100 protein-coding genes and 1 pseudogene (2 of these 101 cut by a window edge) are annotated in these 115,343 nt (G+C 67.5%); 50 read left to right on the top strand and 51 right to left on the bottom strand.

The window, feature by feature from the left end; genetic code table 11:
* A protein-coding gene (locus OHA40_RS33720; RefSeq protein ID WP_330230844.1) for an LLM class F420-dependent oxidoreductase crosses the window boundary here: on the top strand, positions 1–290 show its end. Its footprint begins 595 nt before the window's first position; the window shows 290 of its 885 coding nt (coding positions 596–885); its start codon lies off the left edge, out of view; the stop codon is at positions 288–290.
* 24 nt (positions 291–314) lie between these two features.
* On the opposite strand, the gene OHA40_RS33715 is transcribed toward OHA40_RS33720, so the two are convergent.
* Together OHA40_RS33715 and OHA40_RS33710 are read right to left on the bottom strand one after the other, a co-directional pair.
* On the bottom strand, positions 315–710 hold the full coding sequence (locus tag OHA40_RS33715) for a hypothetical protein (protein WP_330230843.1): 396 nt from the start codon (positions 708–710) through the stop codon (positions 315–317).
* A gap of 232 nt (positions 711–942) precedes the next feature.
* The gene (locus OHA40_RS33710) at positions 943–1,521 is read right to left on the bottom strand and encodes a class I SAM-dependent methyltransferase (RefSeq protein ID WP_330230842.1); all 579 of its coding nucleotides are present in this window, start codon (positions 1,519–1,521) and stop codon (positions 943–945) included.
* 199 nt (positions 1,522–1,720) lie between these two features.
* On the opposite strand from OHA40_RS33710, the gene OHA40_RS33705 reads away from it, so the two are divergent.
* Positions 1,721–4,003, top strand: coding sequence for an excinuclease ABC subunit UvrA (locus tag OHA40_RS33705; protein ID WP_330230841.1), 2,283 nt, complete (start codon positions 1,721–1,723; stop codon positions 4,001–4,003).
* A 14-nt stretch (positions 4,004–4,017) separates the two neighbouring features.
* On the opposite strand, the gene OHA40_RS33700 is transcribed toward OHA40_RS33705, so the two are convergent.
* The 3 genes from OHA40_RS33700 to OHA40_RS33690 form a co-directional block, all read right to left on the bottom strand.
* A complete protein-coding gene (locus tag OHA40_RS33700) occupies positions 4,018–4,875 on the bottom strand; it encodes a helix-turn-helix transcriptional regulator (RefSeq protein WP_330230840.1) in 858 nt (285 codons plus the stop codon).
* Between the two features lie 308 nt (positions 4,876–5,183).
* Entirely contained in the window at positions 5,184–5,936 is a 753-nt protein-coding gene (fabG, locus tag OHA40_RS33695; protein ID WP_330230839.1) for a 3-oxoacyl-ACP reductase FabG, read from the bottom strand.
* Between the two features lie 11 nt (positions 5,937–5,947).
* Positions 5,948–7,096, bottom strand: coding sequence for an acyl-CoA dehydrogenase family protein (locus OHA40_RS33690; protein ID WP_330230838.1), 1,149 nt, complete (start codon positions 7,094–7,096; stop codon positions 5,948–5,950).
* Between the two features lie 226 nt (positions 7,097–7,322).
* On the opposite strand from OHA40_RS33690, the gene OHA40_RS33685 reads away from it, so the two are divergent.
* On the top strand, positions 7,323–8,147 hold the full coding sequence (locus OHA40_RS33685; protein WP_330230837.1) for a class I SAM-dependent methyltransferase: 825 nt from the start codon (positions 7,323–7,325) through the stop codon (positions 8,145–8,147).
* Positions 8,148–8,216: 69 nt separating this feature from the next.
* Here OHA40_RS33685 and OHA40_RS33680 read toward each other — a convergent pair whose 3' ends face one another.
* Both OHA40_RS33680 and OHA40_RS33675 read right to left on the bottom strand, forming a co-directional pair.
* Positions 8,217–8,837, bottom strand: coding sequence for an HAD family hydrolase (locus tag OHA40_RS33680; RefSeq protein ID WP_330230836.1), 621 nt, complete (start codon positions 8,835–8,837; stop codon positions 8,217–8,219).
* Between the two features lie 133 nt (positions 8,838–8,970).
* On the bottom strand, positions 8,971–9,921 hold the full coding sequence (locus OHA40_RS33675; RefSeq protein WP_330230835.1) for an Lrp/AsnC family transcriptional regulator: 951 nt from the start codon (positions 9,919–9,921) through the stop codon (positions 8,971–8,973).
* A gap of 86 nt (positions 9,922–10,007) precedes the next feature.
* Here OHA40_RS33675 and OHA40_RS33670 point away from each other — a divergent pair, with 86 nt between their 5' ends.
* Positions 10,008–10,883 (top strand): VOC family protein, encoded by an 876-nt coding sequence (locus OHA40_RS33670; RefSeq protein WP_330230834.1) that lies wholly within the window; start codon positions 10,008–10,010, stop codon positions 10,881–10,883.
* 361 nt (positions 10,884–11,244) lie between these two features.
* On the top strand, positions 11,245–11,802 hold the full coding sequence (locus OHA40_RS33665; RefSeq protein ID WP_330230833.1) for a GNAT family N-acetyltransferase: 558 nt from the start codon (positions 11,245–11,247) through the stop codon (positions 11,800–11,802).
* On the opposite strand, the gene OHA40_RS33660 is transcribed toward OHA40_RS33665, so the two are convergent.
* Complete coding sequence (locus OHA40_RS33660) at positions 11,775–13,118, bottom strand: helix-turn-helix domain-containing protein (protein WP_330230832.1); 1,344 nt, start codon at positions 13,116–13,118, stop codon at positions 11,775–11,777. The genes OHA40_RS33665 and OHA40_RS33660 overlap by 28 nt on opposite strands.
* A 227-nt stretch (positions 13,119–13,345) precedes the next feature.
* On the opposite strand from OHA40_RS33660, the gene OHA40_RS33655 reads away from it, so the two are divergent.
* From OHA40_RS33655 to OHA40_RS33640, 4 genes are read left to right on the top strand one after another with little or no spacing between them, the layout of a single operon-like run.
* Positions 13,346–13,825 (top strand): DNA-directed RNA polymerase subunit beta, encoded by a 480-nt coding sequence (locus OHA40_RS33655; RefSeq protein ID WP_330230831.1) that lies wholly within the window; start codon positions 13,346–13,348, stop codon positions 13,823–13,825.
* A 4-nt stretch (positions 13,826–13,829) separates the two neighbouring features.
* Complete coding sequence (locus tag OHA40_RS33650; RefSeq protein WP_330230830.1) at positions 13,830–14,798, top strand: dTMP kinase; 969 nt, start codon at positions 13,830–13,832, stop codon at positions 14,796–14,798.
* A 47-nt stretch (positions 14,799–14,845) separates the two neighbouring features.
* A complete protein-coding gene (locus tag OHA40_RS33645) occupies positions 14,846–15,643 on the top strand; it encodes a hypothetical protein (RefSeq protein ID WP_330230829.1) in 798 nt (265 codons plus the stop codon).
* The gene (locus OHA40_RS33640) at positions 15,612–17,084 is read left to right on the top strand and encodes a B12-binding domain-containing radical SAM protein (RefSeq protein WP_330230828.1); all 1,473 of its coding nucleotides are present in this window, start codon (positions 15,612–15,614) and stop codon (positions 17,082–17,084) included. The genes OHA40_RS33645 and OHA40_RS33640 overlap by 32 nt, the downstream gene beginning before the upstream one ends.
* Here OHA40_RS33640 and OHA40_RS33635 read toward each other — a convergent pair.
* Complete coding sequence (locus OHA40_RS33635) at positions 17,081–17,545, bottom strand: NUDIX hydrolase (RefSeq protein WP_330230827.1); 465 nt, start codon at positions 17,543–17,545, stop codon at positions 17,081–17,083. The two genes, OHA40_RS33640 and OHA40_RS33635, sit on opposite strands and share 4 nt — an antisense overlap.
* Positions 17,546–17,963: 418 nt before the next feature.
* Between OHA40_RS33635 and OHA40_RS33630 the strand changes: the two genes are divergently transcribed.
* Both OHA40_RS33630 and OHA40_RS33625 read left to right on the top strand, forming a co-directional pair.
* Entirely contained in the window at positions 17,964–19,154 is a 1,191-nt protein-coding gene (locus tag OHA40_RS33630; RefSeq protein ID WP_330230826.1) for an NAD(P)/FAD-dependent oxidoreductase, read from the top strand.
* A 10-nt stretch (positions 19,155–19,164) separates the two neighbouring features.
* Positions 19,165–20,100, top strand: a complete 936-nt coding sequence (locus OHA40_RS33625) for a sigma-70 family RNA polymerase sigma factor (protein WP_330230825.1) — start codon at positions 19,165–19,167, stop codon at positions 20,098–20,100.
* Between the two features lie 239 nt (positions 20,101–20,339).
* Here OHA40_RS33625 and OHA40_RS33620 read toward each other — a convergent pair whose 3' ends face one another.
* On the bottom strand, positions 20,340–21,071 hold the full coding sequence (locus OHA40_RS33620; protein WP_330230824.1) for a TetR/AcrR family transcriptional regulator: 732 nt from the start codon (positions 21,069–21,071) through the stop codon (positions 20,340–20,342).
* A gap of 89 nt (positions 21,072–21,160) precedes the next feature.
* On the opposite strand from OHA40_RS33620, the gene OHA40_RS33615 reads away from it, so the two are divergent.
* Positions 21,161–22,021 carry an NmrA family NAD(P)-binding protein gene (locus tag OHA40_RS33615; protein WP_330230823.1) on the top strand — a complete coding sequence of 287 codons (861 nt, stop codon included), beginning with the start codon at positions 21,161–21,163 and terminating at the stop codon, positions 22,019–22,021.
* Positions 22,022–22,675: 654 nt separating this feature from the next.
* Here the strand turns inward: OHA40_RS33615 and OHA40_RS33610 are convergent.
* From OHA40_RS33610 to OHA40_RS33595, 4 genes are all read right to left on the bottom strand, one after another.
* The gene (locus OHA40_RS33610) at positions 22,676–23,548 is read right to left on the bottom strand and encodes an SDR family oxidoreductase (protein WP_330230822.1); all 873 of its coding nucleotides are present in this window, start codon (positions 23,546–23,548) and stop codon (positions 22,676–22,678) included.
* A gap of 644 nt (positions 23,549–24,192) precedes the next feature.
* Entirely contained in the window at positions 24,193–25,251 is a 1,059-nt protein-coding gene (locus tag OHA40_RS33605; protein ID WP_330230821.1) for a hypothetical protein, read from the bottom strand.
* A 35-nt stretch (positions 25,252–25,286) separates the two neighbouring features.
* Positions 25,287–26,246: an RNA polymerase sigma-70 factor gene (locus tag OHA40_RS33600; RefSeq protein ID WP_330230820.1), complete on the bottom strand. Its 960-nt coding sequence runs from the start codon at positions 26,244–26,246 to the stop codon at positions 25,287–25,289.
* Positions 26,247–26,393: 147 nt separating this feature from the next.
* The gene (locus OHA40_RS33595) at positions 26,394–27,584 is read right to left on the bottom strand and encodes an NAD(P)/FAD-dependent oxidoreductase (RefSeq protein WP_330230819.1); all 1,191 of its coding nucleotides are present in this window, start codon (positions 27,582–27,584) and stop codon (positions 26,394–26,396) included.
* A 203-nt stretch (positions 27,585–27,787) separates the two neighbouring features.
* On the opposite strand from OHA40_RS33595, the gene OHA40_RS33590 reads away from it, so the two are divergent.
* Entirely contained in the window at positions 27,788–27,997 is a 210-nt protein-coding gene (locus OHA40_RS33590; RefSeq protein WP_330230818.1) for a hypothetical protein, read from the top strand.
* Between the two features lie 188 nt (positions 27,998–28,185).
* On the opposite strand, the gene OHA40_RS33585 is transcribed toward OHA40_RS33590, so the two are convergent.
* On the bottom strand, positions 28,186–29,253 hold the full coding sequence (locus OHA40_RS33585; protein WP_330230817.1) for a hypothetical protein: 1,068 nt from the start codon (positions 29,251–29,253) through the stop codon (positions 28,186–28,188).
* Positions 29,254–29,535: 282 nt separating this feature from the next.
* On the bottom strand, positions 29,536–30,927 hold the full coding sequence (locus OHA40_RS33580) for an amino acid permease (protein ID WP_330230816.1): 1,392 nt from the start codon (positions 30,925–30,927) through the stop codon (positions 29,536–29,538).
* Between the two features lie 380 nt (positions 30,928–31,307).
* On the opposite strand from OHA40_RS33580, the gene OHA40_RS33575 reads away from it, so the two are divergent.
* Positions 31,308–32,891 (top strand): flavin-containing monooxygenase, encoded by a 1,584-nt coding sequence (locus OHA40_RS33575; protein WP_330230815.1) that lies wholly within the window; start codon positions 31,308–31,310, stop codon positions 32,889–32,891.
* Here OHA40_RS33575 and OHA40_RS33570 read toward each other — a convergent pair.
* Positions 32,886–33,494 (bottom strand): TetR/AcrR family transcriptional regulator, encoded by a 609-nt coding sequence (locus OHA40_RS33570; RefSeq protein WP_330230814.1) that lies wholly within the window; start codon positions 33,492–33,494, stop codon positions 32,886–32,888. The genes OHA40_RS33575 and OHA40_RS33570 overlap by 6 nt on opposite strands.
* A gap of 55 nt (positions 33,495–33,549) precedes the next feature.
* Here OHA40_RS33570 and OHA40_RS33565 point away from each other — a divergent pair, with 55 nt between their 5' ends.
* The 6 genes from OHA40_RS33565 (at position 33,550) to OHA40_RS33540 (ending at position 41,784) form a co-directional block, all read left to right on the top strand.
* Positions 33,550–36,753: an acetyl-CoA carboxylase family protein gene (locus tag OHA40_RS33565; protein WP_330230813.1), complete on the top strand. Its 3,204-nt coding sequence runs from the start codon at positions 33,550–33,552 to the stop codon at positions 36,751–36,753.
* Positions 36,754–36,920: 167 nt separating this feature from the next.
* Positions 36,921–37,565, top strand: coding sequence for a pentapeptide repeat-containing protein (locus tag OHA40_RS33560; RefSeq protein ID WP_330230812.1), 645 nt, complete (start codon positions 36,921–36,923; stop codon positions 37,563–37,565).
* Positions 37,566–37,780: 215 nt separating this feature from the next.
* On the top strand, positions 37,781–38,821 hold the full coding sequence (locus OHA40_RS33555; RefSeq protein ID WP_330230811.1) for an AraC family transcriptional regulator: 1,041 nt from the start codon (positions 37,781–37,783) through the stop codon (positions 38,819–38,821).
* Positions 38,822–39,133: 312 nt separating this feature from the next.
* On the top strand, positions 39,134–40,171 hold the full coding sequence (locus OHA40_RS33550) for a PP2C family serine/threonine-protein phosphatase (RefSeq protein WP_330230810.1): 1,038 nt from the start codon (positions 39,134–39,136) through the stop codon (positions 40,169–40,171).
* A gap of 78 nt (positions 40,172–40,249) precedes the next feature.
* On the top strand, positions 40,250–41,110 hold the full coding sequence (locus OHA40_RS33545) for an SDR family oxidoreductase (protein WP_330230809.1): 861 nt from the start codon (positions 40,250–40,252) through the stop codon (positions 41,108–41,110).
* A 146-nt stretch (positions 41,111–41,256) separates the two neighbouring features.
* Positions 41,257–41,784, top strand: a complete 528-nt coding sequence (locus tag OHA40_RS33540; RefSeq protein WP_330230808.1) for an AAA family ATPase — start codon at positions 41,257–41,259, stop codon at positions 41,782–41,784.
* A 109-nt stretch (positions 41,785–41,893) separates the two neighbouring features.
* Here the strand turns inward: OHA40_RS33540 and OHA40_RS33535 are convergent, their stop codons facing one another.
* From OHA40_RS33535 to OHA40_RS33515, 5 genes are all read right to left on the bottom strand, one after another.
* Complete coding sequence (locus OHA40_RS33535; RefSeq protein ID WP_330230807.1) at positions 41,894–43,417, bottom strand: FAD-dependent oxidoreductase; 1,524 nt, start codon at positions 43,415–43,417, stop codon at positions 41,894–41,896.
* Between the two features lie 49 nt (positions 43,418–43,466).
* Positions 43,467–44,402, bottom strand: a complete 936-nt coding sequence (locus OHA40_RS33530) for a glycosyltransferase family 9 protein (protein WP_330230806.1) — start codon at positions 44,400–44,402, stop codon at positions 43,467–43,469.
* 339 nt (positions 44,403–44,741) lie between these two features.
* Positions 44,742–45,065, bottom strand: coding sequence for a hypothetical protein (locus OHA40_RS33525; protein WP_330230805.1), 324 nt, complete (start codon positions 45,063–45,065; stop codon positions 44,742–44,744).
* Positions 45,062–45,523 carry a hypothetical protein gene (locus tag OHA40_RS33520; protein WP_330230804.1) on the bottom strand — a complete coding sequence of 154 codons (462 nt, stop codon included), beginning with the start codon at positions 45,521–45,523 and terminating at the stop codon, positions 45,062–45,064. The genes OHA40_RS33525 and OHA40_RS33520 overlap by 4 nt, the downstream gene beginning before the upstream one ends.
* A 77-nt stretch (positions 45,524–45,600) precedes the next feature.
* On the bottom strand, positions 45,601–45,939 hold the full coding sequence (locus OHA40_RS33515) for a hypothetical protein (RefSeq protein WP_330230803.1): 339 nt from the start codon (positions 45,937–45,939) through the stop codon (positions 45,601–45,603).
* 197 nt (positions 45,940–46,136) lie between these two features.
* Between OHA40_RS33515 and OHA40_RS33510 the strand changes: the two genes are divergently transcribed.
* Positions 46,137–46,556 carry a CBS domain-containing protein gene (locus tag OHA40_RS33510; RefSeq protein WP_330230802.1) on the top strand — a complete coding sequence of 140 codons (420 nt, stop codon included), beginning with the start codon at positions 46,137–46,139 and terminating at the stop codon, positions 46,554–46,556.
* A gap of 9 nt (positions 46,557–46,565) precedes the next feature.
* On the opposite strand, the gene OHA40_RS33505 is transcribed toward OHA40_RS33510, so the two are convergent.
* Genes OHA40_RS33505 through OHA40_RS33495 form a run of 3 tightly spaced genes read right to left on the bottom strand, consistent with a single transcriptional unit; the run spans position 46,566 to position 48,123 of the window.
* Positions 46,566–47,285 carry a metallophosphoesterase family protein gene (locus OHA40_RS33505; protein ID WP_330230801.1) on the bottom strand — a complete coding sequence of 240 codons (720 nt, stop codon included), beginning with the start codon at positions 47,283–47,285 and terminating at the stop codon, positions 46,566–46,568.
* A gap of 5 nt (positions 47,286–47,290) precedes the next feature.
* Positions 47,291–47,560, bottom strand: a complete 270-nt coding sequence (locus OHA40_RS33500; RefSeq protein ID WP_330230800.1) for a BON domain-containing protein — start codon at positions 47,558–47,560, stop codon at positions 47,291–47,293.
* Positions 47,560–48,123: a nucleotidyltransferase gene (locus OHA40_RS33495; protein WP_330230799.1), complete on the bottom strand. Its 564-nt coding sequence runs from the start codon at positions 48,121–48,123 to the stop codon at positions 47,560–47,562. The genes OHA40_RS33500 and OHA40_RS33495 overlap by 1 nt, the downstream gene beginning before the upstream one ends.
* A 129-nt stretch (positions 48,124–48,252) precedes the next feature.
* Here OHA40_RS33495 and OHA40_RS33490 point away from each other — a divergent pair, with 129 nt between their 5' ends.
* Together OHA40_RS33490 and OHA40_RS33485 are read left to right on the top strand one after the other, a co-directional pair.
* Entirely contained in the window at positions 48,253–48,678 is a 426-nt protein-coding gene (locus tag OHA40_RS33490) for a ChaB family protein (protein WP_330230798.1), read from the top strand.
* Positions 48,665–49,162 (top strand): DUF6328 family protein, encoded by a 498-nt coding sequence (locus OHA40_RS33485; RefSeq protein WP_330230797.1) that lies wholly within the window; start codon positions 48,665–48,667, stop codon positions 49,160–49,162. Before OHA40_RS33490 ends, OHA40_RS33485 begins: the two co-directional genes overlap by 14 nt.
* A 34-nt stretch (positions 49,163–49,196) precedes the next feature.
* On the opposite strand, the gene OHA40_RS33480 is transcribed toward OHA40_RS33485, so the two are convergent.
* A complete protein-coding gene (locus OHA40_RS33480) occupies positions 49,197–50,408 on the bottom strand; it encodes a glycosyltransferase (protein WP_330230796.1) in 1,212 nt (403 codons plus the stop codon).
* Between the two features lie 386 nt (positions 50,409–50,794).
* Between OHA40_RS33480 and OHA40_RS33475 the strand changes: the two genes are divergently transcribed.
* From OHA40_RS33475 to thpD, 11 genes are all read left to right on the top strand, one after another.
* Positions 50,795–51,208, top strand: a complete 414-nt coding sequence (locus OHA40_RS33475; protein WP_330230795.1) for an STAS domain-containing protein — start codon at positions 50,795–50,797, stop codon at positions 51,206–51,208.
* 115 nt (positions 51,209–51,323) lie between these two features.
* Positions 51,324–52,007, top strand: coding sequence for a PAS and ANTAR domain-containing protein (locus tag OHA40_RS33470; RefSeq protein WP_442943871.1), 684 nt, complete (start codon positions 51,324–51,326; stop codon positions 52,005–52,007).
* 161 nt (positions 52,008–52,168) lie between these two features.
* The gene (locus OHA40_RS33465) at positions 52,169–52,600 is read left to right on the top strand and encodes an ATP-binding protein (RefSeq protein WP_330230794.1); all 432 of its coding nucleotides are present in this window, start codon (positions 52,169–52,171) and stop codon (positions 52,598–52,600) included.
* Positions 52,590–53,375, top strand: a complete 786-nt coding sequence (locus tag OHA40_RS33460; RefSeq protein WP_330230793.1) for an RNA polymerase sigma factor SigF — start codon at positions 52,590–52,592, stop codon at positions 53,373–53,375. Before OHA40_RS33465 ends, OHA40_RS33460 begins: the two co-directional genes overlap by 11 nt.
* Before the next feature lie 736 nt (positions 53,376–54,111).
* A complete protein-coding gene (locus tag OHA40_RS33455; RefSeq protein WP_330230792.1) occupies positions 54,112–54,459 on the top strand; it encodes a hypothetical protein in 348 nt (115 codons plus the stop codon).
* 414 nt (positions 54,460–54,873) lie between these two features.
* Complete coding sequence (locus OHA40_RS33450) at positions 54,874–55,584, top strand: response regulator transcription factor (protein ID WP_330230791.1); 711 nt, start codon at positions 54,874–54,876, stop codon at positions 55,582–55,584.
* The gene (locus tag OHA40_RS33445; protein ID WP_330230790.1) at positions 55,571–56,680 is read left to right on the top strand and encodes a HAMP domain-containing sensor histidine kinase; all 1,110 of its coding nucleotides are present in this window, start codon (positions 55,571–55,573) and stop codon (positions 56,678–56,680) included. Before OHA40_RS33450 ends, OHA40_RS33445 begins: the two co-directional genes overlap by 14 nt.
* A gap of 84 nt (positions 56,681–56,764) precedes the next feature.
* Complete coding sequence (gene ectA, locus OHA40_RS33440; RefSeq protein ID WP_330230789.1) at positions 56,765–57,367, top strand: diaminobutyrate acetyltransferase; 603 nt, start codon at positions 56,765–56,767, stop codon at positions 57,365–57,367.
* On the top strand, positions 57,364–58,641 hold the full coding sequence (gene ectB / locus OHA40_RS33435) for a diaminobutyrate--2-oxoglutarate transaminase (RefSeq protein WP_330230788.1): 1,278 nt from the start codon (positions 57,364–57,366) through the stop codon (positions 58,639–58,641). The genes ectA and ectB overlap by 4 nt, the downstream gene beginning before the upstream one ends.
* Positions 58,638–59,036, top strand: coding sequence for an ectoine synthase (locus OHA40_RS33430; RefSeq protein WP_330230787.1), 399 nt, complete (start codon positions 58,638–58,640; stop codon positions 59,034–59,036). Before ectB ends, OHA40_RS33430 begins: the two co-directional genes overlap by 4 nt.
* A complete protein-coding gene (thpD, locus tag OHA40_RS33425; protein WP_330230786.1) occupies positions 59,033–59,950 on the top strand; it encodes an ectoine hydroxylase in 918 nt (305 codons plus the stop codon). The genes OHA40_RS33430 and thpD overlap by 4 nt, the downstream gene beginning before the upstream one ends.
* A 250-nt stretch (positions 59,951–60,200) precedes the next feature.
* Here the strand turns inward: thpD and erm are convergent, their stop codons facing one another.
* The 3 genes from erm to OHA40_RS33410 form a co-directional block, all read right to left on the bottom strand.
* On the bottom strand, positions 60,201–60,974 hold the full coding sequence (gene erm, locus OHA40_RS33420; RefSeq protein WP_330230785.1) for a 23S ribosomal RNA methyltransferase Erm: 774 nt from the start codon (positions 60,972–60,974) through the stop codon (positions 60,201–60,203).
* Positions 60,975–61,347: 373 nt separating this feature from the next.
* Positions 61,348–63,231 carry a hypothetical protein gene (locus tag OHA40_RS33415; RefSeq protein ID WP_330230784.1) on the bottom strand — a complete coding sequence of 628 codons (1,884 nt, stop codon included), beginning with the start codon at positions 63,229–63,231 and terminating at the stop codon, positions 61,348–61,350.
* 274 nt (positions 63,232–63,505) lie between these two features.
* Positions 63,506–65,758 (bottom strand): serine/threonine-protein kinase, encoded by a 2,253-nt coding sequence (locus tag OHA40_RS33410; protein WP_330230783.1) that lies wholly within the window; start codon positions 65,756–65,758, stop codon positions 63,506–63,508.
* 133 nt (positions 65,759–65,891) lie between these two features.
* Between OHA40_RS33410 and OHA40_RS33405 the strand changes: the two genes are divergently transcribed.
* Together OHA40_RS33405 and OHA40_RS33400 are read left to right on the top strand one after the other, a co-directional pair.
* Entirely contained in the window at positions 65,892–66,974 is a 1,083-nt protein-coding gene (locus tag OHA40_RS33405) for an NAD(P)H-dependent amine dehydrogenase family protein (protein WP_330230782.1), read from the top strand.
* Positions 66,971–67,462 carry a carboxymuconolactone decarboxylase family protein gene (locus OHA40_RS33400; RefSeq protein ID WP_330230781.1) on the top strand — a complete coding sequence of 164 codons (492 nt, stop codon included), beginning with the start codon at positions 66,971–66,973 and terminating at the stop codon, positions 67,460–67,462. Before OHA40_RS33405 ends, OHA40_RS33400 begins: the two co-directional genes overlap by 4 nt.
* Before the next feature lie 18 nt (positions 67,463–67,480).
* Here the strand turns inward: OHA40_RS33400 and OHA40_RS33395 are convergent, their stop codons facing one another.
* Both OHA40_RS33395 and OHA40_RS33390 read right to left on the bottom strand, forming a co-directional pair.
* Entirely contained in the window at positions 67,481–68,188 is a 708-nt protein-coding gene (locus OHA40_RS33395) for a hypothetical protein (protein WP_330230780.1), read from the bottom strand.
* Positions 68,189–68,267: 79 nt separating this feature from the next.
* Complete coding sequence (locus tag OHA40_RS33390; RefSeq protein ID WP_330230779.1) at positions 68,268–69,830, bottom strand: amino acid permease; 1,563 nt, start codon at positions 69,828–69,830, stop codon at positions 68,268–68,270.
* Positions 69,831–69,982: 152 nt separating this feature from the next.
* Between OHA40_RS33390 and OHA40_RS33385 the strand changes: the two genes are divergently transcribed.
* A complete protein-coding gene (locus OHA40_RS33385; protein WP_330230778.1) occupies positions 69,983–71,356 on the top strand; it encodes an FAD-dependent oxidoreductase in 1,374 nt (457 codons plus the stop codon).
* 15 nt (positions 71,357–71,371) lie between these two features.
* Here OHA40_RS33385 and OHA40_RS33380 read toward each other — a convergent pair whose 3' ends face one another.
* Positions 71,372–72,001, bottom strand: a complete 630-nt coding sequence (locus OHA40_RS33380; RefSeq protein WP_330230777.1) for a UdgX family uracil-DNA binding protein — start codon at positions 71,999–72,001, stop codon at positions 71,372–71,374.
* Positions 72,002–72,169: 168 nt separating this feature from the next.
* Between OHA40_RS33380 and OHA40_RS33375 the strand changes: the two genes are divergently transcribed.
* On the top strand, positions 72,170–73,480 hold the full coding sequence (locus OHA40_RS33375; RefSeq protein ID WP_330230776.1) for a glycosyltransferase 87 family protein: 1,311 nt from the start codon (positions 72,170–72,172) through the stop codon (positions 73,478–73,480).
* Between the two features lie 18 nt (positions 73,481–73,498).
* On the opposite strand, the gene OHA40_RS33370 is transcribed toward OHA40_RS33375, so the two are convergent.
* Together OHA40_RS33370 and OHA40_RS33365 are read right to left on the bottom strand one after the other, a co-directional pair.
* Positions 73,499–73,945, bottom strand: a complete 447-nt coding sequence (locus tag OHA40_RS33370) for a nuclear transport factor 2 family protein (RefSeq protein ID WP_330230775.1) — start codon at positions 73,943–73,945, stop codon at positions 73,499–73,501.
* A 72-nt stretch (positions 73,946–74,017) separates the two neighbouring features.
* Positions 74,018–74,209 carry a hypothetical protein gene (locus OHA40_RS33365; RefSeq protein ID WP_330230774.1) on the bottom strand — a complete coding sequence of 64 codons (192 nt, stop codon included), beginning with the start codon at positions 74,207–74,209 and terminating at the stop codon, positions 74,018–74,020.
* A 397-nt stretch (positions 74,210–74,606) separates the two neighbouring features.
* Between OHA40_RS33365 and OHA40_RS33360 the strand changes: the two genes are divergently transcribed.
* Positions 74,607–75,371 (top strand): trans-aconitate 2-methyltransferase, encoded by a 765-nt coding sequence (locus OHA40_RS33360; protein WP_330230773.1) that lies wholly within the window; start codon positions 74,607–74,609, stop codon positions 75,369–75,371.
* A gap of 64 nt (positions 75,372–75,435) precedes the next feature.
* On the opposite strand, the gene OHA40_RS33355 is transcribed toward OHA40_RS33360, so the two are convergent.
* Complete coding sequence (locus OHA40_RS33355) at positions 75,436–75,705, bottom strand: ANTAR domain-containing protein (RefSeq protein ID WP_330230772.1); 270 nt, start codon at positions 75,703–75,705, stop codon at positions 75,436–75,438.
* A 179-nt stretch (positions 75,706–75,884) separates the two neighbouring features.
* On the opposite strand from OHA40_RS33355, the gene OHA40_RS33350 reads away from it, so the two are divergent.
* Positions 75,885–76,163, top strand: a complete 279-nt coding sequence (locus OHA40_RS33350) for a hypothetical protein (RefSeq protein WP_330234468.1) — start codon at positions 75,885–75,887, stop codon at positions 76,161–76,163.
* 61 nt (positions 76,164–76,224) lie between these two features.
* On the opposite strand, the gene OHA40_RS33345 is transcribed toward OHA40_RS33350, so the two are convergent.
* From OHA40_RS33345 to OHA40_RS33330, 4 genes are all read right to left on the bottom strand, one after another.
* Positions 76,225–76,425: a hypothetical protein gene (locus OHA40_RS33345; RefSeq protein WP_330230771.1), complete on the bottom strand. Its 201-nt coding sequence runs from the start codon at positions 76,423–76,425 to the stop codon at positions 76,225–76,227.
* 174 nt (positions 76,426–76,599) lie between these two features.
* On the bottom strand, positions 76,600–77,001 hold the full coding sequence (locus OHA40_RS33340; RefSeq protein WP_330230770.1) for a MerR family transcriptional regulator: 402 nt from the start codon (positions 76,999–77,001) through the stop codon (positions 76,600–76,602).
* Entirely contained in the window at positions 76,902–77,627 is a 726-nt protein-coding gene (locus tag OHA40_RS33335) for a class I SAM-dependent methyltransferase (protein WP_330230769.1), read from the bottom strand. The genes OHA40_RS33340 and OHA40_RS33335 overlap by 100 nt, the downstream gene beginning before the upstream one ends.
* 139 nt (positions 77,628–77,766) lie before the next feature.
* The gene (locus OHA40_RS33330) at positions 77,767–78,525 is read right to left on the bottom strand and encodes an SDR family oxidoreductase (RefSeq protein ID WP_330230768.1); all 759 of its coding nucleotides are present in this window, start codon (positions 78,523–78,525) and stop codon (positions 77,767–77,769) included.
* Positions 78,526–79,583: 1,058 nt separating this feature from the next.
* Between OHA40_RS33330 and OHA40_RS33325 the strand changes: the two genes are divergently transcribed.
* Both OHA40_RS33325 and OHA40_RS33320 read left to right on the top strand, forming a co-directional pair.
* Positions 79,584–80,375 carry a hypothetical protein gene (locus tag OHA40_RS33325; RefSeq protein WP_330230767.1) on the top strand — a complete coding sequence of 264 codons (792 nt, stop codon included), beginning with the start codon at positions 79,584–79,586 and terminating at the stop codon, positions 80,373–80,375.
* 193 nt (positions 80,376–80,568) lie between these two features.
* Positions 80,569–81,225 (top strand): annotated as a pseudogene (locus tag OHA40_RS33320) (dienelactone hydrolase family protein); the annotation flags it as partial.
* Here OHA40_RS33320 and OHA40_RS33315 read toward each other — a convergent pair.
* The gene (locus OHA40_RS33315; RefSeq protein WP_330230766.1) at positions 81,206–82,309 is read right to left on the bottom strand and encodes a CapA family protein; all 1,104 of its coding nucleotides are present in this window, start codon (positions 82,307–82,309) and stop codon (positions 81,206–81,208) included. The pseudogene OHA40_RS33320 and the gene OHA40_RS33315 overlap by 20 nt on opposite strands.
* A 407-nt stretch (positions 82,310–82,716) precedes the next feature.
* On the opposite strand from OHA40_RS33315, the gene OHA40_RS33310 reads away from it, so the two are divergent.
* Positions 82,717–83,451, top strand: a complete 735-nt coding sequence (locus tag OHA40_RS33310; RefSeq protein ID WP_330230765.1) for a dienelactone hydrolase family protein — start codon at positions 82,717–82,719, stop codon at positions 83,449–83,451.
* Positions 83,452–83,564: 113 nt separating this feature from the next.
* Here the strand turns inward: OHA40_RS33310 and OHA40_RS33305 are convergent, their stop codons facing one another.
* The gene (locus OHA40_RS33305; protein ID WP_330230764.1) at positions 83,565–85,208 is read right to left on the bottom strand and encodes an enoyl-CoA hydratase-related protein; all 1,644 of its coding nucleotides are present in this window, start codon (positions 85,206–85,208) and stop codon (positions 83,565–83,567) included.
* A gap of 15 nt (positions 85,209–85,223) precedes the next feature.
* Positions 85,224–85,754 (bottom strand): hypothetical protein, encoded by a 531-nt coding sequence (locus OHA40_RS33300; RefSeq protein ID WP_330230763.1) that lies wholly within the window; start codon positions 85,752–85,754, stop codon positions 85,224–85,226.
* A gap of 892 nt (positions 85,755–86,646) precedes the next feature.
* Between OHA40_RS33300 and OHA40_RS33295 the strand changes: the two genes are divergently transcribed.
* The gene (locus OHA40_RS33295) at positions 86,647–87,423 is read left to right on the top strand and encodes an MHYT domain-containing protein (RefSeq protein WP_330230762.1); all 777 of its coding nucleotides are present in this window, start codon (positions 86,647–86,649) and stop codon (positions 87,421–87,423) included.
* Positions 87,424–87,619: 196 nt separating this feature from the next.
* Positions 87,620–88,588, top strand: coding sequence for a TIGR03557 family F420-dependent LLM class oxidoreductase (locus OHA40_RS33290; RefSeq protein ID WP_330230761.1), 969 nt, complete (start codon positions 87,620–87,622; stop codon positions 88,586–88,588).
* Positions 88,589–88,645: 57 nt separating this feature from the next.
* Here OHA40_RS33290 and OHA40_RS33285 read toward each other — a convergent pair whose 3' ends face one another.
* The 3 genes from OHA40_RS33285 to OHA40_RS33275 form a co-directional block, all read right to left on the bottom strand.
* Complete coding sequence (locus OHA40_RS33285; RefSeq protein ID WP_330230760.1) at positions 88,646–89,701, bottom strand: medium chain dehydrogenase/reductase family protein; 1,056 nt, start codon at positions 89,699–89,701, stop codon at positions 88,646–88,648.
* 115 nt (positions 89,702–89,816) lie between these two features.
* Complete coding sequence (locus tag OHA40_RS33280) at positions 89,817–90,404, bottom strand: TetR/AcrR family transcriptional regulator (RefSeq protein WP_330230759.1); 588 nt, start codon at positions 90,402–90,404, stop codon at positions 89,817–89,819.
* 153 nt (positions 90,405–90,557) lie between these two features.
* A complete protein-coding gene (locus OHA40_RS33275) occupies positions 90,558–91,568 on the bottom strand; it encodes a tyrosine-type recombinase/integrase (protein WP_181720238.1) in 1,011 nt (336 codons plus the stop codon).
* Between the two features lie 340 nt (positions 91,569–91,908).
* On the opposite strand from OHA40_RS33275, the gene OHA40_RS33270 reads away from it, so the two are divergent.
* A complete protein-coding gene (locus OHA40_RS33270; protein WP_330230758.1) occupies positions 91,909–92,553 on the top strand; it encodes a class I SAM-dependent methyltransferase in 645 nt (214 codons plus the stop codon).
* 282 nt (positions 92,554–92,835) lie between these two features.
* On the opposite strand, the gene OHA40_RS33265 is transcribed toward OHA40_RS33270, so the two are convergent.
* The 3 genes from OHA40_RS33265 to OHA40_RS33255 form a co-directional block, all read right to left on the bottom strand.
* On the bottom strand, positions 92,836–95,853 hold the full coding sequence (locus OHA40_RS33265) for a Tn3 family transposase (RefSeq protein WP_330230757.1): 3,018 nt from the start codon (positions 95,851–95,853) through the stop codon (positions 92,836–92,838).
* A gap of 135 nt (positions 95,854–95,988) precedes the next feature.
* On the bottom strand, positions 95,989–97,614 hold the full coding sequence (locus OHA40_RS33260) for an FAD-binding oxidoreductase (RefSeq protein ID WP_330230756.1): 1,626 nt from the start codon (positions 97,612–97,614) through the stop codon (positions 95,989–95,991).
* Positions 97,615–97,684: 70 nt separating this feature from the next.
* Positions 97,685–98,767, bottom strand: coding sequence for a cupin domain-containing protein (locus OHA40_RS33255; protein WP_330230755.1), 1,083 nt, complete (start codon positions 98,765–98,767; stop codon positions 97,685–97,687).
* A 489-nt stretch (positions 98,768–99,256) separates the two neighbouring features.
* Between OHA40_RS33255 and OHA40_RS33250 the strand changes: the two genes are divergently transcribed.
* Positions 99,257–108,346: a non-ribosomal peptide synthetase gene (locus OHA40_RS33250; RefSeq protein WP_330230754.1), complete on the top strand. Its 9,090-nt coding sequence runs from the start codon at positions 99,257–99,259 to the stop codon at positions 108,344–108,346.
* On the opposite strand, the gene OHA40_RS33245 is transcribed toward OHA40_RS33250, so the two are convergent.
* The 3 genes from OHA40_RS33245 to OHA40_RS33235 form a co-directional block, all read right to left on the bottom strand.
* Positions 108,336–109,472 (bottom strand): NAD(P)/FAD-dependent oxidoreductase, encoded by a 1,137-nt coding sequence (locus tag OHA40_RS33245; RefSeq protein ID WP_330230753.1) that lies wholly within the window; start codon positions 109,470–109,472, stop codon positions 108,336–108,338. The genes OHA40_RS33250 and OHA40_RS33245 overlap by 11 nt on opposite strands.
* Before the next feature lie 133 nt (positions 109,473–109,605).
* Entirely contained in the window at positions 109,606–111,336 is a 1,731-nt protein-coding gene (locus OHA40_RS33240; protein ID WP_330230752.1) for a GAF domain-containing sensor histidine kinase, read from the bottom strand.
* Between the two features lie 80 nt (positions 111,337–111,416).
* Entirely contained in the window at positions 111,417–112,073 is a 657-nt protein-coding gene (locus OHA40_RS33235) for a response regulator transcription factor (RefSeq protein ID WP_330230751.1), read from the bottom strand.
* A 321-nt stretch (positions 112,074–112,394) separates the two neighbouring features.
* Here OHA40_RS33235 and OHA40_RS33230 point away from each other — a divergent pair, with 321 nt between their 5' ends.
* The 3 genes in view from OHA40_RS33230 to OHA40_RS33220 are tightly spaced (at most 26 nt apart) and all read left to right on the top strand, a layout consistent with a single transcriptional unit that may run on beyond the window.
* Positions 112,395–113,387: an Acg family FMN-binding oxidoreductase gene (locus OHA40_RS33230; protein WP_330230750.1), complete on the top strand. Its 993-nt coding sequence runs from the start codon at positions 112,395–112,397 to the stop codon at positions 113,385–113,387.
* A 26-nt stretch (positions 113,388–113,413) separates the two neighbouring features.
* Complete coding sequence (locus OHA40_RS33225) at positions 113,414–114,022, top strand: Rv1733c family protein (protein ID WP_442943870.1); 609 nt, start codon at positions 113,414–113,416, stop codon at positions 114,020–114,022.
* A gap of 22 nt (positions 114,023–114,044) precedes the next feature.
* Positions 114,045–115,343 carry the 5' portion of a wax ester/triacylglycerol synthase family O-acyltransferase gene (locus OHA40_RS33220; RefSeq protein ID WP_330230748.1) on the top strand. 69 nt of this gene lie beyond the right edge of the window, so 1,299 of the gene's 1,368 nt are visible here — the first part of the coding sequence; it begins with the start codon at positions 114,045–114,047; its stop codon lies off the right edge, out of view.

Below are 115,343 nucleotides of genomic sequence, written 5' to 3'. Positions count from 1 at the left end.
CCTACGTGCGGGAATTGCTCGGTCCCCGGCTGGACAAGGTCGAGTTCAACATCCTTGTCCAGCGGGTGGTTCCGCCCGCCGAACGCGCGAGCGTGCTCGAGGTCTTCGGCCCCGCGCTGCCGCCGGACGTCGCCGACTCCCCTGAGGATCATCCCATCCTGCTCATGGGCACCCCCGAGGAGATGGCCGACCGCCTGCGCGATCGTCGCGACCGCTACGGCATCAGCTACATCACCGTCCTCGAGGACAGTATGGAGAAGTTCGCTCCGGTCATCCAGCTGCTGCGCTGAGCCGCGTCGCCGGGCGGGCGAGGGTCAGGGGAGCGCGTCGATGATGACGCGCGGGTCGATCTGGCGCAGCCGCTTCGGGCGACCGGTCAGGCAGGGCCAGTCTCGGGAGACCGCCTCGCGGGTGGCGTGGCCTGCGGCGACCAGGGCTTCCGCGCCGCGGGCTGCGTCGAGCCGATGCGCTGCCGCTCGATCGAACACCGGGATCACGGTGTGCGGTAGGCCGACCAGCACGGTCAGGATGTCGAGCCGGTCGGCGGGAATGTGGGCGCTCGCCGCCGCGAGGACGGTGCTCGGGACGACGATGGTGTTGCCCGCGTCGACGGTCGCCCAGACAACCGCCTGGGCGTAGTTGGCACGATTGACGAATGCGACGACCGCGGCGGCGTCCAAGACGACGCCACCCAGCGCCGGGGCTGTCACGCGGCGCCGGCGTGTGGGCCGCTTGCCTCCTGCTCGGATAGTGGCGGTAGGTTCCGCGCTGCGTGGTCGATGGGCTCGAAAGAGCTTCTCGCGCCGAGAATCCGGCCGTCCACGCGGCGGGGTCGAGCGGCGACGTCGCCGGGCAGCGTGACGGTGGCCTTTCGCGTTCTGTGCTCCCTAGGCGACAGCATGCCACGACTCTAGTCCGGCGCCGCCGAGCTGGGAGGTCCGATCATGCTGGCTTGCGCCAGAGCAGGGTGTAGCGCCACATGAGTCGTCGCCGTAGCCGGGCTCCGGGCAGGAGTTCCGCTGCGGCGGTATGGATATCGGCGTAGCCCTCCTGGGGATCGCGTACCCGCGCGCCGGGCCCGCCCACTCTGTGTACAGCGTCCAGAGCCCAGATTGCGGGCAGCAGCGGGAGGTAGTGGAAGTCGTTGCGCGGGGTCATGTTCCAGAGCCCCACAACGGCCAGGGTGCCGCCGGGCGCGACCATGCGGCGCAGCGCGGACATGCCTTCGCGCAGCGGAACGTGGTGCAGGGTCGCCACGGTGGTCACGATGTCGAAAGTGCCGGGATAGTCGAGGAAATCGGCCTGCTCGAGCCGTACGGCGGTAGCGGAGGGCGTCGTTTGCGCGAGGATCCCTGCGTCGACATCGATTCCGGTGACCGTGAGTCCGCGACGGGCCAGCTTGCCCGCCAACAGTCCGTCGCCGCAGCCGATATCGAGGGCCGTGCGCGCCGAGTCCGGGACTTGCTTCAGCAGCCAGGGGTGGTAGTGGGTGTTGTGATTCCAGTAGGGATCCTCGTGCACGTCGCCCACTCTAGAGATCGCCGTCCCGCGGTCGTCTCGATCGAGGCGCGATCCTCGGCGTGGGCGGGCGAGGCTTCGGCCGAGCTTGCCCACTGATTTCAGCGGCGAACACGGCCGGCTGCGCAGAACAAGAAAATTATGTGATCTACATCACATTACGTGGGGCATTTTGTCGGTAGGGGATGGCAAGGTGTCCGGTATGCCTTCCGCCGAATCCGCCGTTGTTCCCGACGTCATCCGAGTGCTCAGAGCCAGCGAGCACAATCTTCGCGACGTGTCGCTGGAGATCCCCAAGAACAAGATCACCGTTTTCACCGGCGTCTCCGGTTCCGGCAAGTCCTCGATCGTCTTCGACACCATCGCCGTCGAATCGCAGCGCCAGCTCTACGCCACCTTTCCCGCGTTCATCCTGAATTTCCTGCCCCGCTATGAGCGGCCGCACGCGGAAGCCATCGAGAACCTCACCGCGCCGGTGATCATCGATCAGCAGCCCGTGGGCGGCGGACCGCGCTCCACCGTGGGCACGATGACCGACATCTTCTCGATGGTGCGCGCGATGTTCGCCCGATTCGGCTCGCCTTCGGCCGGTTTCGTCTACAACTACTCCTTCAACGTGCCGCAGGGCATGTGCCCCGACTGCGACGGCCTCGGCGTCACGGTGCGCGCCGATCCGGACCGGCTGCTGGACCGGACCAAGTCGCTCAACGAGGGCGCGATCCTGGTGCCGGGTTACGGTGTGGGCAGCGGGGATTGGCAGCTGTACGGCAAATCCGGCCGATTCGATCCGGACAAGAAGCTGTCGGACTATACCGACGAGGAATTCCACGACCTGCTCTACGGCACCGGCGGCAAGGTCGAGCTGACCTTCAGCAAGGGCACTTGGAAAGCGAACTACGAAGGCATCGCCACCAAGTTCACCCGCACCAGGCTGCAGCGGGACACCTCCACGCTCAGCGAGAAGACCCGGGAGCAGATGCAGCGATTCCTCACCGAGGGTGTCTGCGCGACCTGCGCGGGCGCGCGGCTCAACCAGGCGGCGCTGGCCACGAAGATCGACGGCCGCAATATCGCGGACTGGGCGCGGTTGCAGATCACCGATCTGATGCTGGTGCTCGACCAGATCACCGACCCGGCCGCGGCGGGTCTGGCCGGTGCCATCCGGACCGCGCTCGGGCGTGTGGCCGACATCGGCCTCGGGTATCTCAGCCTCGATCGGCCGACCTCGACCTTGTCGGGTGGCGAGGGCCAGCGGCTGAAGATGATCAAGCACCTCTCCAGCACGCTGATCGGATTGACCTACATTTTCGACGAACCCAGCGTGGGGCTGCACCCGCGGGATGTCGGGCGGTTGAACAACCTGCTGAAGGCGTTGCGGGACAAGGGAAACACGGTGATCGTGGTGGAGCACGATCCGGATGTCATCCAGATCGCCGACCACGTCGTCGACGTCGGCCCGCGCGCGGGCGTGCATGGTGGGCAGGTGGTGTTCCAGGGCAGTTTCGCCGACCTCCGCGCGGCCGACACGCCGACCGGCGCCGGGCTGCGCCGACCCTTCCGCGTCAAGGAGACCTTCCGCAGCGGCACGGGTGAGCTGCTCATCCAGGGTGCGACGGTGCACAACCTGAAGAACGTGACCGTCGGGATCCCGACCGGCATCCTGACCTCCATCACCGGTGTCGCGGGCTCGGGCAAGAGCAGCCTGATCCGGGATGTGTTCGTGGTCGAACACCCGGAGGCGATCTTCGTCGACCAGTCGCCGATCGCGGCGTCGTCCCGGTCCACGCCCGCGACCTATCTCGGCCTGATGGATCCGGTCCGCAAGCTGTTCGCCAAGGCGACGGGAGAATCGCCGGGCCTGTTCAGCTTCAACTCCGCGGGCGCGTGCAAGCAGTGTGAGGGCCGCGGCGTGATCATCACCGAGATCGCCTACATGGATCCGGTGACCACCCACTGCGACGCCTGCGACGGGCGGCGATTCTCCGACGATGTGCTCGCCCTGACTCTGCGCGGCAAGTCGATCGCCGACGTGCTGGAGATGACGGCCGAAGAGGCGCTGGGCTTCTTCGCGGAGAAGGCGCTGCACACCAAGTTGCGCACCATGAACGAGGTCGGCTTGGACTATCTGAGCCTGGGCCAGGCGATGAGCACGCTGTCCGGCGGCGAACGGCAGCGGATCAAGCTGGCCACGCAGCTGCAGAACACCGGAAGTGTCTACGTGCTCGACGAACCCACTACCGGCCTGCACATGTCGGATGTGGACACTCTGCTCGCGCTGATGGACGGCCTGGTCGAGCGAGGCAATACGGTCGTGGTGGTCGAACACAACCTCGACGTGGTCGCCCACTCGGACTGGGTGATCGACCTGGGTCCTGACGGCGGCAAGGATGGCGGCGAGATCGTGTTCACCGGAACGCCTGCCGAATTGCTCACCGACCCGACCTCGCTCACTGGCGAGTACCTGCGCCGGTACAAGGCGGCGTAGCCGACCGGGCTACCTCAGCCAGAAGACTCGGCGATGGTGAAGCGCTGCGTTCCGGTGACCCGCAGCAGATCCAGCGCCGAGGCTTCCGGGCTTCCCGGCGCCGCGGAGTAGACCACCATGGCCTGGTCGGTGTCCGGGACCAGCAGGGTATCGCAGTCCAGCCGCAGTTGGCCGAGTTCCGGGTGATCGATGGTCTTGCTTTCGCTGCGCCACTGACCGGCCCGTCGTGCGGTCCACAGTTGCTCGAAACGGGGGCTGCGCGAACGGAGTTCGGAGACCAACCGGAGTAGTCCGGGATCGTCGGGGTAGCGGGCGCGCGCACTGCGCAGGCTCGCCACCGACAGCGCGGCAGCGTTGTCGGCTTCGGCGGGCGTCATCGCGATGCGTCCGCGTTCGGTGCCGAGGAACCGCTGCCAGATGACATTGCGCTGGGCAGGCGGCCAAGCGGTGAAATCGCCGAACAACGCGACCGCCATCGGATTCCACGCCAGCACATCCGCTTTCGCCGACAGCACCAGCGCGGGCAGGTCCACCATTCGGTCCAGCAGACGTAGCATGCTCGGCCGCACCACCATGTCGATGCGGCCCTCCTGTGGTGGCGCCGCCCCCGCGAACTGGAACAGCAGCGTGCGGTCCTCGTCGTTGAGCCGCAGCGCGCGAGCGAGCGCGGCCAGCACCGAACTGGACGGATGGGGACCGCGGCCCTGCTCCAACCGCACCACGTAGTCCACGCTCACGCCCGCGAGCTGCGCGACCTCCTCGCGTCGCAGCCCGGGCACCTGCCTGCGCGACCCCGCGGGCAGCCCGACATCGCCCGGTCGTGCCCGGTCGCGCGCATGCCGGAGCAACGCGGCCAGCTCGGTTCGATCCACACCCCGATCATGCCGCAGTCGCTCACAGTCGGGGTAGGATCGCCACTCCCGAGAGCTGGTGGCCCTGGTACGCCGGTGTCGGGAACACGACGCTGGGAGCATGGTATTCGCGTGCACTGCCCGGTATTCAGGTCAACGCGGCCGACCCTGGGTACACCGCGACGGATCTGATAGGCCACGCCGGCTTCCAGACCGTCACCGAGGGCACCGACGCCGTCGTGCGGCTGGCCACGCTGGGGCAGGACGGACCGACCGGCGGATTCTTCGACCGCACCGGACCGGTGCCGTGGTGAGTCGAGAGAAATGCGCTAGCGCGCGCCGCCGTTGACGTACAGCGTCTGGCCGCTGACGTAGCTCGCCTCGTCGCTGGCGAGGAAGGCGATGACCGCCGCGACCTCCTCGGGCTGTCCGACCCGGCCCAGCGGCGTGCGTTCCGCGACAGTCTTCTGATGGTCTTCGGCGGTCATGCCGACCCGGTTCGCGGTGGCGGCGGTCATCGCGGTGGCGATATAGCCCGGCGCTACCGCGTTCACGGTGATGTTGTAGCGGCCGAGCTCGATGGCGAGCGTCGCGGTCAAGCCGTGGATGCCCGCCTTGGCGGCCGCGTAGTTGGCCTGACCGCGATTGCCCAGTGCCGAGCGGCTCGACAGCGACACGATCCGGCCGTAGCGCTGGGCCACCATGAATGTCTGCGCGACCTGCGCGCAGTGGTACGCACCGGTCAGGTTGACCGCGAGGACGGCGTTCCAGGCGTCCTCGGACAGGCGGAAGAACAGCTCGTCTCGGTTGATGCCCGCGTTTTTCACCAGGATCTGCGGGTTGCCGAGATCGCTGGCGGCGCGGTCGAAGGCGGCCTGGACTGAGGCGCGGTCGGTGACGTCGCAGACGTAACTGCGCGCCACACCGCCTGCCGCGGTGATCCGTGCGGCGGTTTCGCCGGGGGAGTTGCGGTCGAGTACGGCGACGGCGGCGCCCTCGGCGGCCAGGCGCAGCGCCGTGGCCGCGCCGATGCCCTGGGCCGCGCCGGTGACCACGGCGACCCGATCGGTGAAGCGGTGCATGCGATGTCCTCTCAGAAGGCGGCCACGCCGGTCAATGCGCGCCCGATGAGCAGTTTCTGGATCTGGCTGGTGCCCTCGTACAGGGTCATCACCTTGGCGTCACGCAAGTACTTGCCGACGGGGAACTCGTCGATGTAGCCGTAGCCGCCGAACACTTGCACCGCCCGGTCGGCCGCGCGTACCGCGGCCTCGGAGGCGAACAGTTTCGCCTTCGAGGACTCCACCGCGAACTCCTTACCGCGGTCGATGAGATCGGCGACCCGCCAGACCAGCAGCCGGGCCGCGTCCACGTCCAGCGCTATGTCGGCGAGTAGTTCCTGCACGAGTTGGTGCCCCGCGATGGGCTTGCCGAATTGCTCGCGTTCGGTGGCGTAGCCGACCGCGGCGTCCAGACACGCCTTGGCCAGGCCGACGCACCCGGCCGCGACCGACATGCGGCCCTTGGCCAGCGCCGCCATCGCCACGGTGAAGCCCTTGCCCTCGGCGTGCAGCCGGGCGCTGTCGGGTACGCGTACGCCGTCGAGCACCAGTTCGGCGGTGGCCTGCCCGCGCAATCCGAGCTTGCCGTGGATCTCGCGCGCTGTGAAGCCGGGGGAGTCGGTGGGGACCAGGAAAGCGGTGATGCCCTGATGTCCTTCGCCGCCGGTGCGCGCGAAGATCAGCGCGACGTCGGCCCAGGTGCCGTTGGTGATGAACATCTTGGTGCCCGACAGGACCCAGTCCTCGCCGTCGCGCACCGCGCGGGTGCGCAGCTGGGCGGCATCGGATCCGCTGCCCGGTTCGGTCAGCCCGAAACACCCGAGCGCCTCGCCCGCGGTGAGCCGCGTCAACCAGGTCCGCTTCTGTTCCTCGGTGCCGTAGTGGTGAATCGACTTGGCGACCAAGCCGAGCGAGACCGAGACGATGCCGCGCACGGCCGAGTCGCCGCGCCCGAGTTCCTCCAGGACCAGGCAGTAGGTGAGATGGTCGCCCGCGCTGCCGCCGTACTGCTCGGGGATGGTGAGTCCGAGGAAGCCGAGTTCGCCCAACCGCCCGACGATCGCCCGGTCGACGGACTCCTCGCGATCCCATCGCGCGGCATGCGGCGCGATCTCGCGATCGACGAAATCGGCGGCCAGCCGCCGCGCCGCGGTCTGCTCGTCGGAGAGTTCGAGGTTCACGGGCGGAAGGCTAGCCGCCAATAAACTAACAGTGCAAGTTTTTCGACGGAGATCGCGTGGGCCGCGCCACCGCTGGTGAGCCGGGTTCCGGTAGTACCCCGGTTTTGTGGTGGCGGGAATCGGCCGTCGGGCGTCCTGTCGGTCGAGCCATCGTTCGGCTGCGAGGGCGGTGTGCCGGGAGTAAATCGATTGAGCCGCAATCAGTCTCTGGCTAGCATCGCACCCCATGAGTGCGGATGCGAGAGCCGAGGACTGGATCGTCTTGAACCGCGCCAACTGGGATGAGCGAGTGCCGATTCACGCCGCGGGCGGATTCTACGACCTGCCCGGTTTCATCGAGGGCGCGGAAGCTTTGCGGGACTTCGAACTCGCCGAGGTCGGGAATGTGCGTGGGAGGCGGTTACTGCACTTGCAGTGCCACATCGGCACGGACACGTTGTCCTGGGCGCGGCATGGTGCCACGGTGACCGGTTTGGACTTCTCCGAACCGGCCGTGCGGACAGCGACCGAGTTGGCCCTGCGGATCGGTGCCGCGGACGCGCGGTTCGTCGCCGCGAACGTCTACGATGCGGTCGAAGCGCTCGGCGGGCAGACCTACGACATCGTCTACACCGGGGTCGGCGCGCTGGTCTGGCTGCCGGACATCGAGGGATGGGCCACGGTCGTGGCCTCGCTGATCGCGCCCGGCGGGTTCTTGTACCTGGCGGAGTTCCATCCGTTCAGCAACATGCTGAGCGACGAGGACGGCCGCACGGTCGTCTACGACTACTTCGATCCGGAGGCTCAGGTCTGGGACGAGTCCGGTACCTACGCCGATCCCGACGCGCCGACCACCGCGAACGTCACCGTGCAATGGCAGCACAGCCTCGGTGACATCCTCACGGCGCTCAGCACGGCCGGGCTGCGGGTGGAATTCCTCCACGAGCACGACTTCACCCTGTTCCCCCGGTTCCACACGCTGACCGGGACGGATGGGATCTTCCGCCTGCCGGACCAGCAGCCGCGCGTCCCGCTGATGTTCTCGCTGAAGGCATCGAAGCCCGCCAACTGAAATCCCCGCACGTAGTGCCACAACCGGCGCCCGTCGGGTGCCTATGACGCCGCGTTTCGAGGCGCCGCGTCAACCGGCGGCGACCGTGCCGAACTCCGCCGCGAGCCAGCCGGGAAACTCGGTGAGGTCGGCGAGCACCACGTCCGCGCCCGCCGCGCGCAGTTCGTCCGCCGTGCATGGACCCGTGCTGACGCCGACCGCGAGGACTCCCGCGGCCTGTGCTCCGCGCATGTCGCCGATGTGATCGCCGACGAACAGATCCGCCCTCTGCTCGACCAGCGTCGCCGCCTTGCCCGCCGACCAGAGATCGCCCGCGAGATGGTCGATGCGCCAACCGAGTTCGTCGATATGCAGCCGTGCGAGCGGGGCGTGCTTGCCGGTGACCACGAGCACCCGTCCGCGGCGGGCCTCGATGGCCTCCAGCGCGGCGTTCGCGCCCGGCATCGGCGGGATTGTCGACACGAGCGTCGGATACAGCGCGCGATATCGCGTGATCAGGTCAGGGACCAAGCCCTCGGGAGCGCCCGCTTCGACGAGGAGCGTGGCGAGCGGTGGCCCGAGCCGGTCGGCGAAGGTCGTGCCGCTCAGGGGCAGGTCGAACTCGGCGGCGAGGGTGTCGATGGCACGCGCCACGCCGGGCCGCGAGTCGATCAGCGTCATATCGAGGTCGAAGCCCACGGTCCAGGTCACCACTCGACCCTACTGCGTTGGTTTTCGCCGCGGCGCGGCGTGTTACGTGACTCACGTGGACTGCGTGTTGCGGTCGGTGTCGGCTCGAATGCGGCTGTCGGGCGGGAGATTTCGTATTTCCCGCCGAACTGGCTCAGGTGAATCGCGGCGGTGCGGCGCGCTTGGCGTAGCCGCTGATCGGACTGATCTCCATCCGTTCGATCCCGCGCAGCGACCCGATCCGCTCGGTGGTGTAGCGGAACAAGGCATCGGTGTCGCGGCAGACGATGCACACCAGCAGGTTGTGCGGGCCGGTCATCACGCCGACGAAGCCCGCTTCGGGATCGGCGGCGAGCGCGTCCGCGACGGTGAGCAGACGACCGGGGCTGACCGACAACCAGAGCAAGCTTTGCACGGTGAACCCGAACAGCACGGGATCGATCTCGACGTCGAACCCGAGCATCCCGCCGCGGCGCAATTCCTCGACCCGCCGCCGCACAGCGGATTCCGACCAGCCGACCGCCCTCGCGAGCTGCGGATACGCCGCCCTGCCGTCAGCGGCCAGCACCGGAAGCAGGCGCTCGTCGAGGTCGGTCAGGACCAGCGGCGCGTGCGGCGTGGACTCGGGCGGGCGCACTGCCGCGCTCTGCTCGGCCGACAGCGCCGACATACGGCCCTGCCAACGGCGTTGCATGAGATGCCGCAGCACCTGATGTGCGTCGACGGCGAGGACGGCCGGGTGGCGTGCCAGTTCGGGCAGCGGCGCTTCGTCCGGGACGCGGAATAGGCAGGCGAGCTCGGCTCCGCCGGACATGACCGTCACCCAGGCGGTATCGATGCGGCGTGCCAGCCCGCGTGCCAGCGCGGCCGTGGCATCCGGTCGCACCCGCAGGCGGACCAGCCATTCGGCATGGCCCGCGCGTTTGGTGTCGGCGAGCCCGGTCACCCGCAGTGCGCCGGTCGACAGCAGTCGCCGGTAGCGCCGGGCCAGGGTGCGCTCGGAAACGTCCAGCACCGGCGCGAGCCTGCTGAACGGCGCGCGGCCGTCGAGTTGCAACGCGTGCAGCAGCCTTCGGTCGACGTCGTCCAAGATGACCGAATCCACCACGTCAGGGTAGGGCAAATGTCGGAATCCGGCGTATCGGCCGCGGTGACGCCGCGCTATGGGCGCACATGGCGAGCATTGACGGCGTGCAGAGAACAATCGACGCCATTCACCACACCGGCATTCTGACCCGCGATCTCGACGGTCTGGAACGCCGCTACCTCGACCTGGGATTCACACTGAGTCCGCGCTCGCGCCACCTGCTGAGCGCACGTCCGGGCGAGGCGCCGGTGCAGGGCGGCACGGCCAACCGGTGCGCCCTGTTCGGCGGCTCCTACCTCGAATTGCTCGGCATCGTGGACGAGTCCGCACCGGACCCGTGGCACACCAAGGCGATGGCCGACCAGTACGAAGGATTCCGCCTGCTCAATCTCGAAACCGGCGACGCGGAGGCGGCGCGGGAGCAACTCGTCGCGGCAGGTGTGCGAGCAACCGGCGTGCTCGACCTGGAGCGCGATGTCGAGACCGAGGACGGCGTCCGCACCGTGCGTGCACGGGCCGTGCACGTGGACCCGACTTCGACGCCGGAGGCGATGCTCGGCGTCGCCCAGCATCTCACCCGCGAGTACGTGCACCAACCGCGCTACCTGTCGCACCCGAACGGAGCACGCGCCATCGCCGCGGTGCTGATCGTCGCGGCCGACGCCGAGGCCGACGCGATCATCGACCGTTACGCCCGGATACTGGGCGCGCCCGTCGTGCGCAAAGGACCGCGGACGGTGCTGGAAATGGGCGCCGGACAGCTGGAGCTAGTGCGCGCGTCACAAGCCGAGGCGGTGCTGCCGGGCGAACCGGCACCCGCGCCGTCATATCTGGCCGCCATGACCATCGCGGTCGACGATCTCGCCGTCGCGCGCAGCCTCATCGAGAATTCCGGCGTGGCCCTCCGGGAAACGGACGAGGGCTTCTTCGTCTCCGCTCGCGACGCCTATGGCGCCGGTCTGTTCTTCGTATCGGCCTGACTCTGTCGAGGCAGAACGTAGACGGCATTGCTGGAATGGTGGATGAGTTCCGCAGCTGTGGGGTCGAACCCAAACGCTTCGCACGCGCTGCGCAGCGCCGCCAACTCCTCCGATGCCATGCCAGCCCTATCCGACCAATGCAACCGTCGATTGGTATTCGTTCTCGACCTGCTGAACCACCGCCATGTCAGAGTGCGCTGCCAGCCACCGACGAACGATATTGATCGACTCGATCGCGGCCGAAGGGTTCGGAGTACCAGGCCGAGACCATCCGCATGGTGGCCCGATGGTGAGCGCCCAGCCAACTCGTCCGGAGGAGTGCTCCGCTCATGCTCGTCTGTTCGAATCTATGGTCGGGTCCATGGACGACGTGACATCGGTCCGGATCGGAACCGCCGAGGATGCACGGCATCACTTCGATGCGATCTGCGAGCTGTATGACGAAGCATTCTCAGCACCCCCGTTCGTCTGGCCGGCGACCGAGTCGCAGCGGCATCGGCAGATGCTCTCCAAGATGATCGACTTGCCGAGCTTCGGCATCGCTCTCGCGGAATCCGGCGGCGCCCTATCGGGGTTCGTCTACGGAAGCACACTGACCATCAACACCGTATGGTGGGACGGGTTCCAACAGCCGGTACCCGCGGATGTCACGCGTGAATGGCCTGGTCGGACTTTCGCGGTGATCGATCTCGCCGTCCAGGAGCCGATGCGCCGACATGGTAACGGCCGCCGACTGCTGGATACGCTGCTCGACAGTCGACCCGAGGAGCGGGCGACGCTGGCGGTCCAGCCGCAGGCTGAAGACTCGCATGCGTTCTATCGAGCGCTCGGTGGATGGTGGCTGGTTGGGCGGCAGAGCACGCCGGGGTTCGTATCACCGGAATTCGACGTCTATATCCGGGAGCTGGGGAGTCCATAGTCCATCAGCAATTGGTCGAGCTCACGCACGCACAGAGCATCAGTCCATTGATCGAGCTCTGATCGCGCATCAGCGATGATGCCGATGAGCCGGTCTGAACGGCACTCGATGGCTAGACCGGCTGCCTTGCCGATACCTTTTGCGGCTTCGTCTATCTCCCACGCCGAGATATGGGCATGCGCGAGGTCGATGTAGGCCAGTGCTCGATTGCGCGTGAAGCCCTCGCCGATGAGAGCGAGCGACGATTCGGCCGCATCCTGCGCCTCGGGCGCACATCCGAGCCGATACATGCAGTCGCTTCGAAACGCAAGCGAAAGACCTGGCCCATGGAAGTAGGCGACAGAGTTCTCCTCTGGTGGAACGTCATCCAAGATGGCGTCGGCAGCGTCGAGCGCCGTGACACACGCCTGATGACGTCCGGTGGTGGCGTAGCCGAACGCGGTGATGTCATCGGCGTAGGCGCGTAGCAGGCGATCATCGACGCTTCGTGCCCAGTTCTGCGCGGCCACCGCGTGATCGATCCCTGTCCGTGGAGATCCGCGCCAGGTGGCGAGGTAGCTCAGGTTACACAGGACGAGGGCGACGAGTGCGTCGTGACCAGCGTCGTGCGCGGATTCGCGGGCCTGCTCGTAGTTGGAATTAGCGGAACGGAAGTCACGCAGGTCGAAGTGCATCCACCCGGCCAGCTGCGCGAGCTGGCTATGGAGTGTCAGCAATCGCGGCCGCAAGTGGCTGGGCGCCTGCCGCAGCAGAGCGGATGCGATCGCCTGCTGAGCGGAGACCATCGGAATTACTGTGTGGGGACCGTAGAGGTCGTTCTGCGACAGCGCAATCTCCAGCGCAGCCTCGATGTGACCGATGGTGACGTTGTCCACCCGGTCGGGCCGGATGAGTACTTCACCAACTCGGCGTTGCTCGTCTGGATCCAGACCAGCCAAGATTGCGGCGACAGCGGGCAGCCCACCAGCAACGCCACCGAACAGAGAGAGCAACTCACGCCGATTCATCTCGACCCACGTCCGCAATTCGACATCCAGAGGCGAGTGTAGGCGGGTCGGCGGCGACAGGGTGGCAATCGCAGGCGTGAGCGATGCACCTTCGTAATAGAACCTGTACGCCTGCTCGGGGCTGAGACCGTCTAGCAGCGTGTCCATGACATCCGAGGACCGCGGGCTCAGCGGGGCTTCCTTGCCCTGCTGTTCCCACTTTCCGACCGTTCGCACCGCACGCCCACAGACCGCCGCGAATTCCTCCTGCGTCAGCCGCATCGCCGTACGAAGCACCAGAACATCGGCACCACTCCATTTGTGGATCATCGCTGGCCCACCCCTCACCTCGACGTGTCGAATACCGGAAGAGTAGGACCAAAATGCCTGCTGCGTACCTGTATTGCATCGCCTCGTCACCGGATTCTGGACCCGCACCCGGTACCGGGTCGATGTCGTTGCCCCGCAACGACACACCGACCACCGTGAGCGGTCGGTCGGTGGCGCATGCTCCTCGGCGCCGGGTGCTCATCACACCACGAGCAGGGAGACTGGGGATGGGGCTGGACAAAACTCGAGTGCTGCCGCCTGTACAGGCCGATACGGCTTTGACACGGTGCCGTTTTTATCGAGAGACCTGCGGACTACCTGCACGGCTTCAGCCCGAACTCGGAAGCATCATCGTGCCTATGGGCAGAGTTGGCGCGATAACCATGCCTCATCTGCTCGGCGCTGCCGTGAAGGCCCGTATGCACAGTCAGGGTGTGCAGCTCGGTCCGATCGTCTCGCATCCGCGCTCGAAACGATGGACTTTTCTCATCGTCCCGGATGTGCCGGACGAGAACAGGCTGTTTGCTGAGTTGTTCCGGCTCAACGTTTCGGTATCGCGCTTCGGTGCGCAAATCGCGTTGCCGTCGCCCGGCGCCCGGCAGGCGGGATTCCGCGTCTGGGTGACACCACCACGCAACGCCTTCCGCCCATCCGGCATGGCTGTCATCGAGTGCGTTCGAGCTTGCCAACCGCAGCGCAGGCGGTGACGTCGTGGATTCGCAGCTGTCGCCGCGACCCGAAGAAGGCGACGTTCATCTATCGGTCCAGCTCCATGATGTGCGTCTTGATTTCGCCGCCTGTCTGACGGCCGCGTTGCGCTTCGTGCAGGACTGGCGCGCTTACCACTATCCAGATGCGGTGACCGTGATCCCTGGCGACGCAGCTGGACTGCCTCGTTTGCCCAACGAACGCCTTTATCTGGAGCCGTGTCAGCGTGATATTCGAGGGGCAACCATCGGCCAGGCCGCCCTGGGAATGGACGGAGAAGAACCCATGAGTCATCAGGTGCGACCCGAAAATACGGATACGATGACCGGTGCAGGCATGCTGGTTACTCTCGACGGGCCGGGAGGGGTTGGCAAGTCCAGTACTATCCGCGAGCTTGTCGGCTACCTGCGCAGCCGAGGGGTGCGTGTGCACGCCACGGCACAGCCCAGCCCTACAGTGCTCGGCGATCTTATCCGTGCGCAGGCCGACACCTATCGGGGAATCGCGTTGGCGTGCTTGGTTGCTGGCGATCGGCATCATCAACTTGCCAGTGAGATCGTCAGGGCGATCGAGGCGGGCGCGGTTGTGGTCTGTGACCGCTATCTGCCGTCCTCGCTCGTGCTGCAAGTACTCGATGGCCTCGACCCGTGGTTGGTGTGGCAGCTCAATCACGATGTACGGGTGCCAGATTTGGCGGTGATTCTGCACGCCGACGTCCGCGCCCTGGCATTACGGCTCATGACACGAGGCGCGCACGATCGATTCGAACGCGCCAGCGACAGCAGCCGGATCCAGTCCGACCGATTCCACGAAGTCGCCGCCGAGCTCGCTGACACCGGGTGGCCGGTTGTCGAGTTCGACTGCACCCACCAGCAGCCGTTCGACACCGCCCGCACGATCGGCGATCTCGTCCTGCCTCGCATTCAGGCGGACCGAGGCGCCGATCAGGGCGGTCCACTCACCGAGCAGTAGGCAGGCAACGATGATGACCGAACACGATCCAGTGAAGGGAGCAGCGAATGATCGTCGGCCGGATGATGCTCGACCACCCGGGCTGGGTTCAGGCCACCGACGGCGTGGCCCACCGCGCGGTCACAGACGGTCACCGTGCCACGCTCGTCACCGCCAGCGGCGGTGACGAGGGGTGGTTGAGGTTCGAGCAGTTCGATCCGGCCGCGCTGGCCGGTGCCGATGACATGTTGATAGCGTTGAAAGCTACTGGCCCGGTTGCACGGCTGGCTAATCCGAACTTCTGGGATGCCTTGGCTACCGCGATCATGCGGCAGGTGATCCGGGCCGGCCAGGCTCGCAAGCTGTACGCGCTATTCAGCCGCACACACGGGCAGCCGGTCAGCCATGGTGACACCACAGCATGGCTGTTCCCGGAACCGCAGAAGATCCTCGAACTGTCCGACCAGGCGTTCTCCGAACTTGGCGTCGCGTTCAAACGGTCCGCGCTCCAGGCCGCGGCTCGGGCCTACCTCGAATACGGCGACGCCTGGACCGCAATGGCGCGTTCTACCCCTGACCGCCTCGCACTGATTGCCGCCTTACAGGCGGTACCACGGATCGGGCCGTGGACCGCTGGTGCTGCGGTCGCCGACTTCACCAATGACTTCTCCGTGTATCCGTACGCCGATCTCGCTGTCCGCACCTGGGCAAGGCGGCTCTCACCCAAGCGAATGTGGCATGACGACGAGCCTGGGTTCGCGGCACAATGGCGGGAGCTGGCGGGAAAACAATTGTCCGCGTGGACATTACTCACTCTCGCATGGGGGATAAACAATGCCGACCTCACCAGAACGGCCCCGTCGTGACCTGATCGCCGGAGCCGCCACGAGCCACCCGCTGGATGCCCTGTTCGTCAACGCACCGCTGCGCGACTACAGTTTGCGTCCCAGGGTCAACGACTTCACACTTCCCGTGCTGGGCATGGCCTACATTGCCACCTACGCCGCACAGCAAGGATTCAATGTCGGTGTCCTCGACGCCGAAGCTCACGGATTGGGTATCGACCAGACGATCGACATCATCAATGTCACCCGGCCGCGGTGGGCCGGATTCAACCTGCTCGCACCCACCTATGAGATCAGTGCCCGCATCGCCGCTGGTCTCGACCCGGGCATCAAGGTCATGCTTGGTGGGCACCAGGCGAAAGCGATGCCGAGGGAAATCCTCACCGATCCACGCATGACACGCTGCGCCGCGCTGGTTCTCGGCGAAGCAGAGACTCGGGTATCCGAACTCCTCGACGATCACAGCAACCGAGCCCGCTTACCGGGCGTGATGTGGCTGGACCGGATCATGCGGACACCGGTCACCGGGGGAAAACCGGGCACGTCCCACTATCTTGCACCCGACATCAACACGTTGCCGTTCGTCGACCGAACTTACCTGTGCCAGGACCCCCACTACGAACGGGACCGGTGGGAGGCGAACATGGTCGGCGCGCGGGGATGCCCATACAACTGTTCCTTCTGCGGAGCCGCGGTCAGCGCCAACCCGGACGTCACCATCCGAACTCGCGACCCGCACAACATCATCGACGAAATGGTGCGGTTACGGGAAGAGCACGGAGTGACGGCGTTTCGGTTCGTCGATGACCTCTTCCTGGGAGCACGCCGTGTGATCGACACGATGATGGGCGCGTTCACCACTGAACGGGCCGGCGACTGGGCGTGCTGGGATGCGACCGGTCGCATCAACGTGCTGCACCGAGCCGCCGATGCAACACTGGAGACGTTGGCGGCCAACGGGCTACGTGAAGTCGCGCTCGGTATCGAGTCCGGCAGCGCCCGCATGCTCGAGTACATCGACAAGCGCATCACCCCGGAGATGGCGGTCAGCGTGGTGACTCGCCTGGCCGAACGCGGCATCGGCGTGAAGGGCTACTTCATCCTCGGGTTCCCAGGCGAGACCAGCGGAGAGATCGACGCCACCGAGCAACTGATCCACCGATTGTGGGAGGCCACCGATCAGCTACCCGGCCAATTCCGCGCTTCGGTGTTCGAGTTCCGCCCCTACCCCGGAACACCCGAATGGCATCGACTGATGGCATCCGGCCGCTACCAGCCGGAACAGCTACTGAACTACTCGCCGGTGGATTTGACCGATGGTGGTGTCGATGAGTCGATGCTGGCCCGCGACGAATTCAACTTCTCGGTCAACCTCCAGCTCGCCGAAGCGCCGACCAGCTACATTCGTGCCAAGCTGGTCGACCTGGCGCACGCCCAGCATGAGCGCACCAGCACCGGTTAGCTGCTGACGCCCGCGACCACAGCCGGTGTATTCCAGCCGTGCTCGCTGAACTGCGCTCCGCCGTCGAGGAACGCGCGGATCCCGACGGCGGGGTACTCGATCAAGTCATCGGGTAGCTGGTCTATAGGGAACCACCGCACAGCCGCGCACTTCTCCGGTTCCCGGTTCACCGGCTCCCCGACCCACCGGCGTGCCTGGAGGAACATCCCCAGCCGGGGCTCCGGACCGGAACCGGTGGCGTGTACCGCGTGGACGAATCGGAGGTCGGCCGGGTCGATGAGCACGCCGACTTCCTCGTGGGCTTCGCGGACGGCCGCGGCGGTGATCGGCTCCCCCGCGTCGAGTTTGCCCGATGGTAGATGCCACCGGCCTGCAAACATATCTCCTCGGCGCTGGGTCAGCAGCAGTTCGTCCTCGCGCACGAGCAGGATATGAACGTCTACCAGGTGACGATCGGCCATCGGCATCTCCTCGTGGTCCACGGTCGGCCGAGACGATACGGCACCGGCGATCTTGTCACCACGGGACCCGCGTGGGGCTTCGACCCGCCCGTACTCTCGATCACCGCGGCCATTTACACGACCCGGACCGGCGTGCTCGGTGCCGAATCAGGATGTGCAGGACGCTTTGGGCAAGCGAGTTCAGGTTGACCCGGCGATGGCGCATCCGAGCTCGCAGGTGAATTCGCCGAGCGCGGCTAGGCTCCCGCGAGTGTGGAGCGTTTGCGCCCGTACCCGAGGTAGACCGCGATGCCGATGGTTCGGAATGGAGTTCGTCCGCTGAGCGAGCCTCGGGGGTGATCCACGTCACTGGCTGATGCTGTCAGGAATTCGGGGGCTGTCTCGTTCAGGGAGCACGCGAACCAGACAGGAGCGAACCATGCAGCACCGTATCGTCGTCCTCGGGGCCGGATACGCCGGAGCCTTCTCCGCCGGGTACCTGGCCCGCCAACTCCACTCCGACGACTTCGAGATCACCGTCGTCAACGCCGAACCCGATTTCGTCGAGCGGCTGCGCCTGCATCAGCTCGCCGCCGGGCAGGATCTCCGCCACCGGCCGCTGGCGGAGGTGTTCGCGGGCACCGGCATCCGGCTACGAGTGGCGCGGGTGACCAACGTCGACGCCGAGCACCGGACTGTCACAGTCGCCGACGGCGAGGGCATCGACCGGCTCGAATACGACACCCTCCTCTACGCGCTCGGCAGCACCGCTGCCGACCACGGCGTTCCTGGCGTCGACGAGCACGCCTTCCACGTGGCCGCGCGGCCGTCCGCGCTGCGCCTGCGCGCACGCCTGGACGAGCTGGGCGAGGACGGGAAGGTGCTGGTAGTCGGCGGCAACCTGACCGCGATCGAGGCCGCCACCGAGATCGCCGAATCCCGTCCAGGACTTCGGGTCAGCCTCGCCACCAGCGGCGAACTGGGCGGCTGGCTGGGCACGAAGGCCCGCCGTCACCTGCTGCGTGCCTTCGACCGGTTCGGTATCACGGTCCACGAGCACACCACCATCGAGCGCGTCGAGCAGGCGGCGGCGGTCGCCGCCGACGGAACCGCTTTCGCCTCGGACGCGACCGTGTGGGCCGCCGGCTTCGCCGTCCACCCGATTGCCGCCGCCAGCGGCCTCGAGGTGGTACCCAACGGCCAGATCACGGTCGACCGTCAGATGCGGTCGGTCTCGCACCCGGATATCTACGTAGCCGGTGACAGCGCCTTCGTCATCGGCGAGAACGGTCGGCCGTTGCCGATGTCCTGCGCTTCCGCGGGACCCACCAGCAAGCAGGCGACGGCCGCGATCATCGGAGACCGGACCGGGCGCAAGATCTCGACGGCCTCGATGTCGTATGTCGGCAACCACATCAGCCTCGGCCGGAAGGACGCGATCTACCAGCCGGTCGACGGTGAGGCGCGATCGAAGTCGTGGGCTCTACGTGGCCGGAAGGCAGCGCGCGTCAAGTCGGCAATCCTCGACACTGCCGCCTGGGCACTGAGCCATCCAACCTTCGGAATGCCGAGTCACCAGTACCGCTTGGCCACCACCCGAGAGCACTCGCCCGACATGGTCGCCGGATAGAGTCGTGCTCATGGACACCGCCACCGTGGCGCGTTTCGAGGCCAGCCGGAATCGGCTGGCCTCGCTTGCCTATCGTCTGCTCGGCTCGGCCGCCGACGCCGAGGACACGGTGCAGGACGCGTTCCTGCGGTGGCAGGCCGCCGACCGGGAGTACGTCGAGGTTCCCGAGGCATGGCTGACCAAGATCGTCACCAACCTCGCGCTCGACCGGCTCCGTTCGGCGAAGGTGCGGCGCGAACGCGCGGTCGGCGCCTGGATGCCCGAACCGCTCCTCGACGGCGACCCGATGCTGGGTCCGGCCGACACAGTCGAGCAGCGCGAATCGGTGACTCTGGCGGTGCTGACGCTCATGGAGCGTCTTTCGCCGGTCGAACGGGCCGCTTACGTGCTGCGCGAGGCCTTTGCGTACAGCCACGCCGAGATAGCCGAGATTCTCGGCATCACCGAGTCCGGGAGTCAGCAACACACCCACCGAGCCCGGCGTCGAATCGCCGCCGCTGGCAACGGCACTGACATCGACCATGCCTCCGCGCGTCGAATCGTCGAGGCGTTCGTCGATGCCGCCTCCTCGGGCCGGACCGAACGGCTGGTTGCGCTGCTGACCGACGACGCGACGGGCATCTCCGACGGCGCGGGGCTGGCCGAGAAGCTGATCCGGTACTCGACCCCGGAGCGGATCGCCAGCGCGGCGCGGGCCGGCTTCAAACCGTCTCCGGCCAAGCGGAGATTCGCCGGTGGCTCGCCCTCGATCCATGCCGTCGTGATCAACGGCTGCCCGGCCATGCTCGTCACGCTCGACGACCGGGTCGTGGGCGTCGTGATCCTGGAGATCCGAGACGACAAGATCACAGGCGTGCGCAGCATCGCCGCCCCGGACCGACTCGGTCGCCTCACCGAGGAATGGCAGCGGCAGGAGCATGATGTGCCGCTGATCGAATCGTGGTAACCGCTGTCGCGCTCGTATTCGGGCACGGTGTCGTGCCTGCCCGAGTGGGACAAGTGACGCCGCCGGCGGGTCGGCGGTGTCGGTTGCAGGTGTGTGGTCGTGCCGCAGGTTGTGCTTCCCGACAATCTGGGCGTTGTCGGATCGTCCTTGCCGGGGTGTGGGTTTCGTAGATTCCGCCGACGCAGGAGGCTGAACCGGCAAGAGGTCGTGGCGGGCGCCGCGTGAGGTGTGGGCGGGCCTCATCCTTCGGTGGCGAGCCGGTCCAGCCACTCCTTCAGTAGATGCTGCTCCGCGCTGCTGAGGCTGGTTTGTTCGGGCAGCGCAGCGCGCAAGGCGCGGGCAGCGCCGGCCGGTCCCGCGTCGCGCACCGCCGGCTCCTGGTTGGTTACTGCGGCGACCATGGACTCCCGAAGAGTGGTCAACAGGGCCGGGTTGCGCCGCTCCTGCGGCAGGGACAGCCAGGTGAGCACCGCGCCGCGCGCCGTGGCATGGATGATCATGGCCGCGAGTTCCTCATCGACATGGAGCCAGCCGCCCGCAGCGAGGCGACGTAGACGGCCCATCAGGATCTCCATACCAGCCTTGAAAGCAGGCGACGCAGCCCTCGTGGGCTCGCTGTACATCAGGGTGTACAGCGCGGGATTGGCCAGACCGAACTCGACGGCCAGGTCCCAGCCGGCCCTCAGATCCGCGAGGAGGTCCTGCGGGTCGGGATCGACGTGTTTGGTAGCGAGAAACTTGGCGAAGCCGTGCTCGGCGACCGCGTCGAGCAACCCGTCCTTGTCGCCGAACAGCCGGTAGATGGCGGGTGGCTGCATACCTGCCGCGACCGCGACCGCGCGAGTGGTGACGGCGTCGCGGCCCTCGCGCGCAAGCAGGTCGGCGGCGGCCTCGATGACCCGCTGCTCGCGGCCTATGTCCGCGATTTCGGAGTCGGTAGCGCCGTTCCTGCTGGGTGGGTGTGATGGCACGTATCAATGATACAGCTGACATGATTCCATCGTTAATATCAATGATACGCTTCAACTGATTCCATTGATACCAGCGACTGGAGCGCATCATGATCATCGTTACCGGAGCCACCGGACAGCTCGGCCGTCAGATCGTCGAAAGGCTGTCGACGCGCGTGTCGGCGGACCGAATCGGCGTCAGCGTCCGTGACCCGCAGAAGGCGCAGTCGTTCGCCGACCAGGGGGTACGGGTGCGGCAAGGCAGCTTCACCGACGCCGTCAGCCTCGCCCACTCCTTCGAGGGCGCCTCCCAGGTACTCATCGTTTCTGTCGACAAGCTGGGCGATGAGGCAGTGCGGCAGCACCGTGCCGCGATCGACGGGGCCGTCGCAGCGGGTGCCCGCCGCATCCTCTACACCAGCCACATGGGTGCGAGCGCCTCGTCGTATTTCCAGCCCTGCCGCGACCATGCCGCTACCGAGGAAGCGCTGCGCGCCGCCGGAGTACCGTTCACCTCGCTGCGCAATGGTTTCTATGCCGCCAGCGCGGTGCGGTTCCTCGGCCATGGCCTCGAGTCCGGCCAGGTCGTCCTCCCCGCAGACGGGCCGGTCAGTTGGACCACCCACGCCGACCTCGCGGAGGCGGCCGCCGCCGTCCTGGCTGACGAAGGCCGCTTCGACGGCCCCACGCCGCCGCTCACCGCATCTCAGGCGCTCACCTTTGACGACATCGCCGACATCGCCACCGATGTCACGGGCCGCACCATCGCCAGAGCCACTGTGCCCGGCGACCAGTTCCGGGAGCAACTGGTGGGCCGGGGAGTCCCCGCAGAGGCAGCGGACCAGCTGCTGGGCATGTTTGCCGCCAGCCGCGCCGGGGAATTCGCCGCCGTCGACCCCACCCTGGCCGACCTGATCGGCCGCGAACCCATCACCGTGGACGCAATGCTGCGCGAATTGTCCAGCGTCTGATCCAGGGACCGCCGGTCGGATGTCGACGGCCGACTCGCGACAGGCCGCGGGACTCGGAGCAGGCACACAAACCCCGCTCGCAACTACCGCCATCTCGTTCAGATGACGTCAAATGTCCTGTACCAACATCTCCGGCCGGCAGGTGGTGTTCACGTTCGTCCGTAGGTGGTGCCACAGATGACCTGCACAACCAACGCCGCCTCGCCCGCACCTGACACAGTTCTCAGACGCTCACTTACTCCGCATTCCGTTTGACGGGCCACCACATCCAAGTGCGCGGGTGTGCCTCAGATGCAGCCGGGTGCCTGTGACCGCCGATGCCGTGCACGGTCGGGTGTTGGCCAACGTGTCTGTGACCGTGTCGATCAGCCTGCGCCTTCAGTCTGAGCGAACTATCAGCCCGGCTGAAGAGCACTCCGAACATCACTGAACACGACTCCGAACATCGACAGCCGCAGCAGGTTTCCGCAGGCCGGATCTGTAACGCATGCCATGTACGCGGCAACGTCAACCGTTCGGGGGTTGGTGATACAGCCGCGGATAGTTGTCCAGGGCATGCCCCTGCGACCAGGGCGAATCGCCATATCCGTTGTTTTACTACCGGAACCCCCGTGCGGCCGGCTGGGTTGCTGGGCCGCACGGTCGGTGGAGTGGTCAGGCGCCGAAGTCGGCACGGTGGTCGGTGGCCCACTCGGCCAGGGTGCGTCCAGGCTTGCCGGTCACGGCGGTGGCGGGACGTACCTGGTCGGGGGTGGTGAGGGTGTCGCTCCAGTAGTCGAGCAGCATCTTCATGATCGGCTGGGGGATGAATTGCGCTGTCTCGGCGCGGAATTCGTCAGGGGTGATCTCGGTCAGCGGGATCTGTCGTCCGAGTGCGGCGCTGATCGTGGCGACCTGCTCGGTGCGGGTGAGTGCCTGCGGGCCGGTGATCGGGATGGTCTGCCCGATGTGGTCGTCGGACAGCAGCGTCTCGGCGGCGGCATCGGCGACGTCGTATTCGTGAACCGGTGCCTGCGCGGATGCCAGGTACGGTGCGCGGATGGGTGTGCCCGAGCTGATCTGCCACCGCCATTCGAGCAGGTTGTTGGCGAAGGTGCCGGGGCGCAGGATCGTCCACGCGTCGGTGCGATCGGTGACGGCGGCTTCGACTGCGCTGTGGTGCAGCTGGCTTGCCGAGCCGCGGTCGCGGGGAAATTCCATCGCCGCGGCCAGCGAGGACAGGACCGTGAAGCGGTGCACGCCGGCGGCGACGGCCGCGTCGAGAAAGACGTCGATGCCGTGTGCCGGGAAGATGAAGGCGCGATCGACGCCCTCGAACACCTGCGGGCCGAGGGTGGAGGCGTCGGCGAGGTCGCCCGCGACGACGTCGACCGCCGCGGCCAGGTTCGCGTCCTCTGGTTTGCGGGTCAGGGCGCGGACTGTGGCACCGCGGGTGAGGAGGCTGGTGACGAGGTGGCGGCCGACGGCGCCGGTCGCGCCGGTGACGAGAACGGTCGGGCGGAAGGGGCGAATCTCTGTGCTGCTCATGACATGAATACTTCCGGTAACGACCATGGCGCCACATCACGAGAATTCGTTATTTCAGACTGCGCAGCCACCCCCACAACATCCGGCGACGGTGACCCATCGGATGCCACCGAACCTGACTCGCCGAAAGGGACTGGCTCGCCACCCGAGATCCCTCACTGCGAGGTCGAACCCGCTTGCCGCAGAGGGCAGAGGACACGATGATCTGCCTCATGATCAATAGGACGGATAGCTCGCCTACCGTCCCACGCAGATGAGGCACCGCAGGCAGAGCCCATGAAGTGCCTCAACTTCGATGGGACAGGGCAATAGGCTGCGGCCGTCTCGCACTCGTCGTGACTGCGCCTCCGAACAGCAGGACTCCATCCCCACAGTTGTTGCGTGCGAACCGATCTGAGTCTCACATCCGATGAAATTGCAATCAGAAGGCAAACTGGGCGGAATCCGGCGCTAAGCCGAAGCACTGGATACGAGCCGACGGCTGTTCTGCTAGCCGTGGGTTCGTCGGAACCGTGAACAGGGTTGTGGCGCTGTTGGTTTCATGCGCGGCTGTGCGTGATGAGAACGCGGGGTACGGCCGATTCGGTGTGGGGTCGCAGACTCACCCCCGGCTCCCGCAGTCAGGGTTCTGGATTCGATGTGGATCAGCTCCTGAGGCGCGCTGGCGTGGTGTCGGCCGGTGATGTGCGGGTGGTGCGAAGTCCTGCGGCGGCGTTGTCGGCCCGGCGTGTGCGCAGGCCTCCGGCCACGCAGAGCATTGCACCGAGCGCGCCCCAGGCGATCAGCACGATGACGGCGTGGGTGGCGCCGCGGCCGTCGAAGAAGGCGGTCGATCGTAGCAACTGGCCACCAGCCCCGGGGGGCAGTAGCTGGCCGAGCGTGCCGGACCAGCCGGGCAGCATCTCGGGTGCAGTCGCCGTACCCGAAAGGGGGTTGCCGATGAGCATCATGAGCACGGCGCCGATCCCGATTCCGGCATATCCGAGCAGGGATTCCAGCCCGAGGACGGTTAGGGAGGTGGCCGCGATGATCAGGGCGACGGCGCCGGCGTTGGCTGGGTAGGACCCGCTCAGTGAGCCGAGCCAGAATTGCAGGATCGCTGCCACAGTCAGGCCGCCGGCAGCGGCGAAGGCGAGTGCCCCGGTGATCCGGCGGACAGTGCCGTGGACGAGCCGGGTCAGTAGCACTGCGGCCAGCAGACCGCCCATGACCAGTGGCAGGGCGCCTGCGGCCAGGCCGGCGCCGCGTGGGTCGTCGGCGGGCAGGGCAGCGAGGTCGCGGACAGCGACCGGTGTGCCAGGTTTCCCTGCCTGGCCGAGGCCGGTCGCCATGGTCTGCAGGGTCTGGGCGACCGCTGTGCTGGCGGCGGAGGCGACGATGACCTGCGGGGTGCCGGAGCTGAGGTCGATCGCCCCGTACACCTGCCGGTCGCGGATGAGTTGTTCAGCGGCCGCGGTGTCGGCGACTTCGGTGATCTCGAACCCGCCCGGCAGACGCTGCTCCAGTGCGGTGCGGATCTGCGCGACCGCCGTAGCCGGCCCTGCGACGGCGATCGGCACATCGTGCACCGATGACCGCACCGACGGCCAGGCGAAGGCGACGAGCAGCACGCCGATGATCGCCGTGAGCAGGACGACTGCTCTGGCCACCGTCGGCCATCGTGACGGAAGCGCATCGGGGACGAGCGGTGCCCGCGTGGTCATGTCTACTCCTCGAACAGTTGGGCCGTGACCGGCGTTCATCGCAGGGTGAGAGGGGTCTCGGATTCGATGTGGGTCAGTTTCTGCGGGTTGCGGACGTAGTAGAGGCCGGTGATGCGGGTGTCCTCGACGCGCATCGCGATGACGCCGTCGAGTTCCCCGTCGACGTGCAGAGCCAGTGCGGGGCTGCCGTTGACCACGGTCGGCTCGACGGTGAGCGGGACGTCGTTCTTGGTGAGGCCGCCGACGATGAAACGGGCAACCTTGCCAGCCCCGATGATCGGCCGTGGTGTGGCCTGCTTGATGCCACCACCGTCGCTGATCGCCACGACGTCAGGGGCGAGCACCTCGAGCAGGCCCTGCAGGTCCCGAGTCTCGAGCGCACGCCGGAAGGCTTCGAGCGCCGCCTCGGCCTGCCGTGCGGTGACCGCGCGGCGCGGGCGGCGGGCTTCGACGTGGAGGCGGGCGCGGTGGGCGATCTGATGCACGGCGGCGGGGGTTTTGTCGACCGCGGCCGCGATCTCGTCGTAGCCGATCCCGAATGCTTCGCGCAGCACGAACACCGCGCGTTCGGTCGGGGTCAGTGTCTCGAGGACAAGCATCAGCGCCATCGACACGCTTTCGGAGAGTTCGACGTCGGCGGCCACATCCGGAGTGGTGAGCAGCGGCTCAGGCAGCCACGAGCCCACGTATGACTCTCTGCGGCGTTTCATCGAGCGCAGCCGGTTGAGCGCTTGCCGGGTGGTGATCCGGACCAGGTAGGCGCGTTGATCGCTCACCTGCCCCACGTCGACCTTCACCCATCGCAGCCAGGCTTCTTGCAAGACGTCCTCGGCGTCGGCCGCCGATCCGAGCATCTCGTAGGCGACGGTGAACAGCAGGTTGCGGTGCGCGACGAAAGCCTCGGTCGCCGGGTCGGTGGCGTCGTTGCCGCTGTCGAGGCCCGCTGCCTCGTTGTCGGCCTTCCGCCGGCCGCGGGGTTCACCCGTTGTGTCCATGGAGTCCTCTCCTGTCGGTAGCCGTTGGGTCCGGCGCCGGGTCGCCGATGACGCACGATGTGCGGCGGCGTCCGCTATTCGGGCGCTGTCGCACATCGTGCTGCCGAGATCACCGGCTGCCGACTCGACGACGGTGAATCCGGTGTCCTACGCGACCGGTGCCGCCGTGTCGCCGCGCTGGGCCTGCAGCAACATCGGCCTGTGCTTGCCGTCCTTGGGCCAGGAGTGCGAACCGGGCTTGCGCGCTTCGGTCACCAGATGCTTGACGCTGAAGGCGCACGAGAGCTCCTTGAGCTTCTTGCCCGCGAGGCCGCTGAGGTAGAGCCGCATCGCGGTGTCGTCCTTGTGGGCGAGCTGGAAGATCCCGGTGCGACGCCCGAAGCTGATGCACATGGCGGGGAACGACAGGTCGATCGGTGCAGGCTGTTTACCTGCGATCCGGTTCAGCACGGTGTCGGCGGCATGGGCGCCCAGGCATCCCGCGGCGTAGGCGCTCATCCGGAACGGCAGGTCAGATGGTGCCGACGAGTCGCCCGCCGCGACGATGCGCTCGTCGTCGACGCTGGTCAAGGTTTCGTCGGTAAGCAGGCGCCCAGCGGCGTCGGTGCGCAGCCCGCTGCGGTCGGCCAGATCGGGCACACCGAAGCCCGCGGTCCAGATGGTGACCTGACTCGCCAACGTGCGGCCGTCACCGAGTTCCACGGCCTCCCGTGTCACCGCAGTGACCGACGCATCGGGGCCTTCGAGCACGCCGACCCCCAGCTGGGCGAGGTACTTGTGGGCTGTGCGTCGGGCCCGGGGGTGCAGGTACGGACCGAGGGCACCTCCACAGATCAACGTGACGGCGCGACCCTGCTCTGCCAGTTCCGCGGCGGTCTCGATGCCGGTCGGACCGGCCCCGACGACCGTAACCGCGGCCCTCACGGGCGTGTCGTAGAGCACCGACCGCAGCCGCTGCGCCGCCTCCAGGGTCGCGATCGGATAGGCGAACTCGGCCGCGCCCGGGACCCACAGGCCGAAGCTGCCGCTGCCCACCGCGTAGATGAGGTAGTCGTAGCCGACCGTGCCGCCCTCGGCCAGCGTCACGCTGCGCCCGGCTGCGTCGATCCGCGTCACACTGTCGACGACCAGCCGGATGCCCTCGGCCAGGACTTCCTGGTAGTCGACGACCGCATCGTGGGTCCCGCCCACCAGCTGGTGCAGACGCAGCCGCGGAACAAAGACCGGGCGCGGATTGATCACGGTCACCGTCACGTCGTCGCGCTGCATCAAACGATTGGCCGCCATCACTCCGGCATATCCGCCGCCGATCACGACCACATCGGTGTTCTTGCTCATCGTGTCTCCTTCGCTCCGAGAGGCTCGAGCACAAGACACCGCATCGACGAACATCCTGACATCATGTGACGCGTATCACTACACAGGCCCGGTCCGCGGCTCATCACGCCATCAAGTAGCCGGACTCGACCTAGAGTCGGAAGGTCGCAGCCACGTCTCAGCGCCGGACTACACGCGCAGTTGGCCCTCAACTCCCGAAGATCGTGCGCGCCTCGCAGGCTGACGTCGTCCTGCCGGGCGAGCCGGCACCCGCGCCGTCGTACTTGGCCGCCATGACCATCGCGGTCGACGATCTCGCCGTCGCGCGCAGCATCATCGAGAATTCCGGCGTGGCCCTCCGGGAAACGGACGAGGGCTTCTTCGTCTCCGCTCGCGACGCCTATGGCGCCGGTCTGTTCTTCGTATCGGCCTGACTCTGTCGAGGCAGAACGTAGACGGCATTGCTGGAATGGTGGATGAGTTCCGCAGCTGTGGGGTCGAACCCAAACGCTTCGCACGCGCCGCATAGCGCCGCCAACTCCTCCGATACCATGCCGGCCCTATCCGACCAATGCGACCAGAAACGTTGCCTGACGCGGCAATCTGCGCGTGCCGGCTCGGCTCAGAGGTGTTGAGTCCCCCACTGCACGAGCTTCTCAACAGGTATGTTCCATGCCCGTACTGCGGAGTTGGGGACGAACGTCGTGATTTCTGGAATTCCCTCCAGTTCCGGGACCGTGGCGAGAAAGTGGAGGTATCTGCCATCTTCGAGCCGGATCGAGAAGGGTTGCTCCCGATCGTCGGGTCCGGGTTCGAACAACAGCTCGGGCTCATCGGCGAGCCACGGTTCCAGCAGATCCTCGACTCGGGTGAAAGAGACTCCGGTGAGCCAGTCCCGTTGCGGCTGTCCTGTGACGTAATCGTCGATCACGGAGAAGCAGAGGACCGACCAGTCTTCGATATCGCTTGCTCGGCACTGGAGGGCCAGTCCTTCGATGTCGAAATACTCCATCTCGGGATTCGGATCGCCCGCAGGCAAGCTGACAGAGCCGCCGTCGATGTCCTGGCCGTCGGCACCGAACGAACCCAAGGCGGAGTCCACCTCTGCAGCGAACCTGCGATACTCCTCGAGTGTGAAGAATTCACACCAGTCCGGGACTGCGTCGCGCGTGGCGGGTGGGTCTGCGCGCCCGGCTTCCCGGCAGGCGGCCAGCAGCGGGGTGGCGGATTTCTGCAGGGTGCCCCGTTCTCGATCTCGGACCAGCTGACGCAGATAGAATTCCGGGATCACACCTGCCCTGAACTCCGCCGGGGTGTTGGAGCGGATGACCGCGGTGCGGTTGTAGGGGTTGAGGTCGTCACCTGCACGATCCTGATAACCCCATCGGGCCGGCGCGACACGCAACAGGACTTCACCGATGTATCGCACCGTGCCGGTGGTGAACTCCGCATTGTCCTCGACGTCGATGGCATCCTGGTCCGGATAGCGCGCGAGCACGATCGGTTCCAGCGCGTCCAGGGAATCGAGCGTGAAGTCGAAAGGAAAGTCCGCGGGCAGGTAGGAACGGCGCCACTGCGGCAGCGCACTTCCCATGCTGGCCAGCCATCTGTCCAGGAAGACGCGTGCCGGTTCGGTCATGTTCTTGCGGTCCTCGGCCATGTACGCCTCGGTTCGGTCATTCTCGTGCACGATTTACATCCTCGCGTACTGCTGGCGGGTTCCCATCTTTGAGTAGCGCGCTCGATCTCTGACCCCGAATGTCGGTCGATGCACCGACCGTGCCTGGCGATCACGCGGGTATCCGGTTCAGCGCGGAAGCGGATCCATTTCATGAGCAACGCCGGAACCACCTGCTCGCCTGTCCGTAGTAGCCCGCTCACTCGCGGGATGAGCAGGCCACTTTGGGCAACCGAGGTCAGGTTCACCCGGCGATGGCGCGTCCGAGCTCGCAGGTGAATTCGCCGAGCGCGGCTAGGCTCCCGCGAGTGTGGAGCGCTTGCGTCCGTACCCGAGGTAGACCGCGATGCCGACCAGCACCCATACACCGAACCGCACCCAGGTCAGTCCTTCGAGGGTGGTCGCGAGCAGGACGCAGCCGATCAGCGCGAGGATCGGCACCAGCGGGACGAGCGGGGTGCGGAATGGGCGTTCGCGATCCGGCTCGACGCGGCGCAGCACCAGCACTCCGACGCACACCACCGCGAACGCCGACAGTGCGCCGATGTTCACCAGTTCGACCACGATGTCGATCGGCAGCAGACCGGCGATGACGGCGCCGACCGCGCCGAGCAGCAGCGTCAGCCGCACGGGGGTCGCGCGCTTGCCGGTTGCCGCGAGGCCGTAGGGGAGCAGCCGGTCGCGGCACATCGCGAACATCAGGCGCACCTGTGCGTACACGATCAGCAGCAGGCCCTTGCTGAGCGCGATGATCGAAGCGATCACGATGACGTCGCCGATCCATCCGATGCGCACCGCCTCGAACGCGGTCGCGATCGGCGCGCTGTTGTTCAGCGTCGCGAACGGCGTCATGCCGGTGAGCACCGCGCTGACCAGGGAGTAGAGCAGGGTCGCGATGAGCACCGTGCCGATGATGGCGAACGGCACGTCGCGGCGCGGGTTACGGGCTTCCTCGGCCGAGGCGGCGACGACGTCGAAGCCGAGGAAAGCGAAGAAGGCGATCGCCGCGCCACCGATGACGCCGCCGATCCCGAACGGCGCGTACGGCGTCCAGTTGCCCACGTCCACGTGCGGGGCGCCGACGGCGACCACCAGCACGAGCACACCGATGGTCACGCCCACCAGCACCTTGGTGATGCGCGCGGTGAACGTCACCTCGCCCGACAGCACCGCGACGACGGCGGCGATGATCAGCACGGCGGGCAGGTTCACCACGCCGCCCTCGGTGGGTCCAGCGGTGAGCGCCTGCGGGATGGTGACGCCGAACAGCGAATCGAGCGCCGACACGGTGGTGGCGGACCAGCCGATCGCTACCGCGGCGCCCGCGATGACGAACTCGAGCAGCAGATTCCAGCCGACCAGGAATGCCGGTCCTTCGCCGAGCGTCGCATAGGTGTAGGTGTAGGCACTGCCGGAAACCGGCACCATGGCCGCGAGCTCGCTGTAGCAGAGTGCCACCAGCACACACACCGTCCCGGCCAGCGCGAACGACAGCATGATGGCGGGCCCGGCCTTCTCCGCCGCGGCCACACCCGTGATGACGAAGATCCCCGCGCCGACGATGGTGCCGACGCCCATGGCGGTGAGATCGAGTCGTCCGAGCCTGCGCGCGAGCGTGGGCGCGCCTGCCTCGGTAGTCGTGTCGGGCAGGCGGCGGCGCCATCGCCGGGCTGGTGCGGTTGTCATGACTCCCTTACGAGAACGAGCAGTTGTAGCGGCTCGTGAGCCGAACGCTAGACCATTCTCGCCGCCGGGAGCGGCGCAGAGATAACTGGGGTGTTGCGGCCGATGCGGACATGCATCGGGTGCACAGCGGGTCAGCTGCTGGACGACGTCGCGAAGGGGTGGCTGTGGCGACGCGGGCGCCCCGGTCCGGATGCCGCCACAGTCCTTTGCGCTCCAGGATCGGCACCATGCGCTCGCCGAACCGGTTTGCGACCGGGCCGGTTTTCACTCGGATTCCCGTCCGTGTCACTATTCGCAACTAGACGTAACCATGAATAACACGTACTCTGGGCTGAGCACGCGCCCACGGTGCGGGCTGATCGAACGAAACGAGTACCTCAATGATGCGGCATGTCGACGTATTGATCATCGGCGCCGGGCTGTCCGGAATCGGCATGGCCTGTCATCTCACCAGGGAGAAGACCGGGCGCAGCTACGCGATCCTGGAGCGTAGGAGCGCCATCGGCGGCACCTGGGACCTGTTCCGCTATCCCGGCATTCGCTCCGACTCGGACATGTACACCTTCGGTTACGGCTTCCGCCCTTGGCACGGCACGAAAGTGCTCGCCGACGGGCCGCACATCCAGCAGTACATCGAGGAGACCGCCGCCGAGTACGGCGTCGCCAAGCACATCCGATTCGGCCGCAAGGTGACCACGGCGCGCTGGTCCAGCACGACGTCCACCTGGACGGTCGAGGCGCTCGACGAGCGAACTGGCGAGACCGAGATCTACACGAGCGACTTCCTCGTCGGCTGTACCGGCTACTACGACTACGACAACGGCTACCGCCCGCGGTTCCCGGGCGAGGAGAGTTTCGGCGGGCGGATCGTGCATCCGCAGCACTGGCCCGACGATCTCGACTACACGGGCAAGCGGGTGGTGGTGATCGGCTCGGGCGCCACCGCGATCACGCTGATTCCGGCCATGAGCGATGCGGCGGCGCACGTCACCATGCTGCAGCGCTCGCCGACCTACATCGCCGCGCTGCCCGCCGACGATCCGGTCGCGGTGGGTATGAAACTGGCCAAGGTCCCCACCAGGGTGGTCTACCGGATGGGACGCGCCCGCAATATCGCGTTGCAGCGCGCCAGCTTCCAGCTCTCCCGCACCAATCCGGAGGCGGCCAAGAAGCTGCTGCTCGGCGCCGTGCGAATGCAAGTGGGCTCGGATATCGACATGCGCCACTTCACCCCGAGCTACAACCCGTGGGACCAGCGCCTGTGCGTAGTGCCCAACGGTGATCTGTTCAAGGTGCTGCGCAGTGGCAAGGCGTCGATCGTCACCGACCGCATCGAGACGTTCACCGAGACCGGTATCCGCCTGGTCTCCGGTGCGGAGCTACCCGCAGACCTGGTGATCAGCGCCACCGGCCTGAGCGTGCAGATGCTCGGCGGCATGAGCCTGGAGATCGACGGCGAGGCGGTGGTCACCTGCGACCGGGTGGTCTACAAGGGCGCGATGCTCGACGGTGTGCCGAACGCCATGATGGTGCTCGGCTACACCAACGCGTCCTGGACGCTGAAGGCCGACCTCGCGGCCGAATACTTCTGCCGCCTGCTCAATCACATGAAGGCCAACGGGTTCAGCCGGGTGGAGGCCATCGCCCGCGACGGCGACCGAGGACAGGATTCGGTCATGGGCGGGGCGCTGACCTCCGGCTACATCCAGCGCGGCGACGCGGTGATGCCACGGCAGGGCACCAACGGTCCGTGGCAGGTGATCAACAACTACTTCCGCGACCGCAAGCTGCTGCGCAAGGGCGCGCTCGAGGATGGGGTGCTCACCTTCGCCAGGGCGGAGAACTTGCCGACCACCCGGTGCCGCGAGGTTATGGCATGCCGGTCGGCATACGCGCCGAGCAGGACGGCCCGTGGAGCGGCCGCGCCCGGTGTCGATCCGGGGACGCCGAGTCGTGCGCTATAGACCCAGCAGGGTTTGCGCGACGGTTCCGATGGCGTCGCGGTATTCGGCGCGGCTGCGTTCGCCGGCGGTCCGGCGGGCGAGGACGCCCGCGGTGAGCGCGTAGACGATGGTCTCGGCGACCACGCGGGGTGCTACCACCGGTGCGATTCGTCCTGCCTCGAGCTGGCGTTGCAGGTAACGGGTGAAGCGTCGGATCGGGCGTTCGGTGATCTCCTCGGCCAGGGCCGCGACTTGAGGGTCCACCGCGCCGCGCTCGTTGATCAGGCGCAGCAGCGGTCCCGCCGCGGCGACGGCAGCGACGGACGAGGCGATGGTGGCGCGCAACATCGTCCGCGGGTCGTCGTCTTCGATGCCCGGCTCTTGAGCAGCCAGGAAGTCGTCGCGCACCCGCGCGGCGAGCGCGAGGAATATCTCCTCCTTGGAGGCGAAATAGACATACATCGTCGCGCGCGAGACGCCCGCCTCGGCGGTGATGGCCGCGACGGTGGTGTTGTCGTAGCCGCGTGCGGCGAATACCCGGGCCGCGGCGTCGAGTAGGTCGCGGTGCCGGGAGGTATGCGAACGCTCTCGGGCGGCGCGCACCGACCAGGTGGACTGGGTCACGGGACGATCGTCGTCCATATTGACGTTGACGTCAACGTCAATAACACTGGGCGGCATGCATGTCGTCGTGGTGAACCGGGGAGAGGTGGCGGTCCGGATCTTGCGCACCGCCCGGGAACGTGGCTGGCGCACCCTGGCGGTGCACACCGCCGAGGAACAGGACGCGCTGCACGTCCGCCTGGCCGACGACGCCGTAGCGTTGCCGGGCGTCGGCGCCGCCGCCTATCTGGACGTCGCGGCGGTCGTCGCGGCGGCCAAGCAGGCGGGTCCGGGCGCGCTGGTCCACCCGGGCTACGGATTCCTCAGCGAGAGCGCGGAGTTCGCGAGCGAGTGTGCCGCTGCCGACCTCGTATTCGTGGGCCCGGCGCCCGAGGCGCTTCGCGTTTTCGGGGACAAAACCACCGCCCGTGCCGCGGCCGAGCGCGCAGGTGTCCCGGTTATCCCGGCGACCGGTCGCGGCGCGGGCATCGCGGAGATCGCGGCACTGCTCACCGCCCACCCCGAAGGCGTGATGGTGAAGGCCGCCGCAGGTGGCGGTGGGCGCGGGATGCGCCCGGTGCGGGATGTGGCGGCACTTCCGCAAGCCTTCGAGCAATGCCGGGCCGAAGCGCTGGCCGGATTCGGTGACGACGCGGTCTACGCGGAGGCGCTGGTCGCCGACGCCCGCCACATCGAGGTACAGATCGTCGCGGACGGCCGAGACGCCGTCAGCGTCGGCGACCGCGATTGCAGTGTGCAGCGGCGGCAACAGAAGCTGCTCGAGGTGGCGCCCGCCCCCGAACTCGCCGCGCCACTGCGAGATCGGTTGCACCAGTGGGCTGTTCGGATCGCTGAAGCCGTCGGATGTCGCGGCGTCCTCACTGTCGAATTCCTTGTGAGTGGCGACGACGCGTGGTTCCTCGAGGTCAATCCACGACTACAGGTCGAACACACCGTGACCGAAGCGGTCACCGGGATCGACCTGGTCGCGGTGCAGTGCGATCTCGCGCGTGGCCGCACGTTGGCCGACCTGACGCTGCCCTACGCGGGCACGGCACGCGGCTTCGCCGTGCAGGCCAGGGTCAACGCCGAAACCGTCACGGCGGTCGGTGACGTGCTGCCAGGCACCGGCACGCTGACCCATTTCACGGCACCGACCGGCAGCGGCGTGCGCGTCGACACCGCCGCGTTCGCTGGGATGCGCCAAGGCCCGCTCTTCGACTCCCTCCTGGCGAAGATCATCGCGTCCGGCCCCTCCTACCGCGCCGCGTTGCGCCGCTGCGCTGACGCGTTGGCCGAGACCATTGTGACCGGCGTCGACACCAACATCGCTCTGCTGCGCGCGATATCGGCGGAACTGGTGGAAGGCAGCGTCGTGCCGACTTCCTGGTTCGAGCAGCACGTCGTTGAGTTGGTCGGGCGCGCAGGCGATTTCGCGAGCGCCGCGCCCTCGTCCAGCACCTTGCATCGCGGCCTGGGCAGCACGGATGTCGAGGCAGATTCGATGCTGCCGGCCGACGGCGAGCAGGCGGTGCTGTCACCGATGGGCGGCACGGTGGTGGCCCTGGCCGAGCCCGGCGCCGTCGTCGCCGCCGGTGGCGAGGTCGCGGTGCTGGAGGCCATGAAGATGCAGCATGTCGTACGCGCCGAAGAAGCCTTGTGCGTGCGCCGCCAGGTCGTGGCGCCGGGAGCGGTCGTCGACCGGCATGCACCGCTGCTGACCTTCGTCGCCGCCGAGCACGACGGCGAGGTAGGCGACAGTGTCGCCATAGACCTGGACGCGGTGCGTGCCGACCTCGCCGAGGTCCGCGTCCGCCACCGCGTCGGCCTGGACGAATCCCGGCCGGAGGCGGTCGCGAAACGCCATCGGCTCGGACGACGGACCGTGCGCGAGAACATCGCCGACCTGGTCGACGCGGACAGCTTCGTCGAGTACGGCGCGCTCGCGGTCGCCGCCCAGCGGCTACGTCGCAGCCAGGAGGACCTGATCGCGAACACCCCGGCCGACGGTCTGATCGGGGGCGTCGCCACGGTCAATGGGGATCTGTTCGGCCTCGACCGGTCGCGCGCGGTCGTGCTGTCCTACGACTACACGGTGCTGGCGGGTACTCAGGGGATGCGCAACCACGCCAAGACCGACCGGATGCTGGAACTGGCTCGCGAGCAACGACTTCCGGTGGTCTTCTTCACCGAGGGCGGTGGCGGGAGACCCGGCGACACCGACTACCCCGGCATCTCCGGACTCGACGTCACCACGTTCCGCGCCATGGGCGCGTTGTCGGGCCGGGTTCCGTTGATCGGCATCGTGTCCGGACGGTGTTTCGCGGGCAACGCCGCCTTGCTCGGCATGTGCGACGTCGTAATCGCCACCGCCGACGCGAATATCGGGATGGGTGGTCCTGCGATGATCGAGGGTGGCGGGCTCGGGGTGTACGCCCCGGAAGACATCGGCCCCATCGACGTGCAGCGCCGCAACGGCGTCGTGCACGCGGTCGCGGCAGACGAAGGCGAAGCGGTCGCCATTGCCCGCCGCTACCTGGCCTACTTTCAAGGGACGACCGAGGACTGGACAGCGCCGGACCCGCGCCTGGCGCGCCATGTGGTCCCCGAGAACCGCCTGCGGGCGTTCGACATTCGCGCCGCGATCGAAGCCGTCGCGGATGTCGGGTCGGTGTTGGAGCTGCGCCGCGACTGGGCGGTGGGGATCGTCACCGCGCTGATCCGCGTCGAGGGACGACCGTTCGGCCTCGTCGCCAACAACTGCCACCAGCACGGCGGCGCCATCGACGCGCCCGCCGCCGACAAGCTCAGCATGTTCCTGCGCCTGTGCGACGCGCATCGCCTGCCGATCGTATCCCTCTGCGACACCCCGGGTTTCATGGTCGGCCCGGAGGCCGAGAAGGACGCCACGGTCACGAAGTTCAGCCGCCTGTTCATCGATTCCGCCGCCCTGTCGGTGCCGCTGGGAACGGTCGTCGTCCGCAAGGGCTACGGTCTCGGTGCCCAAGCCATGGCCGCCGGCTCGTTCCGCGCGCCACGGTTCGTCGTCGCCTGGCCCACCGGGGAGATCGGCGGCATGGGCCTGGAGGGCGCGGTCCGTCTCGGCTTCGCCAAGGAACTGGCCGCTATCGACGATCCGGACCAGCGGCAGGAGGCGTTCGACAACCTGGTCCAGCTCGCCTACGCCAACGGCAAGGCCCTCACCGCCGCGACGGTCCTGGAAGTCGACGACGTCATCGATCCGGCCGATACCCGCCGCTGGATCCGCACACTGCGCTGACCGCGGCGCCGCACACCATGAGTACGCCGCAACAGCGCTACCTGCTCTCGTGGACCGCGCGGCTGGACAAGTCTGCCGATTGAGTCCGCGTCGGTGGCGCCGAACTTGTCGTGGCGCACCGGAATACTCGGTGTGGACCGAGCTGCACGACGAACTGGAGGAAACGCATGGCGCGCGAACTCGACGACCTGCCCTACGTGCGGTACCTCACCGCTCCGGAGGGCGATCTCGAGGCGGAAGGCGACTACGACTGTGTCCGAGTGGATGGCGGCGAACTGGATGACCTCGACGTACGACACGCCCGATTCAACGAGTCGGTGTTCACCTCGATCGCCATCAACCGGGGAAGCCTGCGCTACACCCGCTTCAGCGATGTGTGGCTGCGCCATGTCCGCTGGGTGGGCACCGAGCTTGCCGACACGGTCTGGCTGGATGGCGAGGTGGTGGCAGGCGCCATGTCGGGTGTGGATCTGGCGGGTGCGAACCTGCGGCGGGTGCGGTTCGAAGGCTGCAAGTTCGACTCGGTCAACTTCCGTGGCGCCCAGTTGCGCGAGGTGTCCTTCATCGATTGTGTGCTGCGTGACTGCGATTTCGCCGAGGCCGCGCTCACCGACCTCACGGTGCCCGGCTCGACATTGGTCCGGCTGTCGTTGCGCAAGGCGCGGTTGGCGAAGGTGGACTTGCGCGGGGCGCGCACCGTCGACGTGAGCGACGGGCTCGACAGCCTGCGTGGCGCGACGATCACCCCCATGCAGTTGATGGACCTTGCGCCCGCCTTCGCGCGTTCGCTTGGGATCACCGTGCGCGACTGAGGTGTCCCGGACCGGCATCGAACCCCGACGCACCCGAGCGGATGAGCTCGTCACCGGGGCGGCGAGGTCGACGAACGGCGCCGAAAAGGACTGTGCGACAGGGGTTGGCCGACTCGCGTCCGGAACCCCATTTCGGCGATCCGCCGATGCGGGGCACACCCGATTGATACATTGCGCCAGTACCGCGCAGTACCGCTTCATCGAGGATGGGAGCCATGGTCGATCGGGATTCCCTCCGCAGCACCGCGGGCGTGCGTGCTCTCGTGCGTATCGCCGGAGAGCGCGGGATGGCGCCCACCGAGTGCCTGGCCGGAACGGCGGTGGCGCCTGCGGCGCTGCTCGATCCGTCCGCCGAGATCAGGGTGCACGACGAATTACGCGTGGTGCACACGGTGCTGGGCAGGTTCGGCGACGAACCCGGACTCGGTCTGGAGGCGGCGGCTCGTCAGCGCTTCCACTTGCGCGGACCGTGGGGGCTCGCGCTGCTCGGTAGCCGGACACTGCGCGAGCTGATCGAGGTGGCGCAGCGCAGTGCCGGTCATACCGTGCCGCTCGGTCGGCTGAGCTTCGCGGAAGCCGACGGCGAAGCGCGGCTGCTGTTCCAGGACACGGAGATTCCGCCGGGCATGCGGGCGTTCTTCGCCGAAATGACGCTGGCGGGGCTGCCCGCCTTCGATCGGGAGCTGTATACCGTCGGCGTCCCCGTCCGGCGGGTGAGTTTCCGGCACGCGGCGCCGCGGAACATCAAGCGCTATCGCGAGATCTTCGGCGTCGTTCCGGTTTTCGGCGCGGTGGTGAGCGGAGTGGTCTTCGATCGCGGCCTGCTGGATCAGCCGCTGCCACCGCCGAATGACGCCGCGCGGGACAGCTGCGGCCAACTGTGCCGCGATCTGCTCGACCGGCGCCGCACCCGCACCGGCGTCGCCGCGTCGGTCCGAGATCTGCTGGTGCGCAACCCGGGGGAGATTCCCGATCAGGCGACGGTCGCGCTCGGCCTGTACATGAGTTCGCGCACACTGTCGCGCCGCCTGCACGAAGAGGGAACGTCGTTCCGGGCTCTGCTCGACGAAGTGCGGCAGACGATGTCGGAAGTGTTGCTCGCGCACACCGATATGACCACCGAACAGGTCGCCGCCCGGCTCGGCTACGCCGAAGCCGCCTCCTTCATCCGGGCCTTCCGTCGCTGGCAAGGCTGCCCGCCGCAGACCTTCCGCTCGCGCGGCCCTCGGCCCTGTCGCGCGCCCGAGTTGGTCTGAGCGACGCGGGCGCTTTCGCGGCGCGTTGTCCGTCCGCGCGTATGCCGCCGCACCGGTTGCCGCCGCTGCGGCGGCAGACCGTCGGCTACCGCGATCTCGGCTGAGCGCCCGGTCGATCCAGCACTGGGATCTGACGCCGGGAACGCTGCCGTACTATCGCGATCGGAGTTGGCCGGGCGGGGAGACGAAGGAGGACGGTGTGGACGTTCGCACCAGCAAGGAGCCATTGTGGTTACGTTCGGGCCAACGACTCACGGACAGCGCCGGAGAACCGGTCGCGACGCCGTCGCCGGTCGGCCCGGGAGCGGTCCGATGAGTGACGACGGCAGCGACCTACGCTGCGCGGGGTGTGCGGCGGTCGGTCTCGACAGCCGCCGTTGCCCGTCCTGCGACCGCGAACTCGGCTACCGCTACGTCGCGCTGCCCGCCCACGATCCGGCCCCGTGCCCGCAGTGCGGGGGAACTCGCTGTGACACCGACGGACGATGCGCGCACTGCGGCCGGTCCCGGCTGGTCCCGGATCGCTTCGACGCCGACCTCGGCGCTGTCGCGGTGCTGACCGATCGCGGAATCGTCCATACGCGCAACGAGGACGCTGTCGCCGCAGGGGTACTGGACAGTGCGATTACCGGGGCGTCCACGACCGTGGTGATCGCGGTGAGCGACGGAGTCTCGACCTCGGCGCGGCCGCAGGTGGCCTCCGCCGCGGCAGTCCGCGCGGGTGTCGGCGCGACCGCCGCGGCGCTGGCCGGCGGGCAGGCCCCGACCGACGCCATCATGCAGGGACTCGCCGCCGCGGCGCAGGCCGTCCGCGACGTCGACGTTCCCGATGGCCCGGCTCCATCGTGCACCTACGTGTCCGCCATCGTGGTGCACAACGGCGCCGATACCGAGATCACCGTCGCCAACGTCGGTGACAGCCGGGCATATTGGCTGGCGGAGCCGGGCGACCAGGCGGGCAACGAGCCCTCGCGGCGCTTGACCGTCGACGACTCCTGGGCGCAAGCCCTGGTCGACGCCGGTGCGCTGGACGAGCGAGCGGCGATGGCCGACCCGCGGGCGCACACGCTGATCCGCTGGCTGGGTGCGGACAGCCCGCCGGAGCCATGGGCGGACAATTGCGTGCGGACGATGCGTATCACGGGTCCCGGCATGCTGCTGCTGTGCTCGGATGGGTTGTGGAACTATCTGCCTGCCGCGTCCGCCTTGGCCGAACAGGTCGCTGGAGCCGATCCAGCGACGGCGGCCGACACGCTCGGCGAGTTCGCATTGCGTTGCGGCGGCGGCGACAACATCACCGTCGCGCTGGCTCCGGTGCCCTGGTCGGGCCGCCCGGATGACGGCCGGTGAGGTCCGCCGGAAGGTTGCGGGACACCATTTCCCGGTTCCATAGACAGTGATGTTCATGGTTGCGTATGGTCGTCGATTATGACGAAGTTCGGCGGTAAGACCTGTTTGATCACCGGGGCGGCCAGCGGCCTCGGTCGGAGTACGGCACTCGCGGCCGCGGCCAAGGGCGCCGCGCTGGTTCTGACCGACATCGCCGCCGACGGCCTCGCGCAGACCGCCGCCGACGCGCGTGCGGCAGGCGCGACCGTGCACCTGGCCAATGCCGCCGACGTCAGTGATTACGACCAGGTCGTCGCGCTGGCGGCGGAGGCGCACGCCGCGGTGGGCAGTGTCGACATCGTCATGAATGTGGCCGGGATCGCGACCTGGGGGACCGTCGACCAGCTGACGCACGCGCAGTGGCGGCGCACCATCGACATCGACCTGATGGGCCCGATCCACGTGATCGAAGCGTTCGTCCCCCAGATGATCGCGGCCGGACGCGGCGGGCATCTGGTGAACGTGTCATCGGCCGCGGGACTGTTCGGACTGCCATGGCACGCGCCGTACAGCGCGGGCAAGTTCGGTTTGCGCGGGGTGTCGGAGGTGCTGCGTTTCGATCTGGCCCGGCACGGTATCGGGGTCAGCCTGGTGTGTCCGGGTGCGATGGCCACGCCGATGGTCGACAGCGTCGAAATCGCGGGCGTCGACCGTACCGCCGAGGCGGTGCAGCGCGGGGTGTCGCTGTTCATGCGGCACGCGGTCACGCCGGACGCGGCGGCCCGATCGATCGTGCGCGGCGTCGAGCGGAATCGGTACCTGGTCTTCACCTCGCACGACATCCGCATCGGCTTCTGGGCCCAGCGATACTTCCCACCCGCGTACACCCTCGCGATGCGCGGGCTGAACTGGGCGATGACCCGCTATGTCGAGCAGAAGGCCGGCGCGCCCGCCCGCTGAGGGCTGGAGAGACAACCGTCGGCTGAACAGCGCGTCAAAGGTCTATACCGGACCATCGGGTGTTGTCGGGCAAACCGCGGTCGTCGCCGGATGCGTTCGACGAAAACGGCTCGACGGCTCCGCGATGGCGCGCGATCATGATCACCATGGCATCCGCCGTCTATCTGATCACCGGCATCCAGGCCGCGGGCAAGTCCAGCGTCGCGCAGGCACTCGCCGAACGGCTGCCGCGGTCCGCGCACGTGCGCGGCGACACCTTCCGGCGATTCGTCGTGAACGGCCGCGCGGAGATGAGCTCCGATCCGTCACCTGAGGCGCTCGACCAGCTCCGATTGCGCTACAGCCTGGCCGCGGGCGCGGCCGACGCTTACGCCGACGCCGGGTTCACGGTGGTCGTGCAAGACATCGTCCTCGGCGAATTCCTGCCCTGGATGGCGGAGCTGATCATCACGCGTCCGCTGTACGTCGTCGTGCTGGCGCCACGTCCGGAGGTGGTCGCCTCCCGCGAGGCGGGGCGTGGCAAGGACGCCTACGACGAGTTCACCATCATGGGTCTGGACATGGTGCTGCGGGAGAGCACACCCCGGATAGGGCTCTGGTTGGACACCTCGGACCTGACGGTCCAGCAGACCGTCGATACGATCCTTGCCGACGCTCGCCCCTTGGGCGACTGATCGCGGCGTCCTGCGATCGAGTTCTGGCAACGCTCCGGCGTCGGACGCTGCTCGGGCAGGTTTCGACGGACAGTCCGGTATGCGTCGCCCCGCGTGCGGAAGTGCGGGACTACGTGGTCGGGTCCGCTCCGGGGGTACCGCGCGGGATCTGCAGTGGAGTAAGCGATTTGGTGGCCGGACCCTCGAGCAACGTGCCGTCGGCCGTGAACCGTGAGCCGTGCAGCGGGCAGTCCCAGGTGCGTTCGGCGTCGTTCCAGCTCACGATGCCGTACAGGTGCGGGCAGATCGCGGATACCCGCGTGGTGCTGCCGTCCACCGTGCACACCGCGGTCGGGTGCAGACCCTCGCGCAGCACCGTGCCGCATCCTTCGGGCGGGGCGGCGCCATCGTGCCGGGTGACCGCGCGCAGCCAGCCCGCGGAAAGGTGCTGGGCCACCGCGCCATTCATCTTCGTCGCCGCGGGCAGCGCCTTGAGTTCACTCGGGCGCCAGCTGGCCAGCGCGCCCGCCCAGTCCGGCGGGTTGCCGATGCGCCGACCGGCCAGCACGATGGCCGCGGCGACGCCGTTGGTCAGTCCCCACTTGGCGTATCCGGTGGCCAGCTGAATGTCGTTCTGTCCAGGCAACACAGGCCCCACGTAGGGCAGCTCGTCGACCGGCGTGTAATCCTGGGCGGACCACTGGTGCACCGGGTTAGCGGCGGGGAACCAGGTCCGCGCCCAGCTCACCAGATCGTCGGCCTTCTTCCGCGCCGATCCGCCGCGGCCGACGACGTGGCCGTTTCCGCCGACGAGCAATAGTTCGCCGTCCGGTCCCGCAGCCCGGCGCAGGGATCGCGTCGGGCTGCCCGCGCTGATGTACATATCGTGCGGAATCGGGCCGTCCACGCCGAATGCGGCCAAGTAGGACCGCTGCGGAGTGAGCCGGGCGAAGAATCCGCCGCGATCGAGAATCGGTGTCCCCGTGGCCAACACCACCGTGCGCGCGGCGAGTTCGCCGTGTTCGGTCGACACCACCAGATCGCCCCGCTCACCGTGGTGCACGCCGCGCACCAGAGTGGACTCGTAGATCGGCGCGCCATGTGACTCCACGTCGGCCGCCAGCGCCGCCAGCAGCGCCATCGGATCGAGCTGCGCCTGATCGGCGAGGCGCACGGCGCCGTAGGCCGGAAACGGGACATCGAGTTCGTCGAGCAGTTCGGTGGCCAGACCCGCCTTCTGCGTCGCGGCGTATTCGGCGCGCACCGCGGACATTTCGTCCTCGTTCTGCGCGTAGGTCAGCGCGGCGACCCGCTCGACCGGAACGCTGTGCGCGGCGCAGAAACGCAACAACCATTCCTGCCCTGCGCGATTCGCCTCGACGTAGTCGCGCAAGGCGTGATCGGAGTGGTGGGCCGCGATCTGCTGAGCACGGGTTCCCTGCAGCAGGCTGATCTTTCCCGTGGTGGAACCGGTCGTTCCCGCCCCGACGCGCCTGCCTTCGACCACGGCCACCGCGATGCCGTTCTCGACCAGCAGCAGCGCAGTCACCAAACCGGTGAGTCCCGCGCCGATCACCACCGTGTCGAAGCGCGAACCCGGGGTCAATCGCAATCGTGCCGGGATCTGCGCGCCGTGCAACCAGAGGGACGTCATAACCCCGAAATAGCCGGTCTCGACATGCCGAAACGCCCGTGCTCGCTCGTCACACCTGCACCCGGCTGGTGAGCTGCCGATCCGCGGCGGCGACCACTTCGGCGATGCTGATCATGGTCAGCCCCGGCGCGGGAGCATCGGCCAGCGGGTCATCGACACGGCCTGCCCACAGGACGATGTGCGCCTCCCGTTCCGACGGCGGTCCCGCTATCGCGGGCGACTCGGGGCCGAAGATCTGCACCGACGGGGTGCCGAACGCGGTGGCCAGGTGCCCCACGCCCGTGTCACCGCTCAGCACGAGCGCCGCGTCGGCCACCAGCACGGCGAGCTCGCGCAGCGTGAGTTCACCCGCCAGCACACTGGTTTCGGGCAATCCGGCCTGTTCTGCGACGCGGCAGGCCAGCGGACGGTCCGCGGCGCTGCCGACGACGCGCACCGGGCGTCCCCACTCGCGTAGATCGGCCGCCACGGCAGCGAACCGCTCTGCCGGCCAGCGCCGCGCGGGCGCACCACCTGGGTGCACGACGATGGATTCTCGCTCGCCGGTGCTCTCCGGCGGCGGTGCTAGATCCAGGCGAGCCGGATCGGCGGGAATGCCGACCCATTCCAGCAGACGGCACCACCGCGCGGTCTCGGGCAGGTCCGGCTGCCACGCTGGGCCGCACACCTGGGGAAACTCTTTGTGTCGGTGCGCGATGATGTATTCCGGGCCGGTCGCGAGCAGCGCACTGATGCTATCGGCTCCCGTGCCGTGCAGATCGACCGCGAAGGCGGGCGGGGGCGCGTTCCAGCGCAGCACGTCCCCCATCGGGGTCGCGTGCAGTTCGTCGACGCAATCGGCGAGTTCGACGATGGGGCGCAGCCAGCCCGGCGTAGCGAGTACGAGCCGGTGCCGCCGTTTTGCGTCGTGTAACGCGCGCAGGGCGGGAACCGCCGTCAGCAGCTCGCGCAGCCCGTGCGCGCACAGCACGAGCGTGACAGTCACGGATGCCTCCATAGTGGTCGCTGCGGGTGGACCCGCCGCCGGGACGACGTCGTTGGCGACCCGGGGCGGGTGTGCCACAACCTTCGAGCCGCTCGCCGGAAAATCCTGCGCGGATGCCGGGAAAGCCGCGCCTCGAAGTCGCCGGACGATGCCGTCCTCGACGCCGTTGGCGAGGACATGCGCATCAGGGTCCGGCGGTACTCCCGCTCGGTTCGGCGCCTCGGCAACCATGGCGGGAGCGGTATGCGCAGCTCGAGTGAGCTGTTGTGACTTGGGTGATGCCCGGTCCGTGCGGTTCGAAACCTGTGGTTTCCACTCTCGCGAGGGCATCCCATCCCGTTATTTCGGCACGAGAATGCCGGTGAGATCCGCCTTCCGGATCGGGGTATCCGGATTGGCCTGTGCCGCGCACATCAATTCGATCGCCGCGATCGCGGCATCCACAGTGCGTGCGTCCGGCGTTCCATCGCCCTCGCGTTCCTGCTCGAGGAATTTCTCCGTCGTGATGCGCTGCTTGCCGGGGTCCTGGGCGACGAATTCGTTACACGGGGTGTCGCCGCCCTTGTTCACCACCTTCTGCGGCTCGTCCCCGCAACCTGCCGCACACACGGCCAGAACGGCCAGAACGACGCCCAGCCGGCCGGGCCGGGCCGCGGCCCTCATCGCCCGACCCCCGCCAGTGCCGAGGCCAGATCGGGGACGTCGAGGGCCTCCAGCGCCTGCTGGCGCACGTCGGGGCAGTTCTGCGTGGTGGCGGTGTCGATGACTGTGCGGTCGGTGACGATCAAGTCGTTGAGACCTCCGTTGCGGATCGCCCAGTTATGCACGGTTCCGTTGAAGCTCACCTTGGCGATCGTGGTCCCCTGATCACGCCAGGTGTCGAGGTCGGCGCGCGTCATGTCGCACAACTGCTTCGCCGCCTCCGGCGTGATCTGGTCGGGGTTCGGCACGTCCGTCCGGTCCGGACCCGGCATCGTGATCGAGACCGTCTCCGGACCGGGCGTCGCCGGAACGGGGGCACTGTCGTCGTTGCCGGAACATGCCGCCAGCGCCGAACCCGCCGCGCACGCACAGGTGATCAAGGCGAGCCGAACCAAGGCCCGATTGCGTTGGTCTGTCATTGTCTTCTCCCTCGGAATCAGCACGGGGGTCGCGACACGAGCCGCGGTATCCGGCACGCGATTGCCCGTCCGGTCGATCAGTGACCGGCCGCGTCCCTCAGCCGCCTGCCTTCACGCGCTTTGATTCGGCGATGTTCGGCGACTATCACGAGCACGCCTGCGACGACGCACACAGCGCTGACGACACCGGCGACGACCGCCCAGCCCGCGAACCCGTATCCGGCCGCGGTGAGCGTGAGCGCGATGGTCACGATGCCGATCCCGACCAGGATGATGCCCGGCCAGTTCCGGGCGTCCTCGATGGATTCCCCGGCGTGCGTGCGAACGGTGCGGGCGTGGTCGGGGAAAGTCTCGTGCGATCCGTGCTGCTCACCGGCGCCGGATCCCGCGTTCGATTCGTTCGGTGCTGGCAGCATCGGACTGTCCTTTCTCTTGAGCGGCAACGATTTCGGTGCTCAGGTGGCCAGGGTTCGGGAAGCATTCGAATCGGTGGCCCTGGGCCGCCATACCTGTCGGATGCCCGCGTTACGAGAACCGAAACGCGGGTACGACCTGAGCGAGTCGCCCGATCGGCGGGCGCTCGCATCAACCAGGACGTCCCAGGAGGACACCGATGACAACAGCACGGGACATCATGACCCCAGACGTGGAATGCGTCCGGTCCAGTGACACGATCGTCACGGCCGCGCAGCGGATGGCGGAGTTGAATGTCGGCGCCCTGCCCATCTGCGGTGAGGACAACCGGCTGAAGGGCATGCTCACCGACCGCGACATCGTCGTCAAAGTGATCGCCCAGCGCAAGGACCCCCTCGGGGTGGACGCAGGCGAACTCGGCGGCGAAGAACTGGTCACCGTCGACGCGAACGACGACGTACGCAAGGTGATGTCGGTGATGTCGCAGCATCAGGTACGGCGCGTGCCGGTGCTGGAGAATGGCCAACTGGTCGGCATCATCGCTCAGGCAGACGTCGCCACCACCGTCGAGAACACCGAGTCGGGCAGCACGGTGGAAGCCATCTCGACCGACTTCTGATCAGCGTGCTCAGACCGCGGCCGGGTGCAGGTCATAGACCGCGTACGCCGCGCGAATCACCGGCTGGGCGACATTACGCACCCGGATGCCGCCCGGAGTCGTGCCGCGCTCGGCGCCCGCGTGCGCGTGGCCGTGCAACGCCAGATCGGCGCCGTGCGCATCGATCGCCTCGCCGAGCAGGTAGGACCCGAGAAACGGGTAGATCTCCCGCGGCTCGCCGTGCAGCGTGTCGCTGACGGGGGAGTAGTGCGTGAGCGCGACCGTGACGTCGGTGTCCAGCGCGGCCAGCGCACCGCCCAGCGCGTCGGCTACTTCCACGGTGTGCCCGGCGAATTCGCGCATCAGTCGTTCGCCGAAGACACTGGCGCACTTGCCCGCGAACCCACCGCCGAAGCCTTTCGTGCCCGCGACTCCGAGCGTGGTCCCGCCGACGGTCAGCGTCACCGAGGACCCTTCCAGGACAGTGATGCCGTGGTCGCCGAGCAGAGACGCGATGTCGTGCTCGGCGTCGCAGTGGTAATCGTGGTTGCCGAGCACGGCGGCGACCGGCACGCCGAGGTCCGCGAACTCTTCGGCGACGACCTTTGCTTCGTCGACGGTGCCGTGGCGCGTCAGATCGCCGGCGAGCAGGAGGATGTCGGCTCGCTCGGGCAGCTCGCGCAGCGCGGGCCGCCACTGCCCGCGGGAATCCACGCCCATGTGTACGTCCCCGACCGCGGCTATCCGCATGCCGCTCAACTCCTTTCGGATTCGTCCGGCTCGAGCGTCTCGGTTTCCAGAGGCGCCGCGGGTCGGGTGACACGGACGTCGTTGTGGATGCGCGCGTGCGGAAGTTGCTCGCGCACCACGGTTTCCATCTGCCGCTTGCGCTCTTCGCTGCTCACTTCGCCGCCGAGCACCACGACATCGCCGCGGATGGTCACCTGCGCCCCGAGTTCGGCGGTGCGCGGATCCTCGGCCAACGCGCGGCGCAGATGAGCGACGACGTATTGCGGCTGCTCCATCAGTCCACCTTTCCGGTGCGGGTGATGCCGAGATCGTCCAGCAGGCCGAGAAAGGCCCGCGCGTAGGGCGACGCCTTGGTCTCCTCGCGCACCATCTCCCAGTCCACCTGTTCCCGCAGGTCGCGCGCGATATGCAGGATCGGGCTGAGGTCGAGGCGGTGGGCGTCGAAGACGAGCATCTTGTCCACCATCAGGTCGGTGCCGCTGATCACCAGGGCCTTGGCCGGTCCGATCCGCATCACGGTGGCGCGATCGAGCAGTTCGTCGGTCACCTCGCGGTCGTTCGGACGGTAGATCAGGTCGATGAGGATGTCGTCGGCGTAGACCTTGCGCAGCCAGTTCTCCGGCGGTTCGCATACCCGAAGTCCCGCACGCGCCAGGACATGGACCGCGCGCGCGGCGTCGGCGGGTTTCACGAAGATGTCGACGTCGTGTTGCGAGGCAGGCCCGCCGCGAGCGTAGACCGCGCAGCCGCCCGCCACCGCGAACCGGATATCGGTAGCGGCCAGCGCGTTCACCGCGCGGGTGAGCGCGTGCAGCAACTGATCGGTGGTGACGAGCATGCAGCGGTGATACCCGGCAGACCCCAGGTTAATCGAGGTTTTACCGGGTATGCGACCCGATGCGGAGATGGCCCGCGGGACACGTCGCGAGCGGCTTCCGGACTACCGGACGACATGGAAGGAACGACCATGCCCAAGACGACGGCACGCGGCGAAGTCGAACAGTCCGAGTTGCCGAGCACCCTGCGCCGGTCGGACGAGAAGGCTCAGCGAACCTTCGCGGAGGCGCACGACGCCGCACTCGAACAGTACGACGGCAACGAGAAGCGCGCCCATCGCGTCGCCTGCGCCGCGCTGAAGCACAGTTACGAGAAGACCGGCGACCACTGGGAGCCCAAACCACGCCGCGGCCCTTCCGGCGAACGCGCCGAGATCGGTGGCCCGGGGACGCAGGGGGAGACCGCCGAAGGAGTCGACGCCAACGCGCCGAAGGAGCACCTGCTCGCCGTCGCCCGACGGCTGTCGATCCCGGGCCGCTCCCGGATGACCAAGGACGAACTCGTCGAGGCGATCGAGAGACGTAATCGCCAGGAGACCCAGCGTGCCAGAGAATGACGACTACGCCTGGGGGCGCCGCGAGCGTGGTGAGACCGAACTCGAACAATTGGATCGCAATTGGGCCAGTCTGATCCAGGAACTGCGCGTCGTGCAGACCGGCGTGCAGTTCCTGTTCGGGGCACTGCTGATCCTGCCGTTCGAGGCGTCGTTCGGCACGTTGTCGCCAGCCATGCGAACGCTCTACATCGTTACGCTGAGCGCCGCCGTCGGGGCCACGGTCTTCTTGGTCGCGCCGGTGTCCTGGCATCGCATCCTGTTCCGACGACACCGGCTGGGCAATGTCGTCGCCGCGGCGCATCGCTGCGCGATGGCGGGCATCGCGTTGCTGGGACTCGCCTTGGTCGGGGCAGTGGTCCTCGTCGTGGATTACGTGGCGGGGAGGGCAGAAGCGGTGGCCGCTGGAATCATCCTCTCCGCGCTGTTTCTGTTGGCGTGGCTCATCGCGCCTTGGCGCTGGCGCGGCACATCGGCCGATCGCTGAGCCCGCGCCGATCGCCGAGCCCGGTCATGCCCGATCACCTGGCCCAGGACACGACGCCCGCGGCCCGCGCGGGCGCACCACGGTGGTAGGCGGTGAGCGTCTCCACCGCGACGTGATCCCAGGAATGGCGGCTCGCCGCACGCTGATAGCCTGCGGCGCCCCATGTTTCACGCAACGTCGCGTCATGCAGCGGCGGGCGCACCGCGCGCGCGATCGCCTCCGGGTCGGGCGGAGCGACCAACCGCCCGGTCACGCCGTCGACCACCGTGTCGAGCAGGCCGCCCACGGCCGTCGCGACCACCGGCTTGCCACATGCCATCGCCTCCAGCGCCACCATTCCGAACGGCTCGTACCAGGGCGTGCACACCACGATGTCCGCGGAGCGGTACAGGCGCGGCAACATCGGCCGCGCCACGGGTCCGATCAGCCGAAGGCGTTCCCGCACCCCGTGATCCGCCGCGACGCGGCGCAGCCTTCGGCCTTCGATGTTGTCCTGGTCGTCCGGCGCCGGGCCGCCCGCGATCACCAGTTCGGTGTCCGGCAGTTCCCGCAGCGCCTTGATCACCGCGTCGAATCCATTGCGCCGCACCAGTTCTCCCGCGGCGACCAACCGATGCCTGGCGTGCCGATCGGCGCAGCTTCCTTCGGGGGTGAACGCGGTGAGGTCGACGCCGCAGGGCACGATCGAGGTGCGGAAGCGCGGCACCCCCATCCTGGTCAGTTCCACGGTCTCGTCCGAGCAGGTCGTCACCACATGCGCCGCCCGGGTCGCGATCAGCCGCTCGAACCGGATCCGCGAGCGCGGGCTCTGATCCGCCAGACCTTCACAGCGCCGTTGCACCGTGCCGAGTCCGTGAAACGTCAGCACGACCGGGATGCCGTGCGCGCGCGAGGCGAGCTCGGCGGCGAGCCCGGACATCCAGTGGTGTGCGTGCACGATGTCCGGTGGCTCGGCGGTCCAGTGCTTCCGCAGGAACGTCCCGAATTCGCCGAGGTAGGGCAGTGTCCGGTCGCCGGGCAGCGGAGTAGGCGGTCCGGCAGGCACGGCCACGACGCGGTAGCCGCCGTCGGCGACGAGTTCGGCGGGAGTTTCGGCACTGGTACGCCGGGTGTAGACGGTCACATCGTGCCCGCGCCGCGCGTACGCCGCGGACAGTCCGGCCACGTGCGGACCCCGCCCTCCCGGGTCGGTGCGACTCCCCTCGGCGAGTGGGCTGACGTCTTCGGAAACCATGGCGATCTTCACCGGTTGCTCCGTTCTCGTCGCGGGCGCCGCCGGACGCGCGAATCCGCGCGGCTGCCCAACGACCGGCATCGCGTGACGTTCGGGTGATATGTGCCGGGTTGCCCCGAGGCGGGCGGACGAAACCCCACACGGAAGACGCGCCCGCGACCGGGTAGGCGAAGCGCCCGGTCGCGGGTGTTCCGGCGGTGTGAGGTTCTCCCGCCGAACGCTATCGGGAACGGGTCGGCCGTGCCACACTGTAGGGAGGTTGAGATAACAGCCGACCCCGGTTCGACGCAGACGGCGCACCCGGTCGATGGGACGGCATGACAACCTATTCACCGCAGGCGCCGCCCCTCGCCCCAGCCGTCGCGGAGGACTGGAATCCCCTGGATGGGAGGTTCGACTTGTCTGCCATTTCTCTGCTCCGGGAGCATGCCGAGGGCGTGCATCTCAACGGTTCGGGACCGGCACGTCGGCGCGACAACCGATTGTGGGCACAGCGGGTCGATCGCCGCCGCGAATGTGTGGTGGTCCGGGTCGAAGGCGAGTTGGACGCCGCCGTGTCGGCCGAGTTCTTCGCCACGGTCGACCGAGCGTTGCAGTCACCGTGCGAGGCCGTTGTGATCGATCTGCGGGCGGCGAGGTTTATGAGTTTGCGCGCGGCCGTGCGGCTCGGCGCGCTCCGGAGGACCGTGTCCGGGGGTCCTGATCTGCGGATCGTCGCGGGTGGATCGGGAGTCGAGCGCGCACTCGAGGTCACCGGCGTGCGGTCGCTCTTCCCGCGCTATCCCTCGATGCGTACGGCGTTGGACGCGTGAGCGAGCGTCGGCGAGGCACCGTCGTGCGCTGACCACCATCCCCGAACACGCGCCCAGCGACAGTACGCGTCCCGATCTGCTCGCACAGCGTGCGTCGGCAACGGATACTTCTGCTGTGAGTGAGAGTGGGTCGGTTCAGCCCGAGGAAACCCTCGCGCTGAACCGGGTGATAGGGATGGGGACGCCGCAGAGCGTCGGTAGTTTTCGGTTTTGGTTCGGCGACCAGCGATGGGAATGGTCGGACGAGGTGGCCCTGATGCACGGCTATCAGCCGGGGACGGTGACGCCGACGACGGAGTTGCTGTTGACGCACAAGCACCCGGACGACCGCGCCGCCGTGGCCAGTGCCTTGGCGAGGTCGATCGAGGACGCGGAGCCGTTCTCCAGCCGCCATCGGATCATCGATACCACCGGGGTGGTCCACCATGTGATCTTGGTGGCCGATCGCATGGCGGACGAAGAAGGCCAGGTGGTCGGCACTTCCGGGTATTACATCGACGTCACCGACACGCTCGAGGAACACCGGCAGGAAACGCTCGACGACACGCTGCCGGAGTTGTATGCCGCCCGGGCGGTGATCGAACAGGCGAAGGGCGCCCTCATGCTGGTCTACGGCGTCAGCGCCGAGCAGGCATTCCGGGTGCTGAGCTGGCGGTCGCAGGAGACCAACGTGAAGCTGCGCACTCTGGCCGCGCGACTGGTCGCCGACCTGCCCGGGCTGACCGGCGCGACGGTGGGCTTACGCACCCAATTCGATCACCTGTTGCTCACCGCCCACGAACGGATCGGCGTCGACTGACCCGGGTTTCGATCCGCCGGTGGGGGGTACGTCAACGACCGAGGAGCGCGGCGGCCATTCGATTCACGTCCGCGGCGAGTGCGGTGTTTCGGCGGCTCGGAAAACCCGCAGCGGTATCAAGGCCGCCGTGCGGCGGCTGCGAGGACAAGGTGGTGATGGGCATGGGGGAGTGGAGTTCCCGATCCTCGACCGAAACAACGACTATCGGCGTGCGCGTGCCCGCCCAGTTGGAGCAGCTGACCATGCTGCGTGCCCTCTCCGAGACCGTCGCTCTCATCGCGGACTTCGCCCTGGACGAGGTGACCGATATCCGGCTCGCGCTGGACGAGGTGGCGACCTCGCTCATCCTGGACGCCGTGCCCGGCTCGATGGTCGACTGTGAGTTCACCTACGACGCCGACAAGATGTTCGTGCACGTCTCCGCGGTCGCGGTCTCGGAGTCGGTGATCGGCCAGGCCGGATTCGGCTGGCATATCGTGCGGACCCTGACCGATTCGATCGCCGCCGCCCAAGGCTCCTACGACGGCATGCTCGGCGGATATCCGACGGTGATCGATTTCAGCTGGGTGCGGGGTGCCGCGGATGACGGGTGAGTCGAGATCGCGCGGTGACAGCTACGACAACATCGAACCGCTGTTCGAGAAGATCGCCGCCCTGGACGCAGACGACCCGCGCCGGGACGCGATGCGCCGGGAACTCATCCAACGCTGTCTGCCGCTGGCCGAGCATATCGCGCGGAAGTTCTCCGGACGAGGCGAGAACTTCGACGACCTGCTGCAGGTCGCGCGGCTGGGGTTGGTGCAAGCCGCGGACCGGTTCGATGTGGCGCGCGGATCGTCGTTCCTGTCGTTCGCGGTGCCGACCATCATGGGCGAGGTCCGGCGGCATTTCCGGGACAACACCTGGGCTGTGCGGGTGCCGCGCCGGACCAAAGAAATCCAGCTGAGCATCGGCGCGACTGTCGAGATGCTCTCGCAACGACTCGGCCGGATGCCGAAGGCCAGGGAGATCGCGGTGGAGCTGGATGTCGATCTGGTCGAAGTGACCCAGGCGTTGATCGCCGGGAACGCCTACCAGTCGTCGTCCATCGACGCGGTGGCCGGCGACGACATCGAGAACGCGCCGTTGCCCCTGCTGGACAGCCTCGGCGCCGAGGAGCCCTCGTATCACCTGGTCGAAGACTTCATGGCGGTGAAACCGCTGATCGGCGAGCTTCCCGAGCGCGAGCGTCAGGTGCTGATCATGCGGTTCTTCGAGTCGCTGACCCAGAACCAGATCGCCGAGCGCCTCGGCGTCTCCCAGATGCATGTCTCCCGCATCCTGTCCAGGACGTTGAACTCCCTGCGGGAACAGGCGCTGCGCGACTGAACCTTCCGGTACACCTGATGGTTGCAGTCGGACGTAGTCCGTCGTCAGCCCGCGCACGGCCGGAGCGAAGGCGGGAGGTACGCCTGATGGGTGCAGTCGGACGTAGTCCGTCGTCAGCCCGCGCACGGCCGGAGCGAAGGCGGGAGGTACGCCTGATGGGTGCAGTCGGACGTAGTCCGTCGTCAGCCCGCGCACGGCCGGAGCGAAGGCGGAGGGGCGGAGGTACGCCTACAGCGCGTCCGGTGGCCGGGGATCCGGCGATGGACCGGGCGGCCGCGGGTCCGGCGACGGGGTGCCGGGACCGGGCACCGGAGGGGGCGGCACCGGTCCAGGAGTCGGCGGCCGGGGCGGTGGTCCGGGTACCGGCGGCAGCGGACCAGGTCCCGGAGGAACGGGATTCGGATCCGGGATGGGGTCCGGTTCCGGAATCGGCGGCACCGGTTCCGGGATGGGCGGCACGGGGTCCGGCTCGGGCGTCGGTGGAACGGGGTCCGGGACCGGCCGCGCCGTGCTGACACTGCGCATGCGAACTCCTCCTCGTTTCGGTCGTCGGCGCCGCGCTGCGGCGGGTGCGCCGTGCGCAGGGTCCGACACCGGCCGGTTACCCAGCGGTTGCGGGACGAACCTGTCCGGTGCTGGGATTACCGGCGGTTCGGGCGACCAGTTTGCGGAGTATGTCCCCCGGGTAGTCAGTCAGGAGCCGGACAACAGATGCCGATGGCTCGAGGAGCTCGTCATGACCGACCAGCGCCGACCAGGCACCCGGAATCCGCAGTTCGCGCCGGGTAGTCCTGGGTCGAAGACCCAAGTCAAGGGTGTTTCCGTCACGCGGAATCACGACGTCATCCGTCGCTGGGCGCAGCAGCGTGGCGCCCGGCCCGCGACCGTACCGGGCAGCGAGCACGACGGACGGCTCGGCGTGCTGCGGTTCGATTTCCCCAGGTACGGGGGCGCAGTGCTGCGCCGGGTGGGATGGGACGAATGGTTCGCCACGTTCGACGCCAGGAAGCTGCGCTTCTGGTATCAGGAGCGCAATGCCGACGGATCCCCGAGTAATTTCAACCGTTTGGAAGCGCCCCGGTAGCCGAGGTGAGTCCGGTCACCGTCGACGGCCGAGTCCGTCCCGGTGGTGCTGACCCCAGTGTGATCGTGACCCTTTTGCGCCTCTGCGAGGGGTCGCGGTGTGATCGCTACCCGTAGGTCGACGGAAAGATCCTGCGGCCGAGGGGATCTCGTAGACCGGATGGTGTCCTGCGCGGTCCCGCCGATGACGGCAGGTCCGGCACCGTCGATGACCCGATCGCCTCCGGGGCGGTCGGGCATATAGCGTGTGTGGGCGATCCAGTGGTGCCCGCGCCGGTCTGCCGGACGTTTACCGGCCGGTGTTTCGGGTACCCGAACTCGAGCAAGGTTGCTCGAAAGCGGAAGGTCGCGTCGGTATGGGGATGCGGTAATCCGCATCGTGACGCGCTTCCGCATGTCTGCAAGGGATAAGGTCTTGAGCGCAAACCTGATGATCGTGGAAGACGACGACCGGGTACGTGGTGCGTTACGTCTCGCAATGGAGGACGAAGGCTACGCCGTCGATGAGGCGGAGGAAGCCGAAGACGCGCTCATCCATCTGCGAAGCAATGGCGTGCCCGATGTGATGATCGTCGATCTGATGCTCGGCGGCATGGACGGGTTCGAATGTATCCGGGAGATCCGCCGCGACCACGACGTTCCCATCATCGTGGTCAGCGCTCGCGACGACACCCACGACGTGGTGGCCGCACTGGAGGCGGGGGCCGACGATTTCGTCACCAAGCCGTTCGAGATCAAGGAGATCACCGCCCGCATGCGTGCGGTGCGCCGGCGCGCCCGTATCACCGCTGAGCGGGAGACGCCGCAGGAAATGGTGCTCGAGGCCGATGACGTGGCACCCCTGGTGCTCGCGCAGGACAGCGGCGTGGTGCGCCGCGGCGACGAGGAGATCCGGCTCACGCTCACCGAGTTCCGATTGCTGTGCGAGCTGGCGGAGTCGCCAGGACGGGTGCTCAGCCGCACCGTACTACTCGAACGCGTCTGGGACCGTGGGTTTTTCGGTGACGAGCGGATCGTGGACGTGCACATGCGCAGGTTGCGCACCAAGATCGAACGGGATCCGTCCGATCCGCACATCGTGGTGACGGTGCGCGGGCTCGGCTACCGCCTCGATGTCCGCCGCTGAGCGCAGCTTCGACGCGAAACGCTGGAGTCCGGGCGCCTGGAGCCTGCGCGCCCGGGTGACCGCCGCCTTCGCGGCCATCGCCGCGCTGATGTCGCTGGTGCTCGTGGTCTCGGTGTTCGTCATCAGCCGCGGCTATCTGGAGGCGCAGCGGCAGCGCGCGAGCGGCGAGCCGTCCGGTGACCTCAACGCCGATCTGGAACTGCTGCGTAACGTGCTGATCGGCTGTGCCGTCGTGGTCACCCTGATCGGTGCGGCGGTCGGCTGGTGGGCGAGCAGGCGGGTGCTGACCCCCCTGCACCAGCTCGCCGCTACGGCCGCGCGGATCGCCTCCGGTGACCTCGACCTGCGGATACCCACCAGCGGCGACCAGGACTTGGCGATCACCGTCGAATCGTTCAACACCATGCTCGACTCGCTGCAACGGCGCATCGAACGCGAGCATCGTCTGTTCGGCGACGTCAGCCACGAGCTGCGCACGCCGTTGACCACCCTGATGGCCAGCGTCGACGTGCTCAACCGGCACCGCGGTGATCTGCCGGAGCGCTCCCAGCGGGCGGTGGCGCTGGTCACCGCCGAGGTGGACCACTTGCGCAGGCTGCTGGACGATCTGCTCGCGCTGGCCCGGGTGGAGGCGGGCATGCACCACGGCGACGCCGAGCCGCTGTCGGTGCGCGAGCTGCTCACCCACACGCTGGCCGATCGCCGCTACCCGGCGCAGGTGCTCACCGTCGACCAGGACGTCACCGTGCGGGGCCGCAAGCTGGAGCTGGAACGTGCGGTGGCCAACCTGCTGCACAACGCCGACCGGCACGGCGGCGGTGTGGTCGCGGTCACCGTGCACCGCGATGGCACCGACGCGGTAATCGCCGTCGATGACGCGGGACCCGGTGTGCCGTCCGCGGACCGGACGCGCATCTTCGAACGATTCGCGACCGCCCGCAGTGGCCGTCGCTCATCGGGTGGGACAGGCATCGGCCTCGCGCTGGTGGCCGAGACCGTCGCCACCCATCACGGCCGGGTCGAATGCACCGAGCGGCCGGGCGGCGGCGCGCGCTTCGTCGTGCGCCTGCCCAGGTTGGGCGACATCCATCCGTAACACGACCGTAAAGAAGTCGACCACTTCAGCTCAAAGTCGCTTCGCAAGCCTGGATAAGTACTGCTGACCCGACGAGGGAGTTGTATGTCACTGCCAACCCTGTCCCCAGCGGAGATCGAGCGATCGCGCGTCGAAAGCGCCGCAGCCGCTCTGAGAGCCACCCCGTCCCGAAACGACATCGGGCCGGCCGTGGTCCTGCGCACGCCCCGACTGGGCGACGGCGCTCCGATGTGGCGGATCGCCAAGGATTCCGCCGTGCTCGACACCAATTCGAGCTACGCCTACCTGCTGTGGTGCCGCGATTTCGCCGGAACCTCGCTGGTCGCCGAGCTGGACGGCCACATCGTGGGATACGTGATCGGATTCATCCGCCCCCAGGCGACCGACACCGTCTTCGTCTGGCAGATCGCGGTAGATCAGGCACAGCGCGGCCGCGGCATCGGCACCGAGCTGCTGCATACCTTGCTCAACAGCGTCGCGGCCCAGGGGATCTCGGTACTCGAGACGACGATTTCGCCGGACAACCCGGCATCCATCGCCATGTTCGCGTCGGTGGCGAGAGCGAGGGGAGCGGACATCACCAAGAGCCCCCTGTTCGAGGCCGGCGACTTCCCGGACAGCCACGCATCCGAAGAGCTGTACCGCATCGCACCGACCGCCCGCACCACCGAGGAGGATCACCGATGATCAACGCAGACACCACTGTTTTCGAGAGCCTGGAATCGAACGTGCGCGGTTACTGCCGCGCCTGGCCCACCGTGTTCACCACCGCGAAGGGCAGCTGGCTGCGCGACGAGGAAGGCAAGGACTACCTGGACTTCTTCGCCGGCGCCGGTGCGCTGAACTACGGGCACAACAACGACGTGCTGAAACGCTCGCTGCTGGACTACATCGCCAGTGACGGCATCACCCATGGCCTGGACATGTCCACCCCGGCCAAACGGGAGCTGCTGGAGACGCTGCGCGACACCGTGTTCGCGCCGCGCGGCCTGGACTACAAGGTCCAGTTCCCCGGCCCGACCGGCGCCAACGCCGTCGAGGCCGCGCTCAAGCTCGCGCGCAAGATCACCGGCCGTGAGACGATCGTCAGCTTCACCAACGCCTTTCACGGCATGACCCTCGGTGCGCTGTCGGTCACGGGTAACGCCGCCAAGCGCGCCGGGGCGGGCGTCCCACTGGTGCACGCCGCGCACATGCCCTACGACGGCTACTTCGACGGCACCACCGCCGATTTCCAGTGGATGGAGAAGGTGCTCGACGACACCTCGTCCGGCTTCGACCGCCCCGCCGCGGTGATCGTGGAGACCGTGCAGGGTGAAGGCGGCGTCAACGTGGCGCGCGCCGAGTGGCTGCGTCACCTCGCCCAGCTGTGCGCGGCCAGGGAGATCCTGCTCATCGTCGATGACGTGCAGATGGGCTGCGGGCGCACCGGACCGTTCTTCTCCTTCGAGGTCGCGGGCATCACGCCGGACATCGTCACGTTGTCGAAGTCGATCGGTGGCTACGGCTTGCCGATGGCGCTGGTGCTGTTCAAGCCGGAGTTGGACGAGTGGTCGCCGGGCGAGCACAACGGCACCTTCCGTGGCAACAATCCGGCGTTCGTCACCGCGACCACCGCGCTGCGCCACTACTGGGCCGACGACACCCTCCAGTCCGCGACCCAAGCCAAGGGGGAGCGGGTCGCGCGCACCTTGGCCGAGCTGGCCGGATACTTCCCGGGTCTCTCGACGCGCGGTCGCGGTCTCGTGCACGGCATCGTCTTCGACGACCCCTCGCAGGCGGGCAAGGTCTGCCAGATCGCGTTCGAGCGTGGTCTACTGGTGGAGACCTCCGGTTCCACCGACGAGGTGGTGAAGCTGCTTCCGCCATTGACGATCACCGAGCAGGAACTCGACCATGGCCTGAACATTCTGGCCGGCGCCGTCGAGTCGGTGTGCCGTGGCACGGGAGCGGTCGCATGATCGTGCGCACCACCACGGAGATCACCGGCACCGAGCGGGACGTGGCGGGCGAGGGCTGGCGCAGCAAGCGCATCGTCCTCGGCGGCGACGGCGCCGGCTTCTCCTTCCACGAGACCACCATCGACGCGGGCACGGTGCACGAGTTCCACTACCTGCACCACGTGGAGGCGGTGTGGCTCATCGAAGGTGAGGGCACGTTGACCGATCTGGACAACGACGTCAGCTACGAGCTCGCGCCCGGCTCGATGTACCTGCTCGACGGACACGAACGCCACCGCCTCGAGGTCCGCACCAGGATGCGGATGATGTGCGTGTTCAACCCGCCGGTCACGGGGCAGGAGGTTCACGACAGCGACGGCGTATACCCGCTGGTCGCCGCGACGATCGGAGGATGAGCACACCAATGGTTCTGCAGCACACGGATAGTCGGCCCGAGACCGCCCGCTACGATCGCTACCCGACCCGGCTCGGCGCACCCGCTCCGCACTTGGAGCGCGCCGACCCGACGGTGTGGGGGAAGGTCGACAGCCCGGAGCTCGCGTCATTCGCCGCCGACGGGTTCGCCATCCTCGACGAGTTGCTCACACCTGCCGAGGTGGCCGAGTTCAGCGGCGAGATCACCCGGCTCGCCGGTGATCCCGCGCTGCGGGACGACGACCGGCTCATCGTAGAGAAGTCGTCGAACCGGGTGCGGTCGATCTTCGAGGTGCACAAGCTCAGCGCGGCGATCGCCGAGCTCGTGCGCGAGCCGCGCGTGCTCGGGGTGGCCGAGCAGCTGCTCGGGTCGGAGGTGTACGTGCACCAGAGCCGGGTCAACTACATGCCCGGCTTCCGTGGCGCCGGTTTCTACTGGCACTCGGATTTCGAGACCTGGCACGCCGAGGACGGGATGCCCGCACCGCGCGCGGTGAGCCTGTCGATCGCGCTGACCGACAACTACCCGATCAATGGCAGCCTGATGGTGATGCCGGGCTCGCATCACACCTTCGTGCCGTGCCTGGGCAGCACCCCTGCCGAGCACTATCGGGAGTCGTTGCAGGAGCAGGAGATCGGCGTGCCGACTCCGGAGGACATCACCGCGCTGGCGAACCGGTACGGGATCAGCCAGTTCACCGGCCGGGCGGGCTCGGCGCTGCTGTTCGACTCCAACCTGATGCACGGATCGTCGAACAACATCACGCCGTTCCCCCGCTCGAATATTTTCGTGGTGTTCAACAGCGTGGAGAACGCCCTCGTCGAGCCGTTCGCCGCGCCGGCACCGCGGCCGGGCTACATCGGCAGCCGCGACTTCACACCTCTGTCGGCCTGACCGAGCCGTCACGCGCGGGTTCGGGCTCGACCGCGGATGTGGTCCACCGCTGGACGATGTCGGCATCAATGTGGCTGCCGACATCGTCCGGCACAGGTGGGCCGTCGGCCGCGTCATCTCGGGCAAATGCTCGATCGCCGAGATGACGCGGTCGGCCCGCCAGCCGCCATGGTCCGGGCGCCGGATGCCGCTGCCCATATCTTCGGCCGTCGTGCGAGCCTCGGCCCGCTCAGCCGACCGGCCACACCGGTCACATGCGCAGGGCTCGGTAGAGGGCCAGCCAGCGATCGAGTGAGACCAGCCCGACCGGCTGGTCGAGCGGAATTCCGGCCGCCGCGCAGGAGGCGCGTACGGCGCCGGCCGGGAACTCCCTGCGCAGTGACGCGGCCAGGGAGCCGCCGACTCCGGAGAAACCGAGTTCGACCATCCTGCGGTAGTCGCCGATCAGCTCGCGCGGGAGCAACGGATCGGGGCGGTTGCGCAGCCGCAGGATGGCTGTGTCGACACGCGGCACCGGGTGGAAGCTGTGCCGGCCGATGCGTGCGCCGAGCTCGATCGCTGTCGTGGGCCAATGGCTGACGGCGAGCTTGGTCCAGCGGCCGTAGTCTCCGGAATGCTTGCGGGCGAATTCGATTTGGGTGAGCAAGGTGGCCGAGGTGAGCGACCGCGCGGCCAGGCACCAGCGCACGATGTCGGTCGTGATGGCGAACGGCACATTGGCTACCACGGCGAACGGCTCCAGTGGAGCTCGCACGGTGCGGAAATCCCGGTGATACAAGCGGATTCGCGGATCGTCCGCGTACCTGCGACGCAGCAGATCCGCGTAATGCGGGTCCTTCTCATAGGCATGGACACGGCCTGCCGTGTCGAGCAATCGCCGGGTCAGCATGCCGTCACCGGGTCCGATCTCCAACACTAGGTCGTCGGCGCCGATACCGGATGTGCGCACGATCAGGCGGGCAGCGCCGGCATCGGTGAGGAAGTTCTGCGACAGCCGCTTTCGAGTGCTCGCGGTGGGGGGCATGCTGCCGTGGGCACGCGAAAGAGAGCGATGACGGGACATGGGTGTCCTCCGAACGGAGTGGTCGAATCAGGAAGGGTGATTCGCCCGGACCCATGCCAGAGCACAGCGGAAACGACGGCCGGTACCGGCCGCGGGACTGGGATTCCGATCGAACGGAATCAGCAGAGCGGGGTGATACGGTGCGCTGGCAGAGTCCAGGCATCCGTACGAGGGCGGATGTAGTACGCGCCGACTGCGCACGGCGCATTCACACCCGCATTGACCAACATGCTTCGGAACTTACGGCAGACCCGCATCCGCGCGCCAATTCTTTTCCGCGACGTTCAGCGATCCTGACCCGATCAGCCGGGTCGATAGAGTTCGCCGTGGCAAGTTACGGCTGACCGGCCACATCCGAGGCTTGCTGCTCGGCGGCGTAGGTTCGCCAAGACCTCGCTTCGGTGTGCTTGCCCTGTTGCTCGAGCAGGTCGGCGAGTCCGGCGATGGCGCGCGGTTCGCCGCGCTCGGCAGCGGTGTGCCACCAGGATTCGGCCCCGGCAGTGTCACCGTGGCGGTACCGGACCGCGCCCAGCTCGTATGCGGCGCCCGCATGGCCGGCCGCGGAGGCCTGTGCCCAGAGCCCGCACGCCTGTTGCTCCTCACCGCGGCGATGCATGGCGACGCCGAGGTCGTAGAGGGCGCCGCGATAACCGAGGTCGCCGGACTGCCGTGTTGTCTCGTTTCGAGGCGCATCGGTCGCCGTGGATAGCTCGTCGAGCCGCGGCAGCACGGTCGGAGTCGACGGTGTGTCGGAAATCTGTGAGCTCGATTCGGCCACAGGCGTGTCCGCGCGCTGTTGCGTAGGCACGGCCAGAGGGCCGGAGGCCGGGCGCAAAGCTTCTGCCGCTGTCTGCGTGGTGGTGACCAGCGGGCCGGGAGACGAAGCATCCGTTGTGTCCCATGTGCTTGCGCCCAGCCGGTTGAATGCCAGACGCGAAACGTCTGCTGCGGGCCGCTCGTCCGGGATCAGTGGGCCGAAAGGACCATCACTGTCCGCGGCCGGGGGCCTGGAGGCAGAGCGCGGCACATCGGGCGCTGGTCGTGTGGGGGAGTCTTGGGCAGGCCATGCCTGCGCCGCCGGAGGGTGGGAAGTACCCTGCGGGCCCGGATGCGCGGGGGCCAGGTGGGGGCTGGGTGCTGAATGCGATGTATCCGGAGCGGGTGGAGCGTTCGTGATGGGCATATGGTGTGCGGATTCGGTCGCGAGCTGTGTGTCACTGGCCAGTGTGTTGCGAGTGGGCGGCCAGGAATCTGCCGGGGGTTGCCTGTTACCGGCCAGTGAGCTCGGAGCACGGTGCGAGGCATCTGCGGTGGGCTGCTTGTTCGATGTGCTCGGTAGGGAGGGGATGTCCGCCGCGGGTTGCGGGTTCGAAACCAGCGACCCCAGAGACGACTGCGATGCTTCGGGGGTGGGCCGCGCGGCCCGTGACGACTGCAGGTTCGTGAAGAGCCTGCCCGCGGGCCGGTGCGGTGGGCTGTGCGCCGCTTGCTCGTTGGCAGATGGATGACCGTTCCCGGACGGCGATGGATCGGCGGGGGGGCGATCGACAGAAGGGGCGGGTTCACCCGGGGAACCGGCGTCGATGCGAGGAACCGGCATTGTCGGTGCCGTGGGCGGACCCGCCGCGAGTGCGGACCGTGCCGCGGGCGCGCTCATGGTTATCGGTGTCGTGGCGGGTGAACTCGAGGCGGGCGCGTCCTGCGTGACGACCGTGGGAGCGGTCGACACCTCTACGACCAGGTTGGCGAAATTCGGTGGTCCCTCGCCGATGCTGCACCACAAGACGACTCGCCCCTCGGGCCGCTGCTCGACGACAATGCCGTAGTTACCGGTCCAGGACTTCTGAGTGCCGAATTCGTCCACCCAGACCGGGGTGAGGGTGACCAGCGTGCTCGGCGCCGTCGGCGTCACGTCGAAGCCGACACCCGCTGCCAACGCGTCGCTCCACGCATCGACTCCGGCCAGTGCCCGGCCGTGCAGGTCCACATAGCCGTCGACTACGGACAGCCCGATACCCAGCCCGCGCAGCCCGGCGGGCGGCGCCGCGGAGACCATGGTCACGGTGACGGTGGTCGGAGCAGGGCCGATCGGCTCGGTGTACATCGGATACACCATGCTGCCGTGCCAGCGGATCGGTTCCGCGCTCTGATAGCGCGCGGCCAGTGGCGGCTCTTCCGACGAACTCCGGGCAGCCCATGACGAATACGGATCGTTCATGCTCACGCCCGCCTTTCCGCCCGATCCCGATCACCGCCCCCCGCGCCGGGCGGCGGGGTATACCGTACTCGCCGCGATCCGGAACTGCGCCGCAATCCCCTGGCGCTCGGCAGCACCCCTGTGCGACAACGCTACCGACGAGTTCACTCGACGGTCCCGCCGGGGTCGTGGCCGGCGTTAGACGTCGGCTTTCCGGGATCGGCCGGACAGGTCGTGCAGCGTGCGGGGGACCTCGTGCACCACCGGCGAAGCGGCGGTGGCGGCGTGCAACCGACTATCGACGTGCAGCGGCAAGGCGTTCCAGCGCGGCAAGGTCCTTTTCGAGCATCCGGAACAGCCAATACACGCCGACGAACGCCAGCGCGCTACCGACGCACAGCACCCGTAGCGGCACGATCACGGCGGGAATGTCCTCCGCCGGAATGAAGGTCACGCCGGCCACGCCCAGTAGCGGCACCGCGGCTGCGACGGCCAGGAAGTATGTGCTGCTCGCATCGAGTTGCCTCAGGCGATGCGCGTCCTCGGCGCCGAGTCCGCCATGCGGGAGAAACATCGGATACAGCGACCGGACAGCGTAGAAGGTCACCATGAAGTAGGGGTAGGCCATCGCGATGGCGCCGCACACGATCTGGGTGATGAAGAAGTGAACGTAGGATGCCGCGGTGATCTGATTGCCGGACACCCGCACCGACACCGGGACCACCACACCGGCGATCGCCCACAGCGCGAAGCAGGTGAGCACATTGCGTCTGCCGAGCTGCAGCGTGTCGGCTCTGGCCCCGGCGAGTGCCTCCGGGGCATAGGACTTGCCCTTGCGCAGCCCGCGCGCGATCGACCAGAGTCCGGCGATCAGCAGATTCGTGACGACGAAGCCGATCAGGAAGCATACGGCGTAGGTCATGAGCGCGATCTGGTCGAAGCGCTGCTGCGCCTGGGCGTCCAGTTTGTCGATGATCAATGTCCGGTTGTGGTTGTAGCTGTAGAGGATCGCAAGCGCGTTCGGCACGGCGATCGCGAGCGCCATGATCGGATGCATCAGCAGACGGGAGCGCAGGCGCCAACTACCGGGCGGTGGATCGACGAGGTCGCGGGCACGCGCATCGAGGCACACCGCCAGCTGCTGCGCCATGTCGGCGCCGCACGACCAGCGGTTGGCCGGTTCGGGGTCGAGCGCCCTGACCAGGGCACGTTGCAGCGCCGCGGGGCAATCCGGTGGCAGATCCGTGTAGGGCAGCGCCTGCGGGCTGTGCGCTCGGCGCTCCAGCATCCCGTCCAGGGCGGTACGGTCACCGCCGGTCACCGCGTCGTCGTCGAAAGGCTTGCGGCCGGTGAGCAATTCCCAGAGCACGACGGCCAAAGCGAAGAGATCGCTGCGGGTATCGAGATCCTCGGCCGAGGTCGGCAGGTCCGGGTGTAAGGCGGCGAGTTGCTCCGGCGACATGTACGCCAGCGAACCGCCGAAGTAGGCGACCGGGCTGTCGCCGGAGACGTTGCCGCTGAAGCTGATATTGAAATCGGCAAGCTTGGGGACGCCGTCGGCGGTGAGCAGGACATTGGCCGGTTTGACGTCGCGGTGCAGCACGCCCGCCCGGCCCGCGTAGTCGAGCGCGTCGGCCACGCGGCGCCCGAGCCACGCGACGGTTTCCGGCCACGACAACCCGGTCAGCTCCGCCCGCAGCGGCGACTCGCTGGGCTGGATCTCCCCTTTCGCGGCGAGTACTTCATCGATGACTGCCAGCAGCATCGTGCCGCCGCGCCGCGCCGGCGGTGTCGCCCGGACGCGCTCGAGCACGGTGAACAGCGTGCCGCCCGGGACGTACTGCATATACAGCAGGCGCAGTTTCCGGCTTGGCAGCACGCGCTGATCGAAGACCCGCACGATGTAGTCATGGTCGAGCTGGGCCAGCGTCTGCGGCTCGGTGCCCTTGTCACGGGAGATCTTCACCGCCACCAGTCGCTGCATCGACCGTTGCCGAGCCAGGAAGACCCGGGCGAAGGCGCCGCGTCCGAGACCGGTCATCAGGTCGAAGTCATCGATCTTCTGTCCGGCTTCGAGTTCGTCGAGGTTCGCCGGTTCGGCCGCGACCGTCAGCGTGCTGTGGTAGTCGTCGGTCGCGAGCATCTCCGAGAGCTGGTCGGCCTGCTCGGGGTACGCGGCGGTGTACTCGGCGACGTCGACCGAGCTGCCCGCGTGCCTGCGGACATGGAATTCCTCGTAGATCAGATCCGGTGGCAGCGGCCACGTGCGTAGTTCCGGCAGTTCTTCGGCGTAGTCGGCCAGCCGTTTCGGGGCGGCTCCGCGGCCCCATCGGTTGGCCAGGTCGACCTTGATCAGTTCGATCAGCGACACCCGGCGGATCGCGGCGGAGTCGGGCAAGTAGGCGGCCAAGTCCGGTGGTGTCGTGGCCGTGCGCCACGCGTCGGCGAAGCGCTCCACCACTTCGGCGACTTCAGTGCCCCGCGATTCGGTAGGCGAGCGGCCCGATGCGACCGTCGCGCCCGGAACCGGCGGGGCGGGGTGCGCCATGGGGGCATCGTATCGCCGCGACGGTTCGCGAACCGCCCGTTCGGCCGCGGAATCCGGAGTGGGCGAGGATCAGTTCTCCGAGTGCTTTCGGAGAACACCGAACAGCCGACCAAGCGCTTGCTACCCTCGATTGATGATCTCCACGGTGGTCTGGGGCACCGGCAATGTCGGCCGGGCGGCCATCCGGGCCGTCGACGCCCACCCAGCACTGCGACTGACCGGGGTGCTCGTGCACAATCCGGACAAGATCGGCCGCGACGCCGGCGAACTGGGCGGCAGCGACCACTTGCTCGATGTCGCGGCCACCGACGATATCGACGGTGTGCTCGCGGCGGGCCCGGAAGCGGTCGTGTATGCCGCTTCCGGCGATATCAGGCCCGACGACGCGCTCGCCGACATCGTGCGGGCACTGCGCACGGGCGCGGTGGTCGTCACGCCCGCGCTCTACGCGTTGTACGACCCGCGCAACGCCACGCCTGAGGTGCGCCAGCCGGTGCTCGCCGCGATCGCCGAAGGCGGCGGGTCGCTGTTCGTCTCCGGCGTCGATCCCGGGTGGGGCAACGACGTGCTACCACTGCTGATCAGTGGACTCGGCAGCACCGTGGACACGATCCGGTGCCAGGAGATCTTCGACTATTCCAGCTACGACCAACCGGACTCGGTGCGCTACCTGGTCGGCATGGGTCAGCCGATGGACTACCAGCCGCCGATGCTCGCGCCGTCGGTGCCGACCACGGTGTGGGGCGGGCAGATTCGGCTCATGGCGAGAGCGCTCGGTGTCGAGCTCGACGACATCCGCGAGACGCTGGACCGTCGTGCCTTGGACACGACCGTCACGACCTCGTCGATGGGGGAGTTCGTCGCGGGTACTCAGGGCGCCGTGCGATTCGAGGTCCAGGGAATCGTCGAGGGGCAACCGCGCCTGGTCGTCGAGCATGTCACTCGCATCCATCCGTCCTGTGCTCCCGACTGGCCCACGCCCGCCGATGGCGGTGCCGGGGCGCATCGGGTGATCATCGAGGGTCGGCCGCGCATCGAAGTGACCGTCGAGGCGACCGACGAGGACAGCAATCGGTCCGCGGGCGGTAACGCCACAGCCGTCGGACGCCTGGTGGGCGCCATTGACTGGCTGGTGGCCGCGGAGCCCGGACTCTATGACGCACTGGACATTCCCCTGCGGCCCGCGGTCGGCAAACTCGGAAGGAAGCGCCCATGATCATCGACATTCCCGAGGGGAAGGACCCGATCGGCTATGTCTGGGGCGAAATGGTCCCAGGCATCGGAGTTGCCGCCTCGAACTTCTCGTTGTCGGTCTATTCGCACAGCACGCTCGGCTTGCGCGAGTTCGAGGCCGCCAGGCTGCGTATCGCCCAGATCAACGGCTGTCTGTTCTGTCTGGACTGGCGCACCGAGCGCGACGGCGAGAAGGTCGAGCCCGAATTCGCCGACGCCGTCACGCACTGGCGCACCACCGACGCGTTCGACGAACGCACCCGCCTGGCCGCCGAATACGCCGAACGCTACGCCACCGATCACCACAACCTCGACGAGGAGTTCTTCGGCCGCATGTTCGCCCACTACAGCCAAGTGGAAGTGGTCGAACTGAGCATGAGTATCGGCTCGTGGCTCGCCTTCGGCCGGCTCAACCACGTCCTCGGTCTGGACTCGGTCTGCCTACTCCCGGGCCAGACGCCCAACCAGTAGCCCCGACGCCCGGGAGCATCAGGCCCGGAGTCGCGACACCCAGGCGGGTTGCCCGTCGACGAGGCCGAGTTCGAACTGCTCGGGAGCATCGAGTACGGCGCCGAGCTGCCGATGGGCTTGGTCGGCCGAGATCTCCGCGGGGAAGCGGATGTACTCCAGGGTGATGCCCGGTATCCGGGCCTGGAATCGGTACCGGAATTCGACCTGACCCGCGTAGGTCAGCGCGATACGCCCCTGCCAGTCGATGTCATGCGTGCCGTCCGCGCGGCGGGTGAACAGCACTTCCTGGTCGGCGACCGAGTCGTGCCCGAGCAGGTAGATATTGAACGCCAGGCATTCGACGTCGTCCGCGTCGGGCAAGGGGAGCGGATCGACGGTGCGGCGTTGCGGCTGTTCGGATTTCAGCAGGAAGGGGCGGCCGGGCGTTGCGGCGCGCAGCCCGGTGCCTTCGTCCTCGCCCCAATAGGTGGACGACAGGGTGCAGCGGTGATAGTTCTGCCACACGATGGGCGAGAGCCAGTCCTCGTCGATGTCGTTCTCGTCCACGGGCCGGTATTCGGCGTCGTAATCCGCGGACCGCAGATGCAGATCGAACCACAGGCCCCCCGCCTGGTCCATGCGGCCGGTCCACGCGAATTCCTCGATCGCGTGCCCCTCTGGCCACGGATTTCCAGGGAACACGATTCTCCCCGCGGGCGAAAGACGTGCCAGGTCGGTCCTTTCCATGCCGACACACCCTAGCGACCGGCGCCGACAAACTCGACATGCCAAAGCGGGGAACCCGACCTCGCCGTAGCGGCGCGCGTCAGACGACGGCGGGCGCCTGGGCCTCGGGTTCGCCGGCGGGCGGCTCGTCCACCGTCCGCTTCGGCCCGGTGAACCAGGTCCGCGCCGCCACCAGCCACCAGATCCCGATCGCGCCCACCACGCCGATCAGGGTCAGCGGCGCGTAATTCACGGTGTTCCAGGTGAACTCGGGGTGCCACGGGTAGCCGCGAGCGTCGGTGGGAAGGATGAACAAACAGCTGATCAACGCGATCCAGATCAGTGCGACCACCCCAACCGGGCGATACCACGCACCGAGTTGCCATGGGCCGGTGCGGAATCGGGCGCCGTGGCGTTGCCGCAGCAGGATCGGAATGCCGTAGGCGATGTACAGGCCGATGGTCGCGACCGAGGTGGCCGCGGCGTATGCGGTCGGCGCGTTGGCCGCCGGCACCAACATCGACGGAATCAGCAGCACGAAGGCGAAGAACGAGATGAACAGCACCGCGTTCACCGGCACCTTCCGCGCCGAAAGCCTCGACCAGAGCTTCGCCCCTGGCACGGCGCCGTCCCGCGCGAACGCGAAGAGCATGCGCGAGGCCGAGGTCACCGAGGCGTATCCGCAGAACAATTGCGCGACCGCCGCGATGACCAGGAGCAGGCCAGACCAGAACCCGTTCAGGGAGTTCTCCAGGATGTAGATCACCGGGTATCCGCTGTTCTTCTCCGGATCGAGTGCGTCGCCGAGATTCGGGATCGCGAACGTCACCGCCAGGATGAGGAGATATCCGGCGATCGCCGACACGACGATCGTGTTGATGATGCCCTTCGCCGCCATGCGGGACGCATCGTGCGTTTCCTCCGACATGTGGGCGGACGCGTCGTAGCCGGTGAATGTGTACTGCGCGTGCAGCAGGCCGAGCAGGAAGCTGAACGCGACCCCACCGAACCCGATCGCGCTGTTGTCGACCGTTTCGGTGAAGACGAATCCCACACTCTGGTGGTGCTTCGCGCCGAACCCGAGCACGACGACGAAGATCACTACGCCGCCGACGTGCCACCAGGCCGACACGTTGTTGATCACCGCCGACAGGTGCGGGCCGATCGCGTTCAGTACCGCATGCAGGACCAGGATCACGGCGAACACCAGGAAGATCGCGGTGCGATCGGTGCCGATGTCGACGCCGATGACGTTCAGCACGACGGTGGTGAAGATGGCCGCGCCGTAATCGATCGCCGCGGTGACCGCGATCTGACCGATCAGGTTGAACCAGCCGGTGAACCACCCCCACACCGGCCCGCCCAGCTCAGAGGCCCACCAGTACAACCCACCCGAGGTCGGGTACGCGGAGGCCAACTCCGCCATGGCGAGCCCGACGAACAGTACCATGATCGAGACCAAGGGCCATCCCCAGGCCATGGTCACCGGCCCGCCATTGGCCAATCCGATGCCATAACTGGCCAATCCACCGGTGAGGATGGACACGATGGTGAAGCTGATGGCGAAGTTCGAAAATCCCGACCAGGTTCTGGCCAGTTCTTGCTTATAGCCGAGTTCGGCGAGCCGACGTTCGTCGTCGGAGGAGGATCGGGTTTCGGTCATGTTGTGCTCCCGGGTGAAAACGCTGCCCTCATACCGCGTTTGCCAGAAGATCAGTGTGAGTTAAGGGCGGGTCAACCGCATGGCAACCAGGAAATTCGCCGAAACCGAGCCCCGGCGCCCGGCGCCGACCCGCCGAACGTAGCGTGAAGGCCATGGGCGAGCGACTGGTCGTCATCGGTGGTGACGCGACAGGGATGTCGGCGGCCTCGCAGGCGCGCCGGATGAAGGACGCGAGCGCACTGGAGATCGTGGTGTTCGAGCGCGGCAGGTTCGCCTCGTACTCGGCCTGCGGCATTCCGTACTGGGTCGGCGGCCACGTCTCCGAGCGGGACGCCCTGATCGCTCGCACGCCCGAGGAACACCGGGCGCGGGATATCGACCTGCGGTTGCGCACCGAGGTGACCGAAATCGACGTCGCCGGAGGCCGAATTCGCTTCCGCGACCGCGATACCGGGGTGGCGGCATGGATGGCCTACGACCACCTGGTGATCGCCACCGGCGCCCGGCCGATCCGGCCACCGCTGCCGGGCATCGATGCGGACGGCGTGCACGGCGTGCAAACCCTCGACGACGGCCAGGCACTGCTGGAGACGCTGGAGCGGACGCGCGGCAACCGCGCCGTAGTCGTCGGCGCGGGTTACATCGGCGTCGAAATGGCCGAAGCCCTGATCCGGCGCGGCTACGACGTCACGATGGTCAACCGCGGCGCCGAGCCGATGTCGACGCTGGATCCGGACATGGGCGCGATGGTCCGCGACGCGATGTGCGGAATGGGCATCAAGGTCGTCGGCAATGCGGAGGTCTCCGAGATCCGGACCGGGGACGACGGCCGAATCACCGCGGTCGTGACCGACACCGCGGAGTACCCTGCGGACATCGTGGTGCTCGGCATCGGAGTACGGCCCGAGACGGAGCTGGCCCGTGTCGCGGGCCTGCCGTTGGGGGAGCACGGCGGACTGCGCACCGATCTCGCCATGCGCGTGCGCGGGCACGAGAACATCTGGGCAGGCGGCGATTGCGTCGAGGTGCTGGATCTGGTCTCCGGCCGCGAACGCCACATTCCGCTCGGCACGCACGCCAACAAGCACGGCCAGATCATCGGGGCAGGCCTCGGCGGGGGATACGCGACCTTTCCCGGAGTCGTCGGCACCTCGGTCAGCAAGGTATGCGACCTGGAGGTGGCGCGAACGGGTTTGCGCGAAAAGGACGCCGAGGCAGCAGGCTTGCAGTACGTGACGGTGACCATCGAATCCACCAGCCGCTCCGGCTATTACCCGGGCGCGGAGCCGATGACAGTGAAGATGCTCGCCGAGCGTCACACGGGCCGGCTGCTCGGTGTGCAGATCGTGGGACGCGAAGGCGCGGGCAAACGCGTCGACATCGCCGCGGTCGCACTGACCGCCCGGATGACCGTCGAGCAGATGACGGTGCTGGACCTCGGCTACGCGCCGCCGTTCTCCCCGGTGTGGGACCCGGTTCTGGTGGCGGCCCGCAAAGCGGTCGGCGCGGTCCGCGCGCGGAGGTAGCGGCCGGTCCGGCCTTCAGCGCCCCGTCGTGGATTTTCCGAGCTGTGCCCGGACGATGCGCAGATCGGCGACGAACGCTTCGTAGGCCGCGGCGCGATCAGGTGCGCGCAGCACGGCCGACGGGTGCACCGTGGCGACAACCCGATGGTCCGTGGCCTCGATCACCTCGCCGCGTCGTGCGCTGACCTTGAACGAAGGGCCGAGCACTGCCTGCGCGGCGATCGCGCCGAGGCACACCACCAACCGGGGTCGCAACAGGTCGAGTTCGGCGTCGAGCCATGCCGAGCAGGCGACCACCTCGGTGCGCCCCGGCTGCTTGTGGATCCGTCGTTTACCGCGCTCCACGAACTTGAAATGCTTCACCGCATTGGTCACGTAGACCGCGTCACGGTCGATATCGGCCTCCGCCAGCGCGCGGTCGAGCAACCGTCCGGCCGGACCGACGAACGGTTGTCCCAGCACGTCCTCCTGATCGCCGGGCTGCTCGCCGATCACCACGACGTCCGCGTCCGCGGGACCGGCGCCGAAGACCGTCTGGGTGGCGTGCCGGTACAGATCGCACCCCCGGCAGTGGCAGGCTGCCTGACGCAAGCGCGCCAGATCCGCGCCCTCGGGGACGAACTCCGCGGCGCCGGGCGCCTTCATCGCCGATCGCCTCCCGCCCGGATCGGGGCTGTGACCGCCATCTGCCGACCTCCTCCGCTGCTTCGGGCTGCCGGTGGCTTACCCGGTTTCGCGGCCTTCACGCGACGAGCGCGACCGGACCCTCCCACATACTGAACGAGCGGACATAGGTCGGTATAGTCGCCGCGGATGAGTAGTGTCAGCGCCGCCGCCGAAACGCCGATGTCCCATAACCGTCGACTCGGGCGTCTGTTGCGGCTGGCGCCGGTCCTGTCGGTGGCGTTCTCCGCCTTCTGTCTCCTGATGCCGGTCTGGCCCTTCGACGAGATCACCGGCGGGTTCATCGATCTGCAGGTCTATCGGCTCGGCGTCGACGCCATGCGGCACGGCGCCGACATGTACGGTCAGCTGCCACAGACCACCATCGGCGCGGGTCTTCCGTTCATCTATCCGCCGTTCGCCGCGCTCGCGCTGGGCCCGTTCGCAATGCTGCCCTGGGATGTGGCCGCGCTGAGCTTCTTCGTCTCCTCGGTGGCCGCGCTCGCCGTCACGCTCTACTTGGTCGCCCGGCGGGTGTGGCCGGAGGAGTCGCAGCGCAGGTCGGCGGTGTGGGCAACGGCCTGCGCGACGCCGCTGGGACTACTGCTGGAGCCGATTCATTCGACGCTGGACTTCGGTCAGGTCAACCTGCTGCTGATGGCGCTGGTCGCCGCGGATTGCCTGACGCACAAGCCACGCTGGCGCCGGGGCATGCTGATCGGTATCGCCGCCGCGATCAAGCTGACGCCCGCGGCGTTCGTGCTGTACTTCCTGGTACGCCGGGACTACCGTGCGGCGGCGACCGCCGCCGTGACCGGTGCGGCCGCGACAGCCCTCGGCTTCGCGATCCTTCCGAAAGAGTCGATCAAGTACTGGTTCGGTGGGCTCGGTAACGTGTCCGGGCTGAGCGGCTCCGCATTCCATACCAATCAGTCGATTCAGGCAGTCTTCGCCAGGTTCGAGGTGCCCGAGCCCGCGTTCACTGTGGTCTGGCTGGTGCTCGGCGCGGCGCTGCTCGCGCTGGTCATCGCCGCCATGCGCCGGGCCGCGGACCTCCCCGCGCTCGTGCTGGCCCTCAACGCCGTATTCACTCTGCTCGTCTCGCCGATCTCCTGGTCGCACCACTGGGTATGGATCGCGCCCGCGTTGTTCGCCCTCGTCGGCTACGCGACTCGCCTGCCCGGCAGGCAGGCGATCGGCTGGTGGGTGACGTTCGTGATCACCACGGCGGTGTTCGTGATCGGTCCGCACAACTGGCTGCCCGACGGCGAGCGTCGTGAAACCGCGTGGACGCCATGGCAGCACGTCCTCGGCAATACCTACGTGTGGTTCAGCGTCGTGCTGGTCGCGCTGTTCGTGGTCGGCAGCAGGCGGGGAACTCCGGTACGGCGCGCGCAGCAGCCGCACGCGCAGACCGCCGAGGCTCCGGACGCCGCGACATCGGCACTCACCCCGCGCTGAGGTCGCCGGCTGCCCGTATCAGCCCATGCCGGGCGCGGAGGGCGCGACGAAGAGGAAGCTCTTCTCCTCGATCCGTTCCTTGATGCGCCAGTGCCCGTCGACGCGGACGAACGTGTCCAGATACCACAGGCCGCACAGCATCATCGTCGGCGGGCCGTCGCCGCCGGACATCAGCATCGGGTTGTGACACATCGTCCGCCCGGTGGCGGTGTCGCCGTCGACGGTGATGGATGAATTGCTGATCAGGTGTTGGAAGGCCGGGAAATTGGGCAGGACGGAGGCGAGGAACTTCTTGGTGGCGGTGAGGTCACCCACCGAGCCGCCCATTGTCGAGTAGTCGATGTGCGCGTCCGGTGTGAAGACCTCGTCCAGCAGATCCCACTGCCGGGTATCCACCGCGTGCGAATACCGCACCATCAAATCCTCGATCTCGAGCCGATCCGAAATCTCCTGCAATGACAGCATGTCTGCCTCCGTGGCGTCGGTACCTGGGTAGATGCCATCAGGATTCGAGGCGTGGGGCAAGGACCCTGCGGGTTATGTCCTGTGCGGCAGGATGTTCAGAACCAATGTGACCCCGGCCACGATGCTCGCGCAGGCCACCAGGGTGGAGAACAGGGACTGCGTGAGCATCGCGATGCCGATCGAAAAGGCAAGGCACGTGGCCAAAGCGAGCGCGCCGGTTCCCCGTTCCACACCGGCGATCCGGGTTGGTCGGTGATCCGTCATAGCTATGTAATACCCACAGTCGTCCGTTACGAAACCGTGATGCAGAGTATGTTTTCGCCTTCGGTCGTGAGCTGGCCGACGGGGCGCGAAAAGCTGGTCAGGCCAGATGATTTCGCCTCCCACGCCCGCGGCGCTGCGCGGAACTGGTGTGTCAGCGGCGCCTTCGACCTCTCGAGGTCGTTCGCGTTCACTCGATTGTCCACTGCGCCATCTGCTCGACGACGCGCGTGGGTGCGGCGCTGCTCGGCCCAGGATGAGACCTGGCTGTGACCGATCGATGTCACGCGAGCGTTGGCAGCCGCGCGATGGCCGAAACGCCGGAGATGCGGCCGATGCAGTGGGCCGGATCGAGGCGTACAGTACGTACGTACGGTTTGGTAAATACGTGGAGCGGCCTATGTGGGATCCCCAGCAGTACCTCGCCTTCGGTGACCACCGGTCGCGTCCCTTCTTCGACCTGCTGAGTAGGGTCGGCGCCACCGAACCCCGGCGGGTGGTCGACCTCGGCTGCGGTCCAGGGCATCTCACCGGCAGGCTCGCGCAGCGCTGGCCCGGCGCGGCAATCCAGGCACTCGACTCGTCACCCGACATGGTCGCGGAAGCGCGCGATCGCGGTATCGATGCGACGCTCGGCGCCGTGCAGGACTGGCAGCCGGGCGCGGATACCGATGTCGTCCTATGCAATGCCGTCCTGCACTGGGTGCCCGGACATCCCGCCTTGCTGACGGAATGGATGCGGCGACTACCCGAAGGGGCGTGGTTGGCGATTCAGGTTCCCGGAAACTTCGACGCACCCTCCCATCGAGCGATCCGGCAAGTGGCCGCCCGCGGCGAATGGCGCGACCGTCTCGGCCGGGCGGGCATCCTGGATCCGCGGGCGGTGCTCGATCCGGCGGGATACGCCGATGTACTCGCCGCTGCCGGTGGTGCCGTCGACGCCTGGGAAACGACCTACCTCCAGCGTTTGACGGGTGACGACCCGGTGCTCGGCTGGGTCGCCGGAACCGCGCTGCGCCCTGTCCGCAGCGTGCTCGACGACGCGGACTGGCGCGAATTCACCGCCCAGCTCGCCCCACTGCTACGCGCCGCCTATCCGCGCCGGAACGATGGCACCACCTGGCTGCCGTTCCGGCGAGTGTTCGCCGTCGCCCAGAAGCGGTAGCGACCGCGCGCCAGCCGCTACGGACAGTGCCCGGACAACCACTTGTCCAGGAAACTCCGGTCGCTCACGCCGTCCACAGGAGTTGGTCGAGGCGGCTGCGCAGCTCGCCGGTGACCGTGGGCGGGCAGACGGAGGGCAGTTCGGCGGCCACTCTGGCGGCGAGAACCCGCAGCTTGATGTTGGTCTCCTGGGAACGCACCCGCAGCAGGGTGAATGCTTCCTCGGCGTCGATTCCGTAGGCCAGCATCACCGCGCCCTTGGCTTGCTCGATCACCGCGCGCGCGGCCGTCGGATCCAGGTCGGCGGCCGCTGCGCCATCACCGTCGTCGCTCACACCAGGGCACTACCCGTCCACGGCGATCTGACACCGATTCCGGGGCGGGCTACCCGAGTCCGGCGGGTTGCCCTTGTCCCGGCGGAGGGTTGACGGATGCTGCGCGGATCGCGATACTTCGATCGTCATAGCGATTGCGTATAACTTGTCCAGAGGCAACGCGACGGAGACGATCAATGATGATCCATACGGCAGTCGAAGCGTTCCTGATGGCTCAGGTGGAGGATCCTGTCCCGGAAGCTCCACCCAATTCGGACAAAATCCTCCAGTTGCTCCGGTACTTCACGTGGTTCGTGATTCTCTCCGGCGTCACCGGAATCATGTACGCGGGAGGAAAATTCGCCTGGGAGAAATGGCAGGGCGGTCCGCTCGCCTCCGCGAAGATGGTCGCGGGCGGCATGGTCGGCGGCGTCATCGCCACCAGCGCGGGCACGATCATGAACGCGCTGATCGGCTGAGCCGATCGGTCGGCATGGTGGAGTCGAATGCGGCTCCACCACGCCGATGGCCTGTTCGTGCTTACTCGGCGACCTCCAGTTCCACCAATTGGCCTGGCGTAAACGATTTTTCGCGACGATCGGTCTCCACGCCGAAAACCGCGACTACGAGATCGCCGCCGGGCTGGACCACTCCCGCTTGCGTGAGGGTGCCATACCCGACCACCGATTCGCCGATATGGTCGGCGAGTTCTGCCGCCGGGATTCGAATTGTCTTGCTCACGGGGCACCTCTATCGAGTCGAAGTGTCACTGTCTGCTGTGTCACCGGTTCGCGGAACTCGATCCTAATCGGCGAAAACAGGCGCAGAACCCCCCTCTTGTCATCCCATCGTCCCGCACCGGCCGGATCGTCGCAAACTCAACCGTCAGAGCGGAAAACCGTGCGCCATAACGATTTACACTCGGCGCCTTGACCGGCCCGTGACCGCCGAAGGCAGTTCGGAACGGTCTGCTCCGGCCGCAGGCGCGAGCGCGTGGGCGACTTTCGCCTGAAAGTGCGGGCAGCTGCGGAAGTCCTCGGCGTCGCAGTCCAGGGCGTGCGAGATGGTCTCGAGTGCCGCCGTGGCCTGGGCGATGTGGCGCACGAGCTGGTCGCGGTGCGCCCGCAGCAGCGCGCGGCGAGCGGTCCGGTCGGATGCTTCGGCGAAGAGTGTGGCGAGCTCGTCCAGCGACAACCCCACCCGCTTGCCGAGCAGGATCATCGCCACCGTCTCGGTGTCTTCGTCGCGATAGCGGCGGCGTCCGGCGCCGTCTCGCCGTGGAGCGAGCAAGCCGGCGTCCTCCCAGTGCCGCAGCACGTGCGTGGCGAGACCGAACCGTGCCGCGAGATCACCGATCGACATGTCGCCGCCCGCCATACCCGCACTCTAGGCGGCGTGAGCGCTGAATCGTGCATACAGCCCGATCGGATGTCGCCTGGACGCACCGTCTCACGCCGCACCGTCGCCGCCGGGAACGAGTGGCGCAAAGCGCTCAGTGCGGCCGCCGCGGGCACGAATCGGAAGTCGTAGATCGCTACCGTGCCGCCGGGCCGCAGCACTCGCGCCAGCTCCGCGATCGCCCGTTCCACGTCGGGCCATTCGTGCAGGCTCAGGCTCGACACGACCAGGTCGAAGCTGTCGTCGGGATAGGGGAGCGCGCCGACATCCCCCACGGATAACTCCGCTTGGTCGCCGGCCAGAGTCCGTTCGGCGATTTCGATCATGTGCGGCGACAGATCCACCCCGTGAAGCCGCAGATCCATTCGGCGAGAAAGCAATCGCGTCAGCAGCCTTCCCGGTCCGGTTCCCACGTCGAGCACCCATGCACCCGGCTGCGTCGCGGCATCGATGTCCGCCGCAATCAGGTGGTACAGACCACCGAGCAGCCGGGTGGCCCGCCGGTCATAGCCTCGGCTCTGCTGTTCTCCGAACGTTGTCATCATCTCCCTTTCCTCGCGGTGCCAACAGCGTGCGAGTTGAGGTCGACCTGAAGTCAAGCGTGCAGAGACGACGGGATCGGGGCCACCATGCGGTGGCCCCGATCAGCGGCGAGATTTCATGCTGTGCGCGACTGTTACCCGGTCACGGCCGCGCCGGATACTTGTGCTCGAGCCACTCCTCGAACGTCGGCCCGGCGAGAAGGGCCTCGTGCCCGGGCAGCAAGGCGCCGTCAGCCTGCAACTCGTGATCCGGGTCGTCGGTGTCGACGATTTCTTCCACGCGAGCCGGCCTTCCCCGGAGCGTAGCCACTCTCGCAACAGCCGCGGCTAGCTCGAGCTCATGCGGCCCGGCGATTTCGACCAACTCGGCGCCGTTGTCCTCGATGGCCATTTCGGCGAGCTTCTCCGCGACCGTGCGGGCAGCGACGAGCTGAGCCCGGTATTTCGGGACGTAGGCGGTGTCGCCGCGGGTGGTCCAGTCGAGCATCATCTCGGTGAATTCGTGGAACTGGGCGGCTCGCAGGATCCGCACCGGTACCGGGCCTTCCCGGTAGGCATGCTCCTGCGCCAGCTTTCCGGCGTAGTGCCCGGCGGTGAACCGATCGATACCGATGATCGAGACCAGTGCGATCCGCCGCACCCCCGCAGCGGCCGCCGCGCGTTGCACGTTCCGCGCGACGGTGCGGAAGAAGTCCGTCACCGCCGCCGTTTCGGTGGTCGTCGCGTTGACCGCGTCCACCACGATATCCGCTCCGGCCAGCGCCTGTGCCAGGCCTTCTGCCGCGTAGACGTCCACGCCTGACGATCGGGTGACCCCGAGCACCTCATGGCCACGACTCCGCAGCACGTCCACGACCTCTCGGCCGATCCGCCCGCTCGCTCCGACAACCGCGATTCGCATCGCAACCTCCTCCGTGTGGATTGTCCGGCGAGTAGACGAAGTGGGACCGCCGAGTGTGACATCTCGCAGGTGACCTGAAGCGCACCGCGAGCGCGCGGAGAGCGAGAAGAAGATGGGGCGTCGATCTGGGCACAAGCGTCCGCGACGGCTGGTCGCGGAAGACATCCAGATCATTGATTCGTGGCCCCGAGAATGCCGGCTTACTGCCGAATTCGGCTGATGCACACGGAAAGGCGGGAATGGCCGCGCCCGTCGGAATACGGCTCCAGCGGCGCGTAGGTGGGGATTAGTCCGGTTTCGATCGGCAGTGTCGCCGCATCGGCTGATCGATGTACGGCGACAGCTGCTGGGCTGCGCCTCCTTAACAAACCTGACAAGGACTTCGAAATCGGTTGGTGCAGGCCACACTCAGCTCACTGTGGGCTGCGCGGCAGGCGGTCTCAGATACACCAGACGACGCTACCGAGGGGGAAACATAGAACGACCGAGCCCCATGCCGGCGTCGCCATGTCGGATGGCGTTTCGGCGGAGGCAGCAGGACCTGCGACGAGACCCAGTGACAGGATCATGGCGGCCGCGGCGAGGATTTTCGTGATTCTGGTGGACATTGCGCATCCTTCGACTTGGGTGAACTTTTAAAGATGACTCACGGATTTCATGGTTCACCCTATGGACCGCGAACGCTAGACAAGGAAAAGTCAAGTTCCCCCGCAGCGCGTAACGGGAAGATCACCCGAGGTGGTTTTTCCGGGGAACCGGCATCAAATATCTGCGCAAAAAATACCAAAAGTCCAGTGACCCCAAGGCAAACCGTCCATATTTCGCACATTGCGGTCACGCGCGACAATCGTTGCGCGATGGAGACCGAGCCCTGTGCGCATCAGATGCAATTACCGCCGCCATGCGGGCCGGGTGGACGCACGCGGAAAGCGGGCCGCCGCGGCGCCGAATTCACTCGCGTCGGCGAGGATGCTCCTGTGGCCCACTCGCGGTGCACTCTTCCCACTGGAGGTGAGGTGGCCCCGAACTCCCAGGTGGTCCGACCCTAAACTGAGGCAATGGTGGAGCCAACTCCCTGGCGGGCGAAGGAAACCCACGGCAGGAGCGGCACACGGGAACCGGCGGAGAGCGGCGCCGTGCCGCAGGGGCCGAAACCGTATCAGGTCGCGCTGCGCGGGTACTGGGGCTATGCATGGGCGGCGGTGGGCAGCCTGGTGACACTCATCCTGCTGTTCCGGCCGTGGATCAGTGTTCGCGGTCCCGACGGCTCGGTCACGGTCAATGCGTTCGGCCGGATGCAAAACACCACGGTCTACCTGAACGTCTGGTCTACACACAGACCGCGCGCTGCGCAGATCTCGGGCTTCTGGGCCATCCTCGCCTGTGCGGCCATCTTCATCACCGTCCTGGCGGTAGTGATCAATCTGCGGCTTCGCCTCGAGGCGATCACCCGCCTTGTGGCGATGTCCACCCTGGCCACCGCCGTCTTTGTGCTGATAACCGTGCTGCACATCAACAGCAAAAGCGGTGAGCTGAAGGGGATGGTTTCGCGTACCACGGATCTGGGCGGTCAGATCGGATCGTTCATGAACTGGGCTTTTGGCAATGGCAAACTCGCAGTGCCGGGATTGGGGCAGTCTGCCTACACCTCCGCGACTCTCACGCAGTGGGCGCTGCTCGCCAGCCTCGTGTCGTTCGGCTCGGCCTTGGCCGCTATCACGCAGTGGATCCGCAGCAGTCCGACAAGTCTCTTCCGCCTGCCGTGGCGTGTCCAGGTGGTCGCAAAGTCTTCGGACACCGACACCGACACCGACACCGCCGACGACGCAGACCGGCCGACTGACCGTTAATCGACGACGCTGCGCGCTCGGCGGCCCGTCAACCTTTCACTGCCGATCTCGCGCCACGGACGGCAGCTCCGCGCGACCACGGCAGTCGCATCTGGTGGTGGGTGGTAGACAGCCCAGCGGCACGTGTCGCTCTTGCGTACGACCGGCCCAATCGGGTACGCCGGAAACCAGGAGGTGTTCGATGCCGTCCGGACCTGATCCCGTGACGCGGACAGAAGAGGTCATCGTGCCACCGGAGTGCATCCGGCTGGCGGGGGTACTGGCCGTACCGCAGGACTGCACCGCCTTGATCGTCTTCGCGCACGGCAGCGGCAGCGGCAGGCACAGCCCGAGGAATCGGTTCGTCGCCGAGGCCCTGAACCGGGCGGGATTCGCGACGATGCTGGTCGACCTGCTGACCCCGGACGAGGAAGGCGACCGTTCGCGCGTTTTCGATATCGAGCTGCTCGCCCATCGCCTCGTCGAGGTGACCCGCTGGCTGCGGACGCGCCCGGAGCTGGCCGGACTGCCCACCGGCTACTTCGGCGCGAGCACCGGTGCCGGCGCCGCGCTGTGGGCGGCCACCGAACCCGGCACCGAGATCGCGGCCCTCGTCTCGCGCGGTGGTCGGCCCGACCTGGCCGGTGCGCGGCTGGCGCTGGTCCGCGCGCCCACTCTGCTCATCGTCGGCGGCAACGACGACTGGGTGCTGGAGGCCAACCGGGGGGCGCGGCTGCGGATGCCGTGTCCGAGCGAGATCGATGTGGTGCCCGGCGCGACACATCTGTTCGAGGAGCCCGGTGCGCTGGAACAAGTGGCGGATCTCGCCCGCGACTGGTTCCACCGCCATCTCACCGTCGTGCGGCGTTGAACACCAGGGGGAAGTCATCGGGCCGCGACGCGACGCGGGTGCCGAAGCCGCGGCTGATGTGCTCCATCATCTCGCAGAGCCAGCGAGATTCGCCATGCGCGGCCCACTCGAGGCGAATGTGGCGTTCTCGCAGCGGAATCATTCGCACCTCCACGGCGTCGACATCGATGGACACGAGATACAGCAAATGCAATTCGGTGCGATACCGCTCATGGCCGCGGATGCCCTCGTAGTCATCGATGACGTCGCCGCACCCGTACAGGATCGGTTTGCCGCGATAGATCTCGATCGGCCGCGGATGGTGTGCGGAATGTCCGTGTACCAGGTCGACCCCGGCGTCGATCAGCCGATGCGCGAATTGCTTTTCGCTCAGCGCCACTCCGTAACCCCAGTTCGGTCCCCAATGTACGGAAACAATCGCGATATCGTGCTCACGCTTGTGCGCCAATACTTTTGTCGCTACGTCATCGGCGGCACGAGCGCTCGGTGATTCGCCGACTCGCCACAGGCCCGGCCGGTCGTGGCGCGCCGCCCAGGACTCGGGAACGCCGCTCGATCCGCCGCCGACCGAGACGATCACTGCCCGCCGTTCGCTGTCGAGTTCCACCATCGAGGGCGTTTGCGCCTCGTTCAGGTCCGCGCCCGCCCCGGCCCGGCGGATACCCGCGGTATCGAGCGCTTCGAGGGTGTCGGTCAGCCCGGGGATACCGAAATCGAGAACGTGATTGTTAGCCAGAGCGCAGACGACCGGCGCGATGGCGGTCAATACCGGGACATTGTCCGGGTGCATCCGGTAGTGAACGCCTTTGCCCGGCGCGAACGCGCCGTCCGCGGTGATCGAGGTCTCCAGATTGATCAACCGCACCTCGGGATCGACCTGGTCGAGGATCGACAGGACATCACCCCAGGGTTGGCGGTAGTCGACGGGGTAGGCGAACCCGCCATACGCGCGCTCGGCCAGTTCCACATATGTCCGCGCATCATCGACGTACCGTTCGCACAGCGTCGGATCGCCCGGATGCGGCAGGATCTGATCCACGCCGCGGCCGAGCATGACGTCGCCACCCAACAGCACGGTCGTCATACCACCATTGTCGATCTTCTCCATGCCGCGCGCTTGCCTGGGGCCGATCAGCCTTGCGAGACGGGTGCCGGAGATCGTGTCACCAGGTTGACGCTGTTGACGCGGGGCTCGGCCGGGGCCGAGCAGGCTGGTGATGCCGAGCATGGTCGCCGGTGACGGTTTGCAGTAGCGGCGCAGAGCCGCACTCGGGGGCGCCGGCGTCGGATTTGTCCCGTAGGCTATGCTGTGCGTCGATGACTACCGGGACGGCATTGCGCCACACACGGATTGGTGACCCGGTGCTCTTCTGAGCGCCGTGCGGGCCGGTGCGGGCCCGCTGTTCGATCGAGGATCTTGCGCTGCTGCGCGGGGTCCGCCTCCGTCGTGTTGATCACACGCTCGACACATCAACCACGACAGGAGAATTCATGCCCACCAAGACTCTGCAGATCCCCACCACGGACGGCCGGGCCGACGCGTTCGCCGCTTTCCCCGACCACGGCGAACGGCACCCGGGGGTGCTGATGTACGCGGACGGCTTCGGCATCCGGCGCGTGCTGCGGGAGATGGCCCGCGAACTGGCCGGGCACGGATACTACGTGCTCGTCCCCAACATCTTCTACCGGCACGGTCCGGCACCGGTTATCGAACTTCCCGAGCACATCGGAGAAGACGTCCGACCCGCAGTCTTCGCCCAGCTGATGCCCTTGATCGAGGCGCACACCACCGAACGTGTCCTGCGCGACGCCGACGCCTACCTCAGGTTCCTCACCACCCAGCCCGAGGTCAGCGCCGGACCGGTCGCGGTGACCGGCTACTGCATAGGCGGCCTCCTGGCGACGCGCACCGCCGCGGCCCACCCCAGCCAAGTGGCCGCCGTCGCCGCATTCCACGGCCCCGTGGGCGCCGACGGGCCCGATTCCCTCGCCGAGATCACCGCCCAGGTCCACTTCGGTCACGCCGAAAGCGACCTGACGCCCGATGCCCTGGGCGAGCTCAACCGGGCCCTGGACGCGGCGAAGGTCGACTACACCTCCGAGATCTACCCCGGCACCATCCACGGTTTCACCATGTCCGACACCGACGCCTTCAACCCCGCCGCGCTGCGGCGCCACTGGGACCGCCTGCTCTCCCTCCTCGACCGCACCCTGTCCAACAGCTGAGGCTCCGGCCCGGAAACCAACCCTGAAGTGCACGGCTCCGGAGTGGTGGCACGGTCCTTGCCGGCACCCGGGACCGGCGCCAGGGTCGAAGCGGTGGGCGGCTACCCGGTTGCTCAGAGCCCGGCCGTGGACGGGTGCCGCAGATCCCGGAGCACGAATGCTTGTCGCTTGCGGCGGAATTCGTTCTCGTCACGAAAGATGTCCCGGGCCATCCGTCGCAACTCGGCGCGCTCGATCGCGTTCAGGTCGGACAGCCGGGATTGCTTCGCGGCCATGATCGCCGCCCATCGGGACGGATGGGCGGACTCCCTGGCAAGTTCCGTCAGCCAGCTGCCGAACTGCGCGCTCGGTGCCACCGCGTCGACCAGCCCGAGATCGGCGGCGCCGACCGCGTCGATGGCCTGGCAGTCGTGCAGCAGCCGCTGTGCCGTATCGCCTCCCACCCGCCGCGGCAGGGTGTAGGTGTGAAACTCCGAGCCCGACAGTCCGATCGTCTGGTAGTGCGGGTTGAACACCACACGGTCGGCGGCGACAACGAGGTCTGCGGTCAACGCGAGCATGACGCCGCCCGCTCCGGCGCTTCCCGTCACAGCGGCAATCGTGACCTGTGTGGAACAGGTCAGAATCGCTCGGCACACATTGTTGATCGCCAGCAAGTTGCGCCAGGCCTCTCCCTCGGGGCCGTCGGACAGCTCCACCGCGCTCAGGTCTATGCCGTTGGCGAAGTACGCACCATCGTTCTCCAGGACGACGACCTTCGTGTCTTGTGCCGCGGCATAGGCGAACGCCGCGAGTAACCTGCGGCATTGCCCCGACCCCATCGCCCCGTTATAGAAGTCGATGGTGAGAAACCCGATCTCGCCCTCGCGCCGGTACCGGATTTCGTGGGATTTCCGCTCGTCGACCGGCAACGCCTGAACCGGAAACCCGGCCATCGCCAGCGCCTGGGCAGCCGGGCCCTTGCACGAAGGATCGGCGCCACCCGAGGACCGGAGCCGACCGACCCAGATGCTGCCATCTCCGCATGCGATTTCGATGCCGTCATCCCGGCGTCCGAGCAGTGTGCCGGGCGGCGCCAGCGCATCGTCGCGCCCATGGTGGGCGTCGTAGACGAGCATGGGCAAGCCGGCGATGGTCGCCGGCGCCCCTGGTGATCCATCGCTGGCATGAATGAGACTCAGGATGGTCGCGGTGTCGTCGCTCCAGCGCACCTCCCGGTCGCGGCGGCGCATGGCCGGCCTGCGGCGGGCATGCACGATCGGCTGCGGAGTCTCGGCCTGCGGAGTGGGGGAGACGGCACGGTCGGCTTTGTCGAGCGCCTCGACCAGGCATTCGATCGCGGCGTCGGCGACAACCGTGTTGTAGACGGCGGATTTGCGTCGCCACGGCAACCCGAAGGTCCGCGTCGACCAGATGGGTCCCGCGTCCATTTCTTCGGCCGCCGTCAGCGCCGTCACCCCCCACAGCGGCTCGCGTTCGCTGATCGCCCAGTCCAGTGAATGCGGACCGCGATCGCCCACCGGGCCGGGATGGAGGATGACACATGTCCACCGCCGGTAGATGTCAGCGGGAATCTTCGTCGTCAAGTACGGGCAGACGACGATATCGAAGTCAGCCGATTCGACCGCGCGGCGGATATCCGATTCGCAGTGCACTATCGAGATCCGTGCGGTGCGTCCGGATCGCCGCACCGCGAGCGCGGCTCGTTGGGTCAGTCCGTTGTTCGCACTGGCGAGAATCAGCACACGCTGTGTCATGTGGGGCAGGGCGGATCAACGGTTGGACATCGAGAGCAGCTGTTGCGGGTCGTCGGCATAGACCGTGGCGATGACGTTCGCCCTGGCGGCGAGATCGCGGGCGAGGTCACGGATCTCGGCTGGCGCGATGGGGTCGTTGTCGATCCCGATCAGCAGATCACGGGTATGGATCGCCGTCGCCTGCGCGCAGTGCCGCAAGCGCGCCTTGGCCACGGTGTCGAGCACGGCGGGGCTGAGGTAGCGCTGGATGTGCTCGCCGCGGTCGGTGATCTGGTTGACGATCGGTTCCGTGGCCGCGTCGGTGAGCCACCGTTCCGCGTCGGCCGTGATTTCGAAGACGAGATCGTGGTCTCGGATATCGGTCGGATTCAGAGAGTTGGTCAGCAGGGCCATGCTCGCTCGCCCGATCGCGATGAATCCGCTCATGGCGTGGGCGAGCAGGACATCTGGGTTTGCTGTCGGCAACTGGTGTAGACGTTGCCCGACGACGGTGACCCAGCAAGCGAGATGTTCGGCCCCGGTGTCGATCGACGTCGCTGTCGGCATAGCGCGAACCATACGCTGTGACCCTCGCGAGACATACAACGAAACGCTGAAAGTTCGCCAGATGTCGTAGTGGCCTCCAACCGATGTTCCGGCCGCGCCGGAATGGTACCTAGTTACCGGTAGACCCGATAGGTCAACGAAGCGGGTGCTTTCCACACGCACCGTCGGCTTTTCACCGATAGCGGCGCGGTGTTTCTTGCGTCTGTTCCATCCGCTCGAAAAGGGTGTCAATCCCACCCGACGGTGGACCGAACCTCTAGCCCGAGTGTTGCTGAGCGGCAGGCCGAGCTATGGCGTGGTGAATTTCGTTGCTCAGCCCGCATGAGTGTGGGGGCGGGTGCGTGCGCGAGCGTCCGGGTGATCAGGTCCTGGTAGCGGGTGGCGAGGTTGCGCCGCGCCGCGGCTCCGTCGCCGGTGAGCTGGACCCCTGCATGATCGCCAGCGTGGTGGGTTCCAGTTCCGTCAGCCGATTCAGGGGCGCGGGCACCGCTGGGCCCAACGAAGTGGCGTGGAAGACGTCCTCCGCGACGCCCGCTGATTCGACCCCCTAGGGCTGGTCCCGCCGCGAGCTCGGTACGGCCGACGATCGCGGTATCGACCGGCGCGATAGCCAAAGTCGGCCTCTGCTGGACGCCTCGCGGTGGGGGAGCGCTGCACCCGGTGCCGAAGCCGATCGATAGCTGGGCGGCCGCCGAGAACTGCAAGGTCGGTGGTGGTCCGGCAAGGAACACGCGGTGTCCGAGATCGGGCGCACTCCCCGCTATCGGGAACTCATCCTATGAATAATTTCTAGGATGATAGTACTCTAAATTTTCTACCTGCAGATTCACCATGCGAGGTTCGCGCTTCGTCGTCCCGATGGTGAACGAATCTATCCAGCGAGGGAGGTCGTGTGCTGGAAATCGACCACTTCAGCCACGGGTTGCTCACACCCGCAGTCGCGTACGTCATGTCATTCACCGGTTCATTGCTCGGGTTGCGATGTATGGCCAGGGCTCGGACCGGAACCGCCCGCGACGGCTGGCTCATCGCCGCCGCAGTCGCCATCGGCGGCACCGGTATCTGGGTCATGCATTTCATCGCGATGCTCGGTTTCGCCATCAATGGGGCATCGATCCGCTACGACGTCCCGATCACCCTGCTCAGCGCATTGATCGCCATGGGCGTGGTGTGGCTCGGGTTGGGTATCGCCCAGCAGCGGACGCTGGGGCCGCTGGGGCTGTTCATCGGCGGTGCCATCACCGGCGCGGGCGTGGGCGCCATGCACTACGCGGGTATGTATGCGATGAAATCCGACGCGGCGATCGGCTACGACTTGTGGATCGTTGCCCTGTCCATCGTGATCGCCGTGGTCGCCGCGACGGCCGCACTGTGGTTCACTCTGCACGTCCGCGGAACACTCGCCACCATCGGCGCAGCGCTGGTGATGGGCGTGGCTGTGTCCGGCATGCACTACACGGGCATGTCCGCCATGCACGTACGCGAGGCCCAGCATCTGCACCCACCCACGGGAGCCGGCGCCATGCAGCTGCTGACTCCGCTGATCGTCGGCATCAGCCTGGTCACCGTGCTGCTGCTACTGCACCTCGGAAGCACCGATGTAAACGAAGAGAACGCCGACACCTCACGAGCATCGCGCTCCGCCACCTACTGGCCCACCCGCGACTGAACCAGGGGCAGCCACGGTATCGATCCGCCGGTGGAAATCGCGCACCGTCGCCCTGTGTGTCGAAGTCGTCGACTTGGGCACGCGGTGCCATCGGCGCGGATTCGCGCTCGCGGTTTTCCGTACCGAATGCCGGGTACGCCCGCCGAGAGCCGGTCCTGGCAAGCGACCGGCGTCTCCCAGCCGACCGGAGGTGGCGATGCGTATCGGATACAAATTGGCGGCCGAGGCGTACGGTCCGAATGAGCTTGTCCGCCAGGCGGTTCGGGCGGAAGATGCGGGATTCGACTTCGTCGAGATCAGCGATCACTTCCATCCGTGGTTGGACAACCAAGGGCATTCACCGTTCGCCTGGACGGTGCTCGGCACCATCGCGGCGAAGACCGAGCGGATCGGCTTGGCTACCGGTGTGACCTGCCCGATCCTGCGGTATCACCCCGCGATCATCGCGCAGGCGGCAGCCACACTCGCGATCCTGTCCGGCAACCGTTTCACCCTGGGGGTGGGCTCGGGCGAACGCCTCAACGAACATGTCGTCGGCCATGAGTTTCCTCCGGTGCGCATCCGGCAGCGGATGCTTCGCGAGGCGCTCGAGATCATCCGGCTGCTCTGGCGCGGCGGATATCACTCCTACGATGGCGAGTTCCTGACCGTCTCCGAGGCACGGGTTTTCGATCTGCCCGACGAACTCCCGCCGATCGTCGTGGCCGGGGGCGGGCCGGAAGCAGCCCGGATCGCCGCCGAACTCGGTGATGGCCTGTTCGCCACGGAACCGAAGTCGGACCTTGTCGAACGCTATCGCGCGGCGGGCGGTGCGGGCCCGCGTTACGCGGAGGTGGGCATGGCCTGGGCTCCGGACGAGGAGACGGCGGCCAAGGCGGTGCTGGACACGACACGGTGGGCAGTCACCGGCTGGAAGGTGATGAGCGAACTTCCGAACCCGGTCAACTTCGCCGCCGCGACCACCACGGTCCGCCTGGAGGACATCGTCGACAACTTCGCCTGCGGCCCCGACCCCGCGCCCTATCTGGACGCCGCGAAGCAGTACACCGACGCGGGCTTCGACCACCTCGTCATGCAGAACGCCGGCCCCGACCCGGACGGATTCCTGGACTTCTACCGCCGCGAACTGGACGAACCCCTCCGGGTGTTGACCCCGAGTCGCTGAGCGCGGGGCGACGCGCCCTGGCACCGCCATGGTGTAGCGGTAGCGCGACCGAATGGGTCACGACAGCTCTTCGGGCACGATGACAACCTTGCCGGTGACAGTGCGTGATTCGGCGAGCGCGAGAGCCCGACCGGCGTCGGTCAGTGGGAAGCGCGCGGCGATCTGGGCGCGCAGTGCGCCGCGGGCGGCCAGGTCCAGGACGGCTCCGAGGTCTTCGGCGAGGCGGGTCCGGAAACGAACGCGACGGCGTTTGCCGGACCAGATGTTGTAGAAATGCGCGGACCGGTTGTTGGGCAGTAGGTTCCACCACGCGAATCGTGTGAACAGCTTCAGCACAGGGAGCCGGGAGTTCCCGTCTTCGTCTTTCGTCGATGCGCTGCCGTAGGCGACGAGAGTCCCGCCCCTGGCGAGCAGGCCGAACGAGTCCACGACGCTGCGGCCTCCCACATGGTCGAATACCGCGTCCACGCCACCGGGCGCCAGCGTCCGCACCTGCTGCGGCACATCGCCGCGGTAGTCGACCGGGATCGCTCCCAAGGCTTCCACCGCCGCGGCATTACCGGCGGAGGCGGTGCCGATCACTCGGATGCCCGCGACGCGGGCCAACTGCACGAGTGTCGATCCGACACCGCCATTCGCGCCGTGCACCACGATCGTCTGTCCCGCACGAACTTTCGCGATCCGGTACAGCATCTGCCACGCGGTGATGCCATTGACGACGAATGTCTCCGCTTCCGCGGCGGTCGGACCGGAGGGCACCGGAATCAGGTCGGCAGCCTCCAGCATCACGTGGCTGCTCCAGCCGCCGACCTTCGTCAGTGCCGCGACCCGCTGTCCGAGCAGTGTCGGATCAGCGTCGGCGCCGACGGCGATGACCTCGCCGACCAGGTCGTAGCCAGGCGTGAACGGAAATGGCGGCTGGTCGTAGTACTTGCCGCGCCGCATTTGCTGCTCGGCGAACGAGACCCCGGTGGCCTCGACACGCACCAGCGCTTGGCCGGGCCGCGGCGGCGGCAGTTCGCGACGGGTTATCAGCAATTCGTGCGGCTCCACCCGCCCGGGCAGGACAACTTCTACGGCAGTGGTCGGCACGGCGGCCGTGGTGTACGACATGACTCACAACTCCTAGTGTGTGACTGGTCAATCACTCGATGGTTCAAAAAGATGCCCCCTCGGGGGCCGGGAAGTATCGGCCCTGGGCTCAGGGCACTGCTCGACCCGCTGGCATTCAGGTCCCTTCTGTCGCGTTGCGGGCACGCGGGTGCCGGATGCCCGCAGTGAGGATCGCTTCCCAGCTGCCCTCGTGGTCGTCGAGACCGAGCGTGGTGATCAAGTGACACAGCTGCCCATAGGCCATGAACCGCTGTACCTGCTCATCCGTAGCGTCCGAACGGGTCTTCGCATAGTCGGTCACCCGATGAAGACCACGGCGGACAGCGTTGGCGATTTCCGGGATATCGGCGGCCGACTGAGCGTGAACCTGCAGCATGAGCAGGCTCTTGTCCGCGATCAGCTCGGCGTACGACCCACCCATTTCATGCAGGACCTTCTCCGGATCGCCCCCCGGCACCCGCGCGGCACCGGTCGCAAGCGATTGCTCGACCAGCTCGTAGCAGCGATCCAGTGCGGCAACGAACAGCTCTACCTTGCTGGGAAAGAGCTTGAACACATACGCGGGCGAAATGCCTGCCGCCGAAGCCACGGTGTTGATCGGTGTCCCGTGGTATCCGGTCTTGGCGAACCTCGCGATCGCCGCGTCGACCACAACCTCGCGGCGGGCATCCGAGGTGGAGAGGGCCGCTCCTCGCTTTGGCATGTGAGTGACTGTACACTCACTCTATGTCGTGGGCAACCCTGCTCACAAACACGAGCCGCGTGCAATCCCTCGCGGGAGCCGAAGTGGGCGTCTCACCTCTGGGGGTTCCGGTAGTAACCGCCGAAAAATCAACGGATATGGCGTAGCTGCTGGTCAGCGGCGGCGTTCGGCTCCCGGGCCCAGGATCGAGGTCAGCTCGCGCATCGCCTGTGGGGACGGTTTGAAGTAGCGGCGCAGGTTCTCGGCCTTGCGGTGGCGGGACTTGGCCATCAGTTCGAGCAGGCTGGCCCCGGATTCTCCGAGGTGGGTCAGGCCGGAGTGGCGCAGTTCGTGCAGGTCCCAGCCGGTCCCGGGGCCGTCGACGGCGGTGGCGGCGTCGAGTAGGTCGCGGGCCTGGTCGTAGGAGAGCCGGGCAAGGCCGGTGGTGGGGCAGACGTCGCGGTCGGCGAGGTACTTGCCGGGCCCCGGTCGGCGGTGGGTCACGAACACCGGCCCGCGGGTGCGGTCGCGGATGAGCCGCGGTAGCAGGCGGGCGGTGCCCGCGTCCCAGTACACGTTCTCGAGGACGTGTTCGTGGTGGGCGGCGCCGCGCCGGCGGGTGCGGGGTTTGGCGCCCTTGGACTTCACCGCCGCGGTGCGGCCCGCGAGGTCGAGGTCTTCGATGTTGAGCCCGAGCAGCTCCTCGGTGCGGGCGCAGGTCTCGTACAGCATCCGCCACAGCGTCTTCTCCCGCAGGTGGACATCGCGGCGGCCGATGAGCCGGTCGATCGCGGTGCGGGAACGGACCGGGGTGTCGGAGTCCGGCGGCGTCGACCGCGCGGCCGAGGTCGGCACTCGCGGTGCGGTCCAGCCCTGCTCGGCACACCAGCTCAGCCATTTGCCGACTGCGGCGCGGCGCGCGTTCCAGGTGTTCACCGCGGCGTCGCCCCAGAGGGTTTCCAGCGCGGCGCCGACTTCGGTGTCGGTGACCGCGTCCAGGGCGCGGCTGTGCCCGATGAGTCCGTCGGGTCCGCGGCCGTCGAGCTGGTCGACGGTCTTGACGATGGCGATGCCGTAGGCGCGGCGGGTGTTCGCCGAGCTGATCGTGTCGAGGAACGCTTCGGCGGCGGTGCGCAGGGTGCGCGCCGGCGGGGCGGTGCGTAGCCGGGTCACCTTCGCGGCCATCGGATCCCTTCGTCAGTGCTTGCCCCGGATAACGGGGTCGCTTCATGTCGCGCCGCGACGGGGTCGCCGCAGGCCGTCCCGGATGTTACCCCGGATAACAGACCGTTATCCGGGGTATCACTGCAATCGTTGAGCGGTCACGGCCAGACGCGTACCGCCGTTCGCCGCAGTCACCGATGCCCACGCCACCGGATGACAGAGTCGGCCAAGGTCTCTCGGGGCCCGCGCAATGAGCAATGCCGTCCTGCCTACCGGTGCCTCCACCCGGCCGGGTGGAGGCACCTTCGTCGTTCCCGGGTAGCGCAGAGTCCGCCGCGATCATGGAATATCGTGCCGGGTCATGACCACGGATGACTGGTTGGCCGACACCCGAACCTCTTATGACACGGTCGCGGTCAGCTATGCCGACCAAGTGCGCGGCGCCCTCGCCGGACACCAGTACCTTCGCGCGGCTCTGGCGTTGTTCGCCGACAGCGTGCGGGCCGCTGGCGGCGGACCGGTCGCGGACGTCGGCTGCGGCCCCGGTGAAGTCACCGCCCACCTGCATGAACTCGGTGTCGACGCCTTCGGTATCGACCTCTCCCCGGCGATGATCGACGTGGCCCGGCGCGACCACCCCGGCCTGCGGTTCGAGGTGGGCTCGATGACGGAACTGGACCTGCCCGTCGCTTCGGTGGCCGGCCTGCTCGCCTGGCAGTCGTTGATCCACATCCCCGACGACGAGGTGCCGACTGTATTCGGGCGCTTCCACCGAGCATTGCGTCCCGGCGGACCGTTGCAACTCCTGTTTCACGTCGGCGACGAGTCGCTGTTGAAGACGGAGGGCTACGGCGGTCACCCGATGAAGGTCCATGTCCACCGCCGTCAGCCGAACCAGGTGGCATCCTGGCTGCACGATGCCGGATTCGTGGTCGAGGCCCAGATGCTGCTCGACCCGGATGCGAAAGCTCAGCAAGCGATTCTTTTCGCACGCAGTAAGTCCTAACCTCTGCATATATCGGGCTCGCCACTGGCCGGGTGTGGCGGGTGATCATCTGGCACTCCGGACGCCAGTGGGCGGGCAGCACCCGCCGACAAGCTGCGGATCGGCGTCGAGGGCGCTCCCTACGCCCTCGGCTATGTCGCCAGACCGCACTACCCGCGAGCCTGGGACCACGACTGGACCCAGGACGGACGATCCTGTGCGGACCTGATCCCGGACATGACGACCACCGAATGGCTCGACAGCGAGCACACGAACCGGGCCCTGGTGTAACGCCGGGACCGGTCAGAACAGGGTGTCGCGCACCCGCAGCGGCCGGTAGCCCGTCGGGCCGAGCGCGGCGAGTTCGGCCTCGATGTCGACTTCGATCGCGCCGAAGAAGTTGATGTTGGCGCTGTGCGCGGGGGAGATGTGGGCCAGGACCTCGTCGTCGATGCGGTGGCCGGCCCGGCGCATCTGGGCGACCGCGAGGCCGTAGTACTCGGTGGTCCAGGCGATCACGGCGTTGGTGGCCAAGGTCAGACACCACGCCTGCTCGGTCTGGTCGGCGAGCTGGCGGGCCCGGATCGTGCCTTCGTGGGCGTAGAGCAGATCGCGGCGCAGCGCGTGCAGGGATTCGCCCTTGTTGAGCTGGCGGGTGATCTTGCGCCGGTAGCTCGGATCGGCCAGGTACTTCGCGGCGTAGATCGTGCGCCGCAGCGCCCCGTACTCCTTCAAGGCAGCGGCCAGCGTGTTCTGGCGCCCCGACGCCGAGAGCTTGCCGACCAGCAGGGAGGCGGTGGCGTGCCCGAACTTCAACGACCCGGCCAGCCGGAGCAGGTCGTCCCAGTGCCCGGCGATCAGATCGAGGTTGGCCTTGCGGGTCAGCAGCGGGCCCGCGTGCGGGAACCGGGCCTCGGCGGTGCCGCGCGGGCCCGGCCGGTAGAGGGTGATCCGGCCCAGGTCCCGGATCCGCGGGGACAGCTGCATGCCGAGCAGGTCGAACAGGCCGAAGTTGACCAGGGTGACTCCGTGGGTGTCGGTGGCGTGTTCGGTGATCGGCAGATCGGTGGCGTTGCCGAGGATCTCGTCGAGCACGTAGTGAGCTTCGCGGCGCGTGGCGACGATGATCTTGGTGCCGTACGTGGCGTGGGTGTCGGTGACATGGGTATAGGTCGACAGGCCCTCGTTCGCGAAGTAGCGGCTCATCGGCCGCGCGGTCGTGGACTTCCCGCGTGTCGGGAAGCGCTGCCCATCGCTCGACGACAGTGTCCCGGTGCCGAACACCGGGGTCAGCGGGAGCCGCTGGTGGTAGCCGATGATCACCAGGTTGGCCGCGCGTAGCGTCTCCTCGCGCACATACCACTCGTCGGTCCAGGACAGGATGTCGTAGGAGATGCCGCAGGCCTCGGCCATCCGGGTCAACCCGAGGTTGGTCGAGTGCGCGAGCAGCACCGCGATCAGGTTGCGCTTCAGCTTCGGCGTCCGGGTCGCCTGGCCGCCGGCGTGGGTGAAGCAGTCCAGGTAGTGCGTGCGTTTGTCCAGCTCGATCAGCAGCGACACGATCGGCGCGAACGGCAACATCTCGGTCAGCTCCGCCTTGAGCGCGACCGCCTCGGCCGGAACATCCTCGGCGGTCAACGGCGAGATGACCAGCTCCCCGGACTCACCGTCCAGCCGCACCGGGCCCTCGCCCTCGGCGAGCACCGCCTCCAGCTCACCCACCGCGGTATGCAGCTCCTCGACCACGGCGGCCAGGGCGATGCCTGGATCGGCCGAGCGCCCGACCAGGCGGCAGAACTCGCCCCGATGCGGTTCCCACTGCTCGCCGGTGAGCAGGTAGGCGGCCGGGTCGGCGTAGCGGCGTGAGCCCGGCACGTACACGTCCCCGCTGCGCAGCCCGTCGCGCAGCGCCAGCAGCACGCACAGCTCCCAGTAGTGCCGGTAGGCGGTGGTGCTGCCGGACGTGCGCGCCGCATCGAGGTAGCCACGCCACTTCGCGGGCACGAACCCGGTCGGGGCCTCCTCGAAGACCTTCCGGCGCCCGGTGGCGTTGAGCTCGCGCAGCATCGCGACCGCGATCAGCAACTCGGACGCGGCGGTCCCGCCGGCGAAACCGACCGTCGACAGCACCGCGGGGGTGAACTGGCGCAGGTAGTTGTAGGAGGAGTCCAGCGCGGCCAGATGCCCGTGATCACGCGGCAACCGGGGTTTGGCCTGCGCGATCGCCGCCCGCAGGCGCTCCCACCCGATCGCATCGCCGCGGATCAGCGCGCCGATCTCCTCATCGGCCACCGCCGGGTCGGTGACGATCGCCAGCAGGTCGTCGAGCAGCGCTTGGCGGTCCTCCCCCGTCTTGCCGCGCTCGGCCAGCTCCTGCTGCATCCGGCGCTCCGCGGCACCGAACTTCGCCGAGATCGCCTGATCGAACAACGCCACGACCTCGTCGAGCACGTCGGTACCGGACTGGGCCAGCACGGTCAGCAGGATCGGGTACCGCCGCTGCGGATCCCGGCGTTCCAGCGCCTGCGGGGTCAACCGGCGTCCCATCGTGGCCAGAAACCGCCGCCGCTCGGCCGGGAGCACCGACAGATCGAGGCGATCCGCGCCCAGCCCGCGCAGGAACGCCAGCTTGTCGACCTCCGCGCGCACCGCGGCCGCCGAGGCCTCCACCGGACCGGTCGACAGCCATCGCAACCGTGAAACCCCCAGAGAGGTGTCGGTGACCAGCAGCGCGTCGAGCTCGGCGCAGCGGGCCGGGGTGAACTCGTGGGCCAGGCGGTCGTAGGTCTCGCGCTGGGCCTGCTCACGGGCGTGGGCGATGCGTTCGACCATGCTCACCGGGCCGGGCCGGATCACCCGCGCCGAGATCAGATACTCACACCCCAGCCGGAACAGCAGAGTCGGGGAATCGTGCTCCATCGCCCGCGCCAGCAGGAACTCGTCGAGTTCCTTGACCTCGAGCGCACCGGCCGCCCGCCAGCCTAGATACTGCGCGACCAGGCGCAGATGATCGGTGCGGGTCTGAGCTCGGCGGCCGTAGGAACGGATCTCGCTACCGTCGAGGCGCAGCTGCTCGGCCAACCTGGCCACCGCGACCGGCGGGGCGCTCACCACGCGATCGGGCACGAACCCCAGCCACGGCAACGTGCACAACGCGATCGCGATACCGAGCCGATCAGCCGGACCACGCCCGCGCCCCGGATCGACGAACGCCAGATCCGCCGGCGAGAGCGTGAAGAACCGGAACAGCTCCTCACGGCCGATCTCCGGGAACTCCCGCAGACGCGCCAACTCCTCATCCGCGAACACCCGCGTCGCCACGACCCCGACCTCCCACACCAACCAATAGCGCTGGGAGACAAGCAAACCAGCAGTCCGCCTCCACCGCAGGCCGAACCGGACCTCACCGGCAGTCGCGCTGCGGCTACGCCATATCCGTTGGTTTTTCGGCGGTTACTATCGGAACCCCCTCTGTGCCGACGGCGCCGAGTCGATCAGGACACCGGGATTGAGAATGCCCGCCGGGTCCAGCGTCGCTTTGGCCGCGCGAAGGGCGGCAGCGAAGGGTTCGGGTCGCTGGCGGTCGTACCAAGGGCGGTGGTCCCGCCCGACGGCGTGGTGGTGCGTGATGGTGGCTCCGGAAGTCGCCAGTGCCTCCGATACCGCGGTTTTGATCTCGTCCCACTGCTCGACGGTCCGCCCCCAGTGGCCCCCCGCGTAGACGCCGAAGTAGGGCGCGGGCCCGTCTGGGTACACGTGCGTGAATCGGCAGGTGACCACGCCGGTTACCCCGACGGAGCGGAACGCGGCGGTCGCCGCGGCGAGCACCGTCTCCCGCAAGGAGTCGAAACGGTCCCAGGTGCAGGCGGTTTCGAAGGTCTCGGCGATCATCGACTGGGCAGCGAGTGCGTCGCGCTGATACGGCATCCGCAGGAACGACGAGCGCCAGGCGTCCGCCGCGCCTGGGCGCGCTGTGTCCTTCGCCGAGTCCGTGCTGCGGACTCCGTCGGGGACTGCGCCGCGGTGGTCGCGGCAGATCTGCACCGCACGCCGCATCGGATCGTCCACCGGATGGTCGGCGGATTCGAATCCGAGGACGAGGACACCGCCCGCGGCGCTGGTTCCCGCGTTGATGAACGCCTCCACCGGATCGAGCAGCCGGCAGTTCGCCGGATACAGCCCGGCCTGCGCGATCGTTCGCGTCGCGGCGACCGCCTTGTGGTAATCGTCGAACACCACCGACGCTCCGGCGCGCCAGCGCGGGCGATCCTGCAATCGCATCCACGCCTCGGTGATCACTCCGAGGATGCCCTCGGACCCGAGGAACATCCGGTCCGGTGCGGGGCCCGCGCCCGATGCGGGCACCCTGCGTGATTCGCTGACCCCGATCGGCGTCACCACTCGCATCGACTCGACCATGTCATCGATGTGGGTGTAGACGGTCGCGTAGTGGCCACCCGCCCGGGTCGCCAGCCAGCCGCCGAGCGTGGAGAACTCGAACGACTGGGGAAAGTGCCGCAGCGTCAAGCCGTCCGGGCGGAGTGCGGCTTCCAATGCCGGGCCTAGGATGCCCGCTTGAATCCGCGCCGCCCGGCTGGTGCGATCGAGCTCGACGATCCGGCTCAGCCGGCCGAGATCCAGGGCGATGGTCCCGGCGTAGTCGTCGGAGCACCGCGGTTCGACACCACCCACCACCGACGTTCCACCGCCGAATGGCACCGCGGCGACAACCGCGCTCGCGCACCAGTCCAGGATGTCGATCACGTCCTGCTCGGTCCGTGGCCGAAGCACGTAATCGGGTACATGGTCGACGCGGCCGAGTAGATTGCGTACCACGTCGCGAAATGCTTGTCCGTGACCATGCGAGACGCGATCACCGAGGTCTTCCGACGCCAGATGCGTCAGCGAACCCGGCGGTTGAACGCGAGGAGCGGGGACCCCCAACGACATCGGATCGGGGGCCTCGTGCACCGCGAGATCAGCGTCGGGCAGCAGGGCCGCTACGCGCTCGGTCAGCGCCTCCCTTTCGGCGCCGGTGACCGCGTCCTCGACGTTTCCCCATCCCCACCACGACCTCGTCACAGCTGAACTCCATTCGACCGCCTGCTGCAGGTAAATTACGTTCTGCGCTACGGCTTCGGGGCAGTTTCCCTTACGGAGCGAGTGGATTGTTGCGCGTGACGATCAAGGGGTCGGTCGGCGTGAAGGGCAGGTCCGGGAGTTCGTCGAGGGCGACGCCGAAGGTCGCGGCGAGCACTTCGCGGGAGTAGGCGCTCATCGAGGCGCGGTAGCCGATATCCGCGGGCGTCGGTTGATCGAAGAAGATCAGCAGGTGGATGCGCGGCGCGTCGATGACTTCGATGTGATGGGGATACGCGCGCGGCACGAAGTACACCTCGCCTTCGCGCACGGTGTAGGTGTCCAACGTGCCGTCCGGGTCCATGATTGCCATGCGCGCGGAACCCCGGTGGACATAACCCATTTCGGCGGTGACGGGATGCCAATGTGGTTCGCGCATCCCGTCTTCCCGGACCCGCAGTGAGTACATCGAGAGGTCCCGCAGCGCCGGCCAGAACATTTCCCGAGCGGTGCGTGCGGAGCCGACCGGCGAGTCCACCGGCGCGGGCATCGCTTCGATGGCGAAGTGGTGCGGGTCGCCGAAATGGGCGGTGGCCGGGACTTCCGGATCGCCCTCGCGGCGCACGATGAGCTTGGCGGTGGTACTGCGCCGGATCTTGGCGAAGTCCGCGGCAGGCAGGTCGTAGGTGTTGCCGAGTACGGAGTCGGTCATCGCGCCGAGCGCGGCGCTGAATCCGAAGTCCTCGGGTCGTTCGTGACGAAAGGCGAGGATGAATTCCGCGTCGCTCTCGCCGATGTTCTCCACGTGATGCAGCGCGCCGGAGTCGATGTGGAACATCTCCCCGGTGCTCACCAGGAACGAGGAGAAATTGCCGCCGCTGTCGAGCACCGATACCAGCGCCTGCCCCGCGGTGCAGTAGGTGAGTTCGCTGGCGTTGGCGTGCCAGTGCGGTTCCCGGATCGCTCCGGGCGCCAGGGTGAGGCGTTTGATCGAGAGCCCGCTGAGGATCGGGAAGCTATCGGCGGTGAGCCTGGTCAGCGACCCGAGTTCGCCGCGGTAGATCTCTTCGCCCTGCAGCAGAGAGGCGACATGAATCGAGGGAATGCGCACGGTTCCTCCTTGCTCGCGGGTCGAGGATCGTTCTGGTTCGATCATGCCGGTAGCTTCGGCGAGCACACGCGGATGAGCCGCATGTCGGACGGTTGCGATTGCGATGCATTTTCGGGACGGATCCGGTTGTGACGCACGACGTCCAGTCGTCATCGACGATGACAGTAACGGGCGCTGGACGCCGTCGGCGACATCAGTAGCAATTCTGCGTCAGAGTGACACTCGTCATATTTTGCCTTGGGTGCCGGGCTCCGCAGTTCGATGTTCTTCACGTCACAAGGTGTCTTTGCCCAATGTTGGACTGGGTACCCCTATGAACTTTCCCAACCTCGGCGCGCCGATCCGATCGTCGTTCGCTAAGGTCCGTTCTGCACGCTCGGGTCATGGTTCACGCATTTGAGGCACTGCTTCTGGCTCCATAGCCAGAGCGGCCCATGATCGACCAGAGAGTGAACTCGCCACCGCATGACCCCGTCACGTCGTTCCGCACGTCGCGCCCATCAATCACGAGCACGCAATCTACTGTTCCCCCAGTTGCTCACCGCCGCGGTCGACACGGCGTTCGACTGCGCCGCGCTCCGGTACAACCCGTCGGGTGATCCGGCTGATCAGTGTGAGCTCAGCTATCGGGAGTTGGATGAGGCGTCGTCGCGGCTGGCTCGCTACCTGATCGGGTACGGCGTAGGTCCGGGAGACTTCGTGGCGGTAGCCATCACGCGGTCGGTGGAGTCGGTGCTGGCGGTGTGGGCGGTGGCGAAGACGGGCGCGACATATGTGCCGGTCGATCCGGGTTATCCGGCGGATCGGATCGCGCACATGGTGTCCGATTCCGGTGTGGTGCTGGGTGTGACCGTGGCGGCGCATCGGGTGGGGTTGCCGGGTGGCGGTGTGGAGTGGGTCGAGCTGGACGCGCCGGTGCATCGGGAGGGGGTTGCCGCGCAGCCGGGGCATGCGGTGTCGTATCTGGATCGGTTGCGTCCGTTGACTGAGCAGCATGTGGCGTATGTGGTCTATACGTCGGGGTCGACGGGTAGGCCGAAGGGTGTTGCGGTGACTCATGCGGGTTTGGCGGCGTTGGTGGAGCATGAGGTCGCGGTTCGGGCGGTGACTGGGGTGTCGCGGGTTTCGCATGTGTGTTCGCCGAGTTTCGATTTTTCGGTGATCGAGATGTTGTTGGCGTTTTCGGTGGGTGCGGTGTTGGTGGTGGCGCCGCCGGGGGTGTTCGGTGGTGTGGAGTTGGGGGATTTGTTGCGTCGGGAGCGGGTGACGCATTTGTGTGTTACGCCGGGTGCGTTGGAGTCGCTGGATCCGGTGGGGTTGGGTGATCTCGAGGCGGTTTTGTGTGGTGGTGAGCGGGTTGGTGGGGAGTTGGTCGCGCGGTGGGCGACGGGGGGCCGGTCGTTCTATATCGTGTACGGCCCGACGGAGACCACGATCTTCGCGACCGGCACCGCGGCGCTGCGTGGGGAGGACGCGACGCATATCGGTACGCCGGTTCCTGGTGTGGGTGTGCACGTGTTGGATGCGCGGTTGCGGTTGGTGCCGCCCGGGGTGGTTGGTGAGTTGTATCTGTCCGGGCCTGCGCTCGCTGAGGGTTATCTGCGGCGACCCCAGCTGACCGCGGAGCGGTTCGTCGCCAGTCCGTTCTCGGGGGCGGCTGGTGGTTCGGGCATGCGTATGTATCGCACGGGTGATTTGGTGCGGCGGACCTCGGAGGGGTTGCTCGAGTATCACGGCCGGGTGGATTTCCAGGTGAAGATCCGGGGTTTGCGGATCGAGCTGGATGAGATCGACAACGCGTTGACCGCGCATCCGGATGTCGACTATTCCGCGACGTTGGGCGCGACGCTGCCTTCGGGTGTCAAGGCTTTGGTGTCGTATGTGCTGCCGCGCGCCGGGTCCGGGACCGAGGGTGGCCGGGTCGCGTTGGATACCGGCGAGCTCGCCGAGTTCGCCGGGAAAACGTTGCCGGCGTATATGATTCCGACCGCGATCATGGTGCTGGACGAACTGCCGCTGACGCCGGTCGGGAAGCTGGATCGTGCGGCGTTGCCGGAGCCGGTGCTCACTGCCCGCGAGTTCCGGGCACCCGCTACGGCGGCCGAGCGGTTGGTCGCGGATACCTTCGCCGCGTTGCTGCTGCCGGAGGGCGGCGACGACACGGCTCGGGTGGGTGCGGATGATGACTTCTTCGAGCTGGGTGGTAATTCGCTGATCGCGACTCAGGCTGTCGCTCGGTTGGGTTCGGCGTTGGGGGTGCGGGTTCCGGTGGCGTTGGTGTTCGAGGCGTCGGTGGTGGCGAAGTTGGCGGTGCGGCTGGGGGAGTTGGCTCGGGTGTCGGGTCCGGTGCTGGGGCCGATGCCGCGTCCGCAGTGGGTGCCGTTGTCGTATGCGCAGCAGCGGATGTGGTTTTTGAATCGGTTCGATCCGGCGAGCGCGAGCAACAACATTCCGTTGGCGGTGCGGCTCAGCGGTGAGTTGGATGTGGCCGCGTTGCGGGCGGCGATCCGGGATTTGGTGGCGCGGCACGAGGTGCTGCGGACCAGTTACCCGGAGCACGACGGTGTGGGTGGTCAGCGGGTGCATGCGGTGTCGGAGCCGGGCGCGGTACCGGAGTTGTTGGTGGTGGAGGTCGCCGAATCCGAGATCCCCGATCGGGTGGTGGCGATCGCGGGTGAGGGTTTCGATGTCACAGGGGCCCCGCCGATCCGGTTGCGTCTGCTGCGGTGCAGTGACACCGAGCATGTGCTGGTGTGCGTGGTCCACCACATCGCCGGAGACGGATCCTCGATGCTGCCGTTGACTGCGGATTTGATGACGGCGTATTCGACGCGGGTGGATGGTGCGGCCCCGACCTGGGAGCCGCTGCCGGTGCAGTACGCGGATTACACGTTGTGGCAGCGGGACATGCTCGGCGACGAGCAGGACCCGAACTCCATCCTCGCTCGCCAGATCGGGTTCTGGCGGGACCGATTGGCCGATGTGCCGGAGAAGCTGGACCTGCCTGCCGATCGGGCGCGCCCGGCGGTGTTCTCCGGTCGCGGCGCGACGTATGAGTTCACGGTCGATGCGTCGGTGCATGCGGGTTTGAACCGGCTCGCGCATCGGCATGATGCGACGTTGTTCATGGTGGTGCATGCGGCGTTCGCGGTGTTGCTGGCGCGGTTGTCGAACACCGGTGACATCACCGTCGGCACCCCGGTGGCCGGTCGTGGGGATGCGGCGTTGAGCGGTGTGATCGGCATGTTCGTCAACACCTTGGCGTTGCGCACCGAGATCGACCCGGGGCAGTCGTTCGCGGAACTGCTGGAGCAGGTGCGTGGCCGGGATGTGGAGGCGTTCGGGCATGCGGAGGTGCCGTTCGAGCGGTTGGTGGAGTTGCTGGACCCGGTGCGGTCGAGTGCGCATCATCCGTTGTTCCAGGTGATGCTGACCTTCCAGAACTTCGCGCCCGCGACACTCGAGTTGCCCGCGTTGAATGTGTCCGCGCTGGAGTTCGCGTGGCCGCTGACGAAGTTCGATCTGGAACTGACCATGCTGCCGCGTGAGGACGCCCGGACACCCCAAGGGATTTCGGCGGCGTTCACCTACGCCACCGACCTGTTCGACGAAACCACGGTCGCAGGCTTCGCCCGGCGACTATCTCGAATCCTTACCGCGGTAGCCGATTCGGCCGACCAGGTGGTGGGGGAGATCGACCTGTTGGATCCGGCCGAACGCGCCGCGATCCTCGTGGACTGGAACGACACCCATCACCCCGTCGCTCCCAGGCTGGTACTCGATGGGTACCGGCGTGCGGTAGCCGAGCACCCCGATGCTGTTGCGGTCGCCTACGCCGACCGGCAGTTGACCTACCGGGAATTCGATCAGCGGGTCAATCAGCTGGCGAGGGTGTTGATCGAGCAGGGGGTGGGTGCGGAATCGTTGGTGGGGTTGGCGGTTCGGCGTTCGCTGGATCTGGTGATCGGCATGTATGCGATCCTCACCGCGGGTGGGGCGTATGTGCCGCTGGATCCGGATCATCCCGCCGAACGCATCGGGCACGTCCTCGAGACCGCGCAACCGGTGTGCGTGCTCACCACGACCACCGACGCAGTGCCGATGCCGCAGCACATCGCGGCTCTATACCTCGACAGGCTCGACACCGGCTTGCGCTCAGGCGCGCCCATCCGCGCCGAGGAACTGCTGCGGTCGGTGCTGCCGGAACACCCTGCCTACGTCATCTTCACCTCCGGCTCGACCGGACGCCCGAAAGGCGTCGTGGTCTCGCATCGGGCGATCGACAACCAGATCCAGTGGATGCTCGACCAGTACCCGATGGGTGCGGGGCAGGTGTACCTGGCGAAGACCGCGACGACCTTCGATGTGTCGTTGTGGGGCTATTTCATGCCGCTGCGGGTTGGTGCGAAACTCGTGCTCGCCGACCACGACGGGCATCGCGACCCGGTTTACTTGGCGGCGACGATCGCCGCGCAGGGGGTGACGGTCACCGATTTCGTGCCGACGATGTTGAGCGAGTTCGCCGCCCACGCCCCCGCGGGAAGCGTCGCGAGTTTGCGGGATGTGTTCGTCATCGGCGAAGCGCTGCCGCCGCAGACCGTGCGGGCGGTGGGGGAGGTGACCGAGGCACGAGTGCACAACCTCTACGGTCCGACCGAGGCGGCGGTGTCGGTCACCTACTGGCCTGCTGGTGCTTCCGATACGGTCACGGTGCCGATCGGTCGCCCGCAGTGGAACACCCACGTCTATGTGCTGGATGCGTGGTTGCGGCCGGTGCCCGCCGGAGTGCCCGGTGAGTTGTATCTGGCCGGTGACCAACTCGCCCGCGGGTATGTGGCGCAGGCCGCGCAGACCGCGGGACGGTTCATCGCGAATCCGTTCGAGCCCGGGTGCAGGATGTATCGCACCGGGGACCTGGTGATCTGGCGCGCACCCGACACCGACCGGCCGCAGCGGCTGGAATATTTGGGGCGCACCGATTTCCAAGTGAAATTCCGCGGCCAACGCATCGAACTCGGCGAGATCGAAACCGCACTGCTCGCCCACCCTGTGGTCAGCCAAGCAGCCGCAGCCGTGGTGCCCTCGCCTGCGGGCGACCGGCTGGTCGCCTACGCGGTCCCGCACCCCGGACAGGTTATCGATGAGGAGGAACTGCTCGCCTCGATCTCCGCAGTGCTGCCCGCATACATGGTCCCGTGCGCGCTGGTCGCGTTGTCTGAGCTGCCGCTGAACGCGAGCGGCAAACTCGACCGCAAGGCGTTGCCGGAGCCGGTGTTCGAGGCAAAGGAGTACCGGCCCACCCGCACACCCGCCGAACACACCGTCGCCGAGGTGTTCGCCGACCTGCTCGGCCTCGACCGGGTCGGCGCCGAGGACGACTTCTTCGACCTCGGCGGCAACTCCCTGCTCGCGACCAGGGCCGTCGCCCGAGTCAACGAGGCGATGCAGTCGCAGGTCACCGTGCGTGACCTGTTCGAAGCACCCCGGGTTTCGGTGCTGGCCACCAGAGCAGTCCGCCTCAGCGGGGGCACCCGTGTACCGCTGATCCGGTCAGCGCGTCCGGACCGCGTACCGCTGTCGTTGGCGCAGCAGCGGATGTGGTTGCTCAACCGCATCGAACCGGACTCCGCCGCCTACAATATGCCCTTCGCCCTCCGGCTGACCGGGACACTCGATGTGGCGGCGCTGCGCCTCGCGGTCGCCGACGTGCTGGACCGTCACGAGGCGCTGCGCACGCGATACCCGGCCGATCCCGATGGGCTGCCGTATCAGGAGATCTTGTCGACCGAGGTGGTGCTGCCCGACGGACTCGCGATCGACCATCACACCACTGATGTCGCGGACCTGGTGACCGGGCTGATTTCTGCTGGTTTCGATGTCACGGCATCCGCGCCGCTGCGTATGCGGCTGTTCTGTTCCGGCGAGGACCATGTGTTCGTCCTGGTGGTGCACCACATCTCGGCCGACGGCGCATCCCTCGCGCCACTGGCCCGCGACCTGGTGACCGCCTACCTCGCCCGCACCGGTGGCAGCGCGCCGGGCTGGTCGCCACTGCCGGTGCAGTACGCCGACTTCGCCCTCTGGCAGCATGCCGCCATCGGCACCGCGGCCGACGAGAATTCGATTGCCGCACAGCAACTGTCGTACTGGCGCGAAGAGCTGGCCGGAGTGGCGGGACCGATGGAGTTGCCGATAGACCGCCCGCGCGGGTCGACGCCGTCGATGCGCGGCGCGTCGACGGCGATCACCATTCCGGCCGACGTCCACGAACGACTAGAGCGGATCGCGCGTGAGCACAACGCCACGTCGTTCATGGTGGTCCACGCCGCGCTCGCGGCCCTGCTCGGGCGACTGTCCGGCGGCACCGACATCGTGATCGGCACCCCCATCGCCGGACGCGGCGAACGAGCACTCGACGACCTCGTCGGAATGTTCGTCAACACCCTGGCCCTGCGCGTCCAAGTCGACCCCGCGGCCACCTTCCACCACCTCGTCGACCGATCCCGGGAGACCGCCCTTTCGGCATTCGCCAACGCCGACCTGCCTTTCGAACGAGTCGTCGAGGAGATCGACCCGGCGCGTACCGGAGCGCACAACCCGCTGTTCAATGTGATGCTCTCGTTCCAGAACATCGAGCAGCCCACGCTGGATCTGCCGGACCTGATCATCACGGCACTCGACAACGGCGCGATCACGGCCAAATTCGATGTGCAGGTGATTGTTGAGCCTCGGCTCCGCGACGACGGTGGCGCTGCGGAGATGGCCGTGACATTCACGTATGCCACGGACCTTTTCGACGAATCGACCGTGCGCGCGCTCAGCCGCCGGTTCGAGCGCATGGTGGCCGCGGTGGCGGGCGACCCCTCGACCCTGGTGTGGGACATCGACATTCTCGATGAAGGCGAGCCCGACGCCGTCCTCGCCGGTAACCTGGCCGCCTCGCAATCGAGCCAGGTCGGCCTCACACAATCGGCGATCCCAGGGACTTTCACGTCAGCGCTTACGGCGACACTGCCCGACTTGATCGGCGAGCAGGCTCGACGCAGACCGGACGCGGTGGCAATCCGATGCGGCGATGCGACGCTGAGTTTCGGTGCGTTGGATCGGCGTGCGAGCCAGGTTGCCCGGGCGTTGATCGCGGCCGGAGCTGGGCCGGAATCCCTGGTGGCGGTGGCTGTGTCACGGACCGAGGAACTGCCGGTCGCGTTGCTGGGTGTGCTCGCGGCGGGTGCGGCGTATGTGCCGCTCGATCTCACCTACCCGGCGCAGCGGGTGGCGGGTGTGCTCGCGGATGCGGCTCCGGTGTGTGTGTTGACCACGGTCGAGGAACGGTCGGCCTTGCCGGAAACCGATCTGCCGGTGGTGTTGCTGGAGCACGCGGCGGAGTTCACCGATGACCCGGTCACCGACGCCGAGCGGGTGGCGCCGCTGCGGCCGGACAACCTGGCGTATGTGATCTATACCTCGGGTTCGACGGGCGTGCCGAAGGGTGTGGGGGTGACCCACCGGAATGTGGAGCAGTTGTTCGCCAACGCCCAGCCGTTGTTCGGGTTCGACGAGCGTGATGTGTGGATGTTGTTCCATTCGTTCGCGTTCGATTTCTCGGTGTGGGAGTTGTGGTGCGCGCTGGTCACCGGCGGCAGCGTGGTGGTGGTGGACTACGCGACGTCGCGGTCACCGGAGTTGTTGCGCGAGTTGCTCGTTCGGGAGCGGGTGACGGTGTTGAATCAGACCCCGTCGGCGTTCTGTCAGCTCGTGGAAGCAGACCGAGACACTTCACCCGCAGAGTTGGCATTGCGGTATGTGATCTTCGGTGGTGAGGCGCTGGATCTCCGCCACCTGCGGCGCTGGTACGAGCGTCATCCCGGGGATGCGCCGCGGTTGGTCAATATGTATGGCATCACCGAGACCACCGTGCATGTGTCGTTCCTGTCGCTCGACGAACACCTGGTGGATAGCCCTACCAGCCTGATCGGCCGCGCCTTGCCCGGACTCGACACCCATGTGCTCGATATCCGCTTGCGTCCGGCGCCATTCGGTACTCCCGGGGAGATCTATGTCGGCGGTGGTCAGTTGTCGCGTGGCTATCTGGGCAGGCCGGAGCTGACCGCGACGCGGTTCGTGGCGAACCCGTTCGGGCCGCCCGGGTCGCGAATGTACCGGTCGGGTGACCTCGCTCGCTGGACGCGGTCCGGTGGTGAGCCGGGGCTCGCCTACGGCGGGCGCGGCGACCGGCAGGTGCAGTTGCGCGGTTTCCGGATCGAACTCGGGGAAATCGAGGCGGCGCTGCTGCGCTGCCCCGGCGTCAGCCAGGCCGTTGCATTGGTCCGCTCCGACGCGGTGCTCGGTGATCAGCTCGTCGGATACGTCCTCCCCGAGGCCGGTGCGTGGCTGGATACTGCCGAATTGCGAAGCCAGGTGACCGAATTCCTGACCGGCTACATGGTGCCCGGCGCGATCGTCGTGATCGCCACTATGCCGTTGACTGCCAACGGCAAACTCGACCGTCGCGCACTGCCGGCGCCGGAATTCCGGGCACGGGAATTCCGCGCTCCCGCCACTCCCCTCGAGGCGACGGTGGCCGCGACCTTCGCCGAGGTGCTGGGCGCGGATCGTTTCGGCATGGACGACAACTTCTTCGAACGCGGCGGAAACTCGCTGATCGCCGCGAAGCTGACCGCCCGGCTGTCCTCGGCGCTCGGCACGAAGGTGCCGGTGATGCGAGTGTTCACCGCGCCGACGCCCGGGGAGCTGGTAGCGGACCTGGCGCGCCGCGCCAGCGGCCATGTGGAGACCGAGACAGCCTTCGACATGCTGTTGCCGCTGCGCGCGGGGGGTTCGGCCGCACCGCTCTTCTGCGTGCATCCCGTGTCCGGAATCTCCTGGTCGTATGCGGGCCTGGCGGCCCACCTCGACCCGGACCGGCCCCTCTACGGCCTGCAAACCCCGGTGCTGGCCACCGAGGAGGTGATGCCGGATTCGATCGAGGACTGGGCAGCCCGCTATGTCGAGCTGATCCGCTCGGTACAACCGACTGGTCCTTACCACCTGCTCGGTTGGTCATTCGGCGGCGTCATCGCCCACGAGATAGCGGTGCAACTGCAGCGCGAGGGCGAAACCGTCGCCCTGCTGGCGGTGATGGACAGCTACATGGCAGATCCCCCCGATACGGCGCCCAGCGACGCGGGGAAGGTGCCGGTGGCCGAATTGATCGGTGGCCTGCTCGGTGAAGCGGCCGGGGATCTCGGCAATATCGCGGAAGTGGACTGGGTCGCGCTGCCGCAGAAACTCACCGAACTGCCCGAACCGTTCGCTTCCTTCGGAGCCGACCGAGTCACCCGAATACTCGACGCGGCGGTGCACTCCGTGGCGCTGCGGACCGCTTACAACCCTCCCGTGTATCGCGGCGATGTCCTGTATTTCACCGCAGCCCTCGATGACCCGACGGGCTGCGTCGGCGCGTCGATCTGGAGTGAGATCGTCGACGGCACGGTGTACAACCACGCCGTATCGACGACACACTGGCGGATGACCGTGGCATCCGGACTGTCTCAGATCGCCGACGTGCTGACGAAGACGTGGCGCGAGGGCGAGGCGGGCGAAGACCGCGCGATCAGCGGGTAAACCACCGGCCGAGCCGGGCGGCGGCCGAGTCGGCCTTCTCGCGGGCAAGCTCCACCGAAGGCGGCGAGAACGGCGCCACCGGCGCAGGACCGGAGAGGAAGTCGGCATCGACCTTGCCGACCAGCCCGTCACCGAACTCGATATGGCATACACCCCGGCCCAGGTACTTCTCGGACGGCGTCGATCCACGCACCCTCGCCGCGATTCCCGCGGTTACCGTGCGGGCGGCGTCCTCGGCGAAGACGCCCGCACGCGGGACCGGGGCATCCGCGCAGTCGCCGATGGCGTAGATCCCTGGGTACGGTGTTTCGAGGGTGCGCGGGTCGACGGCGATCCAGCCGTCCGTGCCGCCCACGGTCAGCCCCGATGCCTCGACGACGGCCGGAACCCGGTGTTTCGGGACCCCGATGAACAAGTCGTAGGCGAGATCGCCGGTACGGGTGAGCGCCATGTGCCGGCTCGGATCGAGGGCGTGGACTCGGCGGCCGGGGAAGTACCCGATGTCGCGTTGGGCCAGCGCCTCGACGATGGCAGCGGAGGTGTCCGGCGACACCGGTATCGGCGAGTCCATCGGGCTGACCATCTGGATACTGGTCCGGTCGCGCACCCCGCGCCGGGTCAGGTTTTCATGCAGGAGCATCGCTCCCTCGTAAGGGGCGGGTGGGCATTTGAAGGGGACGCTCAGAATCGCGAGGATCACCGCCCCGCCGTCGAAACTGTCGAGCCGGTCCCGCAACCGGCAGGCACCGTCGATCGAGTAGTACTCGTACCCGTCGTCGACGAACCCGGGGGTCGCCGCCGGGTCGTAGTCGGCGCCGAGCGCGACGACGAGGATGTCGGGATCGTACTCGGATCGGTCGGTCACGACGTGGCGGGTCCGTGGGTCGATCCCGGTCACCTCCTCCTGGCGGAACTCGACACCCGGATGTGCGATGTCGGCGTACGGAACCCGAACGGCCGCCGGCAGCACGGCACGGAACAGGATCTCCAGCTTGGCGAAGCCGAAGGTGAAGGAGTCGTTCCGATCGACGAGGACGACTCTGACTTCGTCGGCGAGCGAACCCGACAGGCGGGCGGCCAACTCCAACCCTCCGAACCCGGCACCGAGAATGAGCACGGTTCGCATAGGACCCATTCTTCTCCTGGGCACACTCGCACGCGGTCGAACGAGCGAGGTTCCGCTCCGCAGGAAGTGGGATCCAGCGGGGATTCACGTCCGGGGCCGGGCCTGACCACGTCGAATGTCGGCGAGCCGATGCTCAGTGCAGGGGGACCTTCCAGCACAGCCGCGTCCCGGCCGTGTTTCCCTCCGGGCCGGTGCCGGATGTGATCGTGAAGGTTCCGGCCGCTGCTTCGGCGCGCCGGGCCAGATTCGTCAGACCGCTGGGCGTGACATGCTCGGGGATTCCGCATCCGTCGTCCTCGACGAGGATGGTCAGGTCGTCGGCGACCGCGATTTCGACCGAGACCGACTTGGCGCCGGAGTGCCGGACGGCGTTGCTGACCGCCTCACGCACCACGGCTTCCGCGTGGTCGGCCAGTTCGGGTTCGATCACCGACAGCGGTCCCGCGATGTGGACGGAGGTGCGGATCGCACTGGCGCCGGTCTGCTGCCGGATCGCGTCCTCGATGCGTTGCCGCAGGCGCGCGCTGTGGCCGTCGCCGCCGTGCAGGTCGAAGATCGAGGTCCGGATCTCCTGGACGACCTCCTGCAAATCGTTGATCGCCTGGATGAGCCGGTCCCGCACTTCGGGTACGCGTGAGCGGGGCACGGTGCCCTGCAAATTGAGGCCTACGGCGAACAGTCGCTGGATGACGTGGTCGTGCAGGTCCCGGGCGATCCGGTCGCGGTCGGACAGAATGTCCAGTTCCCGCATGCGCCGTTGCGCGTCGGCCAGCTGCATCGCCAGCGCCGCCTGATTGGTGAAGGCGGCGGTCAATTCGAGGGTTTCGTCGTCGTACGGCGCCGACTCCACCGAACGTAGCGCTATCAGCACCCCTACCGTGGAGTCGGAGGTCTGCATGGGCAGGACCAGCGCCGGCCCGGCGTCCGGAAAGATCTTGCCGAGATCAGCGCGGCGTGAGTCGTCGAGGCGCTGTGGGGCACGCAGCCGGAACGCCTTGCCGATCGTCGTGTCCCCGAAGGGCAGCTTCACCGGCCGCTGGTTGTCCTCGGCGCCCGCGGCGTGCGTGATGAGAAGTTCGGTGATGTCGTCCGGCCTGGTCTCGGGGTCGGGGACAACCGCGAGCAAGGTCCGCTCGGAGCCGGTCAGCCGACGCGTCGCCTCGACGAGATGGGCCAGGACCTGGTCGGATGCGGTGCCCGCAAGGAATTCGGTCGTGATGTCGCGGGTGGCCTCGATCCAGGCTTGCCGGGTGCGCGCGGATTCGTACAGGTGCGCGTTGTCGATGGCGATACCGGCCGCGGCCGCCAACGCCCGCACGATGACCTCGTCGTCCTCGGTGAACGGCAGGCCGTTGGCCTTCTCCGTGAGATACAGGTTGCCGAAAACCTGGTCGCGAATGCGGACCGGGACACCGAGGAAGGTGCGCATCGGCGGATGATGTCCGGGGAACCCGACCGAGCACGGATGGTCTGCGAGGTTGTCCAGGCGGATCGGTTTGGGCTGGCTGAACAGCAACCCGAGGACACCGTGGCCTTGCGGGAGATCACCGATCAGTTCCCTGGTCGGTTCGTCGATGCCTTCGAAGATGAACTGCGTGAGCTGCTGGTCGTGGCCACGGATGCCGAGCGCTCCGTAGCGGGCGTCGACGAGCGACGTCGCCGTATGCACGATCGTGCGCAGGGTGCGATCGAGGTCCAGGCCGGAGGTGACCGAGAGCATCGCCTCGATCAGTCCGTCCATCCGATCGCGAGCGTCGATGATCTGCTCGATGCGGTCCTTGACCTCGGCGAGCAGTTCTCGCAGCCGCAGCCGCGACAGCGTGTCGCGCACCGAGAACATACCGGTTAGCGCGTCATCGGTCATAGAGCAAGGTTATTTCACGCGCTGCTCGAAGTGAACGCTCGGCAATTCGCACACGGATCTGCGGCGTCAGCGGACACGGATCAGGAGTCAACGGTTGACCCGGAAGACCGGGACCGGAGTTTCGACGCGTAGACCGCCGCTTGGGTACGCCGTTCCAGACCGAGCTTGGACAGCAGCCGGGAGACGTAGTTCTTGACCGTTTTCTCCGCCAGGAACATGCGCTGCGCGATCTGCCGGTTGGTCAGTCCCTCACCGAGGAGGTCGAGCAGTTTGCGCTCCTGTTCGGTGAGGCCGGCCAAGGGGCCGTCCTGCTGGGTGTTCGCGCGCAGCCGTTGCATCAGGGCGGCGGCCGCGCGGTTGTCGAGCAGGGAGCGCCCGGCGCCGACTTCCTTGATGGCCTTGGCCAGCTCCATGCCTTTGATGTCCTTGACGACGTAGCCGCTGGCCCCCGCGAGGATGGCGTCGAGCATGGCCTGTTCGTCGGTGAACGAGGTGAGGATCAGGCACCGCAGATCGTCGAGTCTCGACAGCAGATCGCGGCAGAGTTCGATGCCGTTGCCGTCGGGCAGGCGCACATCGAGGACGGCGACGTCCGGCCGCAGTGCGGGGATCCGGGCAAGGGCCTGCGCGACGTCGCCCGCCTCTCCCACGACGGACAGTTCCGGGTCCGCCGAGAGCAAGTCGACCAGCCCGCGGCGGACTATTTCGTGATCATCGACCAGAAACACCGTGATCATGGTGGTGTCCAATCCGGGAAGAAGTGGTGGGGTCGAGAGTACGCACCGGAGCGGTCCGCTGGGTAAGGACCAAGGTCCCCTTTCCGGGCAACCGCTCGTCACATCGGAGGCCGGCGGTCCACCGCCCGGGACCGGGCCGAGCGCCGGCACCGAAGACCAGCGGCCGGGGAGCGCGGTCGAGGCACAGTCGGCCCGTTCGCGTGGTCCGATCGTGGCCGGAGGGCCCGGCATTCGGTGACCTTCGACTGCTATCTACGCCGCCGGATCGCGCAATGCTGAAGGAGGAACCAAGCCGGTATAGCCAGCTGGAAGGTGCCTATCGTGGCTGAGTTCAAGGGGCATGCGATGCCGTGCGCACAGCCCGACAGCGACACTCTTCGCTCCGTGCTGGCTTCGGCGATGCGGGCGCCGTCGGTGCACAACACCCAGCCGTGGTTGTGGCGGGTCGGTGACACCATTGCGCACCTCTATGCCGACGAAAGCCGATGGCTTCCGCACACGGACCCGGATGGTCGCGATCTGCTCCTGAGTTGTGGGGCGGCGCTGCATCATCTGCGGGTAGCGGCGCGCGGGTCCGGATGGGAGACGGTGATCCATCGGCTGCCGGATCCCGCCGAGCCGCGGCATCTGGCTGTCGTCGAGTTCCAGGCCGCCACCACCACTGCCGAAGCGGTTCGGATGGCGGCTGCCATCAACCGGCGGCACACCGATCGCCGGCGTTACGCCCCCCGAGCGGTGCCGGGCGCATACGTCGAGACTGTCGCCGCCGCAGGCGCCACGAACGGAGTCCAGGCTCGCGGCATCGATGCCGAACCCGCTCGGACACAGTTGCTGCGGGCATTCGAGCAGGCGGCCTGGGAACATACCCGCGACTTCTCCTACGGTGCCGAACTCGCGCAGTGGAGCGATAGGCACGGCGTCCCCGAGCGACGGGCAGTACTGCTCGCCACCGATCCGACCGTGCGGCCATTCTCGAATCCGGGGCTGCCGCAGGCGGTAATCGGCGACGCCGACGCCGCCGACCGGCTGATCCTGCTCAGCACGCCCGCCGACGATCGTTTGTCGCGATTGCTGGCAGGTGAGGCCGCCAGCGCGGTGCTGCTGATCGCCACGACGCTCGGCCTGGCGACCTGCCCTTTGACGGAGCCGCTGGAGTTGGCCGGCACCAGAAACCGGATCCGCACGAATGTTCTCGGCGACAACGGTTACCCGCACATCGTCGTCCGGATCGGCTGGGCGGACGAGGGCGCGGGCCAGGTACCGGCCTCTCCGCGCCGCCCACTCGATGAAGTGCTGCATCCGCTGGACCCATAGGTCACCGACGCGGGTGCTCGAAAGAGGTGATCCAGGTGCCGCTGTATCCGTCGCCCGTAGTTCGTCTATGGCGGTCGCAGCCATGGAGCGCCAATCCGTTGATGCGCGCCTCGGACCGGTGGGAGGCGCTGGTGCGGCTGCTGGCCGCGGTGGTGGTGCTGATTGCCGTTCCGCTCGCGGGCGCGGCCGGGACGACGAGTTACGCGGCCGCGGCCGAGCGCATCCGTGCCGACAACACGGGGAAGGTCGCGGTGACAGCCACCGTCACGGGCGAACCGGTGCGCAGGGTGACGACGGGCCGGTTCGAGGGCATCGACAAGCAGCGGGAAGCGACCGTGCACTGGACGCGCGGCGGCCGAGAACACAGCGCGACCGTGGAGGTCGCCGGTAGGACCGAACTCGGCAGCCGCGTCACGGTATGGCTCGGCCCGGACGACAAGGTGACCGCGCCGCCGCGGCCGTCCGCCCATGCGGCGTGGTCCGGCATACTGACCGGCCTGGTCACGCTGGCCGGGATATGTTGTGGCGCAGTAGCTCTGATGCTGACTACGAGCTGGCTGCTGGGGCGGATCCATAGCGCGGCTTGGGAGTCCGAGTGGCGGCGTATGAGCAGGCCGATCGGCAAGGACACATAGTGACGCATCCGGAGCGTGCACAATGACAGAACTGCGGCCCCTCGATTCGGGCTTCATGGAACTAGAGGACGCCGACCGTCATCTCAGTCTCGGGATCGGCGCGGTGGCGATCATTGCCGGATCGCCGCCGAGTAGGGACGAGCTCACCGGTGTGCTCGCCGGCGGCGTGAAACAGAACGTACGTCTCGGTCAGAAGGTGCGCCGTGCCCCGCTCGACCTGGCCACACCGGTATGGGAGAACGACCCGAATTTCGATCTCGCACACCACATCAGATGGACCGCGCTGCCCGCACCCGGCGACGAGTCGGCGCTGTGCGAACTCGTCGCGACCGAACTGGAGGAGCGGCTCGACCGCGATCATCCGCTCTGGCAGTGCGTCGTCGTGGAACATCTCGCCGGGGACCGCTGGGCGCTGATCGTCAAAGCGCATCACAGCCTGGTCGACGGCGTGTCCGGGATCTCCGTCTTCGAGAATCTGTGCGATCCGGTGGCGGCGGGGACGGAGAAGGTGGCGCCCGAGTCACGGGTCTGCGCCGCCATGGAGTGGCTGAATTACGCTCGCCAGGGAATGCGGCTGCCGGTAGTCGTGCCCCGATACCTGATCGGCATGGTCCGCAGTCTGGTCCCATTGGCTGTCGCAGCGGTTTCGCCGACCGCGGAGTGCTCGCTCAACGGCCCCATCGGACGGCAGCGCCGGTACGTCGTCGCACGGGCCGCGCTGTCGGATGTCCACGCGATCGGCACGGCGTTCGGCGCCACCGTCAACGATGTCGTCCTGACCGCCATCGCCGCCGCGTACCGTGACCTTTTGCGCAGTAGGAACGAGCGGCCGACCCGGGACAAGTTGCGCATTCTCGTTCCGGTGTCGATGCGGCCCACGGAGGCGAAATACACGCTCGACAACCGGGTCTCAGCGATGCTGCCGTTCCTACCGATCGATGTGGCCGATCCGGTCGAGCGTCTGGAGATGATTCACGGGCGGATGTCGAAGCACAAGTCGAGAGGCGAGGCGCGGGCGCAGAGTTCGATACTCGCCCTGGCGGGCCGGGTGCCCTTCGCGGCCGTCGCGTGGGGTATCCGGCTGATGGCGCGATTTCCCCAGCGCAGCGTCGGTGCGCTCGCGACCAACGTGCCCGGCCCGCGCCGCGAACTGACCATCCGCGGGCGGAAGGTCCTGGAGTTGCTACCGGCCGTGCCGATCGCCATGCGGTTGCGCACCGCGATCGCGATCCTCAGTTACGCGGACCACCTGACGTTCGGCATCACCGGTGACTACGACACCGCACCTGATATCGCCGTGATCGCCGACGGGATCGGGCGT

The sequence above is a fragment of the Nocardia sp. NBC_00508 genome, assembly GCF_036346875.1.
Taxonomy (GTDB): Bacteria; Actinomycetota; Actinomycetes; order Mycobacteriales; family Mycobacteriaceae; genus Nocardia.
This window is presented reverse-complemented; position numbering and strand designations above follow the sequence as displayed.

What these genes read in the sequence shown, in the direction of transcription:
- OHA40_RS33705 (WP_330230841.1), top strand. Translation starts at nt 1,721, where the DNA reads ATGCCTTCCGCCGAATCCGCCGTTGTTCCCGACGTCATCCGAGTGCTC.
- fabG (WP_330230839.1), bottom strand. Translation starts at nt 5,936, where the DNA reads ATGCACCGCTTCACCGATCGGGTCGCCGTGGTCACCGGCGCGGCCCAG.
- OHA40_RS33685 (WP_330230837.1), top strand. Translation starts at nt 7,323, where the DNA reads ATGAGTGCGGATGCGAGAGCCGAGGACTGGATCGTCTTGAACCGCGCC.
- OHA40_RS33665 (WP_330230833.1), top strand. Translation starts at nt 11,245, where the DNA reads ATGGACGACGTGACATCGGTCCGGATCGGAACCGCCGAGGATGCACGG.
- OHA40_RS33660 (WP_330230832.1), bottom strand. Translation starts at nt 13,118, where the DNA reads ATGATCCACAAATGGAGTGGTGCCGATGTTCTGGTGCTTCGTACGGCG.
- OHA40_RS33655 (WP_330230831.1), top strand. Translation starts at nt 13,346, where the DNA reads ATGGGGCTGGACAAAACTCGAGTGCTGCCGCCTGTACAGGCCGATACG.
- OHA40_RS33645 (WP_330230829.1), top strand. Translation starts at nt 14,846, where the DNA reads ATGATCGTCGGCCGGATGATGCTCGACCACCCGGGCTGGGTTCAGGCC.
- OHA40_RS33640 (WP_330230828.1), top strand. Translation starts at nt 15,612, where the DNA reads ATGCCGACCTCACCAGAACGGCCCCGTCGTGACCTGATCGCCGGAGCC.
- OHA40_RS33635 (WP_330230827.1), bottom strand. Translation starts at nt 17,545, where the DNA reads ATGGCCGATCGTCACCTGGTAGACGTTCATATCCTGCTCGTGCGCGAG.
- OHA40_RS33630 (WP_330230826.1), top strand. Translation starts at nt 17,964, where the DNA reads ATGCAGCACCGTATCGTCGTCCTCGGGGCCGGATACGCCGGAGCCTTC.
- OHA40_RS33625 (WP_330230825.1), top strand. Translation starts at nt 19,165, where the DNA reads ATGGACACCGCCACCGTGGCGCGTTTCGAGGCCAGCCGGAATCGGCTG.
- OHA40_RS33615 (WP_330230823.1), top strand. Translation starts at nt 21,161, where the DNA reads ATGATCATCGTTACCGGAGCCACCGGACAGCTCGGCCGTCAGATCGTC.
- OHA40_RS33610 (WP_330230822.1), bottom strand. Translation starts at nt 23,548, where the DNA reads ATGAGCAGCACAGAGATTCGCCCCTTCCGCCCGACCGTTCTCGTCACC.
- OHA40_RS33605 (WP_330230821.1), bottom strand. Translation starts at nt 25,251, where the DNA reads ATGACCACGCGGGCACCGCTCGTCCCCGATGCGCTTCCGTCACGATGG.
- OHA40_RS33600 (WP_330230820.1), bottom strand. Translation starts at nt 26,246, where the DNA reads ATGGACACAACGGGTGAACCCCGCGGCCGGCGGAAGGCCGACAACGAG.
- OHA40_RS33595 (WP_330230819.1), bottom strand. Translation starts at nt 27,584, where the DNA reads ATGAGCAAGAACACCGATGTGGTCGTGATCGGCGGCGGATATGCCGGA.
- OHA40_RS33580 (WP_330230816.1), bottom strand. Translation starts at nt 30,927, where the DNA reads ATGACAACCGCACCAGCCCGGCGATGGCGCCGCCGCCTGCCCGACACG.
- OHA40_RS33575 (WP_330230815.1), top strand. Translation starts at nt 31,308, where the DNA reads ATGATGCGGCATGTCGACGTATTGATCATCGGCGCCGGGCTGTCCGGA.
- OHA40_RS33565 (WP_330230813.1), top strand. Translation starts at nt 33,550, where the DNA reads ATGCATGTCGTCGTGGTGAACCGGGGAGAGGTGGCGGTCCGGATCTTG.
- OHA40_RS33560 (WP_330230812.1), top strand. Translation starts at nt 36,921, where the DNA reads ATGGCGCGCGAACTCGACGACCTGCCCTACGTGCGGTACCTCACCGCT.
- OHA40_RS33555 (WP_330230811.1), top strand. Translation starts at nt 37,781, where the DNA reads ATGGTCGATCGGGATTCCCTCCGCAGCACCGCGGGCGTGCGTGCTCTC.
- OHA40_RS33550 (WP_330230810.1), top strand. Translation starts at nt 39,134, where the DNA reads ATGAGTGACGACGGCAGCGACCTACGCTGCGCGGGGTGTGCGGCGGTC.
- OHA40_RS33545 (WP_330230809.1), top strand. Translation starts at nt 40,250, where the DNA reads ATGACGAAGTTCGGCGGTAAGACCTGTTTGATCACCGGGGCGGCCAGC.
- OHA40_RS33540 (WP_330230808.1), top strand. Translation starts at nt 41,257, where the DNA reads ATGGCATCCGCCGTCTATCTGATCACCGGCATCCAGGCCGCGGGCAAG.
- OHA40_RS33535 (WP_330230807.1), bottom strand. Translation starts at nt 43,417, where the DNA reads ATGACGTCCCTCTGGTTGCACGGCGCGCAGATCCCGGCACGATTGCGA.
- OHA40_RS33525 (WP_330230805.1), bottom strand. Translation starts at nt 45,065, where the DNA reads ATGAGGGCCGCGGCCCGGCCCGGCCGGCTGGGCGTCGTTCTGGCCGTT.
- OHA40_RS33520 (WP_330230804.1), bottom strand. Translation starts at nt 45,523, where the DNA reads ATGACAGACCAACGCAATCGGGCCTTGGTTCGGCTCGCCTTGATCACC.
- OHA40_RS33515 (WP_330230803.1), bottom strand. Translation starts at nt 45,939, where the DNA reads ATGCTGCCAGCACCGAACGAATCGAACGCGGGATCCGGCGCCGGTGAG.
- OHA40_RS33510 (WP_330230802.1), top strand. Translation starts at nt 46,137, where the DNA reads ATGACAACAGCACGGGACATCATGACCCCAGACGTGGAATGCGTCCGG.
- OHA40_RS33505 (WP_330230801.1), bottom strand. Translation starts at nt 47,285, where the DNA reads ATGCGGATAGCCGCGGTCGGGGACGTACACATGGGCGTGGATTCCCGC.
- OHA40_RS33500 (WP_330230800.1), bottom strand. Translation starts at nt 47,560, where the DNA reads ATGGAGCAGCCGCAATACGTCGTCGCTCATCTGCGCCGCGCGTTGGCC.
- OHA40_RS33495 (WP_330230799.1), bottom strand. Translation starts at nt 48,123, where the DNA reads ATGCTCGTCACCACCGATCAGTTGCTGCACGCGCTCACCCGCGCGGTG.
- OHA40_RS33490 (WP_330230798.1), top strand. Translation starts at nt 48,253, where the DNA reads ATGCCCAAGACGACGGCACGCGGCGAAGTCGAACAGTCCGAGTTGCCG.
- OHA40_RS33465 (WP_330230794.1), top strand. Translation starts at nt 52,169, where the DNA reads ATGGGGGAGTGGAGTTCCCGATCCTCGACCGAAACAACGACTATCGGC.
- OHA40_RS33460 (WP_330230793.1), top strand. Translation starts at nt 52,590, where the DNA reads ATGACGGGTGAGTCGAGATCGCGCGGTGACAGCTACGACAACATCGAA.
- OHA40_RS33455 (WP_330230792.1), top strand. Translation starts at nt 54,112, where the DNA reads ATGACCGACCAGCGCCGACCAGGCACCCGGAATCCGCAGTTCGCGCCG.
- OHA40_RS33445 (WP_330230790.1), top strand. Translation starts at nt 55,571, where the DNA reads ATGTCCGCCGCTGAGCGCAGCTTCGACGCGAAACGCTGGAGTCCGGGC.
- ectA (WP_330230789.1), top strand. Translation starts at nt 56,765, where the DNA reads ATGTCACTGCCAACCCTGTCCCCAGCGGAGATCGAGCGATCGCGCGTC.
- ectB (WP_330230788.1), top strand. Translation starts at nt 57,364, where the DNA reads ATGATCAACGCAGACACCACTGTTTTCGAGAGCCTGGAATCGAACGTG.
- OHA40_RS33430 (WP_330230787.1), top strand. Translation starts at nt 58,638, where the DNA reads ATGATCGTGCGCACCACCACGGAGATCACCGGCACCGAGCGGGACGTG.
- thpD (WP_330230786.1), top strand. Translation starts at nt 59,033, where the DNA reads ATGAGCACACCAATGGTTCTGCAGCACACGGATAGTCGGCCCGAGACC.
- erm (WP_330230785.1), bottom strand. Translation starts at nt 60,974, where the DNA reads ATGCCCCCCACCGCGAGCACTCGAAAGCGGCTGTCGCAGAACTTCCTC.
- OHA40_RS33415 (WP_330230784.1), bottom strand. Translation starts at nt 63,231, where the DNA reads ATGAACGATCCGTATTCGTCATGGGCTGCCCGGAGTTCGTCGGAAGAG.
- OHA40_RS33410 (WP_330230783.1), bottom strand. Translation starts at nt 65,758, where the DNA reads ATGGCGCACCCCGCCCCGCCGGTTCCGGGCGCGACGGTCGCATCGGGC.
- OHA40_RS33405 (WP_330230782.1), top strand. Translation starts at nt 65,892, where the DNA reads ATGATCTCCACGGTGGTCTGGGGCACCGGCAATGTCGGCCGGGCGGCC.
- OHA40_RS33400 (WP_330230781.1), top strand. Translation starts at nt 66,971, where the DNA reads ATGATCATCGACATTCCCGAGGGGAAGGACCCGATCGGCTATGTCTGG.
- OHA40_RS33395 (WP_330230780.1), bottom strand. Translation starts at nt 68,188, where the DNA reads ATGGAAAGGACCGACCTGGCACGTCTTTCGCCCGCGGGGAGAATCGTG.
- OHA40_RS33390 (WP_330230779.1), bottom strand. Translation starts at nt 69,830, where the DNA reads ATGACCGAAACCCGATCCTCCTCCGACGACGAACGTCGGCTCGCCGAA.
- OHA40_RS33385 (WP_330230778.1), top strand. Translation starts at nt 69,983, where the DNA reads ATGGGCGAGCGACTGGTCGTCATCGGTGGTGACGCGACAGGGATGTCG.
- OHA40_RS33380 (WP_330230777.1), bottom strand. Translation starts at nt 72,001, where the DNA reads ATGAAGGCGCCCGGCGCCGCGGAGTTCGTCCCCGAGGGCGCGGATCTG.
- OHA40_RS33375 (WP_330230776.1), top strand. Translation starts at nt 72,170, where the DNA reads ATGAGTAGTGTCAGCGCCGCCGCCGAAACGCCGATGTCCCATAACCGT.
- OHA40_RS33370 (WP_330230775.1), bottom strand. Translation starts at nt 73,945, where the DNA reads ATGCTGTCATTGCAGGAGATTTCGGATCGGCTCGAGATCGAGGATTTG.
- OHA40_RS33365 (WP_330230774.1), bottom strand. Translation starts at nt 74,209, where the DNA reads ATGACGGATCACCGACCAACCCGGATCGCCGGTGTGGAACGGGGAACC.
- OHA40_RS33360 (WP_330230773.1), top strand. Translation starts at nt 74,607, where the DNA reads ATGTGGGATCCCCAGCAGTACCTCGCCTTCGGTGACCACCGGTCGCGT.
- OHA40_RS33350 (WP_330234468.1), top strand. Translation starts at nt 75,885, where the DNA reads ATGATCCATACGGCAGTCGAAGCGTTCCTGATGGCTCAGGTGGAGGAT.
- OHA40_RS33335 (WP_330230769.1), bottom strand. Translation starts at nt 77,627, where the DNA reads ATGATGACAACGTTCGGAGAACAGCAGAGCCGAGGCTATGACCGGCGG.
- OHA40_RS33330 (WP_330230768.1), bottom strand. Translation starts at nt 78,525, where the DNA reads ATGCGAATCGCGGTTGTCGGAGCGAGCGGGCGGATCGGCCGAGAGGTC.
- OHA40_RS33325 (WP_330230767.1), top strand. Translation starts at nt 79,584, where the DNA reads ATGGTGGAGCCAACTCCCTGGCGGGCGAAGGAAACCCACGGCAGGAGC.
- OHA40_RS33315 (WP_330230766.1), bottom strand. Translation starts at nt 82,309, where the DNA reads ATGACGACCGTGCTGTTGGGTGGCGACGTCATGCTCGGCCGCGGCGTG.
- OHA40_RS33310 (WP_330230765.1), top strand. Translation starts at nt 82,717, where the DNA reads ATGCCCACCAAGACTCTGCAGATCCCCACCACGGACGGCCGGGCCGAC.
- OHA40_RS33305 (WP_330230764.1), bottom strand. Translation starts at nt 85,208, where the DNA reads ATGACACAGCGTGTGCTGATTCTCGCCAGTGCGAACAACGGACTGACC.
- OHA40_RS33300 (WP_330230763.1), bottom strand. Translation starts at nt 85,754, where the DNA reads ATGCCGACAGCGACGTCGATCGACACCGGGGCCGAACATCTCGCTTGC.
- OHA40_RS33290 (WP_330230761.1), top strand. Translation starts at nt 87,620, where the DNA reads ATGCGTATCGGATACAAATTGGCGGCCGAGGCGTACGGTCCGAATGAG.
- OHA40_RS33285 (WP_330230760.1), bottom strand. Translation starts at nt 89,701, where the DNA reads ATGTCGTACACCACGGCCGCCGTGCCGACCACTGCCGTAGAAGTTGTC.
- OHA40_RS33280 (WP_330230759.1), bottom strand. Translation starts at nt 90,404, where the DNA reads ATGCCAAAGCGAGGAGCGGCCCTCTCCACCTCGGATGCCCGCCGCGAG.
- OHA40_RS33275 (WP_181720238.1), bottom strand. Translation starts at nt 91,568, where the DNA reads ATGGCCGCGAAGGTGACCCGGCTACGCACCGCCCCGCCGGCGCGCACC.
- OHA40_RS33270 (WP_330230758.1), top strand. Translation starts at nt 91,909, where the DNA reads ATGACCACGGATGACTGGTTGGCCGACACCCGAACCTCTTATGACACG.
- OHA40_RS33255 (WP_330230755.1), bottom strand. Translation starts at nt 98,767, where the DNA reads ATGATCGAACCAGAACGATCCTCGACCCGCGAGCAAGGAGGAACCGTG.
- OHA40_RS33245 (WP_330230753.1), bottom strand. Translation starts at nt 109,472, where the DNA reads ATGCGAACCGTGCTCATTCTCGGTGCCGGGTTCGGAGGGTTGGAGTTG.
- OHA40_RS33240 (WP_330230752.1), bottom strand. Translation starts at nt 111,336, where the DNA reads ATGACCGATGACGCGCTAACCGGTATGTTCTCGGTGCGCGACACGCTG.
- OHA40_RS33235 (WP_330230751.1), bottom strand. Translation starts at nt 112,073, where the DNA reads ATGATCACGGTGTTTCTGGTCGATGATCACGAAATAGTCCGCCGCGGG.